Origin of the sequence: Ensifer sp. BR816, from assembly GCF_000378985.1 — a bacterium.
GTDB lineage: Bacteria > Pseudomonadota > Alphaproteobacteria > Rhizobiales > Rhizobiaceae > Sinorhizobium.
Genome location: NZ_KB905370.1, coordinates 3,426,126 through 3,537,855, shown reverse-complemented (window position 1 = coordinate 3,537,855; position 111,730 = coordinate 3,426,126). Strand labels below are relative to the sequence as shown.

General features: G+C 62.0%; 105 protein-coding genes and 1 pseudogene (2 of these 106 only partly in view). 58 read left to right on the top strand and 48 right to left on the bottom strand.

The window, feature by feature from the left end:
- The 4 genes from traA to RHIBR816_RS34275 all read left to right on the top strand — a co-directional run.
- Positions 1–3,392, top strand: the 3' portion of a protein-coding gene (traA, locus tag RHIBR816_RS0116950; protein ID WP_018237767.1) for a Ti-type conjugative transfer relaxase TraA. 1,228 nt of this gene lie to the left of the window's left edge; the window shows 3,392 of its 4,620 coding nt (coding positions 1,229–4,620); the start codon falls outside the window, past its left edge; it ends in the stop codon at positions 3,390–3,392.
- A gap of 770 nt (positions 3,393–4,162) precedes the next feature.
- A complete protein-coding gene (locus RHIBR816_RS0116940; RefSeq protein WP_026187100.1) occupies positions 4,163–5,560 on the top strand; it encodes a family 16 glycosylhydrolase in 1,398 nt (465 codons plus the stop codon).
- Positions 5,561–5,840: 280 nt separating this feature from the next.
- Positions 5,841–6,263, top strand: a complete 423-nt coding sequence (locus RHIBR816_RS0116935; RefSeq protein WP_018237764.1) for a helix-turn-helix domain-containing protein — start codon at positions 5,841–5,843, stop codon at positions 6,261–6,263.
- Between the two features lie 90 nt (positions 6,264–6,353).
- Complete coding sequence (locus RHIBR816_RS34275; RefSeq protein ID WP_018237763.1) at positions 6,354–6,527, top strand: DUF3606 domain-containing protein; 174 nt, start codon at positions 6,354–6,356, stop codon at positions 6,525–6,527.
- Between the two features lie 448 nt (positions 6,528–6,975).
- Here the strand turns inward: RHIBR816_RS34275 and RHIBR816_RS37520 are convergent, their stop codons facing one another.
- Positions 6,976–7,164 (bottom strand): SDR family oxidoreductase, encoded by a 189-nt coding sequence (locus tag RHIBR816_RS37520; protein ID WP_245262727.1) that lies wholly within the window; start codon positions 7,162–7,164, stop codon positions 6,976–6,978.
- Between the two features lie 609 nt (positions 7,165–7,773).
- On the opposite strand from RHIBR816_RS37520, the gene RHIBR816_RS0116920 reads away from it, so the two are divergent.
- Positions 7,774–8,415, top strand: coding sequence for a peroxiredoxin-like family protein (locus RHIBR816_RS0116920; RefSeq protein ID WP_018237761.1), 642 nt, complete (start codon positions 7,774–7,776; stop codon positions 8,413–8,415).
- Positions 8,416–8,507: 92 nt separating this feature from the next.
- Here the strand turns inward: RHIBR816_RS0116920 and RHIBR816_RS34270 are convergent, their stop codons facing one another.
- The gene (locus RHIBR816_RS34270; RefSeq protein ID WP_018237760.1) at positions 8,508–8,714 is read right to left on the bottom strand and encodes a hypothetical protein; all 207 of its coding nucleotides are present in this window, start codon (positions 8,712–8,714) and stop codon (positions 8,508–8,510) included.
- 1,032 nt (positions 8,715–9,746) lie between these two features.
- Positions 9,747–9,953 (bottom strand): hypothetical protein, encoded by a 207-nt coding sequence (locus RHIBR816_RS0116895; RefSeq protein WP_018237756.1) that lies wholly within the window; start codon positions 9,951–9,953, stop codon positions 9,747–9,749.
- 427 nt (positions 9,954–10,380) lie between these two features.
- On the opposite strand from RHIBR816_RS0116895, the gene RHIBR816_RS39015 reads away from it, so the two are divergent.
- The 6 genes from RHIBR816_RS39015 (at position 10,381) to RHIBR816_RS0116860 (ending at position 16,462) form a co-directional block, all read left to right on the top strand.
- Positions 10,381–10,590, top strand: coding sequence for a hypothetical protein (locus RHIBR816_RS39015; RefSeq protein ID WP_018237755.1), 210 nt, complete (start codon positions 10,381–10,383; stop codon positions 10,588–10,590).
- Positions 10,591–11,093: 503 nt separating this feature from the next.
- Complete coding sequence (locus tag RHIBR816_RS0116880; protein ID WP_018237753.1) at positions 11,094–11,780, top strand: response regulator transcription factor; 687 nt, start codon at positions 11,094–11,096, stop codon at positions 11,778–11,780.
- Between the two features lie 151 nt (positions 11,781–11,931).
- On the top strand, positions 11,932–13,098 hold the full coding sequence (locus RHIBR816_RS0116875) for an FIST signal transduction protein (protein ID WP_018237752.1): 1,167 nt from the start codon (positions 11,932–11,934) through the stop codon (positions 13,096–13,098).
- Positions 13,095–15,338 (top strand): hybrid sensor histidine kinase/response regulator, encoded by a 2,244-nt coding sequence (locus tag RHIBR816_RS0116870; protein WP_018237751.1) that lies wholly within the window; start codon positions 13,095–13,097, stop codon positions 15,336–15,338. Before RHIBR816_RS0116875 ends, RHIBR816_RS0116870 begins: the two co-directional genes overlap by 4 nt.
- A gap of 93 nt (positions 15,339–15,431) precedes the next feature.
- A complete protein-coding gene (locus RHIBR816_RS0116865; RefSeq protein WP_018237750.1) occupies positions 15,432–16,112 on the top strand; it encodes a hypothetical protein in 681 nt (226 codons plus the stop codon).
- The gene (locus RHIBR816_RS0116860; RefSeq protein ID WP_018237749.1) at positions 16,109–16,462 is read left to right on the top strand and encodes a hypothetical protein; all 354 of its coding nucleotides are present in this window, start codon (positions 16,109–16,111) and stop codon (positions 16,460–16,462) included. The genes RHIBR816_RS0116865 and RHIBR816_RS0116860 overlap by 4 nt, the downstream gene beginning before the upstream one ends.
- Before the next feature lie 147 nt (positions 16,463–16,609).
- Here RHIBR816_RS0116860 and RHIBR816_RS0116855 read toward each other — a convergent pair whose 3' ends face one another.
- Positions 16,610–17,239, bottom strand: coding sequence for a hypothetical protein (locus RHIBR816_RS0116855; RefSeq protein ID WP_018237748.1), 630 nt, complete (start codon positions 17,237–17,239; stop codon positions 16,610–16,612).
- Positions 17,240–17,409: 170 nt separating this feature from the next.
- Here RHIBR816_RS0116855 and RHIBR816_RS0116850 point away from each other — a divergent pair, with 170 nt between their 5' ends.
- The 6 genes from RHIBR816_RS0116850 (at position 17,410) to RHIBR816_RS0116825 (ending at position 23,306) form a co-directional block, all read left to right on the top strand.
- A complete protein-coding gene (locus RHIBR816_RS0116850) occupies positions 17,410–18,537 on the top strand; it encodes an S-(hydroxymethyl)glutathione dehydrogenase/class III alcohol dehydrogenase (protein WP_018237747.1) in 1,128 nt (375 codons plus the stop codon).
- Positions 18,538–18,545: 8 nt separating this feature from the next.
- Positions 18,546–19,376 (top strand): S-formylglutathione hydrolase, encoded by an 831-nt coding sequence (fghA, locus tag RHIBR816_RS0116845; RefSeq protein ID WP_018237746.1) that lies wholly within the window; start codon positions 18,546–18,548, stop codon positions 19,374–19,376.
- Between the two features lie 13 nt (positions 19,377–19,389).
- Positions 19,390–19,788 (top strand): cytochrome c family protein, encoded by a 399-nt coding sequence (locus RHIBR816_RS0116840; protein WP_018237745.1) that lies wholly within the window; start codon positions 19,390–19,392, stop codon positions 19,786–19,788.
- A 278-nt stretch (positions 19,789–20,066) separates the two neighbouring features.
- Entirely contained in the window at positions 20,067–21,869 is a 1,803-nt protein-coding gene (gene xoxF5, locus RHIBR816_RS0116835; protein ID WP_026187098.1) for a lanthanide-dependent methanol dehydrogenase XoxF5, read from the top strand.
- 77 nt (positions 21,870–21,946) lie between these two features.
- Positions 21,947–22,483: a c-type cytochrome, methanol metabolism-related gene (locus RHIBR816_RS0116830; protein WP_018237743.1), complete on the top strand. Its 537-nt coding sequence runs from the start codon at positions 21,947–21,949 to the stop codon at positions 22,481–22,483.
- Complete coding sequence (locus tag RHIBR816_RS0116825; protein ID WP_026187097.1) at positions 22,440–23,306, top strand: substrate-binding domain-containing protein; 867 nt, start codon at positions 22,440–22,442, stop codon at positions 23,304–23,306. Before RHIBR816_RS0116830 ends, RHIBR816_RS0116825 begins: the two co-directional genes overlap by 44 nt.
- Positions 23,307–23,348: 42 nt before the next feature.
- On the opposite strand, the gene RHIBR816_RS0116820 is transcribed toward RHIBR816_RS0116825, so the two are convergent.
- From RHIBR816_RS0116820 to RHIBR816_RS0116810, 3 genes are read right to left on the bottom strand one after another with little or no spacing between them, the layout of a single operon-like run.
- Positions 23,349–24,353 carry a beta-propeller fold lactonase family protein gene (locus tag RHIBR816_RS0116820; RefSeq protein ID WP_026187096.1) on the bottom strand — a complete coding sequence of 335 codons (1,005 nt, stop codon included), beginning with the start codon at positions 24,351–24,353 and terminating at the stop codon, positions 23,349–23,351.
- Positions 24,325–24,858, bottom strand: coding sequence for an SRPBCC family protein (locus RHIBR816_RS0116815; protein WP_018237740.1), 534 nt, complete (start codon positions 24,856–24,858; stop codon positions 24,325–24,327). Before RHIBR816_RS0116815 ends, RHIBR816_RS0116820 begins: the two co-directional genes overlap by 29 nt.
- Before the next feature lie 7 nt (positions 24,859–24,865).
- Complete coding sequence (locus RHIBR816_RS0116810; RefSeq protein ID WP_026187095.1) at positions 24,866–25,369, bottom strand: DUF3280 domain-containing protein; 504 nt, start codon at positions 25,367–25,369, stop codon at positions 24,866–24,868.
- A gap of 124 nt (positions 25,370–25,493) precedes the next feature.
- On the opposite strand from RHIBR816_RS0116810, the gene RHIBR816_RS0116805 reads away from it, so the two are divergent.
- The 8 genes from RHIBR816_RS0116805 (at position 25,494) to gfa (ending at position 32,356) form a co-directional block, all read left to right on the top strand.
- On the top strand, positions 25,494–26,681 hold the full coding sequence (locus RHIBR816_RS0116805) for an ABC transporter substrate-binding protein (protein ID WP_018237738.1): 1,188 nt from the start codon (positions 25,494–25,496) through the stop codon (positions 26,679–26,681).
- 1 nt (position 26,682) lies between these two features.
- Positions 26,683–27,657, top strand: coding sequence for a YVTN family beta-propeller repeat protein (locus RHIBR816_RS0116800; protein WP_018237737.1), 975 nt, complete (start codon positions 26,683–26,685; stop codon positions 27,655–27,657).
- Positions 27,658–27,737: 80 nt separating this feature from the next.
- The gene (locus RHIBR816_RS0116795) at positions 27,738–28,709 is read left to right on the top strand and encodes an ABC transporter substrate-binding protein (protein ID WP_018237736.1); all 972 of its coding nucleotides are present in this window, start codon (positions 27,738–27,740) and stop codon (positions 28,707–28,709) included.
- On the top strand, positions 28,702–29,463 hold the full coding sequence (locus RHIBR816_RS0116790) for an ABC transporter permease (RefSeq protein ID WP_018237735.1): 762 nt from the start codon (positions 28,702–28,704) through the stop codon (positions 29,461–29,463). The genes RHIBR816_RS0116795 and RHIBR816_RS0116790 overlap by 8 nt, the downstream gene beginning before the upstream one ends.
- Positions 29,460–30,098 (top strand): ATP-binding cassette domain-containing protein, encoded by a 639-nt coding sequence (locus tag RHIBR816_RS0116785; RefSeq protein WP_018237734.1) that lies wholly within the window; start codon positions 29,460–29,462, stop codon positions 30,096–30,098. Before RHIBR816_RS0116790 ends, RHIBR816_RS0116785 begins: the two co-directional genes overlap by 4 nt.
- Positions 30,095–30,823 (top strand): ABC transporter ATP-binding protein, encoded by a 729-nt coding sequence (locus RHIBR816_RS0116780; protein WP_018237733.1) that lies wholly within the window; start codon positions 30,095–30,097, stop codon positions 30,821–30,823. Before RHIBR816_RS0116785 ends, RHIBR816_RS0116780 begins: the two co-directional genes overlap by 4 nt.
- Positions 30,820–31,611 (top strand): ABC transporter permease, encoded by a 792-nt coding sequence (locus RHIBR816_RS0116775; RefSeq protein WP_026187094.1) that lies wholly within the window; start codon positions 30,820–30,822, stop codon positions 31,609–31,611. Before RHIBR816_RS0116780 ends, RHIBR816_RS0116775 begins: the two co-directional genes overlap by 4 nt.
- Positions 31,612–31,786: 175 nt before the next feature.
- Positions 31,787–32,356 carry an S-(hydroxymethyl)glutathione synthase gene (gene gfa, locus RHIBR816_RS0116770; protein ID WP_026187093.1) on the top strand — a complete coding sequence of 190 codons (570 nt, stop codon included), beginning with the start codon at positions 31,787–31,789 and terminating at the stop codon, positions 32,354–32,356.
- A gap of 256 nt (positions 32,357–32,612) precedes the next feature.
- On the opposite strand, the gene RHIBR816_RS0116765 is transcribed toward gfa, so the two are convergent.
- Genes RHIBR816_RS0116765 through RHIBR816_RS0116725 form a run of 9 tightly spaced genes read right to left on the bottom strand, consistent with a single transcriptional unit; the run spans position 32,613 to position 41,856 of the window.
- The gene (locus tag RHIBR816_RS0116765) at positions 32,613–33,179 is read right to left on the bottom strand and encodes a thioredoxin family protein (protein ID WP_018237730.1); all 567 of its coding nucleotides are present in this window, start codon (positions 33,177–33,179) and stop codon (positions 32,613–32,615) included.
- Between the two features lie 21 nt (positions 33,180–33,200).
- Entirely contained in the window at positions 33,201–33,893 is a 693-nt protein-coding gene (gene rpe, locus RHIBR816_RS0116760) for a ribulose-phosphate 3-epimerase (protein ID WP_018237729.1), read from the bottom strand.
- Positions 33,890–34,825 carry a CbbX protein gene (gene cbbX / locus RHIBR816_RS0116755; protein ID WP_018237728.1) on the bottom strand — a complete coding sequence of 312 codons (936 nt, stop codon included), beginning with the start codon at positions 34,823–34,825 and terminating at the stop codon, positions 33,890–33,892. The genes rpe and cbbX overlap by 4 nt, the downstream gene beginning before the upstream one ends.
- Positions 34,826–34,838: 13 nt before the next feature.
- Complete coding sequence (locus RHIBR816_RS0116750; protein WP_018237727.1) at positions 34,839–35,228, bottom strand: ribulose bisphosphate carboxylase small subunit; 390 nt, start codon at positions 35,226–35,228, stop codon at positions 34,839–34,841.
- 25 nt (positions 35,229–35,253) lie between these two features.
- Positions 35,254–36,714 (bottom strand): form I ribulose bisphosphate carboxylase large subunit, encoded by a 1,461-nt coding sequence (locus tag RHIBR816_RS0116745; RefSeq protein ID WP_018237726.1) that lies wholly within the window; start codon positions 36,712–36,714, stop codon positions 35,254–35,256.
- 31 nt (positions 36,715–36,745) lie between these two features.
- Positions 36,746–37,825 (bottom strand): class II fructose-bisphosphate aldolase, encoded by a 1,080-nt coding sequence (gene fba, locus RHIBR816_RS0116740; RefSeq protein WP_018237725.1) that lies wholly within the window; start codon positions 37,823–37,825, stop codon positions 36,746–36,748.
- Between the two features lie 2 nt (positions 37,826–37,827).
- Positions 37,828–39,915 (bottom strand): transketolase, encoded by a 2,088-nt coding sequence (gene tkt, locus RHIBR816_RS0116735; RefSeq protein ID WP_018237724.1) that lies wholly within the window; start codon positions 39,913–39,915, stop codon positions 37,828–37,830.
- 10 nt (positions 39,916–39,925) lie between these two features.
- Entirely contained in the window at positions 39,926–40,795 is an 870-nt protein-coding gene (locus RHIBR816_RS0116730; RefSeq protein WP_018237723.1) for a phosphoribulokinase, read from the bottom strand.
- 11 nt (positions 40,796–40,806) lie between these two features.
- Complete coding sequence (locus RHIBR816_RS0116725; protein ID WP_018237722.1) at positions 40,807–41,856, bottom strand: class 1 fructose-bisphosphatase; 1,050 nt, start codon at positions 41,854–41,856, stop codon at positions 40,807–40,809.
- A 103-nt stretch (positions 41,857–41,959) separates the two neighbouring features.
- Here RHIBR816_RS0116725 and RHIBR816_RS0116720 point away from each other — a divergent pair, with 103 nt between their 5' ends.
- The 8 genes from RHIBR816_RS0116720 (at position 41,960) to RHIBR816_RS34265 (ending at position 47,318) form a co-directional block, all read left to right on the top strand.
- The gene (locus RHIBR816_RS0116720; protein WP_018237721.1) at positions 41,960–42,901 is read left to right on the top strand and encodes a LysR family transcriptional regulator; all 942 of its coding nucleotides are present in this window, start codon (positions 41,960–41,962) and stop codon (positions 42,899–42,901) included.
- A gap of 348 nt (positions 42,902–43,249) precedes the next feature.
- Positions 43,250–43,345 (top strand): pyrroloquinoline quinone precursor peptide PqqA, encoded by a 96-nt coding sequence (pqqA, locus tag RHIBR816_RS0116710; RefSeq protein ID WP_026187092.1) that lies wholly within the window; start codon positions 43,250–43,252, stop codon positions 43,343–43,345.
- Between the two features lie 44 nt (positions 43,346–43,389).
- The gene (pqqB, locus tag RHIBR816_RS0116705) at positions 43,390–44,301 is read left to right on the top strand and encodes a pyrroloquinoline quinone biosynthesis protein PqqB (RefSeq protein ID WP_018237719.1); all 912 of its coding nucleotides are present in this window, start codon (positions 43,390–43,392) and stop codon (positions 44,299–44,301) included.
- Positions 44,298–45,056, top strand: a complete 759-nt coding sequence (pqqC, locus tag RHIBR816_RS0116700) for a pyrroloquinoline-quinone synthase PqqC (protein WP_018237718.1) — start codon at positions 44,298–44,300, stop codon at positions 45,054–45,056. Before pqqB ends, pqqC (RHIBR816_RS0116700) begins: the two co-directional genes overlap by 4 nt.
- Entirely contained in the window at positions 45,053–45,349 is a 297-nt protein-coding gene (gene pqqD / locus RHIBR816_RS0116695; protein ID WP_026187091.1) for a pyrroloquinoline quinone biosynthesis peptide chaperone PqqD, read from the top strand. Before pqqC (RHIBR816_RS0116700) ends, pqqD (RHIBR816_RS0116695) begins: the two co-directional genes overlap by 4 nt.
- Entirely contained in the window at positions 45,346–46,470 is a 1,125-nt protein-coding gene (gene pqqE / locus RHIBR816_RS0116690; protein WP_018237716.1) for a pyrroloquinoline quinone biosynthesis protein PqqE, read from the top strand. The genes pqqD (RHIBR816_RS0116695) and pqqE (RHIBR816_RS0116690) overlap by 4 nt, the downstream gene beginning before the upstream one ends.
- Positions 46,471–46,549: 79 nt before the next feature.
- A complete protein-coding gene (locus RHIBR816_RS35300) occupies positions 46,550–46,744 on the top strand; it encodes a hypothetical protein (RefSeq protein WP_018237715.1) in 195 nt (64 codons plus the stop codon).
- Positions 46,745–46,796: 52 nt separating this feature from the next.
- The gene (locus RHIBR816_RS34265; protein WP_018237714.1) at positions 46,797–47,318 is read left to right on the top strand and encodes a hypothetical protein; all 522 of its coding nucleotides are present in this window, start codon (positions 46,797–46,799) and stop codon (positions 47,316–47,318) included.
- Positions 47,319–47,469: 151 nt separating this feature from the next.
- On the opposite strand, the gene RHIBR816_RS0116675 is transcribed toward RHIBR816_RS34265, so the two are convergent.
- The gene (locus RHIBR816_RS0116675) at positions 47,470–48,369 is read right to left on the bottom strand and encodes a transporter substrate-binding domain-containing protein (protein ID WP_026187090.1); all 900 of its coding nucleotides are present in this window, start codon (positions 48,367–48,369) and stop codon (positions 47,470–47,472) included.
- A 3-nt stretch (positions 48,370–48,372) separates the two neighbouring features.
- Entirely contained in the window at positions 48,373–49,059 is a 687-nt protein-coding gene (pedF, locus tag RHIBR816_RS0116670) for a cytochrome c-550 PedF (protein ID WP_018237712.1), read from the bottom strand.
- A 150-nt stretch (positions 49,060–49,209) separates the two neighbouring features.
- Between pedF and RHIBR816_RS0116665 the strand changes: the two genes are divergently transcribed.
- Genes RHIBR816_RS0116665 through RHIBR816_RS0116645 form a run of 5 tightly spaced genes read left to right on the top strand, consistent with a single transcriptional unit; the run spans position 49,210 to position 53,474 of the window.
- Positions 49,210–50,397, top strand: coding sequence for an ABC transporter substrate-binding protein (locus RHIBR816_RS0116665; protein WP_018237711.1), 1,188 nt, complete (start codon positions 49,210–49,212; stop codon positions 50,395–50,397).
- Positions 50,394–51,362 (top strand): YVTN family beta-propeller repeat protein, encoded by a 969-nt coding sequence (locus RHIBR816_RS0116660; protein WP_018237710.1) that lies wholly within the window; start codon positions 50,394–50,396, stop codon positions 51,360–51,362. Before RHIBR816_RS0116665 ends, RHIBR816_RS0116660 begins: the two co-directional genes overlap by 4 nt.
- Positions 51,363–51,388: 26 nt before the next feature.
- A complete protein-coding gene (locus tag RHIBR816_RS0116655; RefSeq protein ID WP_018237709.1) occupies positions 51,389–51,844 on the top strand; it encodes a hypothetical protein in 456 nt (151 codons plus the stop codon).
- Entirely contained in the window at positions 51,841–52,569 is a 729-nt protein-coding gene (locus RHIBR816_RS0116650; protein ID WP_026187089.1) for an ABC transporter ATP-binding protein, read from the top strand. The genes RHIBR816_RS0116655 and RHIBR816_RS0116650 overlap by 4 nt, the downstream gene beginning before the upstream one ends.
- Positions 52,566–53,474 (top strand): ABC transporter permease, encoded by a 909-nt coding sequence (locus RHIBR816_RS0116645; protein ID WP_018237707.1) that lies wholly within the window; start codon positions 52,566–52,568, stop codon positions 53,472–53,474. Before RHIBR816_RS0116650 ends, RHIBR816_RS0116645 begins: the two co-directional genes overlap by 4 nt.
- A gap of 87 nt (positions 53,475–53,561) precedes the next feature.
- Here the strand turns inward: RHIBR816_RS0116645 and RHIBR816_RS0116640 are convergent, their stop codons facing one another.
- From RHIBR816_RS0116640 to RHIBR816_RS0116620, 5 genes are all read right to left on the bottom strand, one after another.
- Positions 53,562–53,996, bottom strand: coding sequence for a pseudoazurin (locus tag RHIBR816_RS0116640; protein ID WP_026187088.1), 435 nt, complete (start codon positions 53,994–53,996; stop codon positions 53,562–53,564).
- A 159-nt stretch (positions 53,997–54,155) separates the two neighbouring features.
- Positions 54,156–56,360 carry a PAS-domain containing protein gene (locus RHIBR816_RS0116635; protein WP_018237705.1) on the bottom strand — a complete coding sequence of 735 codons (2,205 nt, stop codon included), beginning with the start codon at positions 56,358–56,360 and terminating at the stop codon, positions 54,156–54,158.
- Positions 56,360–57,532 carry an FIST N-terminal domain-containing protein gene (locus RHIBR816_RS0116630; RefSeq protein ID WP_018237704.1) on the bottom strand — a complete coding sequence of 391 codons (1,173 nt, stop codon included), beginning with the start codon at positions 57,530–57,532 and terminating at the stop codon, positions 56,360–56,362. The genes RHIBR816_RS0116635 and RHIBR816_RS0116630 overlap by 1 nt, the downstream gene beginning before the upstream one ends.
- Positions 57,533–57,632: 100 nt before the next feature.
- Positions 57,633–58,352: a response regulator transcription factor gene (locus tag RHIBR816_RS0116625; protein WP_018237703.1), complete on the bottom strand. Its 720-nt coding sequence runs from the start codon at positions 58,350–58,352 to the stop codon at positions 57,633–57,635.
- Between the two features lie 73 nt (positions 58,353–58,425).
- Positions 58,426–60,192: a PQQ-dependent methanol/ethanol family dehydrogenase gene (locus tag RHIBR816_RS0116620; protein ID WP_018237702.1), complete on the bottom strand. Its 1,767-nt coding sequence runs from the start codon at positions 60,190–60,192 to the stop codon at positions 58,426–58,428.
- Positions 60,193–60,786: 594 nt separating this feature from the next.
- Here RHIBR816_RS0116620 and pqqA (RHIBR816_RS0116615) point away from each other — a divergent pair.
- From pqqA (RHIBR816_RS0116615) to RHIBR816_RS38405, 8 genes are all read left to right on the top strand, one after another.
- Positions 60,787–60,882 (top strand): pyrroloquinoline quinone precursor peptide PqqA, encoded by a 96-nt coding sequence (pqqA, locus tag RHIBR816_RS0116615; RefSeq protein WP_026187086.1) that lies wholly within the window; start codon positions 60,787–60,789, stop codon positions 60,880–60,882.
- A 45-nt stretch (positions 60,883–60,927) separates the two neighbouring features.
- Entirely contained in the window at positions 60,928–61,788 is an 861-nt protein-coding gene (locus RHIBR816_RS0116610; RefSeq protein WP_026187085.1) for a pyrroloquinoline quinone biosynthesis protein PqqB, read from the top strand.
- On the top strand, positions 61,788–62,555 hold the full coding sequence (pqqC, locus tag RHIBR816_RS0116605) for a pyrroloquinoline-quinone synthase PqqC (RefSeq protein WP_018237699.1): 768 nt from the start codon (positions 61,788–61,790) through the stop codon (positions 62,553–62,555). The genes RHIBR816_RS0116610 and pqqC (RHIBR816_RS0116605) overlap by 1 nt, the downstream gene beginning before the upstream one ends.
- A complete protein-coding gene (gene pqqD / locus RHIBR816_RS0116600; protein WP_018237698.1) occupies positions 62,552–62,848 on the top strand; it encodes a pyrroloquinoline quinone biosynthesis peptide chaperone PqqD in 297 nt (98 codons plus the stop codon). Before pqqC (RHIBR816_RS0116605) ends, pqqD (RHIBR816_RS0116600) begins: the two co-directional genes overlap by 4 nt.
- Positions 62,845–63,963, top strand: coding sequence for a pyrroloquinoline quinone biosynthesis protein PqqE (pqqE, locus tag RHIBR816_RS0116595; RefSeq protein ID WP_018237697.1), 1,119 nt, complete (start codon positions 62,845–62,847; stop codon positions 63,961–63,963). The genes pqqD (RHIBR816_RS0116600) and pqqE (RHIBR816_RS0116595) overlap by 4 nt, the downstream gene beginning before the upstream one ends.
- 443 nt (positions 63,964–64,406) lie before the next feature.
- Positions 64,407–65,081 (top strand): iron-sulfur cluster repair di-iron protein, encoded by a 675-nt coding sequence (gene ric / locus RHIBR816_RS0116585; RefSeq protein WP_018237695.1) that lies wholly within the window; start codon positions 64,407–64,409, stop codon positions 65,079–65,081.
- The gene (locus RHIBR816_RS0116580; protein WP_018237694.1) at positions 65,078–66,316 is read left to right on the top strand and encodes an NnrS family protein; all 1,239 of its coding nucleotides are present in this window, start codon (positions 65,078–65,080) and stop codon (positions 66,314–66,316) included. Before ric ends, RHIBR816_RS0116580 begins: the two co-directional genes overlap by 4 nt.
- The gene (locus tag RHIBR816_RS38405; RefSeq protein WP_018237693.1) at positions 66,303–66,602 is read left to right on the top strand and encodes a DUF6522 family protein; all 300 of its coding nucleotides are present in this window, start codon (positions 66,303–66,305) and stop codon (positions 66,600–66,602) included. The genes RHIBR816_RS0116580 and RHIBR816_RS38405 overlap by 14 nt, the downstream gene beginning before the upstream one ends.
- Before the next feature lie 43 nt (positions 66,603–66,645).
- Here RHIBR816_RS38405 and RHIBR816_RS0116570 read toward each other — a convergent pair whose 3' ends face one another.
- From RHIBR816_RS0116570 to RHIBR816_RS0116540, 7 genes are read right to left on the bottom strand one after another with little or no spacing between them, the layout of a single operon-like run.
- Positions 66,646–67,650 carry an FAD:protein FMN transferase gene (locus RHIBR816_RS0116570; protein ID WP_026187084.1) on the bottom strand — a complete coding sequence of 335 codons (1,005 nt, stop codon included), beginning with the start codon at positions 67,648–67,650 and terminating at the stop codon, positions 66,646–66,648.
- Positions 67,643–68,200, bottom strand: coding sequence for a nitrous oxide reductase accessory protein NosL (locus tag RHIBR816_RS0116565; protein ID WP_018237691.1), 558 nt, complete (start codon positions 68,198–68,200; stop codon positions 67,643–67,645). The genes RHIBR816_RS0116570 and RHIBR816_RS0116565 overlap by 8 nt, the downstream gene beginning before the upstream one ends.
- Complete coding sequence (locus RHIBR816_RS0116560) at positions 68,197–69,024, bottom strand: ABC transporter permease (RefSeq protein ID WP_026187083.1); 828 nt, start codon at positions 69,022–69,024, stop codon at positions 68,197–68,199. The genes RHIBR816_RS0116565 and RHIBR816_RS0116560 overlap by 4 nt, the downstream gene beginning before the upstream one ends.
- Positions 69,021–69,935: an ABC transporter ATP-binding protein gene (locus RHIBR816_RS0116555; protein ID WP_018237689.1), complete on the bottom strand. Its 915-nt coding sequence runs from the start codon at positions 69,933–69,935 to the stop codon at positions 69,021–69,023. The genes RHIBR816_RS0116560 and RHIBR816_RS0116555 overlap by 4 nt, the downstream gene beginning before the upstream one ends.
- Positions 69,932–71,299: a nitrous oxide reductase family maturation protein NosD gene (locus tag RHIBR816_RS0116550; RefSeq protein WP_018237688.1), complete on the bottom strand. Its 1,368-nt coding sequence runs from the start codon at positions 71,297–71,299 to the stop codon at positions 69,932–69,934. The genes RHIBR816_RS0116555 and RHIBR816_RS0116550 overlap by 4 nt, the downstream gene beginning before the upstream one ends.
- A complete protein-coding gene (gene nosZ / locus RHIBR816_RS0116545; RefSeq protein ID WP_018237687.1) occupies positions 71,299–73,218 on the bottom strand; it encodes a TAT-dependent nitrous-oxide reductase in 1,920 nt (639 codons plus the stop codon). Before nosZ ends, RHIBR816_RS0116550 begins: the two co-directional genes overlap by 1 nt.
- 25 nt (positions 73,219–73,243) lie before the next feature.
- Positions 73,244–75,514 (bottom strand): 4Fe-4S binding protein, encoded by a 2,271-nt coding sequence (locus RHIBR816_RS0116540; RefSeq protein ID WP_018237686.1) that lies wholly within the window; start codon positions 75,512–75,514, stop codon positions 73,244–73,246.
- Positions 75,515–75,687: 173 nt separating this feature from the next.
- Here RHIBR816_RS0116540 and RHIBR816_RS0116535 point away from each other — a divergent pair, with 173 nt between their 5' ends.
- Positions 75,688–76,494, top strand: a complete 807-nt coding sequence (locus RHIBR816_RS0116535; RefSeq protein WP_026187082.1) for a ferritin family protein — start codon at positions 75,688–75,690, stop codon at positions 76,492–76,494.
- A 602-nt stretch (positions 76,495–77,096) separates the two neighbouring features.
- On the opposite strand, the gene RHIBR816_RS0116530 is transcribed toward RHIBR816_RS0116535, so the two are convergent.
- Positions 77,097–78,581, bottom strand: a complete 1,485-nt coding sequence (locus RHIBR816_RS0116530; protein ID WP_018237684.1) for a DUF1254 domain-containing protein — start codon at positions 78,579–78,581, stop codon at positions 77,097–77,099.
- A gap of 340 nt (positions 78,582–78,921) precedes the next feature.
- On the opposite strand from RHIBR816_RS0116530, the pseudogene RHIBR816_RS0116525 reads away from it, so the two are divergent.
- From RHIBR816_RS0116525 to RHIBR816_RS0116515, 3 genes and pseudogenes are all read left to right on the top strand, one after another.
- Positions 78,922–79,712, top strand: a pseudogene (locus RHIBR816_RS0116525) (hypothetical protein).
- 380 nt (positions 79,713–80,092) lie between these two features.
- Positions 80,093–81,598 carry an arylsulfatase gene (locus RHIBR816_RS0116520; protein ID WP_245262604.1) on the top strand — a complete coding sequence of 502 codons (1,506 nt, stop codon included), beginning with the start codon at positions 80,093–80,095 and terminating at the stop codon, positions 81,596–81,598.
- 109 nt (positions 81,599–81,707) lie between these two features.
- Positions 81,708–82,676 (top strand): formylglycine-generating enzyme family protein, encoded by a 969-nt coding sequence (locus RHIBR816_RS0116515; protein WP_245262603.1) that lies wholly within the window; start codon positions 81,708–81,710, stop codon positions 82,674–82,676.
- Between the two features lie 395 nt (positions 82,677–83,071).
- Here RHIBR816_RS0116515 and RHIBR816_RS0116510 read toward each other — a convergent pair whose 3' ends face one another.
- The 7 genes from RHIBR816_RS0116510 to RHIBR816_RS0116480 form a co-directional block, all read right to left on the bottom strand.
- Entirely contained in the window at positions 83,072–83,512 is a 441-nt protein-coding gene (locus tag RHIBR816_RS0116510; RefSeq protein WP_026187081.1) for a YeeE/YedE family protein, read from the bottom strand.
- Positions 83,509–83,940: a YeeE/YedE family protein gene (locus RHIBR816_RS0116505; protein WP_018237678.1), complete on the bottom strand. Its 432-nt coding sequence runs from the start codon at positions 83,938–83,940 to the stop codon at positions 83,509–83,511. Before RHIBR816_RS0116505 ends, RHIBR816_RS0116510 begins: the two co-directional genes overlap by 4 nt.
- Before the next feature lie 75 nt (positions 83,941–84,015).
- Positions 84,016–84,420 carry a cytochrome c family protein gene (locus tag RHIBR816_RS0116500; protein ID WP_018237677.1) on the bottom strand — a complete coding sequence of 135 codons (405 nt, stop codon included), beginning with the start codon at positions 84,418–84,420 and terminating at the stop codon, positions 84,016–84,018.
- Positions 84,410–84,613, bottom strand: coding sequence for a hypothetical protein (locus RHIBR816_RS0116495; RefSeq protein ID WP_018237676.1), 204 nt, complete (start codon positions 84,611–84,613; stop codon positions 84,410–84,412). The genes RHIBR816_RS0116500 and RHIBR816_RS0116495 overlap by 11 nt, the downstream gene beginning before the upstream one ends.
- Before the next feature lie 254 nt (positions 84,614–84,867).
- The gene (locus RHIBR816_RS0116490; protein ID WP_018237675.1) at positions 84,868–85,449 is read right to left on the bottom strand and encodes an NAD(P)H-dependent oxidoreductase; all 582 of its coding nucleotides are present in this window, start codon (positions 85,447–85,449) and stop codon (positions 84,868–84,870) included.
- Entirely contained in the window at positions 85,446–86,495 is a 1,050-nt protein-coding gene (locus RHIBR816_RS0116485; protein ID WP_018237674.1) for an alpha/beta fold hydrolase, read from the bottom strand. Before RHIBR816_RS0116485 ends, RHIBR816_RS0116490 begins: the two co-directional genes overlap by 4 nt.
- A gap of 459 nt (positions 86,496–86,954) precedes the next feature.
- Positions 86,955–87,734: a pentapeptide repeat-containing protein gene (locus RHIBR816_RS0116480; RefSeq protein WP_157628198.1), complete on the bottom strand. Its 780-nt coding sequence runs from the start codon at positions 87,732–87,734 to the stop codon at positions 86,955–86,957.
- A gap of 495 nt (positions 87,735–88,229) precedes the next feature.
- Between RHIBR816_RS0116480 and RHIBR816_RS37515 the strand changes: the two genes are divergently transcribed.
- Together RHIBR816_RS37515 and RHIBR816_RS0116465 are read left to right on the top strand one after the other, a co-directional pair.
- The gene (locus RHIBR816_RS37515; protein WP_018237671.1) at positions 88,230–88,379 is read left to right on the top strand and encodes a hypothetical protein; all 150 of its coding nucleotides are present in this window, start codon (positions 88,230–88,232) and stop codon (positions 88,377–88,379) included.
- A 258-nt stretch (positions 88,380–88,637) separates the two neighbouring features.
- Entirely contained in the window at positions 88,638–89,999 is a 1,362-nt protein-coding gene (locus tag RHIBR816_RS0116465) for an adenylate/guanylate cyclase domain-containing protein (protein ID WP_026187077.1), read from the top strand.
- A 120-nt stretch (positions 90,000–90,119) separates the two neighbouring features.
- Here RHIBR816_RS0116465 and RHIBR816_RS0116460 read toward each other — a convergent pair whose 3' ends face one another.
- On the bottom strand, positions 90,120–92,447 hold the full coding sequence (locus RHIBR816_RS0116460; protein WP_026187076.1) for a heavy metal translocating P-type ATPase: 2,328 nt from the start codon (positions 92,445–92,447) through the stop codon (positions 90,120–90,122).
- Between the two features lie 198 nt (positions 92,448–92,645).
- Between RHIBR816_RS0116460 and RHIBR816_RS0116455 the strand changes: the two genes are divergently transcribed.
- Positions 92,646–93,323: a YoaK family protein gene (locus tag RHIBR816_RS0116455; protein ID WP_026187075.1), complete on the top strand. Its 678-nt coding sequence runs from the start codon at positions 92,646–92,648 to the stop codon at positions 93,321–93,323.
- Positions 93,324–93,420: 97 nt separating this feature from the next.
- On the opposite strand, the gene RHIBR816_RS0116450 is transcribed toward RHIBR816_RS0116455, so the two are convergent.
- Positions 93,421–93,942 carry a universal stress protein gene (locus tag RHIBR816_RS0116450; RefSeq protein ID WP_026187074.1) on the bottom strand — a complete coding sequence of 174 codons (522 nt, stop codon included), beginning with the start codon at positions 93,940–93,942 and terminating at the stop codon, positions 93,421–93,423.
- Between the two features lie 241 nt (positions 93,943–94,183).
- Here RHIBR816_RS0116450 and RHIBR816_RS0116445 point away from each other — a divergent pair, with 241 nt between their 5' ends.
- Positions 94,184–95,716: a bifunctional aminoglycoside phosphotransferase/ATP-binding protein gene (locus tag RHIBR816_RS0116445; RefSeq protein WP_018237666.1), complete on the top strand. Its 1,533-nt coding sequence runs from the start codon at positions 94,184–94,186 to the stop codon at positions 95,714–95,716.
- On the opposite strand, the gene RHIBR816_RS0116440 is transcribed toward RHIBR816_RS0116445, so the two are convergent.
- Together RHIBR816_RS0116440 and RHIBR816_RS0116435 are read right to left on the bottom strand one after the other, a co-directional pair.
- Complete coding sequence (locus tag RHIBR816_RS0116440) at positions 95,702–98,413, bottom strand: HAD-IC family P-type ATPase (protein ID WP_018237665.1); 2,712 nt, start codon at positions 98,411–98,413, stop codon at positions 95,702–95,704. The two genes, RHIBR816_RS0116445 and RHIBR816_RS0116440, sit on opposite strands and share 15 nt — an antisense overlap.
- Before the next feature lie 14 nt (positions 98,414–98,427).
- The gene (locus tag RHIBR816_RS0116435; protein ID WP_018237664.1) at positions 98,428–99,102 is read right to left on the bottom strand and encodes a BON domain-containing protein; all 675 of its coding nucleotides are present in this window, start codon (positions 99,100–99,102) and stop codon (positions 98,428–98,430) included.
- Between the two features lie 144 nt (positions 99,103–99,246).
- Here RHIBR816_RS0116435 and RHIBR816_RS0116430 point away from each other — a divergent pair, with 144 nt between their 5' ends.
- The gene (locus RHIBR816_RS0116430) at positions 99,247–99,702 is read left to right on the top strand and encodes a pyridoxamine 5'-phosphate oxidase family protein (protein WP_018237663.1); all 456 of its coding nucleotides are present in this window, start codon (positions 99,247–99,249) and stop codon (positions 99,700–99,702) included.
- A gap of 58 nt (positions 99,703–99,760) precedes the next feature.
- On the opposite strand, the gene RHIBR816_RS0116425 is transcribed toward RHIBR816_RS0116430, so the two are convergent.
- The 3 genes from RHIBR816_RS0116425 to RHIBR816_RS0116415 form a co-directional block, all read right to left on the bottom strand.
- Entirely contained in the window at positions 99,761–100,594 is an 834-nt protein-coding gene (locus RHIBR816_RS0116425; RefSeq protein ID WP_018237662.1) for a universal stress protein, read from the bottom strand.
- Between the two features lie 147 nt (positions 100,595–100,741).
- Positions 100,742–101,566 carry a universal stress protein gene (locus RHIBR816_RS0116420; RefSeq protein WP_018237661.1) on the bottom strand — a complete coding sequence of 275 codons (825 nt, stop codon included), beginning with the start codon at positions 101,564–101,566 and terminating at the stop codon, positions 100,742–100,744.
- Between the two features lie 75 nt (positions 101,567–101,641).
- Complete coding sequence (locus RHIBR816_RS0116415; protein WP_018237660.1) at positions 101,642–104,341, bottom strand: bifunctional acetate--CoA ligase family protein/GNAT family N-acetyltransferase; 2,700 nt, start codon at positions 104,339–104,341, stop codon at positions 101,642–101,644.
- A 176-nt stretch (positions 104,342–104,517) separates the two neighbouring features.
- On the opposite strand from RHIBR816_RS0116415, the gene mgtA reads away from it, so the two are divergent.
- Positions 104,518–107,139 (top strand): magnesium-translocating P-type ATPase, encoded by a 2,622-nt coding sequence (gene mgtA / locus RHIBR816_RS0116410; protein WP_026187073.1) that lies wholly within the window; start codon positions 104,518–104,520, stop codon positions 107,137–107,139.
- 31 nt (positions 107,140–107,170) lie between these two features.
- Here mgtA and RHIBR816_RS0116405 read toward each other — a convergent pair whose 3' ends face one another.
- Both RHIBR816_RS0116405 and RHIBR816_RS0116400 read right to left on the bottom strand, forming a co-directional pair.
- On the bottom strand, positions 107,171–109,057 hold the full coding sequence (locus RHIBR816_RS0116405; RefSeq protein WP_018237658.1) for a PAS domain-containing sensor histidine kinase: 1,887 nt from the start codon (positions 109,055–109,057) through the stop codon (positions 107,171–107,173).
- A 15-nt stretch (positions 109,058–109,072) separates the two neighbouring features.
- On the bottom strand, positions 109,073–109,819 hold the full coding sequence (locus RHIBR816_RS0116400) for a Crp/Fnr family transcriptional regulator (protein ID WP_026187072.1): 747 nt from the start codon (positions 109,817–109,819) through the stop codon (positions 109,073–109,075).
- Positions 109,820–109,961: 142 nt separating this feature from the next.
- On the opposite strand from RHIBR816_RS0116400, the gene RHIBR816_RS0116395 reads away from it, so the two are divergent.
- Positions 109,962–110,702 carry a response regulator gene (locus RHIBR816_RS0116395; RefSeq protein WP_018237656.1) on the top strand — a complete coding sequence of 247 codons (741 nt, stop codon included), beginning with the start codon at positions 109,962–109,964 and terminating at the stop codon, positions 110,700–110,702.
- Positions 110,703–110,750: 48 nt separating this feature from the next.
- Here the strand turns inward: RHIBR816_RS0116395 and RHIBR816_RS0116390 are convergent, their stop codons facing one another.
- The gene (locus RHIBR816_RS0116390; RefSeq protein ID WP_157628197.1) at positions 110,751–111,191 is read right to left on the bottom strand and encodes a hypothetical protein; all 441 of its coding nucleotides are present in this window, start codon (positions 111,189–111,191) and stop codon (positions 110,751–110,753) included.
- 358 nt (positions 111,192–111,549) lie between these two features.
- Between RHIBR816_RS0116390 and argF the strand changes: the two genes are divergently transcribed.
- Positions 111,550–111,730 carry the 5' portion of an ornithine carbamoyltransferase gene (argF, locus tag RHIBR816_RS0116385; protein WP_026187071.1) on the top strand. It continues 836 nt past the right edge of the window, so 181 of the gene's 1,017 nt are visible here — the first part of the coding sequence; its start codon is at positions 111,550–111,552; its stop codon lies off the right edge, out of view.

Below are 111,730 nucleotides of genomic sequence, written 5' to 3'. Positions count from 1 at the left end.
CCGTTGTCGGTCTTGCCGGCGCCGGCAAGTCGACGCTGCTTGCCGCAGCGCGCGTCGCCTGGGAAAGCGAAGGCCGGCGGGTGATTGGCGCAGCCCTTGCCGGCAAGGCGGCCGAGGGGCTGGAGGACAGTTCCGGCATCCGGTCGCGCACGCTCGCATCCTGGGAAATCGCCTGGGCGGGCGGGCGTGAGACACTCCATCACGGCGATGTGCTTGTCGTCGACGAGGCCGGAATGGTGTCCTCACAGCAGATGGCCCGCGTCCTGAAGGCCGTGGAAGACGCGGGCGCAAAAGCGGTGCTCGTCGGCGACGCCATGCAGCTTCAGCCGATCCAGGCCGGTGCTGCCTTCCGGGCGATTTCGGAGCGTGTCGGCTTTGCGGAACTTGCCGGGGTCCGGCGTCAGCGCGATGCGTGGGCGCGCGATGTCTCGCGGCTCTTCGCCCGCGGCAAGGTGGAGGAGGGGCTCGACGCCTATGCCTCGCATGGTCGTCTGGTCGAAGCGGAAACACGTGCGGACATCATCAATCGCATCGTTTCCGACTGGACCGATGCCCGCAAACAGGCGATCGAGAAATCTGTCTCCCACGGAAACGATGGCCGGCTTCGCGGCGACGAGCTGCTCGTTCTTGCCCACACCAATGACGACGTCCGCAAGCTGAACGAGGCGCTGCGCAGGGTCATGACGGATGACGGCGCACTCAGCGACGGACGGTCATTCCAAACAGCGCGGGGCGCGCGGGAGTTTGCCGCCGGCGATCGGATCATCTTCCTCGAAAACGCCCGCTTCGTCGAACCGCGCGCGCGGCGTCTCGGGCCGCAGTATGTCAAGAACGGCATGCTCGGTACGGTCGTTTCCACCGGTGACAAGCGGGGCGATGCGCTGGTGTCGGTGCGTCTCGACAATGGCCGTGACGTCGTCATCGGCGAGGCGAGTTACAGCAATGTCGATCACGGCTATGCCGCGACGATACACAAGTCGCAAGGGTCGACCGTCGACCGGACTTTCGTGCTCGCCACCGGCATGATGGACCAGCACCTGACCTATGTGGCGATGACCCGGCATCGCGACCGTGCCGATCTCTATGCGGCGAAGGAGGATTTCGAGGCAAAGCCGGAATGGGGTCGAAAGCCGCGCGTCAATCATGCGGCCGGCGTTACCGGCGAACTGGTGGAAGAAGGAATGGCGAAGTTCCGGCCCGATGACGACGATGCCAAGGAAAGCCCCTATGCCGATGTCAGGACGGACGACGGAGCGGTTCATCGTGTCTGGGGTGTGAGCCTGCCGAAGGCGCTCGAGGATGCCGGCGTCTCGCAAGGAGATACGGTCATGCTCCGAAAGGACGGTGTCGAGAAGGTCAAGGTCGAGGTTTCCGTTGTCGACGCGGAAACCGGTCAAAAGCGTTTCGAGGCACGGGAAGTCGACCGGAACGTCTGGACAGCGAAGCAGCTCGAAACCGCCGAGACCCGCCAGGAGAGGATCGAGCGGGAAAGCCATCGGCCGGAACTGTTCAGTGAGCTTGTCGAGCGCCTTGGGCGATCCGGCGCCAAGACGACGACGCTCGATTTCGAAAGCGAGGCCGGTTACCGGGCGCATGCACAGGACTTCGCGCGACGGCGCGGCATCGACGCGCTCGCCGAGGTCGCGGCCGGGATGGAAGAGAGCGTTTCCCGGCGGCTGGCGTGGGTTGCGGAGAAGAAGGCGCAGGTGGCGAAGCTCTGGGAGAGGGCGAGCGTGGCGCTCGGTTTTGCGATCGAACGGGAGCGGCGCGTTTCCTATCATGAGGATCGCGCGGAAACGCTCTCTGAGGGAACCGCAGCCGATGGGCGCTATCTGATCCCGCCCACCACCGCATTCGCCCGAAGCGTCGATGAGGACGCACGCCGCGCGCAGCTTTCGTTGCCGTGGTGGAAGGAGCGGGAATACATCCTTCGTCCGCTGCTCGCAAAGATCTATCGCGATCCGGAGGCCGCCTTGCCAGTGGTGAACGCGCTCGCTTCAGATGCCAGCATCGAGCCCCGCACGCTTGCGGGCGATCTTGCCAAAGCGCCGGATCGGCTCGGCCGCCTGCGCGGGTCCGATAACATCGTCGAGGGACGGGCAGCGCGCGACGAGCGCGACGTTGCCATGACGGCGTTCAGGGACTTGCTGCCCTTGGTCCGCGCGCATGCGACCGAGTTTCGCCGGAACTCTGACCGGTTCCGCGAGCGCGAGCAGACGCGCCGTGCCTATATGTCCTTGTCGATCCCGGCGATCTCGAGACAGGCGATGGCACGTCTCATGGACATCGAGGCGGTGCGAAGCCGAGGTGGCGGCGACGCCTGGAAGACCGCCTTCGCTCTTGCCGCCGAGGATCGCTCGCTTGTGCAGGAGGTGAAGGCGGTGAGCGATGCCTTGACCGCCCGCTTCGGCTGGAGGGCCTTCACCGCGAAAGCCGATGCGATTGCCGAGCGCAACGTATCTGAGCGCATGCCGGAGGATCTGACGGATGAACGGCGTGGGAAGCTGACGCGGCTGTTCGAGGCCGTGCGACGCTTTGCCGAGGAGCAGCATCTTGCCGAGCGCAAGGACCGGTCCAAGATCGTTGCCGGCGCAAGCGTCGAGGTCGGCAAGGAGACGATCGCCGCGCTGCCGATGCTTGCTGCGGTGACGGAGTTCAGGACGCCGGTGGACGATGAAGCGCGTCCACGGGCGCTTGCGGCCCAGCACTATGGCCACAATCGCGCCGCTCTCGCCGAGACGGCCACGCGCATCTGGCGCGATCCGGCTGGCGCCGTCGACAGAATAGAGGATCTGATCGTCAAGGGCTTCGCCGCCGAGCGGATCGCGGCCGCCGTCGTCAACGACCCCGCCGCCTATGGCGCGCTCCGCGGCTCCGATCGCCTGATGGACCGGATGCTCGCCGCCGGCCGGGAGCGCAAGGATGCGCTGCAAGCCGTGCCGGAGGCATCCGTCCGGCTGCGCTCGCTCGGCGCGGCCTATATCAGCGCCTTCGATGCCGAGCGCCAGTCCGTCACCGAAGAACGACGGCGCATGGCGATCGCCATTCCCGGATTGTCGCAGGCCGCAGAAGACGCGCTGCGGCAGTTGACAGCGCAGATGAAGAAGAAAGGTAGCAAGCTCGACGTGGCCGCCGGTTCGCTCGACCCGCGGATCGGCCAGGAGTTCGCGGCGGTCAGCCGGGCGCTCGACGAGCGTTTCGGCCGCAAAGCCATCCTGCGCGGCGAAAAGGACGTCACCAATCGCGTACCGCCGGCGCAGCGGCGCGCCTTCGAGGCGATGCACGAGCGGCTGAAGGTCCTGCAGCAGGCCGTCCGCTTGCAGGCAAGCCAGCAAATCATCTCGGAGCGTCAACAGCGCATCATCAACCGTGCGCGCGGTATCACCCGATGAGCATATAAGGAAAGCAGAAGGCGAAGCACATTACGGCGTGATTGTTCGCGCCGACATCGCCATCGAGACCCTCGACCAGGCGCGCGCCAATTTATGGCGCGCGCCTATGACTTCAAAGAGCAGGATGCGCCGCGGTGAAACGCTGCGCGACAAGTGCGATCGCAAGTAGCGAATGACGTAGTTCGCAGATTTCCGCCATTCGGCTGGTCAGATGCTCAGGGCCGTAGTGGGTGGACAACAGTCGTTTGGCATGGTTCTGCCAAACGGATAATTTCGCACAAGGAGCAGACCTTGATCACCCAAGGTAATCTGGCGTCCCCATTTGGCGGAAAGGCACTACATCTCGAGAGTTAATCACTTCGCGTCGTTAGGGACGCCGTCGGACTGCCTAAGCAACCGCAAGACCTCAGGTTGAAGGTCCGCGCTCTCCGGTACTCTGCCAAAAGTTCGGGCTGCTTCGGCTCCTGTCTAGTCAGTTTTTCCAGCGTTTGCACCGCAAGGGCATAGCCTTCGAAGAGGTCGTCCGGCATCGAAAGCGTTGATTGGCCGCGTTGCACGAGGAGACTGATGATGAAGATCTTGACCTTACTAGCTGCTGCTGGCGCGTTTACTGCCTTTGCTGGCAGCGCCACCGCCGATCCCTAGAAACCTCTATTCCGCAAGCTCAAGGTGTCCGGATAAGGCGCCGGTGTGTGCGACAAGTCACAGTACGGGATGCTAGGGGTGCTCCCCGCGGGCGGGGGTCGTACCACTAAACAGGAGACTTCTCGATGAGCAGAACTGTCACTAATGCCTTGGGCGAGCCGCTGTCCTATAGCGGCGGTTCCACGGCATGGTTTTCCGCCAGCGGGTCCGGATCGGTCCTCTACGGAACTGCCGGCAACGATTCGATGTGGGGCGACAGTTCCGTCAATGTCACCATGATCGGGGGCACAGGCGACGATATTTATTATCTCTATTCAGGGGGCAACCAGGCCACTGAGGCGCCCGGTGAAGGTGTTGATACTGTCAGCACCTGGATGAGCTATGCACTGCCGGAAAATTTCGAGAACCTGACTGTCACGGGCGACGACCGTTTTGCCTTCGGAAACAGTGCTGACAACATCATCATCGGCGGTGCGGGCAGCCAGACGTTCGAGGGCGGCGCCGGCAATGATGTCCTCATTGGGGCAGGCGGTCAGGATACGTTCGCTTTCAAGAACGGCAACGGCAGCGACCTGATCAACTGCTTCGGCGCCGACGATATTGTCAGGCTCGAGGGTTACGGCTTCACGTCTTTCGAGCAGATCCTGTCAAACTTGGCCCAGGAAGGTGCCAATCTCAAACTGAGCCTCGCCGATGGAGAGAGCCTCGTCTTTGCGAATACCACCGCCGATCAGTTGCAGGCGAGCCAGTTCAGCCTGGGGCTGGACCGATCCGTTCTGACGCAGACCTTCTCGGACGACTTCAACACGCTGCAGCTCAACGACGGCACAAGTGGTATGTGGGATCCGAAGTTCTGGTGGGCGCCGGAGAAGGGATCGACTCTCACCGGAAACGGCGAATTGCAATGGTACATCAATCCGAACTATCAGCCGACCGCCGCGGCCAATCCATTCTCGGTCACGGACGGCGTTCTGACGATCACCGCCAAACCGGCGTCCGATGCGATCCAGGCCGAAACCGAGGGCCATGATTATACTTCCGGCATGCTGACGACCTACTCGTCCTTTGCCCAGACCTACGGCTATTTCGAGATGCGCGCCGACATGCCGGACGACCAGGGGGCGTGGCCAGCCTTCTGGCTGCTGCCGGCCGACGGTTCCTGGCCGCCGGAACTCGACGTCGTGGAAATGCGCGGCCAGGATCCGAATACCGTCATCACCACCGTGCATTCCAACGAGACCGGTTCGCAGACCAGCATCGCGAGCGCGGCCAAGGTCACTGATACAAGCGGCTTCCACACGTATGGTGTGCTTTGGACGGAGGAGGAGATCGTCTGGTACTTCGATGATGCGGCGATCGCCCGCGCCGACACGCCCTCGGACATGCACGATCCCATGTACATGCTTGTCAATCTCGCCGTTGGAGGCATGGCGGGCACCCCGACCGACGGCCTCGTCGACGGCGCCGAAATGACGGTTGACTATATCAAGGCCTATTCGCTCGACGCCGACTGGCAGATCTGAGCGGCGAACAAGACCGGCAGCGCCAAGGCTGCCGGTCAGGCTGAATCGACCGGGCGGGGCCCGGTTACAAAGGCGAGTACGTGCTCGGCGACCGGGACTCCTGATCCTTGATATTGTCCCATATCTCCTCGATCCAGTTTCCCCGACGAAGCACGGGACCGGACTGAAAGCGGGAAAATCCAGCCGCGCCACACAACCGCCGATATAAAGACAGTGCTGACGGAACCACGATAGACAGGAGGAGGGGCTATGATTCGTTGAAAGTACATGGAGAATTTGCATGCAGAACCCTAACCCCGAACGAATGAAGGGAAAGCCCGAGCCCGTCGACATTCATGTCGGCCAACGAATTCGGATGCGAAGGGCCTTGATGCAGATCACACAGATGGCGCTGGCCGAGGTTATCGGGGTGACGTTTCAGCAGGTGCAAAAATACGAGAAGGGCACCAACCGTGTCGGTGCAAGCCGCCTCCAGCAGATCGCAGATGCATTGGATGTGCCGGTCTCGTATTTCTTCGAGGGCGCAGCAGGCGAGAACGGCGACAGAAGCGCCGAAATGAGTCCCCAACCAGAAATAACGCAATTCGTGTCAAGCGCTGAAGGCCTTGCGCTCATTCGCGCCTTCTCCCGGATCACCGATGAAAAGGTGCGGAGCCGGACTCTAGGCCTTGTGAAGGCGCTCGCCGACCAGGATCAGTCGTGAGGATTTGCATAGCACAGCATGCGCATTGTCTTGCCGAGACTGGTATCGGTTCTAGCTGATTAACCGCAAGAGTTCCGGAGGAGGATGACGATGCCCGACGGCAAAGACAGGAGCGGGAGCAACAGCGAGTTCGTTTCTGTGCAGGAACATGAAGTCGCCTTCCTGATGAGAACTTTTGGCATTTCGCGACAAGAGGTGCTCGAGGCCATCCGCGAGGTTGGGCCGGATCGTGATAAGGTGATGATCTATCTCTCGAGAAAATGAATGGGAAGCAGCGCCCCCATCGGTAGGGGCGCTGCTAACTGATCGACTCTGCAAATGGGGAGGGGTGTGGAGCCGACCCTAGCGATGGCGCCTGGCACGCCTCCTCCGATGGCCCCGATAAATCTGGCAGACCCCTTCGAAGGTTCGGTGCGCCGTCTCCGCCTCCGCCGTCAGCATTCCGACGATCACGCCTGCGAGAGCGATGGTTTAAATGCGCGAGTGCCCGCGCGGGGGACCAGCGCGGGCACTGCATAACAGGCTGAGGACCTGACGCCGCTGAGGGACGGCGCGATGTGATAATGCGCAATTTAAGCGTTTGTTCCTGGCGCCGCTGCAAGCTTCTTCCTGAACCAGCGCGACCTCGTTCGTCGCCAGCGCGACATGGTGCAAGGATGGGCAATCCAAAAGCGATGATGTGGAATGATGAAAGAAACACCTGAACCAAGACCTAGCATGCGCGGGTGCCGTCACAGAGGATATTGACGCCGGTCAGATGATCGGAAAACTCCGATAAGAGCGTCTCGACAATGACGGCTACTTCTTCGGGTGTTCCACGTTTTCCAAGCGGTATGTTCGAGGTTTCCGCAGCGAGACGTTCATCGAATGTCTGACCGGCAGCCTGGGCGCGGCCTGCAATCAGGCTGACATACTCGGTCCGTCCACACCCCGCCTAGTGACACCGTGTCACGTGTTGATGTGTATTCCTCTGGAACCCAGCGCAAACGCCATAGTCTTCGCCTGGCCGAGCCAGGCCGGACGTAGAACATTGCTGGCAGCGTAATGGCCGACTTTCAGCGTGCTAATGCCGTGGGCCACCACTCGAGATGACGCCCTTGCTCACGAGCCACGCCTCGAACGTGCCCGGACACCCCCTCGTGAGCCCACATCCCGCGATATGAAAACCAGGGCTGTGGGGGCCGCGCCCAATGGCGCTGAACCCCTCCTCGGTGAGGCACGCGCTTCCACCTGCCTTTTGGACCTTTGCGGGATTTTTTTCGTCGTCCTTCTGATTTTCATTGTCCGGCTCCCACGCACTACAACCGAGGGGACTCAGGGTCTCACAGCACAGTTTGCAGGCAAGGATTAGGGGCACCGCCCAATTGGGGTAATGGCTGCTGAATGGGACCGTTGGCGGCGGTGCGCATAGTACAGTCGCAGGGCTGGAGGTTAGGTGAATTTCCCCATGATCCGCGTGTCGTGATATGATGGACTGCCTTTCTCGACTGATACGGGGGAGGAGGTTGTTATGTCCAGGAACAGTGGCGGCCGCCCGCTGCAGCCGGGCGACCCGGCTCCAAATGTTGTGCTCGATGCGATCTCGCGCGAAGGTAGGATCGCGCTCGATGACTTTCGTGGCCGAAGTCCCTTATTGGTCGGCTTGTTTCGCGGCCTGCATTGTCCGTTCTGCCGTCGCCATGTTGCGGTGATGGCGCAACTTAAGCCGGTGCTACGTGAGAAAGGCGTCGAATGCCTGGCGGTCGTCAACACGCCCGTCGAACGCGCACGACTGTATTTTCGTTACCACCCTCTAACCGATCTTCTTGCTGCATCCGACCCGGTGAGGGCCTCGCACCGAGCTTTCGGCTTGCAGGAAGTCGGGATGGACGAGCTCATGGCAATAAGGATCTATTTGCCCGGCGAGATGCCGGAGCCGATGGACGTCATGACCCAGAATGAGTTTCTGAACAAGAAGGAAGGCTATGAGATCACCGAGGCTGATCAGCAGATGATGGCGGGTCAAGCCCAGCTTGTGGGTCACTTCCTGATCGATCGGGAGGGCATCGTACGCTGGACCTTCATTGAAGTTCTGGAGCCCGGGCTCCACACGTTTGAGGCACCAAATCGCGAGGAATTGGTGTTGGCAGCCTCCGAAGTCGCACATCGATAAGCCCTGCCGATGCTATCCGCTGGTGCGGTCGGCACTGATCGTCTTTTCTTGCAAACTCCGGTCATTCTTCGCGGTCGACTATCCCGTGAGCTTTAACCACACCGGATGGCAAGCGTCTTCAGTAGTTCAAGGTCTCGCACACTTGACTGGTAGAGCGTAAACACTCTGGCTGCCAGATCTTCCGCTTCCGGCCCTTCGCTTGGAATACAATACTCTGCCAGCAACTCATCGAACACTGTGCCGAGCATATCCACTTCGGCAGTAGTGATCGGTCGGGAAGCTTCGTCGCGGCGCTCCATGGCGCCTCCTCGGCTCGGTTGGGGTAACGGGAGTTCCCAGCCGCGCGGCCATGCCTTGCATTAGATCTTTATAATATACAGCATACGCGTGCTCCGCGCACGATGTAAGATCGTCAACCGGTTAATGTCACGCCTCGCGTTTTCTTCGGCATTAGGTGGCAATCAAGGCTAAGGCGGATGTTATGGATGGCGCGCCGCTTCGCCGCATCGTGTTCTGCATTATCGCGTTCCTCCATTTGGTATACAGGCCGAGGATGATCCTCGACCTTGGACGTGTCATTTTCGGCAGTGTGCGTATCTCCGATGATCTGAATGGCTTAACAGGCGTATGACGCTCGCCTTTATGGATAAGCAAGCAGTGTCCGCGGAAATGGCGGACACTGCTTGAAGCACCATTACAGAGGAGAACTTCCGGGCGCTCGGATAGGAAGCACGATTTCGTAACGGCTGATGGGGGATTTGTTCCCCTGCAGGCGGACCAGGGGGAGCGGCATCGTGCGGGGGAACCTCTGAATACCGCTTCCCCTAACTCCGTCCCTTCATGCTCGTCGCTGTGCGACGATCTTAAACGCCCCGTCTCGGAAGTTAGTTCCGGCATACCAAAAAGCCGGGCAAACCAACCTTTCGTCACCCCCTCGTGCGCTTGCCAGTACAACCACGCGCTGCTTACGTCTTGTTTGCGATCCTCTTTATTTGTCTGATAAGACGATCTCTCTCCGCTGTATGCAGCGCCAGACTCCGGCCAAAATATACCAATAACTTGCGTGCCGTTGTGGCATCTCGGCCGTCGTCCTCGAGTTTCGTAACGATGTCGCGTTGAAGCGAAACGAGTTTCGCCGCATCCGCCACGTGCTTCTCCGTCGCGGTCAGGCGGCTTTCGATCAAGGACAATTCGTCCATACGAAAACATAGCATGGATCTGCTGCTTTGGCTCTCGGCGCCACGGCAGGAGTTATCAAAGATGCTAGCGCTCCTGAAAGGAGCCGGAGGGAGAATGTTCCTGCGGGGTGCGCGGCGGCGACCTCAGACTGCCTAACGCTGCCTACCCACGGGAATGGTAAGCTCTTTCAGAAGCTTTGCGTCCCGGACACCCGACTGATAAACAGTGAACAATCGGTTGGCAAACCTCTCCGCTTCGTCGCTGTCCCGGGTGGTCCGGTATTCAACCAATAACTGCTCAAAGATCCTGCCGAGCTTTCTTGCATCTTTCACGGGAATGTATTCGGGAGGTGACAGCATTGTGCCATCCTTCCAAAGCCAAGGATACCTGTGATGGCCACCTTTACGCTGAGCGAACGAGCCTACAGTATACGCGTGCTTCACGGCCCAGACGGGCGATGTCTGGGGTGGTGATGATCATCATTTAGTGGATGGTAGACTTAGCGGCAGAGGATCTTTGCTGCACCCTCACCACGGGCGCCAGTGCCGCGCGAGCGGCTTCGTCCTTGGGTCGCACTTTGCCGTCTACAGGGAGACTATCCAACGGCTGTTGTGTCGCGAAACCCGCCAAAAATCCCTATCGTATGAAAGTTGTCATGGTCGCTAGTGTAAACCGCCTGATCGCTTAAGGTAGTATTTCGCCCCCTCCCGCAAACGACCCCCCGTTCATTGAAGTTTCCATTAGCATATGCGTAAATAAGCGCGGGGGGGGGAAACGGGGACTCTCATGGGGCCGATAACGCTCGTACTGACGGTATGCCTCGTGTCGGCACCCGACCGGTGCCGAGAGGAAACTCTGCAACTTCAAGACATAGCCTCTCTGACCCAGTGCATGTTCCAGTCCGTCATGTACATCGCCGCATGGTCGCAGGAGCACCCGGCTCTCCGTGTCAAGAAGTGGCGCTGCAAGCTTCCCGACTTTGGCCGGGGCATCTGAGTCTCGCTGGCGTGTCTCGTCTTCCCATTCGCTGCTTCGTGCGTCCTTAAATCGTAGCCGGTTTCGACGCGGTGGGCCTATCCATCGCCACAGATATTGAGGCATTGTTTAGCTTGTCGTCGAATTTCCGGTCGGGAAGCAAGGACATCCGCATCGGCGTTGGCGTCGCCTTCAAGACCGGCCAACAAGTCGCGGAACGACAGCAAATGTCGCATCTGGCGGCCTGTTCAGATCAGCCTCTTTACGGAAGGGTGATCACCGGTGCGCAACCCGGCGTTGTCGCTTATCGCCAAGCGTTTGAACCTTTTCGGGGGGAATAGGCGACCGTCGGCGTTGCGAGCGCGAGAACTCTGCAATTGCCCCGTCCGGAAAACTGTGCGACAAAATGTCCCGCGTCGTGCTGGGGAGAGCATGGCGGCGTTGGGAGCAGAGATAGTATCCAGTGAAGCTTGGAGTCGTTTGCGGCTGCTCCCTCAACCTGAAGATTGTCTTGGGAGAGAGCCATGTCGCAGGCCCAGTCCGTCCACTCGCTTTCGATTAAATCGGCACTGGTGATCGATGATCACCCGCTCTATTGCGATGCCCTCGCCGCGACGATGGAGAACACCTTCAACACACGTCGAATTCGAACGGCGACTTCGCTGGGTGAAGCGCTCCAGCAATTGCGCATGCGGTTCTCACCCGATCTGATCATGCTTGATTTGAACCTGCCTGATGCGTCGGGTCTGAGCGGTTTTCTCAAGATCAAGGAAAAGTCGCCCGACATCCCGGTGATCGTGATCTCGGCGATCATGTCGAAAGACATCGTCCAGTCGGTCATTGCTGCCGGTGCCGCGGGGTTTATTCCCAAGGATATCGGCCGGCAGAATTTTCAGGAAGCGATGCAGGATATCTGGACCGGCAAGACCTATGTGCCGCCCGGCTACACGATGCCGGCCCGCACGCCGGCCACGGACATGTCGGTGGAGGCGATTTCGCGCAAGATCGCCCATTTGTCGCAACAGCAGACCCGCATATTGGGGCTGATCTGCGAAGGGATGCCGAACAAGCTGATCGCCTATGAGATGCAACTGGCCGAGGCGACGGTCAAAGCCCATATCACGGCGCTTCTGCGCCGGCTGGGGGTCCACAATCGCACACAAGCGGCGATGTTGGTGCGCGAAGTCTCGATCCGCCATAGCCTGCAATAAAGTGCGTCGGCACAACACACCGGGCCCACTGCATGGCTCCCCAGATCACAGCCGATTTAAAGACAAAAGCATGCAGCTATTCAAAGTGCTGCAGCGGCCCTTGTGCATCTGAAAGGACGCAGGGTGCCGTAGAGGTGGAGGATGACGGCGCATGACGGCTGTCAACGATCTTGACCGCAAACCGGCGGAGGCGGTGCGGATTGCCGTGTCGCGTGCCGATGATGCGGCCGTTGCCCTTGCCGAGCTCAAACGGCAGCTCGCCACGGCACGGCCGAGCTTCATACTTCTGTTCGTGCCGAGCAGGCTTCAGCCGGATGATCTCGCAAGGGCCCTGCGCACGTCGCTGGCGGATACGGTTGTCTTCGGCTGCACCACGGCCGGCCAGATTACGCCGCGGGGCTATGAAGACGACGCATTGCTGGCGATCGCCCTCGAGCGGCGCCACTTTCGGGTGGCCTCGACCCTGTTCAAACCGATCTCCCCGGTTTCGATTGCCGACGTCGTGTCGCAGACGGAGCGGCTCGTCTCGCAGTTTCGCGCAACGCCGGGCCGAAAGCGGCTTGCCCTGATTTTCGCCGACGGACTGTCCAAGCAGGAGGATATCCTGATGGCAGCTCTGGAGGCCGGGCTGAAGGACATTCCCGTGTTTGGCGGCTCGGCCGGCGACGGGCTGCGGTTCGAGCGCACGCAGGTGCTGCGCAATGGAGAGTTCCACAGCAACGCGGCGCTACTCTTGCTGCTGGAAACCGATTTGGCTTTCAGCGGCCTCGGCTTCGACCATTTCCAGCCGACAGACAAGCGCATGGTCGTCACCCGCGCCGTTCCTGAGGAGCGGCTGGTTCTGGAGATCAACGGTTCACCGGCGGCACGGGAATATGCCCGCCTTGTAGAGGTGCCGGTTGCTGAGCTGTCGCCGAAGATTTTCGCCGAGAACCCGGTGCTGGTGCGCAATCGCAATCTCTATCACGTGCGCGCGATCCAGCAGATCCAGGGCGAACAGGGCCTCACCTTTCTTTCGGCGATCGACGACGGCCTTCTGTTGACGCTCGGTCGCGGCAAGGAAATCATCCGCACGCTCGACACGGGGCTTGCCGTCAGCGACCAGGACGAAGCGCCCGATTTCATTCTGGGTTTCGACTGTTACCTGCGCAAGCTTGAGATCGAGCGCAAGGGCCTGGATGGTGAGGCGTCCGAGCAGTTCCGGCAACATCGGGTGGTGGGCTTCAACACCTATGGAGAACAGCATCTCGGCGTTCATGTGAACCAGACCTTTGTCGGCGTCGCCTTCTTTCGGTCGAAGGGAGGCGCACCGTTGTGATCGATCCGAATGAGCCCTACGAGGTCCAGATTGCCAAGCAGGCCAAGATCATCGAAGCCCTGATCGACCGGGCCGAGCGCGGCCATGAAGTCGGCGGCTCCGCCTATTCGCTCTTCGAATCGGCTATCGCCCTGCAGGCCGAGGTCTGGGAAAAGACGAAGGATCTGGAAAAGGCGCTCGACACGCTCGGCAGGGCGTCGAGCGAGCTTGAGATCGCCTATCAGACACAAGAGCGCATCCAGAGGAACCTTGCCGATGCCATGGTGGCCATGGAAGGCGGTTTCGCCCTTTTCTCCGAGGATCGGTTGCAGGTCTGCAATGCCCAGTTCCGGCACTTGCTTCCGGATATCGAGCCGCTGATCAAGCCCGGGCTCGGTTTCGACGACTATCTCACGGCAGTCGGTGCCAGCAAATATCTGCACCGGAGCGAAGGCGGGATGATCGACTACGCCCAGCCGGCGTCGGAGGAGTCGCGGCCCGGCAAGCGCTTTTCTTCCTTCGTGATGGAGCTCAGGAACGACCGCTGGTTTCAGATCTCCTGTCGCCAGACGAATTCCGGCAATATCACCGTCCTGCAGACCGAAATCACCGATATCGTGCGGGAGAACCGGCGCGAAAAGAATCGCCTGATCGACCAGCAGGCTCATTTCCTGCAGGCCGCATTCGACCACATGGCGCTCGGCATCTGCACCTTTTCGCCGGACGGCGAACTGCTGGTTCGCAACGAACGCTTCGGCGAGCTTCTCGGCGTGCCGCTTTCGCTCCTGAAGAAGGGGAGTCTCTTCCAGCGCATCGTCGAACATGTCGAGCGTCACGAGATTCTCGACCGAAAGGGTCGCCGGGCCGAATTCGCCGCCTCGTTCAAGGGCGTACGCCGCGGCGAGACCGCACAGGAGCGGTTCAGGCGGCGCGATGGGATGAGCCTCGATATCCGCATCCACTCCTTGCCTGACGGCGGGTTCATCGTTGCGGTCATGGACGTGACGATCGAGACCCAGGCCGCGGCCCTGCTGGAGCGACGGGTGCAGGAGCGCACCGTCGAACTGACCGAGGCCAATCGCCTGCTGCAGATCCATGCCGACGAGCAGACGAAGATCGAAGGCGCGCTTCGGCAAGCGAAGGAGGCGGCGGAAGCCGCCCACACGTCGAAGACGCGCTTCCTGGCGGCGGCGAGCCACGACCTGCTTCAGCCGATCAATGCGGCGAAGCTCTATCTGTCGATGTTGACGGATGCGGTGGGGCAGCCGGGGGCGAAGGAGGTGGTCAGCCGGCTCAACCGGTCCTTCGCCTCGATCGAAACGCTTCTGCAGGCGCTTCTTGACATTTCACGCCTCGACAGTTCGGGGGCGGAGTTCAATGTCACGTCGTTCGACCTCGGAAACCTGCTGCAGGGCGTGGCCGAGGATCTGGCGCCCTTGGCGGCGGAAAAAGGAATCGATCTTCGGATCGCCCCATCCACGCGCTGGGTCACCAGCGATCAGCGCTACCTGATGCGCTGCGTCCAGAACCTCGTGGCAAACGCTATCCAGTATACGGAGCGCGGCCGTGTGCTGGCTGGTTGCCGCCTCAGCGGCAGCCGGCTGCGAATCGAGGTGTGGGATACCGGCATCGGAGTTTCGCCGGAGGACCAGACGCGGATCTTCAACGAGTTCACCCGTGCCAGCGGCACGGGAAAGGGCCCCGGCATGGGACTTGGCCTGTCGATCGTCGAGCGGGCCTGCCGGCATCTCGAGCATCCGGTGCGGCTGGTGTCACAGCCTGGCCGCGGCTCGGTCTTTTCGATCGAGGTGCCATTGGCCTTGCCCGGTCGTGCCAGCGCCACCCCGATCGAAAAGGCGGAACCGATTCTCGACGGCAGCCTGGATCTCATCGTCATGGTTGTGGAGAACGATGCCGACGAGCTTCATGCGATGACGCAGGTACTGGAAAGCTGGGGGGCGAGCGTTCTGGCCGCCGCCTCCACCGTCAATGCCGTCGCGCTGATGCAGGAAATCGGCACCGCGCCCGATATTCTGTTGGCCGACTATCAACTCGATGATGGCGATGACGGGATAGAAACGATCCGTGCGCTGCGCACGCTCGCCGGCGCGGAGATTCCCGCCATCGTCATTTCCGCCAACCGGCAGCGGGAATTGCTGCTGCTCGGCAACGAAATGTCGTTCGCCGTCCTCGCCAAGCCGGTGCAACTCGTGCGCCTGCGGGCACTGATCGACTGGAAGACCCGCGCGCGTGTCGCGTGACAACACAGACGAAGGTCTCCGGTGACATTGCCGCAGCGGGGATTAGGCTGGCCGGGAACGGGGCCCGAAACGGGCGCCGACGGGGAGCCAGCGATGCGCGTTCTATTCCTGCTTGCCTTGATCCTGCTCGGCTTTGGCGAGCGGCCATCGATGGCCGCCGAAACTTATGATCTTCTCTTCCGGGAGACGGCGCTGAAGGGGCTCGAGCAAGTGCCTGGCGGCAGCGACGCCGGGCAAAGCACGCTTGTCTACGACAGGGTCATTTCCGGCATCGATGCAGGGCAGGCAGGCGGCAGGTTCAGCATCGGTCTGAGGATCAAGCCCGACGACAATGTCGACATGACGCTCCATCAGGGTACGCGTTCCCGCGCGCTCGGCAACTATCCGGCATCCGTCGGCAATCCCGTCATCATGTATTTCCTCGAAAGCGTGCTTGCCGAAATTGCTGGTCAATCGGGCGGCAGCCCTTTCTATATGCGCAATCGGATCAAGGACGCCCTGCTCCGGGATGCCGAGGTCGTGCCCGTGTCGCGCCGCTACCGGAACCGCGACATTGCCGCGCGCCAGGTTACGATCCGGCCGTTCACGAAGGACAGGGCGCGCGAGCGAATGGGGGCCATTTCCCAGCTGGCGCTCGCCGTCACAGTGTCGGACGAGATACCGGGCTGGTACTATTCGCTGGTTGCGACCGTGCCCGCGGCTACCGGCAAGGCAGGGGCAGGATATTCCAACAGCATCACCCTGAAAGGGGCAGGGGAGGAGGATCGGCCATGATGCGAACCGCCCTGTGGGCGTTCGGGATCGTCGCAGCGGCTGCGCCAGTGAGCGGCCAGACCATGTCGGAGCGCCTCAACGACTATCCGACCGAGACGCGGGCCGACTATGTGTTCGGTTGCATGGCGGCCAACGGCCAGAGCCGCGCGGTGTTGAGCAAATGCGCCTGCTCGATCGACGTGATCGCTTCCATCCTGCCCTTTCGAAAATACGTCGAGGCCGAAACTGTCCTGTCGCTCCAGCAGGCGGGCGGCGAGCAGATGTCCATGTTCAAGTCGGCAGCCATGCCCCGCACCATGGTGGCGGATCTAAGGCGCGCCCAGGCAGAGGCCGAGATGCTGTGCTTCTGACCAACGCTCCCGCATATCACAGTCGCCGAGATGGTGCTGTGCCGCTGCAGGTTTCTCTCCCTCAATCGTAGCTGATTGAAGGAAACATGCAGCAATTCAAAGTTCTACAGCGTCGTTTGCCTGAAAAGACGCACGCCGCCGCAAGGCTCAATCCGGCAAATGCTTGAGCAGGATCTGGGCAATGGCATAGGCGCGTTTCTCCAGAAGCACCGGCGTTTCGCAAACATAGGTGAGCGCCTGCGCGCGTTCGCGGTAGATGCGCTCGTCCCAGTCGATCTGTTCCTCCAGCTTGTCGATGCGGTCGAAGTCCGGGCTCTTTTCGTGCTCGAGCTTCGCCATCTCCGACCGGCTGCCATCGATCCGGGAGGCGAGTGCGATCTGGCTACGGGAATAGCGGGCAATCCCCGCGATCAGCCGCTGCCGGCTATGGGCAATCTTCTCGAACACGCCGAGGAAGATGTTGCCGATCAGTTGGCCGTCGACGGGCCCGGTCTTCTCGAAAAAGGCCTGGACCTGGGACTCCGCCTCCTCCAGCGACACCCGACGGAGCGACAGGACCTCGACGAGATCGTTCGCCGCAGGCTTGAGCGGCACGCGCGTCACCGTGGCCGGCCACATCAGGCTCGCCGACAGGTTTTCGACCTTGCGCTGAATGCACGGCCAGTCGGGATCGGAAAAATCCGCCGCGCTTGCCAGGCCGGGTGCCTCAGCCAGGCAAAGCGCCAAACTCAGCGTCAAAACCCGTATCTGGCCGATCGCATGACAGGCGGCTCTCATACCTGTGCCTCCGTGTTCGAACGAGCGTCAGTATAGGCTGACCAAGGAAGAAGCCAAAGGTCGCGATTTACACACTAAGGTCGCAATTGTCATCGGGCCCCGGCGCGTCTGTAATCTGTGTCCAAGGCGCCATGAGGCGAGCCCTAATACGCAGTACCGGGAGGTATTTCATGCGCACACGCGCTGCTCTGGCTGTCGAGGCCGGAAGGCCCCTTGTTGTGACCGAGGTAGAGCTCGAGGGCCCGCGGGCCGGCGAGGTGCTGATCGAGGTCAAGGCGACCGGCATCTGCCACACCGACGACTTCACGCTTTCGGGTGCGGACCCGGAGGGGCTGTTCCCGGCGATCCTCGGCCATGAGGGCGCCGGCATCGTCGTCGATGTCGGCCCCGGCGTCACCTCGGTCAAGAAGGGCGACCACGTCATTCCGCTCTATACGCCGGAATGCCGGGCCTGCCCGTCCTGCCTGTCGCGCAAGACCAATCTCTGCACCGCCATCCGCGCCACCCAAGGCCAAGGCGTCATGCCGGACGGCACCTCGCGCTTTTCGATCGGCAAGGACAAGATCCACCACTATATGGGCTGCTCGACCTTCGCCAACTTCACCGTGCTGCCGGAGATCGCCGTCGCCAAGGTCAATCCGGACGCGCCGTTCGACAAGATCTGCTATATCGGCTGCGGCGTCACCACCGGCATCGGCGCGGTGATCAACACCGCCAAGGTGGAGATGGGATCGACCGCGGTCGTCTTCGGTTTGGGCGGCATCGGTCTCAACGTCATCCAGGGGCTTCGCCTTGCCGGCGCCGACATGATCATCGGCGTCGATCTGAACAACGACAAGAAGGCCTGGGGCGAGAAGTTCGGCATGACCCATTTCGTCAACCCGACGGAGATCGGCGAGGACATCGTCGCCTATCTCGTCAACCTGACGAAGCGCGGCGCCGACCAAATCGGCGGCGCCGACTACACCTTCGACTGCACCGGCAACACCAAGGTGATGCGCCAGGCGCTCGAGGCCTCGCATCGCGGCTGGGGCAAGTCGGTGGTGATCGGGGTGGCCGGCGCCGGCCAGGAGATTTCCACCCGGCCGTTCCAGCTGGTCACCGGCCGCTCCTGGATGGGCACCGCCTTCGGCGGCGCCCGCGGCCGCACCGACGTGCCGAAGATCGTCGACTGGTACATGGAGGGCAAGATCGAGATCGACCCGATGATCACCCACACGATGCCGCTCGAGGAGATCAACAAGGGCTTCGAGCTGATGCATTCCGGCGAGAGCATCAGAAGCGTCGTGATCTATTGAGCGTGAAGATGGAACTCGTAACGCAAAACCAATGCTTCGGCGGGACGCAGTCGGTCTACCGGCACTCGTCCGCGGTCTGTGGGGTCGAGATGACCTTCGGGCTTTACCTGCCGCCGCAGGCACGGACGCGTCCGGTCCCGCTCTTGTGGTATCTCTCGGGGCTGACCTGTACTCATGAGAACGCCATGATCAAGGCCGGCCTGCAGCGCCATGCGGCAAAGCATGGTCTGGCGCTGGTTTTCCCCGATACGTCGCCGCGCGGCGAAGGGGTCGCCGATGACGAGGCCTATGATCTCGGTCAGGGCGCGGGGTTTTACGTCAATGCGACGCAGAAGCCCTGGGCCCGGCACTACCGGATGTATGATTACATCGTCACGGAATTGCCCGCGCTGCTCCGGGATCGGGTACCGGTCAACGGCGTCAACGGCATTACCGGGCACTCGATGGGCGGCCACGGCGCGCTGACGATCGCCTTTCGCAATCCGCAACTGTTCCGCTCGGTTTCGGCCTTTGCGCCGATCGTCAACCCGACCCGCTCCGACTGGGGCCGGAAACAGTTTTCGGCCTATCTCGGCGACGACGAGGCCCCATGGGGCAACTACGACGCCTGCCTGCTGTTGAGCGAGTTCGGCTGGCAGGGCGATATCCTCATCGACCAGGGCTCGGCCGACCAGTTCCTCGGCCAGCTGCAGCCCGAAGCGATGGCCCGGCTCCTGGCCGAGCGGCGGCAGGCCGGCGTGCTCCGGATGCAGGCGGGATACGACCATAGCTACTATTTCGTGGCGAGCTTCGGCGAAGACCACGTGCGCTGGCATGCGGAACGGCTGAACGCCGCGTAAGGGAGAGCAAGGCATGGCTTCAAGACTTGGTATCGGATTGGCGGCTGGAATTGTATTCGGCGTGGTTGCGCCGGCATTTGCGCTGGACCCGGCGGCAGGAGATCCGGCGTCGGGCGAGAAGGTGTTTCGCAAATGCCAGGCCTGCCACGCGATCGGCCCGGATGCCAAGTCGAAGACCGGCCCGGTGTTGACCGGCATTGTCGGTCGCCCGGCCGGCAAAATCGAAGGCTTTGCCTATTCCCCCGCGATGGGCAAGGCGGCCGAGGGCGGGTTGACCTGGACGCAAGACAAGATCGGCGAGTTCCTGACCAACCCGAAGGCGTTCCTGCCGGGCACGAAGATGACTTTTGCGGGATTGCGCAAGGACCAGGAGCGCGCCGACCTGATCGCGTATCTGGCGACGTTTCCTTAACGCGAAAAGGAGGAACTGAGACGACAGCAGGAGGAAGGGCCTTGGCAACTGGAGGACTTTTGCCCGGCCGATCTGGATGAGGTCCGGTCGAAAGACCAGGATCACGAAACGTTCTCGAATTCAATAGGTTAGAGCGGAATGCAGGCGGAAAGCCGCGCACGTTTCCTTATCCGCTCTAGGAAATAATGGCGCAAGCCGATACCGGGGAAAGAGGAGACCGCAAGGTTTCGCCGGGCGGGCTGATGGCCCTGATCGGCAGCACTCAGGAGGAGGATGAAATGAAACGACTTCTTACACTGCTTGCCTTGACGTCAATAGGCGGTGCGCAGGTCGCTCTTGCCAACTCGGATTTGCAAAAGCAGATCGATGACCCCAACCAATGGGCGATCCAGACCGGCGACTATGCCAATCTGCGCTATTCCAAACTCGACCAGATCAACAAGGAGAACGTCGGTAAACTGCAGGTGGCGTGGACTTTCTCGACTGGCGTCTTGCGCGGTCACGAAGGGGCGCCGCTGGTCATTGGCGACATCATGTATGTCCACACGCCGTTCCCGAATACGGTCTACGCGCTGGATCTCAGCAAGGACGGCCAGATCATCTGGAAATACGAGCCGAAACAGGACCCGAACGTCATACCCGTCATGTGCTGCGATACCGTCAACCGCGGCGTGGCCTATGCCGACAACAAGATCTTCCTGCATCAGGCCGACACCACCGTCGTGGCGCTCGACGCCAAGACCGGCAAGGTGATCTGGAACGTCAAGAACGGCGATCCTTCGAAAGGCGAGACCAACACCGCCACCGTGATGCCGGTGAAGGACAAGGTCATCGTCGGCATCTCCGGCGGCGAGTTCGGCGTGCGCGGTTCCGTGACGGCCTATTCGATGGCCGACGGCAAGCTGCTGTGGCGCGGATACTCCATGGGTCCGGACAGCGATACGCTGATGGATCCGGAAAAGACCACGCATCTCGGCAAGCCGGTCGGCAAAGACTCGGGCCTGACCACCTGGGAAGGCGATCAGTGGAAGATCGGCGGTGGCACGACCTGGGGCTGGTATGCCTACGATCCCGAACAGAACCTGGTGTATTACGGGTCCGGCAACCCCTCGACCTGGAACCCGACGCAGCGGCCCGGCGACAACCGCTGGTCGATGACGATCTGGGCTCGCGACGTCGATACCGGCATGGCCAAATGGGTCTACCAGATGACGCCCCACGACGAGTGGGACTATGACGGCGTCAACGAGATGATCCTGACCGACCAGAAGTTCGACGGCAAGGATCGCAGGCTGCTCACGCACTTCGACCGCAACGGCTTCGGCTACACGCTGGACCGCGTCAGCGGCGAACTGCTGGTGGCGGAGAAATACGATCCCAAGGTCAACTGGGCGACGGAAGTCAACATGGATCCGAAGTCCGACCAGTATGGTCGGCCGCAGGTCGTGGCGCAGTATTCGACCGAGCAGAACGGCGAGGACACCAACTCGACCGGTATCTGCCCGGCAGCACTCGGCAGCAAGGACCAGCAGCCCGCGGCCTACTCGCCGAAGACCGAGCTGTTCTATGTGCCGACCAACCACGTCTGCATGGACTACGAGCCGTTCCGGGTCAGCTACACCGCCGGCCAGCCCTATGTCGGGGCAACGCTGTCGATGTACCCGCCGAAGGACAGCCACGGCGGCATGGGCAACTTCATTGCCTGGGACAACAAGGAAGGCAAGATCAAGTGGTCCCTGCCGGAACCGTTCTCCGTCTGGTCGGGCGCCCTGGCAACCGCCGGTGACGTGGTCTTCTACGGAACGCTCGAGGGCTATCTGAAGGCGGTCGACGCGGCAACGGGCAAGGAGCTCTATCGCTTCAAGACGCCGTCCGGAGTGATCGGCAACGTGATGACCTATGCCCGTGGCGACAAGCAGTATGTGGCCGTGCTCTCGGGCGTCGGCGGCTGGGCCGGTATCGGTCTGGCAGCGGGCCTGACCAACCCGAATGAGGGTCTCGGAGCCGTCGGCGGCTATTCGGCGCTCAGCAACTACACGGCGCTGGGCGGCACGCTCACCGTGTTCGCGCTGCCGGATTGAGCGGCAATCTTTGCCCGGAATTGGCGCGGGCTGGTGAAAGCCCGCGCCGTTTCGTTCTCTGCCGAAAAGGACGCAAGATGACCAGATCAAGATCAGCCATACCGATCACTCTCGCCTTGTCGATGCTAATCGCCGGCGTCGCAGGCGCAGAAGACGCATCGGCGCCACAGGACAATATTGCAGTCGCCCGCGAGGATAACGGCCGCTACTACACCGCCGAGGACGTGCCCACCTTCAAGATCGCCGGGGACGGAACGGTCGACTGGCTGACCTATTCGGGCTTTCGCCGTTACCATTCGGAATGCCATGTCTGCCATGGGCCCGAGGGCGAGGGGTCGAGCTATGCGCCGGCCTTGAAGAACTCCGCAATCAATCTGGACTATTATGCTTTCCTCGACGTCGTTACGAACGGACGCAAGAAGGTAAATGCCGCCGAGAACTCGGTGATGCCTGCCTTTGGCGAGAACGCCAACGTCATGTGTTATCTCGATGACATCTACGTCTATTTGAAAGCGCGCGGCTCCGGCTCCTTGCCGCGGGGACGCCCCGCCAAGAAGGAAGCGAAATCGGATGCGATCCGGGATGCTGAAAACTCTTGTCTCGGCAACAACTAGCCTAGCCGCCGCAGGCGGCGTTCTGCTGCTGACAATCTCAGCAGTGCCAGTGGCGGCCCAGACCTCGGACCTGGTGTCGAAGGCGGCGTTGCGCGTCTGCGCCGATCCGGCCAATCTGCCGATGTCGGATCGATCCGGGTGGGGGTTCGAGAACAAGATCGCCGAGCTGCTCGCGGAAAAGCTCGGACTGCCGTTGGAATACACCTGGTTTCCGATGGCGACCGGCTTCATTCGCAAGACCTTGCAGGCCAATGCCTGCGATGTGGTCATCGGCTATGCCCAGGGCGACGAGCTGGTGCTGAACACCAACCATTACTACACGTCGGCCTATGTGCTGATCGTCGGGTCGGCCGGTCCGCTGAGTGGCGTCACGACGCTCGCCGACCCTCTGCTCAAGGACAAGCGGATCGGTATCATCGCGGGAACGCCGCCGGCGACGCACATGGCAAGGAACGGCCTGTTGCCCAAAGCCAAGGCGTACCACCTGATGGTCGATCGGCGCTACGAGAACCCGGCCGACGAGATGCTTGCCGACCTCAAATCCGGTGCCATCGACGCAGCCGTCCTCTGGGGACCAATCGGCGCGCCTTTGGTCAAGGCCAGCCATCCGGAACTCAAAGTGACGCCGCTTCTGTCGGAGCCGATGCCGCCAAGGCTCTTCTACCGCATCACCATGGGGGTGCGCCAGGGCGAGAAGGTCTGGGAGCGCAAGCTGAATTCGCTGATCCGCCGCAACCAGCCCGCGATCAACGCCATTCTCACGGAAGCCGGTGTGCCGCTGGTGAACGACATGGGAACGGGTCTGCTCGAGTTGCCAAACTGATCCCGTGCCTCCTCTACCTGGTCGCGCCTCGAAGCGGTCGGGTTACCGTCCACCGGTGCGCGTCGGAACCTTGCCGGGGGCCGGCGCGGCTGACACAAAGCGGCCGAATGCGCGTGGGCCGTCGCCGGTTGCGATCTCACCGACGATTTCCAGGCTTTCGGAGTCGATGACCGTAAGGCTGTTCGAAAACCAGTTCGCAACGATGATCCGTCGGCGATCCGCAGACGTGTCGATGCCTTCCGGATATTCGCCGGTATCGATGACGGCAACCGCGGCGAAGCTCTCGGCGTCGAAGACGCTCACGCTGTCGTCGTATTGGTTGGTGACGAAACCCCGTCCTGAGGAAAAGGCCACCGCATAAGGCCGTTCGCGGGTTGCCGCATGGCCCAGCACCCGGCCGCTGGCGGGATCGACCGCGGTTACCGTGTTGCTCCCCACATCCGCGGAAAACAGCCGGCCGTCCGGCGAGAAGGTCACGCCGAATGGACGCAGCCCGACGGTCACCCGGTGGCGAAGTTTCAGCGTCGCTGCGTCGAAGATGGAGACTTGGTTGGCATCCCGGTCGGCCGTCGCCAGCCAATGTCCGTCGGTGGAAAGGGCAAGGCCGGCGGGCGCGCTGCCGGTTGAAAGCACTGCCAGGATCGCGAGGCTCTCGGCGGCGATGACCCAGATCCGCGCATTGTACCAGTCCGATACGAAAACCCTGCTGCGCCGCTCATCGACCGCAACGCCGATGGGCCCGCCATCAAGCCTCAACTCGGCTACCGGCGCGCCGCCGGACATGCCGAAGCGGCGCAGCGTCTTGCTGTCGGGGCTGACGGTGAAGACGGCACCAAGCCTGGGCGCGACCGCGACACCGACCGGCTGGCCCGGCACCGGGATCCGTTCGACCTCGACCATGCGGTCGAGATCGATGACGCTCAGATCGTTGGAAGACTGGTTGGTGACATAGGCGTAGTCGGCGAAAGCACCGACCGGTGTCACCAGGGCGCCGACCACCGCGGCGAAGAGCAAGCGGTTATTTGCCGAACTTCTTTTCGAGCGCATCGAGGCCGGCCTTATACACCGCGCCGACCGCAGCAAGGGCTGCCTCATCGTTCAAGTTGGCGGGGGGATCATTGTTCGGGTAGCCGCGGTAGAAGGCGCCTTTCCATTCGATGTGCGAGCCGCCGCCGGTCTTCGACGTTACCGTCAGGTGGCTGGAATAGTTGGTGACCGGCAGAACGCTGACGTCGACCGCGGTGATGCGATAGGAATAGGACATCTTCCCGGCATCGTACTTGTAGAGGACTTCGGAGATGGTCGGGCCGCCGGCGTCCTTGAGGGTTAGCACTCGGGTCGCGTCGATGGCATTGCCGCCCTTGCCGGTCGTCGAGAACACGGCCGGATGCCAGCTCATGTCCTGGAAATTGCCGATCACCGCCCAGACCGCCTCCGGTTCCGCTGCGACGTCGATCGAGAGCGCCAGCTTCTGCCGCGTCGGGCCATGGGCCTGCGCCAGGCCCGGCAAGATCAGCAGGAACGCCAGCAGGAAATGACCGAAATACCGCATAAGGCCCTCACGATTTGAAGAAGTGGTTTTTAAGGATGTAACGAATGCCGCGCAGCCAGCTGTCGTTAGTGTTCGATCGGATATCCACGGCAAGGCCACGCAGCATCTCGCCGGAGCGTACGTCGCGCAGTACGAGGTTAATTGACAGAACGAGGTTGGATACTTTCCGCACCTCGCCGACGATGACATAGTCGGCGCCAAGGCGGGCGGCCATGCGCACGTCGCAGCCATAGCAGGCGGCGGGGTTGACCGTGCCGGCGAGCTCGGCCGCCACGGGATCGTTCGAGAGGATGACGAAACCTTCCGCCGCGAAGCGGTCGCGCGTGGCGCCCTCCAGCAGCTTGAGCCGTTCCGTTTCGTCGGCGCGCACACCGTTTCCTTCCGTCGACAAATCTATGAAGGTCATGCCGAGGAATGCCACCCTGGCGCCCGGCACCAGCGGCTTGTCCAGCGCTGCCAAAGCAAGTGCCGGTAACAATGCCAGGATAAGCGCTACCAGAGTGCGTCGCATAACCTCAGGCTAGCACACGCGTATTGCTAATCCACGCTCCTTAAGTCTCGGTTTTGCTACACAAATTGCGCTGTTAATCTACGTCCCTGGGGAGTGTCAGGAAGATTGGGAGGTCGTTCCGGCAATGCCAAACCGATGGCTTGCGGCCGCCGTATTTTCGGTGTTGATGCTTGGCGCATTCCCCCTGTGGGCGACGGAGGTGAAGACGGCCGTGCTCAGGATCGATCGTGTGGTCGGACCGCCGATCTCGCGGCTCGATGCGCCGCCTGCCGATCTGGGTTTTGCCGGCGCCATGTTGGGCAACGAGGACAACCGGACGACCGGCGCGTTCACGGGCATGGATTACACCCTGAAAACGCTAGCGGTCGCGCCGGAGCAGGCAGGGGCGGCGCTCGATGCATTGAAAGCCGAAGGGATAGGTCTCATTGCGGTGATCGCCGAGGGCGACGTCCTGAAGGCGCTCTCCGACAGGGCCGGCCCGGAGGTGCTGCTCCTCAACGCAGGCGCTCGCGACGAGACGCTGCGCGATGCCGACTGCCGGGCCAATGTGCTGCATGTTTCGCCGAGCCGATCAATGCTCAGCGACGCGATCGTCCAGTTTCTCATGTGGAAGAAATGGTCGCGGATCCTCTTGATTCACGGCTCGCATCCCGAAGACAAGCTGCTGGCCGACAGCTATCGCAAGTCGGCGGCCAAGTTCGGCGTGGAAATCGCCGAGGAGCGCGAGTTCGTCGATACCGGTGGGAGCCGGCGCACGGATACCGGCTATGTCATGGTGCAGAAGCAGATCCCCGTTTTCACCCAGAATGCCGAGGATCACGACGTGATCGTCGCGGCCGACGAGGCCGGCGTCTTTGCACCGTATTTGCCTTACCATACCTGGGATCCGCGGCCCGTTGCGGGATCTGCGGGGCTTCGACCGGTAGCGTGGCATGCTGCCCACGAGGCCTGGGGGGCTACCCAGTTCCAGGGCCGCTTCGAGAAGCTGAGCGGCCGCAACATGCGCGAGGAGGACTACCAGGCCTGGCTCGCCATGCGCGTGATCGGCGAGGCTGTGACGCGGTCCGGCAAGGCCGATCCAGCGAGCCTGCGGGCCTATGCCCTCTCGAACGATTTCGAGCTCGCCGCATTCAAGGGCCAGAAGCTTACCTTCCGTCCCTGGAACGGGCAATTGCGCCAGCCGATTCTCCTGACCGACGGCCGGGTGACAGTATCCGTCTCGCCGCAGGACGGTTATCTGCATCAGCATTCGCCGCTCGACACGCTCGGCATCGACGCGCCCGAAACCGCCTGCCACGCTTTTGGAGGATAGAATGCTGAGATCCGCACTCGTGCTTCTGACAGCCGTCCTGATGTTTGCCGGTCCTGCCGAGGCCAACAAGATCTTCGTGACCAATGAGCGCGGCAACAGCGTGACCGTGCTCGACAGCCAGAGTTGGGAGGTTATTGCGACATTCCCGGCCGGAAACAGGCCGCGCGGCATCACCATCAGCCCAGATGGCAAGGAGCTCTATGTCTGCTCTTCGGACGACGACACCGTCCGCGTCTTCGATCCCGAGACCTACGGGGAACTGCATACGCTGCCATCAGGCCCGGACCCGGAGCTTTTCGTTCTCAATCCCGCGGGCAATCCGCTTTATATCGCCAACGAGGACGACAATCTGGTGACCGTCGTCGACGTCAAGGCGCATCAGGTTCTGGCCGAGGTGCCTGTCGGCGTCGAACCGGAGGGTGTTGCGATCAGTCCGGACGCCAAGACCCTGATCAACACGTCCGAAACCACAAACATGGCGCATTTCATCGACACTTCGACCTATAAGGTCGTGCACAACGTGCTGGTGGACCAGCGGCCGCGCTATGCCGAATTTACCTCCGACGGCAAGAAGCTTTACGTCAGTGCCGAAATCGGCGGCACCGTGTCCGTCATCGATGTGTCGACGGCCGAGCCCTCGATCGCCAAGAAGATCAGCTTTGCCGTGCCGGGCGTTCTGCCGGAATGGTTGCAGCCGGTTGCCGTCAAGGCAACGAAGGACGGCTCGCGCATCTACGTGGCGCTCGGCCCGGCCAATCGCGTCGCGGTGATCGACGGCGCGAGCGATGAGGTTCTCGAATATCTGCTCGTCGGACAGCGCGTCTGGCAGATGGCGTTCACGCCGGACGAGAAATTCCTGATCACCACGAATGGCAACTCCAACGACGTAAGTATCATAGACGTGCAGGCGGGAAAGGTGCTCCGCTCGGTGCAGGTCGGCGAGCAGCCCTGGGGGGTAGTAGTCGCCCCGGATTGAGCGCGGGCCGCATCGCGCCAGCTCGTTCGGTGGAGGGCGAGTGGAAGAAGTCGCGGGCGGCGGTTTTCGGGAGGAAAGCAATGAACGTCTTGAAACGATTTCTGGCCCTGTGGCTTTTCGCCTTCGGACCGGCGGCCGCCATGGCCGAGGACCTGCCGCAATTGCGGGCAGCGATGCTGGCGTCGGGCACAGTGAACTGGGAAATCTCCACCATCAAGACCCATGAGCTCGACCACGGGAACGGCTTCGAGCTGACGGTCCAGAATTATGCGGACAACGGGGCGACGCGCGTCGCCTTCGAGGGTGGCGAGGCAGACGTCATGGTGGCCGACTGGATATGGGTGGCCAACCAGCGTGCTGCCGGCAAGGACTATGTCTTCCTTCCCTATTCGCGGGCAGTCGGCGGGCTGGTGGTCAAGGATGACAGCGGCATCAAGGCTCTTCCGGACCTTGTCGGCAAGAAGATCGGCATTGCCGGCGGCCCGCTCGACAAGAGCTGGCTGATCCTGCGCGCCTATGCCAGGCAGCAATATGACATGGACCTTGCAACAGAAACCGAACAGGTATTCGGAGCACCGCCGCTGATCTTCAAATCCGCCCTTTCCGGCGAGACGGCGGGTGCGATCAATTTCTGGCACTTCCTCGCGAAGATGAAGACCAAGGGCATGCGGGAGCTGATCTCCGTCGCCGATGCTGCAGAGGCGCTGAAGCTCGATCCCGACACGCCGCTCCTTGGCTATGTCTTGAAGGGCGAATATGTGGCGGCCCATCCGGAGATCGCGAAGGGGCTCTTCACGGCATCGCGCGCGGCCAAGAATCTGCTGCGCGACGATGACGAGGTCTGGGAGGGCCTGCGCGACAAGATGAATGCCGGGGACGACGCTGAATTCATTGCGCTGCGCGACGGCTATCGCGCCGGTATTCCGAGCGGCAAGCCGATCGACGAGGCGGCCGCCGACCGGTTTCTGCGGCTGATGGCGGAACTCGGCGGAGCCGAGCTCGTCGGCAAGGCAACAAGTCTGCCAAAGGGATTGTTCCTGCACCTTGAATAAAACGCTGCAACATCCTGCGCTGGTGCGGGCAACATCGCTCGGCCTTCTTCTGCTGCTCTGGATCGTGGCGGCCGAACTGACGGCGGACGCGTCGGTGCTGCCTGAGCCCTGGGCGCTGTGGGAGCCCTTTGCGAAAGCCACCTTCTCCGGCGCCTTGCCTTACCACCTCGGCATGACGTTGTGGCGTGTCATCTGCGCCTTCGTGCCGGCGATGGCCGTCGGGGTGGCGCTCGGGGTGCTGATGGGGCGCATACCCTCCGTCGATCGATGGCTCGATCCGTGGCTTGTCGTCTTCCTCAACCTGCCCGCCCTCGTGCTCATCGTGCTGTGTTACCTCTGGATCGGGCTCAACGAGGCCGCGGCGATCATTGCGGTGGTGCTCAACAAGATCCCGAATGTCGCCACTATCCTGCGTGAAGGCGCGCGGGCGCTCGATCCGAACCTCGGTGCCATGGCTGAGGTCTATCGCATGCGGCCGCTCACGCGGCTGCGCCACGTGGTGCTGCCGCAGCTTGCGCCTTTCATCGCCGGTGCCGCCCGCTCCGGCATTGCGGTGATATGGAAGATCGTGCTGGTGGTCGAGTTTCTCGGCCGCTCCAGCGGCATCGGCTTCCAGATCCACTTCTATTTCCAGCTCTTCGACGTTGCCATGGTGCTGGTCTATGCGCTTTCCTTCATCGGCGTGATGCTCATGGTCGAGGTATTGATGCTGCAGCCGGCCGAAAGCCGGGTGAGGCGCTGGAGGACGGCATGATCAGGGTCGATGTCAGGCGAAAGGCTTTCGGCGACGAGGAGATCCTGCGCGACATCCGTTTCGACATGGAGGTTGGCGAGACCATCGCCATCCTCGGCGCATCGGGGATCGGCAAATCGACACTGCTTCGGCTGATCGCCGGGATCGATCCGGTCTTCAAGGGCGAGATCGTCCGCCCGGACAAGATCGCCATGGTGTTTCAGGAGCCGGTTCTCCTGCCGTGGCGGAGCGTGCTCGAGAACCTGACACTGGTGCACCCGGACCTCGGGAGGCAAGCGGCGTTTTCGGCGCTGGAGCGGACCGGCATCGCCGACAAGGCCCGGGCCTTTCCCGGCCAGCTCTCACTCGGCCAGCAGCGACGGCTGGCTCTGGCACGCGCCTTTGCCGGACGCCCCGCGCTTCTCGTCATGGACGAGCCCTATGTGTCGCTCGACCCGACGACCGCGGATGAGATGCTGGCCTTGACCGAGGCGCTGATTGCCGAAACCGGCCCTGCCGTCATTCTCGTGACCCATTCGGAGGTGGAAGCGCGCCGGCTCGCCCGGCGCCGCCTCCGGCTTTCCGGAAGACCGGCGACGATAACAGGGGATATGGTGGCAGGACCGCCATCAGTCTCAAGGGAGGGCGCGTCATGACGAGGCTCGAGATCAGCCAAGTCAGCTATAGCTACGGATCGCGCAAGGCGCTCGACGGTGTTAGTTTCTCCGTGGAGGCTGGACGGTTCTGCGCGCTGCTCGGGCCGAACGGTGCCGGCAAATCGACGCTGTTCGCCCTCCTGACCCGGCTGCTCGCGACGGCCGAGGGCCATATCGGCGTCGCCGGCTTCGATATTGCTAAGGCACCGCGTGCAGCACTCGCCCGCCTCGGCGTCGTGTTTCAGCAGCCGACGCTCGATCTCGACATGACCGTGCGCCAAAACCTTCGTTATTTTGCCGGTCTCCATGGGCTTTCGGGACGCTCGGCCGTTTTGGCAATCGATGCGGCGCTGACGCAGCTCGGCATGGCCGAGCGGGCGGATGAGCAGGTACGTGCGCTGAACGGTGGACATCGGCGGCGCATGGAGATCGCACGGGCGCTGATCCACGGCCCGGAAATCCTGCTGCTCGATGAACCGACGGTCGGATTGGACGCCGCCTCCCGGCAGGCGATCACCGATCATGTGCATCTTTTGGCCCAAAGCGGGCTTGCCGTGCTCTGGGCAACCCATCTGGTCGACGAGATCCGGCCGGACGACCAGATCGTCGTGCTGCATCGCGGAAAGGTCCTCAGGAATGGCAGCGCCCCGGACCTCGCCGGCGGGGAGGGGCTTGCCAAGGCATTTCTCACGATGACGGCCGAGGACCGGGAGGTGCTGGCATGAGGGCATGGTTGACTGCGCTTTCCGCCATTGTCACCCGCGAGAACCTGCGCTTCGTTCGCCAGCGGGGGCGGTTTCTGGCAGCACTCGTTCGCCCCCTCGTCTGGCTCATCGTCTTTGCCGCCGGCTTCCGGGCAGCGCTCGGCTTGTCGATCATCCCGCCCTACCAGACCTATATCACCTACGAGGTCTATATCCTTCCGGGGCTCTGCGGGATGATCCAGTTGTTCAACGGTATGCAATCGTCGTTGTCGCTGGTCTACGATCAGGAAATGGGGTCGATGCGGCTCCTCTTGACCTCGCCGCTGCCACGATGGTGGCTGCTGTTCTCAAAGCTTTTGGCCGGCGTGATCGTATCCATTCTGCAGGTGGCCGTGTTCCTGGGGATTGCGGCGCTGACCGGCATTACCGTGCCGGCGGTCGGCTATATCGCGGTGCTGCCGGCATTGCTGCTCAGCGGATTGATGCTCGGCGCCCTCGGGCTGTTGATTTCGTCGACCGTCCGGCAACTCGAGAATTTCGCCGGCGTCATGAACTTCGTCATCTTTCCGATGTTCTTCCTCTCCTCGGCGCTCTATCCGCTATGGAAGATGGCGGAAAGCTCGCCGCTCTTGCGCGACATCTGCGCATTGAATCCGTTCACCCATGCGGTCGAACTGATACGCTTTGCGCTTTACGGCGAGCTTCACCTCACCGCGCTCGCCTGGGTCTGCGCCAGCTTCGTGCTGTTCATGCTGGCCGCCCTCTGGGGCTATGACCCGGCCCGCGCCATGCTGCGTTCAAAGGGCTAGCTCCTGCATGTTAAAAAGTGCTGCAGCGACCTATGCGCGTCTGATAGACGCGCGTCGCTGTAGGCCCGGTGCGGCGGCTCCACGCCGAAAACCGACACTTTCCGCTATATTGCCGGCGGCGGCATTTGCCTTGATCCTGCTTGGGACGAAGACGTCCAAAGCCGAGGAGGAACCAATGCTCAAGCTGCATCCGTCCATCGATAATGGCTTTCCGCCCGCCAGTCCCGGCTTTCAGGGCGGCACGCTGAAATGTAAGTGCGCCACCAGTCCGGTGACCGTTGCAATCGACGCGCAGACCGCGCACAACCATGCCTGCGGCTGCACCAAATGCTGGAAGCCGGAGGGCGCGATCTTCGCGCAGATCGCCGTTGTCAGCCGCGACAAGGTGAATGTCACCTCAGGTTCGGAAAAACTGCAGATCGTCGATCCGAGCGCGACGATCCAGCGTTACGCCTGCAAGGATTGCGGCGCGCACTTGTATGGCCGGATCGAGAACAACAGGCATCCCTTCTATGGGCTGGATTTCGTGCATACCGAGCTCAGCGACGAGACCGGCTGGTCGCCGCCGGAATTTGCGGCCTTCGTTTCCTCCGTGATCGAAAGTGGCGTCAACCCGGACAGGATGCCGGAAATCCGGGCACGGCTAACGGAGCTCGGCCTGCAGCCATACGATTGCTTGTCCCCGGCGCTGATGGACGCGATCGCCACCCATATCGCCAAACAGTCCGGCGCCCTGCCGGCCTAGATCACGATGATTTTGGGTCGAATCGACCCGAAATCATGAAACGTGATCGATTCTAAAAACTTAGAGCGGGATGCGGGCGGAAAACCGCGCACACTTTTCCTCATCTCGCTCCGACATCGGGGCGCAACGCCTCCTCCCTCGGACTCCGCCCGTTTGCCTTCCTTCAGGAAGGCGCTCTCAACGGGCGGGGTCTGAGGCGTTTGAAGTCCTGCCGGTGCCCTTACGGACAAGCGCCCGAGCGGCCGGGCGCAGCCATTCAGGTCTCAGAATCTGACGCCTTCCATTTGATGGAGCAGCCGATCGAGGCCTGCTGTTCCGCCGGGCCCTTGCCCGTCCGCGCAACCATGACCATCGCCTCGTAGAGGTCGCGCCTCAGACCGGCCGGATCGACTTCCTTGCGGGAGGCGTCCAGCCGGCCGCGATATTGCAGTCCCATATCCCTGTTGAAGCCGAAGAAGTCGGGCGTGCAGACCGCGCCATAGGCTTTGGCGACGGACTGGTCCTCGTCGTAGAGATACGGAAAGGGCAGGGCGTTTTGCGATGCGAAAAGCTTCATGTTGTCGAAGGAATCCTGCGGATATTCTTCGGCATCATTGGCGTTGACCGCAACGAAGCCGATGCCGTGATCCTTCAGGTCGATCGCATCCCGCACGATGCGGCCGATGACCGCTTTCACATAGGGGCAGTGATTGCAGATGAAGACAACGACGAGGCCATTTGGCCCGGAAAAGTCCAGGATCGAGTAGGTGAGGCCGTCGGTGCCTGGCAGGCGGGCATCGACGCCCTTCCAGCCGAATTCGCAGAGGGGTGGGATCGCTGCCATGTCGTGGTGACCTTGCCGTTCTTACAGCGCCGTGCGCCCTGGGGCACACTGGTCTTCGGCCGCGGTGCGAAGCGCGTGTATGTTGCCAGCGTAAGCCTCTCGCCGACCCTTGAAAACAGCCGAGCCGGCTACCAGCACATCCGCGCCGGCCGCCGCCACCAGCGGCGCCGTTTCCGGCGTCACGCCGCCGTCGATCTCGAGATGGATCGGGCGGCTGCCGATCATCGATTTCACACGCCTCACCTTTTCGACGACGGACGGGATGAAGGCCTGGCCGCCGAAGCCGGGATTGACCGTCATCAGCAGGATCAGGTCGAGCCGGTCCAGCACATATTCGATGACGCTCTCCGGCGTCGACGGATTGAGCGAGAGGCCGGCCTTGCAGCCGAGGTCGCGGATCGCCTGTAACGATCGGTCGAGGTGGGTGGTTGCTTCGGCATGCACGGTGATGATGTTGCAGCCGACAACGGCGAAGGCCTCGAGATATCGCTCGGCCGGTTCGATCATCAAATGACAGTCGAACACCTTGTCTGTCCGGTTGCGGATCGACTTGATGATCGGTGGCCCGAAGGTAATGTTGGGCACGAAATGGCCATCCATCACGTCCAGGTGGATCCAGTCGGCACCGGCCGCGCAGACGGCCTCGACCTCTTCGCCGAGCCGCGAGAAATCAGCCGACAACACCGAGGGGGCTATGATCGTCTTCTGGCTCATGACGAGATCTCCGGATGATTGGGCTCGACCATCCGGAATACGCGGCTTGCGGAAATGTCCCGAGCCGTGATGGTTGACAGTTGCTCGGCGTCGACGGGGCCAACGCTTTCCTCGAACAGGCGATTTGCCTGCCGCAACCGAGCCCTGTCGAGCGCGTTGCGGATCGAGCGCGCATTGGCGAAATGCGGCTGGCGCCGGCGACGGACAATGTATTCGCTCATCACCGCCGCCGCCTTGCTGTCGAAATGATAGCCCTGACGGCTGAGCATGCGCTCGGCAATCGAGAGGAGTTCCTGGTCGTCGTAGTCGGGAAAATCGATATGGTGGGCAATGCGCGAGCGGAAGCCGGGATTGCTCTCGAAAAATCGCTCCATGCGATCGGCGTAGCCGGCGAGAATGACCACCAGGTCGTCGCGGTTGTTCTCCATCACCTGCAGCAGGATCTCGATCGCTTCCTGGCCGTAGTCGCGCTCGTTGTCCGGACGGTAGAGATAATAGGCCTCGTCGATGAACAGCACGCCGCCCATTGCCTTCTTCAGGATCTCCTTGGTTTTCGGGGCGGTGTGGCCGATATATTGCCCGACCAGATCGTCGCGCGTCACCGACACCAGATGCCCCTTGCGGATATAGCCGAGCCTGTGCAGCAGATCGGCCATGCGCAAGGCGACCGTAGTCTTGCCGGTGCCCGGATTGCCCGTGAAGCTCATGTGCAGCGACGGCGGCTCATGGCTGAGGCCCATTGCACGGCGGGCCCGCTCGACGAGCAGCAGGGCTGCCGTCTCGCGGATCCGCTGTTTCACGGGCTTCAGCCCGACGAGTTCTCGGTCCAGTTCGTCGAGGATTTCGGCGACGCCGGAGGCTTTGTATTCCTCAGCGAGATCGACCGATGTCGGCAGACTTTCGGTGTTTGACAGAGCTTCCGGCATGGCCATCTTGTCAACTCCTCTACCGCTGGGTTTCCCAGGCATAGTGCTGGCTGCGGCCGCGGCTTTCCGTCCGGGTCATCTGCAGGCTCGGCTCGGCGTCCGGACGGTTGACGATGAAGGACATCGTCACGGTCTCAAGTCCGCGGCTCGAGTCGAAGGCGTTGAGGCGGATGTAGTGCTGCGGATGGGCCTTGCGGCAATCCTCCAGCTCCATTATGACGCCCTTGGCGTCCTTGAGATCGAACATCGGATTGCCCCACATTTCCCAGTAGGTGTTGCGAGGGTGCGGGTCGTCCGTATATTCGACGCCGATCGCCCATCCCTTGCCGAGGCAGTATTCGACCTGTGCTGTTATCTGCTCATCCGTCAGGTCGGGCAGGAACGAGAAGCATCCCTGGGTGATACGCATGTCGTCTCTCCTTTTCCTAAATCCGTCAGGCGACGCTTACGCTCGGGATGAAATCCGAACTGTCCGTAGGCGAATAGTTGAAGCTGATATTGCCCCAGGTATCGAGGGCCGCTTCCAGCGGCTTGCACCACTTGGCCGCGGCCCGCAGGATTTCAGGACCTTCGTGAGCGATGTCGCGGCCCTCGTTGCGGGCGAGCACCATGGCCTCCAGAGCGACCCGATTGGCGGTCGCGCCCGCCTGGATGCCCATCGGATGCCCGATCGTGCCGCCGCCGAACTGCAGCACGACGTCGTCGCCGAAAAGATCGAGCAACTGGTGCATCTGCCCGGCATGGATGCCGCCCGAGGCCACCGGCATGACTTTCTTGATATCCGCCCAGTCCTGATCGAAGAAGAGACCGCGCGGGAGGTCGACGTCGTTCTTCATTTCACGGCAGACATTGTAGTAGCCCTGCACGGTCAACGGGTCGCCCTCGAGCTTGCCGACGGCGGTGCCTGCATGAAGGTGGTCGACGCCAGCGAGCCGGAGCCATTTGGCGATGACGCGGAAGGAGATGCCGTGGTTCTTCTGCCGCGTGTAGGTGCCGTGACCAGCCCGGTGCATGTGCAGGATCATGTCGTTCTGCCGGGCCCATTCCGAGATCGACTGGATCGCCGTCCAGCCGATGATGAGATCCACCATGACGATCACCGAGCCGAGCTCCTTGGCGAATTCGGCGCGGCGGTACATCTCTTCCATGGTGCCGGCGGTGACGTTGAGATAGTGCCCCTTGACCTCACCGGTGACGGCGGAGGCGTGGTTGACCGCCTCCATGCAGTAAAGGTAACGGTCGCGCCAGTGCATAAAGGGCTGCGAATTGATGTTCTCGTCGTCCTTCATGAAGTCGAGGCCGCCTTTCAGGCCTTCGTAGACGACGCGGCCATAATTCTTGCCCGAGAGGCCGAGCTTCGGCTTGGTGGTGGCGCCGAGCAGCGGCTTGCCGAACTTGTCGAGCCGTTCGCGCTCGACGACGATGCCGGTCGGCGGGCCCTTGAAGGTCTTCAAATAGGCGACGGGCAGGCGCATGTCCTCGAGCCTCGCCGCCTTCAGCGGCTTGAAGGAGAAGACGTTGCCGATGATCGACGCCGTCAGATTGGCGATCGATCCTTCCTCGAACAGGATGAGGTCGTAGGCGACATAGCAGAAATACTGCCCGGGTGTTCCCGGTACTGGATCGACGCGGTAGGCCTTGGCGCGGTATTGATCACAGGCCGTCAGGCGATCTGTCCAGACGACCGTCCAGGTGGCCGTCGAGCTTTCGCCGGCAACGGCGGCGGCCGCCTCGATCGGGTCGACGCCGTCCTGCGGCGTGATCCGGAACAGCGCGATCAGGTCGGTGCCCTTCGGCTCGTAGTCGCCGTTCCAGTAGCCCATCTGCGCGTATTTGAGCACGCCGGCCCTGTAGCGTTCCTTGCCCTTGATCTCGGTCTTTGCATCGGCGTTCATGACAACAGGTCCTTTCGCTGGATGAATGTGGTCAGGCGGCTTGCGACCGCGCCGTCAGGGGTTTCAGCGTTCCGCTCGCGTAGCGGCGGGCCATCTCCGACATCGACACGATCTTGATGCGGGATGCGTTGCCGGCAGTGCCGAAGGCCTCGAACCGGGCCTTGCAGACCGCCGACATGGCTTCCATGGCGGGTTTCAGGAACTTGCGCGGGTCGAACTCGCTGCGGCTCGTATCGGCCACGCGGCGAAAGGCAGCGGCTGCCGCGAGCCGAAGATCCGTGTCGATATTGACCTTGCGCACGCCGAAACGAATGCCGCGCACGATCTCCTCGACGGGCACGCCATAAGTCTCGCGCATCTCGCCACCATGAGCATTGAAGACATCCTGCCATTCCTGCGGCACCGAGGAGGAGCCGTGCATGACGATATGCGTGCCCGGCAACCGCTCATGGATCTTCTCGATCACATCCATGGCGAGCACGTCGCCCGTCGGTTTGCGGGTGAACTTGTAGGCGCCATGGGAGGTGCCGATGGCGACGGCCAGCGCATCGACCCCGGTGTCGGCGACGAAGCGGGCGGCTTCGTCCGGGTCGGTCAGAAGCTGCGAACGATCGAGTGCGCCTTCGAAGCCGTGGCCATCCTCAGCCTCGCCATGGCCGGTTTCGAGCGATCCGAGACAGCCGAGCTCACCCTCGACCGAAGCGCCGACCATATGGGCGAGGCGGCTTACTTCCGCCGTGATCGCGACGTTATAGGCGTAGTCGGCGGGTGTCTTTGCATCCTCTTTCAGTGAGCCGTCCATCATCACCGAGGTGAAACCGTGCTGGATCGCCGTGAGGCAGGTCGCGACATTGTTGCCATGATCCTGATGGATGCAGAGCGGAATGTCGGGATACATCTCTTCAAGCGCTTCCATCATCTTGGCGAGCATGATGTCGTTGGCGTAGGAGCGTGCGCCGCGCGAAACCTGCAGGATCACAGGAGCGTCGCAGGCGCGCGCCGCCTCCATGATCGCCAGCCCCTGTTCCATGTTGTTGATGTTGAACGCCGGCACCCCGTAGCTGCGCTCGGCGGCGTGATCGAGCAATTGGCGGAGCGTGATGCGGGCCATGGTCAAGCCTCCTGAGATGTTCCGACGATGCGTTTGACCGCCTGCTGGCCAATCCCGCGGGTGATGGACGGCGGCGTTCGGGCATCCCGGCGAACAAGTTTCAACGCTTCGGCGACGACATGGTCGGCGGTGATGCCGAAATGTCGATAGAGGTCCGCGGCGGGTGCCGAGGCACCGAAGCCGGTCATGCCGACAAAGGCACCGTCAGGCCCCATCCAGCGGTCCCAGCCAAGGCGGCCGGCCGCCTCGATCGCGATGCGTGGGGCATCTCCGAGCACCTGCCTCCGATAGGACGGGTCCTGCACTTCGAACTTCTCCCAGCAGGGCATGGAGACCACCGCCGCCTCTATGCCTTCCTCCGCCTGCAAGCGTTCAGCGGCGGCGACAGCGATCTCGACCTCCGACCCGGTGGCAAGCAGGGTGACGTCCCGAGGTCCGCGCGCCTCCTTCAGGACATAGGCTCCGAGCGCCGACAAATTCTCGGCCTTCTCCGTTTGGCGCAGCATCGGCAAGGCCTGCCGCGAAAGGGCAAGGATGCTCGGCGTGCCCGTCTCGCCCAAGGCGATCTCCCAGCATTCGGCGGTCTCGATGATGTCGGCGGGCCGGAAGACGTTGAGGTTCGGGGTGGCGCGCAGCATTGCCAGATGCTCGACCGGCTGGTGGGTCGGACCGTCCTCGCCAAGGCCGATGGAATCATGCGTCAACACATAGACGACCGGCAGGCCCATCAGCGCCGAGAGACGCATCGCGCCGCGCGCGTAATCCGAAAAGACCAGGAAAGTACCGCCATAGGAGATGAAGCCGCCATGCAAGGCGATGCCGTTCATGGCGGCCGCCATGCCGTGCTCGCGGATGCCGTAATGCAGATAACGGCCCTTGAAGTTGCCCGGTGCAACGGCCCCAGTTTGCGACGTCATCGTCAGGTTCGAGCCGGTGAGATCGGCCGAGCCGCCGATCGTCAACGTCGTCGCCTCGTTGATGACCTCCAGCACCATCTGGGAGGCCTGCCGCGTCGCTACCTTCGTAGCCCTTGTGCGATGTGCTGCCCGGAACTTTGCCAGCAACGGCGCGAGCTCGCCGTCGAGCTGCCGTCCGACGGTCTGTTCGTAGCGCTTTTTCGAGCGCGAAGCGTCGAGCCGAATTTCCCACGCCTCGCGGGCCATGCGGCCTCGCAACGCCACTTTTTCCCAGGCGGCCTTGATTTCCGGTGGCACGAAGAAGGGCGGATGCGGCCAGCCGAGTTTTTCGCGCGTGGCAGCAATTTCCTTTTCACCCAGCGCCGCCCCATGCGTCTTGTGCGAGCCTTCCATGCTGGCGGCGCCCTTGCCGATCCGGGTGCGGCAGGCGATCAGCGATGGCTTGCGGGTTCGGCGCGCCCGCTCGATCGCCTTCGCCACGGCTTCAGGGTCGTGGCCGTCGACGGCTTGGGCGTCCCACCCGGCGGCGCGGAATCGGGCAAGTTGGTTTATCGACGTGGAGAGCTCGGTCGAACCGTCGATCGAAATGCGGTTGTCGTCCCAGAGCACGATCAGCTTGCGCAGCTTCAGATGTCCGGCAAGATCGATCGCCTCGTGGCTGATGCCCTCCTGCAGGCAGCCGTCGCCGGCGACCACATAGGTGAAGTGATTGCAGAGCGAACTGGCGAAGCGGGCGGCCATCATCTGTTCGGCAATCGCCATGCCAACGGCGGTGGCGATGCCCTGGCCGAGCGGACCGGTGGTGGTCTCGATGCCGAGGGCATGGCCGTATTCGGGATGGCCAGCGGTTTTCGAGCCGAGCTGGCGGAACGATGAGAGCGCGGCCACCGGCATGTCTGCAAAGCCGATCAGGTGATGGATGGCATAGAGCAGCATCGAGCCATGGCCGGCCGAAAGCACGAAACGATCGCGATCCGGCCAGTTAGGCAGGGAAGGGTCGATCTTGATGAAGCGGTTGAAGAGGACGGTCACCGCGTCGGCCATGCCCATCGGCATGCCGGGGTGGCCGGACTTGGCCTTCTCAACGGCGTCCATGGCGAGAAACCGGATGGCGTCGGCCATGTTGCGTTCCGATGCGGGCGCACGGGTTTCGATCTGCTGCGAAACATTCATGATGTCCTCCTCACGACATGCGGTGTTTGCGCTCGAGCAGTTTGTGGATGAGCGGGGTGAAGATCAGCTGCATGGCGAGATCAAGCTTGTCGCCCGGCACCACGATGGAATTGGCGCGCGACATGAAGCTGTTGTTGAGCATCGACAGCAGGTAGGGAAAATCGATGCTTTGCGGTTTGGCAAAGCGGATGACCAGGATGGATTCGGCGTGCGTCGGTATCCAGCGGGCGATGAAGGGATTGGACGTATCGACGATCGGCACGCGCTGGAAGTTGATGTCCGTCAGCGAGAACTGCGGACAGATGTAATGGACGTAGTCGGGCATACGCCGCAGGATCGTGTCGGTCACCGCCTCGGTGGAATAGCCGCGTGTCGCCTTGTCCCGATGGATCTTCTGGATCCATTCGAGGTTGATCACCGGAACGACGCCGATCTTCAGGTCGCAATGCTGCGCGAGGTTGACCGTGTCGGTGACGGCGCAGCCATGAAGCCCCTCGTAGAACAGGAGATCGCTGTCGCGGAATTCCTCCCAGTCCGTGAATGTGCCGGGTTCGGCGCGGTATTTTGCGGCCTCGGCATCGTCATGCACATAGTGGCGGGTGCGTCCAACGCCGCGCCTGCCGTATTCGGCAAAGACGCTTTCGAGAATTTCCAGTTCGTTCGCCTCGGCGGAGAAATGGGTGAAGTCGACGCCTCTGGCTTTCTCCTCGGCTATCTTGCGGCGCATAGTCTCCCGGTCGAAGCGGTGGAAGGCGTCGCCTTCGATGAACGATGCCGAGATGCTCTCGCGCTTGAAGATCTTCTCGAACGTGTCCTTGACCGTCGTGGTGCCGGCGCCGGAGGAGCCGGTTATGGAGATGATTGGGTGCTTGGCTGACATCCGGTCTCTCCTCAGGCTCGAAACAGGCCGCGCTTGCCGAAGAGCGGTGCGCGTTCGCCGATCATGTTGGGGTCGACATGGTAGCGGGCGACGCGCGCTACCTCGCGGCGCGAACCGAATGCCAGCGGCACGCGCTGGTGCAGGTTTTCCGGAACGAGATCGAGAATGGGACTGAGGCAGGTCGTCGCCAGGCCGCCAGCGTTCTCGATGACGAAAGCGATCGGGTTGGCCTCGTAGACCAGCCGCAGCCGCCCTTGACCGTAGCCTTTCCGGCCGTCTGCTGGATAAAGGAAAATGCCGCCGCGGATTAGGATCCGATAGGCCTCGGCGACGAGCGAGGCGATCCAGCGCATGTTGAATTCCCGCTCGCGCGGCCCCTCCGAGCCTGCCAGGCAATCATCGACGTAGAGCCGGATCGCTTCTTCCCAGTGGCGGTAGTTCGACATGTTGATCGCGAATTCGCTGGTGCGCTCCGGGATGTTCATCGACTTGTATGCCTCGACGAAACAGCCGAGCCGGCTGGAGAAGATGAAAATCTCCGTGCCTTTGCCGAGCGAGAGCACGAGCGCTGTTTGCGGTCCGTAAACGAAGAAGCCCGCCGCCAGTTGCCGGCTTCCGGGTTGCAGAAAGGACTGGGAGGGGTCCACCTCCGGCCCCTTGACGGCGGGAAGCACGGAAAAGATCGTGCCGATGGAGATGTTGTGGTCGATGTTCGAGGAGCCGTCGAGCGGATCGATGGCCACCGCAAGGCGTGCGTTCGGGTCGAGCTGGACGGGATTTTCGCGTTCCTCCGAGGCGTAGCATGCGACCGGTGCGCCCTGAAGGCACGACAGGAACAGGTCGTCGCTGAGGACATCCAGATCCTTCTGGAGATCGCCGTTGGCACTGCTGGTGCCGCGCGTGCCGTTGATCGCCATGCCAAGCGCTCCCTGGCTGACGATCTTGCGGACGTCGAGAGCGGCCCTTGCCAGACTCTGGATGACTGTTGCGACCTCCCGGGAGAGGTCGTCGCCATGGGCCGTGCATGAAGCGAGGTAAGCCTCGAGAGTTGCGCCTGACATGCTGTCTCCTCCCACTCGATGTCGAGGAAAGCATGGCGCAAACGTTGAGTTTGTAAAATTTATTCAATTGACTTTGGAAATTAGATTTTCTTACTTCGCTTCGATGCGCAACGTGACACTTCGCCAACTTCGCACCGTCGAAGCGATCTGCCGCCTGGGAAAGGTCAACCTTGCGGCGGAGGCCTTGGGCTTGACTGGACCTGCGCTCACGCTGCAGATCCAGCAATTGGAACGGGATGCCGGCGTCCCGCTGTTCGACAGGACGCGCAGCGGCATGGTTCCGACGGCCTACGGCCTTGCCTTCCTCGATGCCGCCCGGGCGGTCGAGGACAGCCTGGTTGCCCTCGAGGATTCGATTAGCGGGATAAAGGGGCTGCGGACCGGCCGGGTGCGCCTCGGCGTCGTGTCGACCGGCAAATATTTCGCGCCGCAACTGATCGCCGCCTTTCGCGAGCAGGTACCGGGTATCGAGGTCAATCTCTTCATCGGCAACCGCGCCGAGATCATCGCCAAGCTCAGGGACCACGAGATCGATGTTGCGCTGATGGGCCGACCACCGCGCGACTTCGAGGTGCGCGCCCAGGTGTTCGGCGATCATCCGCTGGTCTTCATCGCCCCCGCTGCTCATCCGCTCGCGGGGGTCCTGGAGATTTCGCGGGAGCGGATCGCGCAGGAACAGTTCCTGGTGCGGGAAAAGGGATCGGGGACGCGGATTTCGCTCGAGATTTTCCTGACCGACACGCCGCACAAGCTGGAGGAGGTCGGCACCGAGATCGCATCGAACGAGACGATCAAGCAGGCCGTCATTGCCGGCCTGGGCATTGCCTTCATCTCGGCCCACACGATCGAGCAGGAGGTGAAGCTCGGCCGTCTCGTCATTCTCGATGTCGTCGATACGCCGATCCGCCGGCAATGGTTCGGCGTGTCCCGCTCGGACCGTGCCACCACCCCTGCGATGCAGGCGTTCGAGCGTTTTCTGCTGGCTTCCGGCGCGCGATACCTGCCGGTCGTCGCCAAGCCCTATCCCCTGAACGCGTTCCGTTAAGCCGGGCATCCAAAGCCGGCGCCATTCACCACGTTTCGGCCTCGGCGCGCGCAAGCGCGGCGTCGACCGCCACCTTGGTCTTAATTGTGAGGCCCTTGAACCGTGATACCATTCAACATGGAGGAGGACTTGCGTGGTCTCCCGTTCGCCCCGCCGCCAGGCGCTGCGTGCGGCGTGATGCGATCGAAAACCCGGCGATGGCGACGCCGGGCTTTGCCGGTGCGGCGGAAGGCTGTTCCGGCTTTTCACCAAGCGGCGCCTGAGGGCAAAGCTTGTTTCGTGTTCGACCTGGTTGCGAAGGCGCCGGCAATGCAGGGCGGCACACTGATCTGGACGAACGGAGGAGACATGTCCTGGCATAAACCGAAATTCATTGAAGTCAGCTGCGCGATGGAAATCACCCGCTACGCTCCGGCGGACGGGGATGAGCCGATCCTGTTCTAGGCGCAGCCTTTCGAGGGTCGGCCTCCAACTCATCAGGGATTGCCGTGAAGAAGACGTCCGATCTTCGCATCATCGTTCTGGGGGCCGCCGCTGGCGGCGGTCTCCCGCAATGGAATTGCGGCTGCCGCAACTGTTCGATGGCGCGCGATCCAGCCTCCGGCCTCAGGCCGCAGAGCCAGTCGTCGCTTGCGGTGAGTCTCGACGGTGAGGCCTGGGCGGTCTTCAACGCCTCTCCGGACATCCGTGAGCAAGTGCGGGCCAATCGGCCGCTGCAGCCGCGCCGGTTGCGTCACAGCCCGATCAGGAGCGTGGTGCTGACCAATGGCGACATCGATCATCTCGCCGGGCTCCTCGTCCTGCGGGAGAAACAGCCGTTCACGCTGTTTTCGACCGGCGCGGTCGACCGGATCATCACGGACAATCCGGTCTTCCAGGTTCTCGATCCGGAACTGGTTTCAAGGAGGATCGTCGTCCTCGAAGAGGCTTTCTTTCCACTTCCGGGTCTTGAGGTGCGGTTCTTCGCCGTTCCCGGCAAGGTGCCGCTCTTCCTCGAAGACGGCGAGCCGGCTCTCGATGTCGAGGGCGAACATACGGTCGGCCTCGAACTCAAGGCTGACGGCAAGCGTGTCTACCATGTTCCGGGCTGCGCCATGATGACGGAGGGGCTTGTCGCGCGCCTCCGCGACGCCGATGCGGTGTTCTTCGACGGCACCCTATTCTCTGATGACGAGATGATCGTGACCGGTACAGGCCACAAGACCGGCCGCCGCATGGGCCATATGCCGATCGACGGCGCGGGCGGCAGCCTCGATGCGCTTGGCGCCCTCGGCATCCGGCGCACGATCTATGTGCATATCAACAACACGAACCCGATCTGGCGGGCCGGAGCCGAGCGCGAACGCGTCGAGGGCTGCGGCTTCGAAGTCGGGTTCGACGGCATGGAGGTCCGCCCGTGACGACAGCATCAGACAAGCAAGATTTTCATGCCCGGCTTCTGCAGATCGGCAAGGAGCGCTACCACGACAAGCATCCCTTTCACGTGATGCTGCATGGCGGCGGCTGCACGATCACGCAGGTCCGCGCCTGGGTGATCAACCGCTACTATTACCAGAGCCGGATTCCGATGAAGGACGCGGCCTTCCTGTCGCGTTGCGACGACCCCCAACTGCGTCGCGCCTGGCGCTCCCGCATCGAGGATCATGATGGCGGCCTGGGGGAGGGGGGTGGCATCCGGCGGTGGCTGCGTCTCGCCGAGGCCGTCGGCCTCGATCCCGGCTACGTCGCTTCGACGAAGGGCGTGCTGCCGGCGACGCGATTTGCGGTGGACGCCTATGTGTCGTTCGTGCGGGAAAAGCCGCTCCTCGAGGCGGTGGCATCCTCGCTGACCGAGCTTTTCGCGCCGAAGATCCATTCGGAACGCATCGCCGGGCTGTTGGAGCACTACGCCTTCGCCGATGACGCCGCGCTGGCCTATTTCCGCCAAAGGCTGGCCGAGGCGCCGCGCGACGTCGAATTCGGTCTAGGCTATGTCCTCGATCACGCCGACACGCGGGAAAAACAGGATGCCGCGGCTGCTGCGCTCACCTTCAAGACGGATGTTCTCTGGGCCCAGCTCGACGCCCTTTACTCGGCCTATGTCGCACCCGCCCGCATTCCGCCGGGAGCCTGGAACGGCCGGGATGGGGTGATTCGCGAGCCGGCGGCGGAATGACCATGGATGGGCCGGTGATTTCAGGGGCGAGCGTCGTGAAGCTCGCGCGAGGGGTTCGGCTCCGCGAGGACGCCGTTCGCGGTCAGACGGTCCTTTTGGCACCGGAACGTGCGATGGCTGTGGACGATATCGCCGTCGCCATCGTCGAAGCCCTCGATGGCGAGCGGACTCTCGATCAGATCGCCGCTGATTTCGCGGAGAAATTCGACGCTCCCGCACCCCAGATTGCCGAGGACGTCATGGCCTTCGTCCGGGAGCTTTCCATCCGCCGCATGCTGGAGATCGTCGAATGAGCGATACGATCACGCTGACAGCCGATGCCATGGGCAAAACCCCGCGGGCGCCTCCGCCGATGGCGATGCTGGCGGAGCTGACGCATCGCTGTCCGCTCGCTTGTCCCTACTGTTCCAATCCGATCGCGTTGACGCGGGCAAATGAGGAGCTTTCGACCGAGGCATGGATCGGCGTCTTCGAGCAGGCCGCCGATCTCGGCGTCCTGCATCTGCACTTGTCCGGCGGCGAGCCAGCGGCGCGCAGGGATCTGGTCGACTTGACCCGGGCAGCGGTCTCCTTCGGGCTCTATACCAATCTGATCACCTCCGGCGTGGGCTTGACTGAGGCCCGAATTGCCAGCCTGGCCGATGCCGGGCTCGACCACATCCAGCTTTCCATCCAGGGCATTTCGCCGGAAAGCGCCGATCGGATCAGTGGATATGCCGGCGGGTATGAGCGGAAGATGGCTGTCGCGGGCTGGGCGGCGGATGCCGGCATCCCGTTGACGATCAATGCCGTCTGCCACAAGCAGAACATGGGCGAGATCGACGCCATGATCGACTTGGCGGTCCGGTTGAAGGCACGCAGGATCGAGATCGCGACGGTGCAGTTCCACGGCTGGGCAGAGCGCAACAAGGCGGCGCTGATGCCGACGCGCGAGCAGGTCGAGCGCGCCACGCGAACCGTGGCGAAGGCGCGCGAAAACTATCAGGGCATACTGGTGATCGACTATGTGCCGGCCGATTATTATTCGAAATACCCGAAGGCCTGCATGGGCGGCTGGGGCAGGGTGGGCCTGAACGTCACGCCTTCGGGGCGGGTGCTCCCGTGCCATGCGGCGGAAACCATTCCGGGCCTGTCCTTCGAGACCATACGCGAAAGCTCGCTCGCCAGGATCTGGTACGACAGTGATGCGTTCAACGCCTATCGCGGCGACGATTGGATGCCGGATCTCTGCCGAAGCTGCGAGCGCAAGGCGGTCGATTTCGGCGGTTGCCGCTGCCAGGCGCTGGCGCTTGCCGGCGATGCCAACGCTACCGATCCGGTCTGCATCCGATCGCCGCTGCGCGAGCATCTGACGCGCGAAGCGGACGCGCTTGCGGCGACACCATCAGTCGATTTCGTCTATCGCGGCCGATAAGCCAGTTCATAGGTATCGTCGCCCTGACAAGGTATGGAGTGGACTGTCGGCCAGCGAAGACAAGCTCCGGCGAACTCTCATGATCCAGGTCGGCACGATCAGGATCGGCTCGGCCAGGACGTCCTCCGTCTCGGGCGCACACTGGGTGCTCGCCAGCCGCAGCGTGCCGACGCTGGTGGCGCTGTCGATCCTCGCGATCGGCCTCTATCTGTTTCTCGGCCTCCCTGGAAGTCATCCGCTCACGAATCCTCACCCAGATCGGCCAGCGGCTTGAGGAGGAGCTGGGCGGTGCGACCTTCGATACCGTCCTGAAGCTGCCGCTTCGGATGTCGAAGGAGGAGGCGATCTCGCAGCCGCTGCGCGATCTCGACCAGGTCCGCCAGTTCAAGAGCGGGCAGGGCCCGGTCGCGATCTGCGACATGCCGTGGCTGCCGGTTTATCTCGCGATCCTCTTCCTGTTCCATGCCTATCTCGGCTGGCTCGCCGTCGCCGGCGCGGTGATCCTGATCGCCCTGACACTGGTCAGCGAGGTGACGCTGCGGCAGCCGATGCAGCGGCTGGCTCAGCTCGGAGGAAGCCGCGCCGAGTTCATTGAGGCCGGCCGCCGCAACGCCGAGGCCCTGCAGGCCATGGGGATGAGCGGCGCCTATTTCGCTTTTGAGCGTCGGCCTTGTCGTGGCGACAGCCGATTCCGGTTGGTTCTTGCTATTCCGGTAGAGATCCTCGATCGGGGCGCCAATCGCAAGGGCGAGTTCTCGCGTGTTTTCCGAAGCCACCCGCAAGGTCGAATGGTTTGCCTGGGCACACCGACCAGGTCCCGCTCCCCGCTGCTCGCCATCGAGATTTGAGACCGCTTCCGGATCATGAGGGGCTTGCGCCACAGGGCGGGATAGCAGCTTGCATCTGGAATCCAGTTGCTGCCGCTCCGCGATGCCTTGCTTTCCAACGACAACAATCAAGTTGAAGCAAGTCAATGGTGCGGGCGATAACGTGAGAACATTATCGCTCCGGCTTTTCAAAGGTTACGCTCGAGCGCTTGAAGATCGCTGCGATTCTTCCGTCGGCGAGGGCCGCCGCGATAGCATCGTCGACCGCATAGGCGAGATCCTTGTGCTGGAAATTGACGCCGACCCCGAGGGTCCATCTGCCGCGCGCGAATCCGACAAGTCCCGGCCGATGCACCGCGAGGCCCGCTTCGGGCTGCGCGGCGACACCCGCCTCGAGCTCGGCGCGCGGGGCCATAGCGGCCATCGTCTCGCCGGTTGCAAGCCCCTTCACGGCGAGTGTAGTGCTGCGGTAGCGGCGGATCTTGTGCACTGGACCGAGGAGCGAGGTCAGATAGAAATCGGAGATGGAATCGTTCTCCACGGCCACGCTGTCGAAACGGAAGAAGGCCGGGGTCGGACCATTTTCGGGATAGTCCTTCCGGTCGTAGGCGATCGCTATGACCTCGGCCGCATATTGGCCGGTGAAAGTCACCTGTTCGATCCGGCAGGCATAGACGCTGTCATAGGGCACGTGCAGCATCACGTCGCTGACGTGGCCGCCGATCGTCGCGCCTTTCCAGACGTAATTGAGCAGGTCGGCGTCGAGCGTTTCGCCCGCCTGCACGAGCCGGAAGCGGGCCTCGACGCCAAGGGCTGCCGCGATCAGACGGCCGATGTCCACATCGATCCCGCGGACCTGGCCGTTCTCTTCATAGGACCACGGCGGAAAATCCTCGTAGGCAGCGAACTCTATCCAGCCCTCCTCGATCACCCGGTCGAATGAGCGCCCGACATCCTGCGCAAACGTATTCTGCGGTCTTGGCTGGGGCACGTAGCCCTCGCATCGCGCGAAGGCTACGGCAGGCAGAACGCAAGCCAGTAGGGCGACCGCCATGGCTCGACGCGCGTTCATCGCTCACTCCGTCGCCGAAAGCCCGACGGTGAGGATTTCGCTCGCCTTTTTCCAGCTTTCCGGCGTTTCGGCGAGGATTCGGGCCGCCTCGTAGGCGACGCTGTCGGCAACCGGCGCACCGGAGGCTGTCTTGACCTCGGCCGCGATTTTCTCAAGCTCGGCTTTCAGCGCCTTGGGGTCCTCGACCTTGGCGGAAGCAAGCTCGTCTCTGACTTCGTGCAACCGGTCCGCATGATCGTCGAGCGCCCCGTCTTCCGGCCGCGTCTCTATATAGGTGCGGATCGCCCAGGCGGCCTTCTGGCCGAGAACGTCGCCAAAGGCCGGCATCTTGGTCGTGCCGTCCTGGGTGTAGCCGTCGCGGAAACGCTCGATGAACCATTCGTCGCCGTATTCCTCCGCTTCCAATAGCCGGAGATCCGGGGCGAGCCCACCGGATACGGCGCCAAGCCCATGACAGCGGGCGCAATTCTGGGTGAATCCGGACGCGCCGATCTCGACGGCTTTCAGCCAGACGTCACGTCCGACCGCGGCCTCGCGATAGGGGTTTTCGGTGAGCCATTCCTCACCGACATCCGGTAGTGCGTCGGTGTTGACCGGCTGGGGCGCGACGTCACCATGCGCGACGACGATCGTCGCAGTCGCCAGAAGTGTGAGCGCCACAAGCCCGGCGCGGAAACGATTCCTGGACATCTTTTCCTCCTCCACGATCTCGCTGATGCTTTTTAACGCCAGCCGCCGGCGCCGCGGAATACGACCTAGGTCGCGGCCTGGCATGGTACCTAGGTCGTATTCCGCGCTCCGCGCTGTCCGCCTTAAGCTCGTGTGCGGGAGGAGTATCCAATGCCAAAAAACCGCGGCATTCGAAGCGTGCCAGCCTGCCTGCTCATCGCGCTTCTTGGCGCTCCCGCGCAGGCGGAGATCACGATTGCCTTGACGTACCTGCGTCACGAGGAGAAGGCGCCGCCGGTGCTTTCCAATCTCGATCCGATCCCCGCGGACCTGGGGATCGCCGGGGCCCAGGTTGCTCTCGCCGACACCGAGACGACCGGCAGCTTTCTCGGCCATTACTACAAGCTGCAGGTGGTTTCCGTTGCGCCCGGAGGTGATCTTGCCGGGGCGGCGAAGAAGGCGCTCGCCGCCTCGTCCGTCCTGCTGCTCGATGCCTCTGCCGAGAGCGTTCTGGCCGTCGCCGACTTGCCGGACGCCAAGGGCGCGCTGATTTTCAACGTCGCATCCGGCGAGCGCCGCCTGCGCGACGCCGACTGCCGGCCCAATCTTCTGCACACGATCGCCGAGGACGCGATGCGAGCCGATGCGCTGATGCAGGTGCTGAAGGCGCGCCGCTGGACGCGCACCGCCCTGATCGTCGGCCCCCGACCGCGGGACGAGGCCTTCGCTGCCACCTTACGTGCCGCGGCGGCAAAGTTCGGTGTCGAAATCCTCGCCGAAAAGGCTTGGACCTTCGACACGGATCTCAGGCGCGCCGCCGGCAAGGAGGTCCCGCTTTTCACCCAGGACTTGCCGGACCACGACGTCGTTCTCATTGCCGACGAGACCGACGACTTCGCCCGGTATGTCGGCGACAACACCTGGCTGCCCCGCCCGATCGCCGGCTCCGACGGCTTGCGCGGTGAGGCATGGGCGCCCGTTCTGGAGCAATGGGGTGCCGTCCAGTTGCAGAACCGCTTCGAAAGCGTTGCCAAGCGGGAGATGCGGTCGCGCGACTACGCCGCCTGGGCGGCGCTCCGCACCGTCGGGGAGGCGGTGACGCGGACGAACTCCACCGATCCGGGGAAGCTCAAGGCCTACATCCTGTCGGATGCCTTTGCCCTCGACGGTTTCAAGGGCCGTTCCCTCAGCTATCGTGATTGGAACGGCCAGTTGCGCCAGCCGATGCCGGTGGTCAACGCGCGCGCCCTGGTCGAGCTCGCGCCGCTCGACGGCTTTCTGCACCAGGAAAACGAGATGGACACGCTCGGCCTCGATCGGGCGGAGAGCGCGTGCGCGGCCTTTGGGGGGATGAGATGAGATCGCTGTTTCCTTGCTCGGTTGTCGTCGCTGTTGCCGCGGTTCCCCTTACCGCGGCTGCCGGCGAAATCTGGGTCACCAACGAGAAGGACGACAATATCTCGGTCATAGACACCACGACGCTTGAAGTCGTCCGCACGATCGAGACGGGCGAGCGCCCGCGTGGCATCACGTTCAACTCCGACCACTCGCGCGTCTACATCTGCGCATCGGACAGCGACGCGGTGCAGGTGATGGATCCCAAGACGGGTGAGGTCCTTCACGAGCTGCCCTCCGGGGAGGATCCGGAACAGTTCGTTCTCGCCCCCGACGACAAGCACCTTTGGATCGCCAACGAGGACGATGCGGTAACGACCGTCGTCGATGTCGAGACGAGGGAGGTCGTGGCGCAGATCAATGTCGGCATCGAGCCGGAAGGCATGGCCGTATCGCCCGATGGCAAGCTTGTGGTGGCGACGTCGGAGACGACCAACATGGCCCACTGGATCGACACGACGACGATGAAGATCGTTGCGAACACGCTCGTCGACAGCCGGCCGCGCCATGCGGAGTTCACCAAGGACGGCAAGGAACTCTGGGTCTCCTCCGAGATCGGAGGCACGGTGACGGTGTTCGACGTCGCCACGCGGTCGGAGAAGAGCAAGATCGGCTTTGGTATCACGGGCATCAATGCCGATCTCATCCAGCCCGTCGGTTTCGATTTCACGCCCGATGGCAAGGCGGCGTTCGTCGCGCTTGGCCCGGCAAACCACCTCGCTGTGGTCGACATGACGACATTCGAGGTTGAAGGATACGTTCTGGTCGGTCGACGCGTCTGGCACGTAGCCTTTTCGCCGGACCACCAACAGCTTTTCACAACAAACGGCGTCTCGGGCGACGTGACGGCGGTCGATGTGGCCGCGCGCGAGCCGATAAAGTCGGTCAAGGTTGGGCGTTTCCCCTGGGGCGCGGCGATGCGGCCGTAGCGGCTTTCAGAACCAAGGAGAAGAGGATGAGGCATACGATCTTGCTTGCAATGATGCTGGCCATGGTCTTGCCAACGGTTGTCGCCACCGCCGAGGAGGCTGACGAGGCGGCGCATGCGGGTCTTGCCGGGCTGCTTTCCGCGCCCAACCGGAAGGACCTGCCGAAGCTGACCCTTGCTGCCGGTGCGGCGCTCACCTCCGAGCCGATGAGGCTGAAGTCCGGAACATACTACAAGCTGAAGATAGAGGCGGACGGAAGCCAGGAACTGGCGCTCGAAGGCGCTGGGTTCTTCCGCGCGATCTGGGTGAACGAGATCGTCATTGAAGGCATCGAGGTGCGCCCGCTCGGCGTCGATTCGCTGGAGTTCGACGAAGCGGGCGAGGCAGAGATCAGCTTCATCGCCGTCCGGCCGGGCAGCTACGAGATGAAGGTGCCGGGCACCAGCGGCGCACTGCAGAGGGTGGCCATTACCATCGAATAGGGGGCGACTGTGGGGGGCTGAAGGTCGAGGCGATCACGCATGATTGGGGCACGCGGCGCGCCCTTGAAGAGGTCAGTTTTTCCGTTGTACCGGGTCAGTTTTGCGCATTGCTCGGGCCGAATGGCGCCGGCAAGTCGACGCTTTTCGGTCTGCTGACCCGGCTCTTCACGCCGCGAGCCGGAGGCATTTTTGTTGCCGGCCACGACCTTGCGCGTAATCCGTATGCCGCTCTTCAGCTCATCGGTGTCGTCTTCCAGCAGCCGACCATCGACCTCGATCTGACGGTCCGGCGCAATCTACTTTACTTCGCTGCGTTGCATGGCCTTGCCGGACGCCGAGCCGAGATGCGGGTAACGGCGGTTCTCGAACGGCTCGGAATGGCGGAACGTGCCGGCGAACGGGCCGGAGCGCTCAACGGCGGCCACCGGCGACGGATGGAGATTGCGCGCGCGCTCATACATCGCCCGTCGGTCCTGCTCCTCGACGAGCCTACTGTCGGCCTCGATGCCGCCGCTCGCGTCGCCATCGTCGACCATGTACATCGCCTTGCCGCCGAGGACCGCCTGACCGTGCTCTGGGCGACCCACCTCGTGGACGAGATCCGGCCGCCGGACCGGCTCGTCATTCTGCATCGCGGCCGCGTGCTTGACACCGGCGAGGCCGGAGAGATCGGCGGAGGCGATCTCTCCGGCCGGTTCATCGCCTTAACGGGAGCTCACTCATGAACGTCGCGCCAGATCGGGACGCTTTCGCGCCGCACCGACCAGAGGTCTTGAACGTCGTCGATGCCGACGATCTGGACGGGGATGTCAGGCGGAAAGCTGCGCACGCCCTTTCTCATCGGGCCGCAGTCGCCCTCGGCGCAATCCTCAAGCGGGAAGCGCTGCGTTTTCTCGGCCAGCGGGGCCGCCTTCTTGCGGCGCTCGTGCGTCCGCTCGTATGGTTGATTGTCTTCGCCGCTGGGTTCCGCGCTGCGCTCGGCCTTTCGATCACGCCGCCCTACCAGACCTACATTACCTACGAGATATATATCACCCCCGGCCTCGTCGGCATGATCCTTCTGTTCAATGGCATGCAGTCCTCGCTGAGCCTCGTCTACGACCGCGAAATGGGTTCGATGCGTCTGTTGCTGACCGCCCCGCCGCCACGTTGGTGGCTGCTGGCATGCAAGCTCGTCGCCGGCAGTCTGATCTCGGTACTGCAGGCCTACGTCTTTCTCGCCGTGGCAGCAGCCTGGGGAATCCGCTTCACGTTGGGCGGATACCTTGCCGCTTTTCCTGCGATCATGCTTGCCGCGCTGATGGTAGGGGCGCTGGGGCTTGTACTTTCCTCGTTCATCCGCCAGTTGGAAAACTTCGCCGGCGTGATGAACTTCGTCATTTTCCCGGTCTTCTTTCTCTCATCCGCCCTTTATCCGCTGTGGAAGATGGCAGAAGCCTCGCCGCGTCTGCGTGACATCTGCGCCGTCAATCCGTTCACACATGCGGTGGAACTCATCCGTTTCGCCCTCCATGCGAAATCCGAGCCGCTCGCCCTTGCTGTTACGATCGTGGCGCTCGCGGTCTTCGGCGCTGGTGCGATCTGGGGCTATGATCCGGCGCGCGAACTTGCCGGCCGGAAAATCCAATAGCGAAGGTCATCTTGAATCGATCAAAACGTTACGACGCCGCGGCTCTTGTGAGACGCGCGGCGCCGAGAATTTGTGGGTTCCGACTGCTCAAAGCGCCGCGCCGGAAAGCGCGGCTTTCAGCCGTTCGTCGGCCTTCTTCGGCAGTTTCACCGCCTTCACGGCTTCGGCGTTGACCGGCACATCGCCCACCTGGATCAGTGCCACCATCCCCATGGAGAAGTGCGGCGAGCATTTGACGCCGTAGAGGCCGGGCACTGTGACCGTCATCACGTATTCCTCGTTGACCTTGCTTTTGAACTTGTCCACGCCGTCGGGCAGCATGCCTTTGATCGACTCGACATTGTGGCCCTTGTCGGCCGGCAGGAAGCGGATCGTGTCGCCGGGCTCGGCTTTCACGAAGGCCGGCTCGAAAACCATGGCTCCGCTCTCTCCCTTGTTCAGCATCTTCACTTCGTGCTCCCCAGCGAAGGCCCCGCCGGCAACGAGCACGATCGCCGCCATGATACCCATTCTTCTCAGCATTCATCTCTCCCTGCGGTTTGAAACTGACAAAAGCAAACATCGAAAGGGCAGGGCGATGCAATGCGACCTTGGTGCCGGTCGAAACGGTGGAGGGTCAAAAGATGATTGCTTCAGATAGATTGAGACGCGGATGCGGGCGCAATGCCGCATACGCACTCCTCATCCTGCTCGGGCGACGAAGGCTTCGAGCACCTCGGGGTCGATGGGCTTGTAGATGATCTCGACGTCGGCCTCGGCACAGGCCTCACGAACGCCCGGCGTCCTGTCGGCGGTGATGATCCTCGCCGGCCGGTCGCCGTGGCGTATCTTGAGGGCCTTCAATGTTTCGACGCCCGTCAGTCCGTCGCCGAGCTGCTGGTCGACCAGATAGAGGTCGGGCACGATGCCCATCTCATCGACCAGCTCCAGCGCTTCCTCACCGCTTGCGACCTCGAGGACGGTGATGCCGCGACGCTCCAGAAGCAGGCTTATCGCGTGGCGCAGCTCCTCGTCGTTTTCGATGAGAAGTGCGATCCGATCGCCGCCGTCGCCCGGCGATCCGTCTTCCACAGCGTCACCTCGATGGTAGCTTGCAGGGGCGTGTACCGGCGCCTGTCGCAACTCGATGGCAAAGCATGTGCCGCGCCCCGGCGTCGAGCGCAGCGTCAGTCGGTGATTGAGCAGAGCGCAGGCGCGCTCGACGATGGCGAGGCCGAGCCCCAGGCCTTCGGAGGCGGAAGCCGAGGCGTTCAATCGGTGGAACTCGCGAAAGATCGCCCGCTGTTCTTCTGCGGGGATGCCGGGACCGGTATCGTGCACCTCGATGCGGACACCCGCCGGCATCCGCCGCGGTCCCACGAGCACGCGGCCCGTGCGCGTGTAGCGGATCGCATTGCCGATAAGGTTTTGCAGAATGCGCCTCAAATAGGACGGGTCGCTGTAAACCGTCAGTGCACAGGGCAGGATCGCAAGCTTCAAACCCTTGCGGTCGGCCATCGGCGCAAACTCGTCGGTGAGCTGGGCGATCAGCGGCGCAAGGCGCACGGGCGAAATCTCGACGATCGCCTCGTCCAGCCGCGAGATGTCGAGCAGGGCGCCGAGGATCGCCTCCACGCTTGCCAGCGCCTTGTGAGCCTTGTCCAGGGTGCTGCCGGCGTGATCGTCGTCCATCTCGTCACGGGCCGAGGCGACGAAGAGCTTGGCGGCGGACAGCGGTTGCAGGAGGTCATGGCTGGCGGCCGCGACAAAACGTGCGCGGGTGGAATTGGCACGCTCTGCATCGGCAAGGGCGGCGCGCAGATCTTCGGTACGGGCTGCCACCCGCGCTTCGAGCGAGGCATTGGCGCGCTGCATCGCCTGGATTGCCAAGCGTTCGCGCGTGACGTCGGCAAAGGACATTACGAAGCCTCGATCCGGCGTCGCCTCGGCGAAAACCACGAGGATCATTCCCGAGGCGCGCCGGATCTCCAGGGAGAGGGGCGCCCGCGGTGTCTTCTGCACCGCCCAGGCGGCAAGGCCCGACGGAGTGATACCGCTGACGAGTTCGCTGTCGCGATGAATCCACCGCTGCAGCGTGTCGAACCCCGTGCCGGTGCGCAACACGGTCACCGGAATGTCGAGCAGCAGGCGGAGCCGCTCGTTCCAGCCGACCAGTCGACCGTCGGAGTCGAAGATGCAGATGCCCTGGTTGATATGTTCCAGCGTCGCGCGGATCAGCCGGGCCTGGTCATCCAACATCCTGCCGCGCTCGCTTCGCTCCATGCGTATGATCTCGGTGACGTCTGTCTGGAGAACGACGGTACCGCCGTCGGACGTCGGCTGTTCGCTGATCTGAAGCCAACGGTCCCCGACAAGCGCGACTTTGAAGACGCTACGTGTGCGATGGCGCTGCATCCGTGTCGCCATCCAGTCGGCCGGCGTTTCGTCCTCCGGCAAGGCGAGAAAGCGCGAACGGCTGGCGGCTCCGACGTAGTCCGCAAACGGCAGGCCGGGGCGAAGAATGGCGCGCACATCCTGGAGATCGCGGCAGAAACGGGAGTTGTACATCACCAGGAATTCGCCGGCATCGAAGAGGGCGAAGCCTTCTTCCACGGCCTCTATGGCGTCGGCCAGGTTGCGGCGAGCAAGCTCGGTCGCGCTGTTGGCGTCGGCGAGCCGCGCGTTCGTGTCGTTCAGCACCTTCAGCGTCGATTCAAGATCGGACGTGCGCTGTCGGACCCGCTCCTCCAGCAGCGCGGCGCGCTGGAACTGCTCGTAGGCGATCCCCCGGTCGCCGGAAGCCTGCTCGACCTGGCGCATCAGCACTTCGGCGATGGTCAGAAGCTTCTCCTTGTTGCGCTCGGCGTTGTCGGCAGGATCGATTAGCCAGTCGGAGATGCGGGCCATCACGGAACCTTCTCGGATAGTGCGGTGCCTGGCGGATAGATCGCGACACCGGTCATCGTCTGGTTCACGTGCATCGGACCGAACTGCTCGCCATAGGTCGAAAAGCCGATGACGCCGTGGCGACGCAGAAGCTCGGAGACGCGACCCACGATCTGCTTTTCCTCAGCCTCCAGCCGGCGCAGGATGCAGTCGAAGGCAAGGATCGCGGTCGGGCGCTCCGGCAAGGACAGGCGGGTGAGTTCGCGGCCGAGCTGGCCGATCAGGTCTCCGGGCTCGGTAATCGTCAGCACGACGCCCTCGTCGATGGCCGAAAAGAAGACAAGATCGCCGCTCTCCATTACTTGACGGATGGCGCGCACGTGGTGCCGCGTTCCCATGCGCACGGCAACGGGATGGGCCGCGAATGTGAAGGTGCTGAGCTGTTCGGGATCCATGCCGACGAGGCGTGCATACTCTCCTGCGGCGGGTTCGGCGTTGATCTGGCGGACGATGCGGCGGCGGGGATCGGCTTCTGTCACCACCATGCGCTTTTCCGTCGGTATGAGATGATCGAAATTGAAGACGCGGACCGGGCATTCCGTTCGCACCAGCGCCAGCACGGCCGCGTTCTGCAAGAACCGGTGGCCGTCGAGCACGAAGGCCCGGGCGAAGCGCGTTCCGTCGCCGGCCGAGCCGCCGAGCATCGGCGTGGCTCCCATGCCTGCCGCGAGCGCCGAGGTCAGCTCGTCCTCTTTCTGCGACAGCCCGTCCACCAGTAGAATTGCGAACTCGTGGGCAAGCTCGGGGTAGCGGTCGGCCATTGCCGCGCGCGTTCGAACGAGGGCGGCGGCGAGATCGGGCGGGTCAAGCTGCACCAGATTGGGGACGGTGAGCGTTTCGATGCGGAAGTATTCCGAGGGCAGGGCGAGCGCGACAATGGTGTCGTCGTTATAGCCTGTGTGGGAAATCTCGCCCGCGGTGGTGCAGCCGATGATCGGGATGTCGCCGAAGACCCGCGCTGCCTCGGCGGGCAGGCGCTCGAGGTCGGCCGTCGGCGAAACGAAGAGCATGATCAGCGAAAAAGGTCCCGGTCCGAGTTGCCGCGCCAGTGTTTCCACGGCGTTAGGGTCGCTCGATGGAACGCTGGCGCGCGGGACGATCGTCTCCCGCGCGATGCCGCCCAATGTCCTCATTCCCTCTTCCTCCCACGACCAGAGTAAAGCCGTTACTGCTCCGGAATCCAGCGCTTACGCTGCGAACTCTCGAGGGCGGCAGCTTCGGATCCTGAAGACATCATTCCTCCGGCGTCAGCGCCGTAAACCGAGCCTCCTGTGCAAATAACACGGCCTGCATCCGCGTCTGAACGCCCAGCTTACGCATGATTGCGGTGACATGCGCCTTCACTGTGGTCTCGGCGATGGAAAGCTCATAGGCAATTTGCTTGTTCATCAGGCCGGAGCAGACGAGTTGCAGGATCTTCGCCTGCTGGCGCGTCAAGAGGCCCAGACGGGCGATCGCGTCGTCGGATAGCGAGGTGCCGCCCGGCTCCAGAGCCATCTGCGGGGCGTAGATTTCGCCTCGTGCGATCGCCGCGAAGGCGGCGCGAAATTCGTCCCGAACTGCGTGCTTGGGCACGAAGCCGTTGATGCCCGCCTTGAGCAAGGCGCGAATGACCCTCAGCTCGTCCAACGACGAGACAACGACGATCGGGATGTTGGGTGCCGCCTGCCTCAATCGCACGACGCCGTCCAGCCCGTTCACGTCGGGCAGATTGAGATCGAGCACCACGACGTCGGGCGGCGCATCCCCCTCCAACCGGCCGAGCGCGGCGTCCAGGGTTCCGACGGAGTCGATCGCCTCGATGCCGACGAGCCCAGTCAGGGTCATCGCCAGCGCCTCGCAGAACAGGGGATGGTCATCTACGATCAGCGCCGATCGCAGCTCGACGGGCTTGAGGAGGGCCTGCGGTGGGGTCGGCCGCGGTGCCTGGAAGGAATTGCGGATGATGATCATTGAGCGCTCCGCATTGTTCTGCCGTTGTCGCGAGAAACCGGGGCCAGCTGCCAAAGCCCGGCCCCGGTATCCTCTATTGTGCCGAAGCCAGTTGTTTTGGCAAACGGAAGGTCCACACCATACCACCTTGGTTGAGATAGTTGACCTTCTTCGCGACTTCGCCGCCCCAGAGCGGCACAGCGCCCCCCCAGCCGGAGATCACCGACACATATTGCTCGCCGTCCTGCTCCCAGGTGACGGGCTGGCCGACGACCCCCGACCCGGTCTGGAAGGACCAGAGAACCTCGCCGGTCTCGTCGTCGAGCGCCTTGAAGTCACCCTCGGGCGTCCCGACGAAGACCAGTCCGCCCGCCGTCGCCATCACCCCGCCCCAAAGGGGCGCACCGTTCTTGTATTCCCATTTGATCTCGCCGCTGTTCGGGTCGATAGCCTTCAGCGAGCCGATATAGTCCTCGAAGAGCGGCTTGATCGTGAAGCCGGCACCGAGATAGGCCGCGCCCTTCTTGTAGGAGATGGGTTCGTTCCAGATGTCCATGCCCCACTCGTTCGATGGCACGTAGAAGAGCTCGGTCTTTTGGCTGTAGGCCATCGGCATCCAGTTCTTGCCGCCGAGGAACGACGGTACCGCGAAGACCTGCTGTCCCTTGCCGCCATCGGCGGCCACGGTGGGGTCGCCGGGGCGGTTTTCCTCCACGTAGATGGGGCGGCCATTCTCATCGATGCCCTTCGCCCAGCTAATGTTCTTGACGAAAGGATAGGCGGCTACGAACTTCCCGTCCTCGCGGTTGAGGATGTAGAAGAAGCCGTTCCGGTCGGCGGTCGCGAACCGCTTCTTGCCGTCCTTGGAGATGAACGGAACGACCTCGTTGACGCCGTCGAAATCCCAGCCTTCTCTTGGCGTCGTCTGGAAGTGCCACTTGATCTCGCCGTTTTCGGGGTTGATGCCGAGACGGCTCGCGGCATAGAGGTTGTCGCCCTTGTTGCCTTCGACCGGCTTGCCGGCGTTGCGCAGGTGGCTGTTCCATGGGGCGGGGTTGCCTGCGCCGAAGATCAGCGTATCGGTGTCGGCGTCGTAGGAGCCGCCGAGCCAGGTGGCGCCGCCGCCAGTCTTCCACAGGTCTCCCGGCCAGGTCGCGTTCAGCGTCCCGGTCATCGAGCTTTCCTTGCCCTTGTAGGTGCCCATGTGTCCTTCGATGACCGGGCGTGTCCACACCAGCTCGCCGGTCTTGGCGTCGCGCGCCTGCACCTCGCCGACAACGCCGAACTCGCCGCCGGAATTACCGGTGATGACGAGGCCGTCCACGATCAGCGGCGCGGCCGTGTAGCTATAGCCTTCCTTGTAGTTGGCGATCTTCTTGTTCCAAACCACATCGCCCGTCTTGCGGTTCAGGGCGACGAGACGGGCGTCGAGCGTCCCGAAATAGATGTTGTCGCCGTAGATCGCCGCGCCGCGATTGACCACATCGCAACAGGGCAGGATGCCTTCGGGCAGCCGCGCGTCGAACTGCCAAAGCTCCTTGCCGGTCTTGATGTCGATGGCAAAGAGCCGGCTGTAGGAGGCCGTGACATACATTACGCCGTCATGGACGATCGGCTGGCTTTCCTGTCCCCGCTGCTTTTCGCCGCCGAGGCTGAAGGCCCAGGCAGGCAGGAGGTTCTTGACGTTGTTCTTGTTCAACGTCTCGAGCGGAGAAAAGCGCTGCAGGCCTCTCCCCATGCCGTTCGTCAGCACATCGCTGACCGTAGTCGCGTCCTTGGCGAGATCCTCTTCCGTCACCTCCGCCTGGGCCATTCCCGCCAGTGACAGGACCGTCACGGCAGTCAGCATCAATCTGTTCATATCGATGTCTCCTTCCCTCGCATCAGTTGCGGCTGCCGCAACCGTCTGGCGGCTTCGATCATCGTCCCGAGCCAAAGGCACGGATATTGCACCTTGGTCGTAATGCCTGCGGCTGCCTGGCCGCGGCCCGATGCGGACGGAAACGCCTCTGTCGATTGTGCATAGGTCGTATTGTGAGCCTTCGCGCCGTCGTTACCATTTCGCCAGGGAAAGGGGAGGTTCCGTGATGCGTACCAGCAGAATTCCGAGTGGGGGCTTCCGCCACGGCCCTCGGGTGTGCTTGCGCGACATCGCCGGTGGCGCGCGATTGGTAGCCTCAAGAGCGATAGTGAGCGTGGGAGCGAAGGCCGCAGGCCTGGCCCCGGCATTCCGGTGTACGCGGCTGCAGATGCGCGTGCCCGGCGAGAACATCGATTTGCGAAAAACCTGGCGACGGCGCTCGCCGGGTCCTGCCGGTGCGGCGGAATGCTGTCCCGGTTCTTCACCCAAGCGGCGCTCTTCGGGAGCAAAGCTTGTCTCGTGTCCGACCCGCCGGCAAGGGTGCCCGCGAACGCCGGAACGGGCACAACCACCTCGACAGGTAAAGGAGAAGACATGTCCTGGCACGCACCAAAATTCACCGAAGTCAGTTGCGCTATGGAAGTCACCCGCTACGTCCCCGCGGACGGCGACGAGCCGATCCTCTTCTGAGGCTTCGTCCCACGACGGTCGGTCCACAATTCGTCAGGTATTCCCGTGAAGAAAATGTCCGATCTTCGTATCATCGTCTTGGGGGCCGCCGCCGGCGGCGGCCTCCCGCAATGGAATTGCGGCTGCCTGAACTGCTCGATGGCGCGCGATCCCGCCTCCGCGCTCAGACCGCAGACCCAGTCGTCGCTTGCGGTGAGCCTAGATGGCGAGGCCTGGGCGGTCTTCAATGCGTCTCCGGACATGCGTGAACAAGTTGGCGCCAATCTGGCGCTGCAGCCGCGTCGGCTGCGCCACAGTCCGATCAAGAGCGTTGTGCTGACCAATGGCGACATCGATCATCTGGCGGGACTCCTCGTGCTGCGGGAAAAGCAGGCATTCACTGTATTTTCGACCGGTGCAGTCGACCAAATCATTGCCGAGAATCCGGTCTTCCGCGTCCTAGATCCGGAACTGGTCTCGAGAACGATCGTCTCGATCGAAGAGCCATTCTTTCCGCTCCCTAGCCTTGAGGCGCGCCTCTTTGCTGTCCCCGGCAAGGTCCCGCTTTTTCTCGAAGAGGGCGAACCGGACCTCGCCGTGGAGAGCGAACATACGGTCGGTCTCGAGCTCGAAGCCGACAACAAGCGTATTTACTACATTCCGGGCTGCGCCATGATGAACGACGCTCTCGGCAGGCGTCTGAACGTCGCCAGCGGCACGGGGTGCAAGACAGGCCGTCGCATGGGCCACATGCCGATTGGCGGCGAAGGCGGCAGCCTCGATGCACTCGGCACCCTGAACATTCGCAGAAAGATCTATGTCCACATCAACAACACGAACCCGATTTGGCGGGCCGGCAGCGAGCGCGACAGTGTCGAGAGCCGCGGTTTCGAGGTCGGCTTCGACGGCATGGAGGTCCGACTTTGATGGCATTGGCTGACAAGCAAGCTTTCCATACCCGCCTTTTGGATATTGGGAAGGAGCGCTATCACGACAAGCATCCCTTTCACGTGATGCTCCACGGCGGCCGCTGCACGATGACGCAGGTTCGTGCCTGGGTCATCAATCGATATTACTATCAGTGCCGAATTCCGATGAAGGATGCGGCCTTCCTGTCGCGATGCGACGACCCTGATCTGCGCAGGGCTTGGCGCTCCCGTATCGAAGACCATGATGGGGGCATCGATGCCGGCGGCGGCATCCGACGTTGGCTGCGTCTCGCCGAGGCCGTCGGCCTCGATCCCGGCTACGTCGCTTCGACGAAGGGCGTGCTGCCGGCGACGCGATTTGCGGTGGACGCCTATGTGTCGTTCGTGCGCGAGAAGCCGCTCCTCGAGGCGGTGGCATCCTCGCTGACCGAGCTTTTCGCGCCCAAGATCCATTCGGAACGCATCGCCGGGTTGCTCGAGCACTATGCGTTCGCCGATGACGCGGCGCTCGCCTACTTCCGCCAGAGGCTGACCGAGGCGCCCCGCGATGTCGAATTCGGTCTCTCCTACGTCCTCGACCGTGCCGACACGATGGAAAAGCAGGATGCCGCTGCCGCGGCACTCACATTCAAGACGGATGTTCTTTGGGCCCAGCTCGATGCGCTCCATTCGGCGTATGTGGCACCCGGCCGCATTCCGCCGGGAGGTTGGGACGGTCGGGAGGGTGTGCTCAGCGAAATGACATCGAGGGAGGCTGCGGAATGACCGTCGATGCGTCCGTGATTTCTGGGTCCAGTGTGGTCAAGCTTGCGCGTGGCGTGCGGTTGCGCGAGGATTCAGTTCGCGGTCGGACGGTCCTGCTGGCGCCTGAACGCGCGATCGCCCTCGACGACATCGCCATCCGCATCGTGCAAGCCCTCGATGGCAAGCGCTCCCTTGATTGCATCGCCACCGATTTTGCCGCCACGTTCGAGGCCCCGGCCGCCCAGATCGGCAATGACGTCGTGGCTTTCGTAAAGGAACTCTCCCTCCGCCGCATGCTGGAGCTCGTCCAATGAGCATCGCGATTGCAAACGATGCCGCCCCCGACGTTTCGCGCGCGCCGCCGCCGATGGCGATGCTGGCGGAGCTGACGCATCGCTGTCCGTTGGCTTGTCCATATTGCTCCAATCCGATCGCGTTGACGCCGATGGACGAGGAACTTGCGACCGAGGAATGGATCGGCGTATTCCGGCAAGCGGCCGATCTTGGGGTGCTGCACCTGCATTTGTCGGGCGGGGAGCCCGCGGCACGACGGGATATCGTCGATTTGACGGAGGCAGCCGCGTCGCTGGGGCTTTACACCAATCTCATCACCTCCGGCGTTGGCTTGACGCAAGCCCGGATCAACAGTCTGACGGATGCCGGGCTCGACCACGTTCAGCTCTCGATCCAGGGCGTTTCTCCAGAAGAGGCAGATCGGATCAGCGGCTATCAGGGCGGCTATGAACGCAAAATGGCCGTCGCGAACTGGGTGGCGGATTCAGGTGTCCCGTTGACGATCAACGCCGTCTGCCACAGGTGGAACATGCACGAGATCGACGCCATGATCGCACTGGCGATCCGCCTCAAAGCCCGGCGCATCGAGATTGCGACGGTGCAGTTTCATGGCTGGGCCGAGCGCAACAAGGCCGCGCTTATGCCGACGCGCGAACAGGTCGAGCGGGCGACCGGCACCGTCGCCGCGGCGCGCGACAAATACCAGGGCGTGTTGGTGATCGACTATGTGCCCGCCGACTATCATTCCATGTACCCGAAGGCATGCATGGGCGGCTGGGGCCGGGTGGGCCTGAACGTCACCCCGTCGGGTCGCGTGCTTCCATGCCATGCGGCGGAAACGATCCCGAGCCTGTCATTCTTGAATGTCCGCGAAAGCTCGCTATCGGAGATCTGGTACGAGAGCGATGCCTTTAACGCCTATCGCGGCGAGAGCTGGATGCCGGCGCTCTGCCAAAGCTGCGAGCGCAAGAGGGTGGATTTCGGCGGCTGCCGTTGCCAGGCGATGGCGCTCGCCGACGATGCCGGCGCCACGGATCCGGTGTGCATCCGATCACCCTTGCGCGAGCGCTTGACGCAGGAAACCGAACGGCTTTCGGCAGCCCCACAAGGCGATTTCATCCTTCGCGGCCGGTGAGGCAGCGAGCTCCTTCCAGCTTGGGGGCTTACGCGGCACATCTTGCAAACTGGACTTGGAGCTAGCCCGATTAGGTAGATGCTCTCGGCCCCGGCACCATATAGGGTTAGCCGCAGCCGTCCTGAACGAGGCAGGGCGGCTAGAGCCCCGTGCGATCCGAAGATGGCACGGGGCTCGCTGCCACGAAGGAAAGGCGCAAATCCGCGGGCCGGTTGGTGGCGCCGCCGCATAGGTGCATCTTCCAGTCGACCCCGTTCGGCAGGCTGTCTGCGATCGCCCCGAGGCTGTCGCGGAACACCATCCGGTTCGCTGTTTGCGCAGGGACAAAGACCCGTGGGCTTTACTTCTGCACAAACACCGAATGCGGATGGAGCGATCGGCGCGAAACTGGCCGTCTTGGACAGGCTGACGTTCCGGCATGCGAAACGAGTCAGGAACAGCACATGACCGAAATCAATCTAGACAACACAGTGGCGGCGATCGCAGCAGAGCTGCCCGGTGCCGCGGAACTCTTCCGCCGCCATGACATCAGCTTCTGTTGCGGCGGCAACGTTCCGCTTTCGGAAGCCGCCGAGAAGGCGGGTCTGGCGCCGACGGCGCTGCTGTCGGAGCTGCAGGCGCTCGTGGAAGCGGCGAGACGTGATGCGCCCGACCAGACATCGGACCTCATCGCCCATATTCTCGACCGATACCACCAGGTGCACCGCGCAGAACTCGCCTGGCTCATACCGCTCGCCCAGAAGGTGGAGCGGGTGCACGGCGACCATCCTTCGGCACCGATCGGGCTTTCCCAGGTGCTTGAGCACCTGCGGTACGAGCTTGAGAGTCACATGATGAAGGAAGAGCAGGTTCTTTTCCCGATGATGGGGCGCGGCGGCAGCCCGGTGATCGCGCATCCGATCGCGCAGATGCGGCACGAGCACGAGGAGGAGGTGGAGCATCTTCGGACCATCGAGCACGTCACCCACGGCCTCTCGTTGCCGCCGGGGGCCTGCGGCTCGTGGACCGCGCTCTATACGGGGCTGCGCAAGTTCACCGACGATCTCGTGGCGCACATGCATCTCGAGAACGCGGTGTTGTTTCCTCGGTTCGAGGCTCAATCGCAGGCGGCCGGTTGACCCAAGCGGTTTCGTTCCGCCGGGCTTCTATTTGCGGCAAGCCTTACCGCCTCCTGTTTCTTCTCGCGGGACTATGGGCGCTTGTCGTCCCGACGGTCTGGCTTCTGCCGGAGGAACTCGTGCCGGAGAGGGTTGGATGGCACAGCCGCGAGCTGCTGTTCGGCATGGGCGGCGCTGCGGCCGGAGGCTATCTCCTGACAGCTCTCCCAGCCTGGACGAGGAGAGGACCCGTGCCGCCGGCCGTTACCGTGATCGCCGCCTGCCTCTGGGGTGCCGCGCGGCTGACGGCGGCCTTCCCGGACCATCTGGCGCTTGAAGCCGCGACCGTCGTGACCTCCGGCTATTTCGTGTTCCTGACTGCGATATTGATGCGCGGAGTCGTCTCTTGCGGAGCGTGGCATCGCCTTTGGGCGCCGCTTGGCACGGCTGCTCTTGCTGTAAACTCCGTGCTCTCGCTCCATGATGGGCCGAGCCCTGCGAACTCCGTACCGATGCTCTATATCTTCTTGATCGTAGTGATTGGGGGACGCGCCGTACCCGCTTTTACCCGGAGCTGGATGGACCGGATGGGAGGAGGGAGGTCCGTCTGCGATCGGCCCGAGCTTTCGCTGATGGCGATCCTGGGTATCCTCGCGGCCACCCTCGCGGGCGGCAGCCAGCATAATCTGTCGGGAGTCCTGCTGTTGTTTTCGGCCCCGCTGCTGCTTCTGCAGATGAAGGGATGGCAAAGCCTCAAGACCGGCCGCTATCCGGCCTTGTTCATCCTGCACGTCGCCTTCGCTTGGACTCCGGCGGCGCTCGTCCTCGGCGGTCTTGCATCTATCTTTCCCGACCGGATACCGCCGGCTGCCTCCCTGCATGCGCTGACCATGGGGGCGATGGGCACGATGATGGCCGCCCTCATGATGCGGCCGGCGATGGTCCGCGACGGAGAGACCCTGATCCTCAGCCGGACCATGGCTTGGGCCTTCTCGCTAGTGTCTCTCTCGGCGCTTCTGCGTATCGGCGCCAGTTGGATAGAGGATGGCTATTTCAATCTCGTTGCCGCCGCTGCCACCTGCTGGATGGCGGGGTGGGGGCTCTTCCTCGTGACCTTTCTCCCGTCGATGAGCGGACCCCCTCCCAGGCCGGCGTTCAGCGCCGCCACTGGCAACGGCCAGCGCAGCGGAAAGCGAGCTCAGACTTGGACGATGCTGCACCCCACTCATAGGGAAAAACGGCATGGAACGAGATAACAGTGGCGACTTCATACTGGACCCCGCCATGCTCGCCGATCGCTTCAGACTCTCAATGAATGACCTACGCAGGAACTTCAAAATGGGACTGTTGACGAGCATGGTCGAACGCGGCGAGGGGCAAGACGCCGGCACCTGCCGCCTAAGCGTGAAGCTCGGAAACCGGATATGGCGCGCCGTCCTGAACAGCGAAGATCGGATTGTAAGCGAGGAGGTGACCTTCCTTCGCACAACGGCGCGGACTGCAAACGCGCCGGCAAACGAACCGGTATCGAACAGGTCATAAGGAAGTTCGGACCGGCGCACACGAAGCGCGACTGCCGCCGAGCTCAGCCGGTCCAGCCGAAACGCGCGTGCGCGCCTGACGGCGAGATCAAGTCGACTGCCAGGTCCGCACGCCCGTCGCAGGCGACGCGGATGGCCGGCGTGTCCATCAAGCTGAAGGCTGTCGAATAGGCATCCGCCGTTGTTGCGTTCGGGGCGACGACGCTTACCCGCCGATGGAGCCTTGGCGTTCCCCCGCTCAGCGGGTCGAGGATGTGACCGAACCGGTCGGACTCTCCGAAATGGAAGCCGTCCTGGCTCGACGTTGCGACCGCCCTGTTGACGAGCCTCAGAATGCTGTCCGGCGTGCCGGCATCCTCGTTCGTCGCGAGACCGACCCCCCAGGGCCGACCGTCGGGTTGAGTCCCGATCGCGCGCGTTTCGCCCATGCTGACGAGACTGTTTGCAACGCCGGCATCCTTGAGCAGATCAACGATACGATCGGTGATATAGCCCTGCGCTATGCCGTTGAGGGTCAATGCCATTCCCGGCCGGGTGAACACTACCCGGTCGCGGTTGAACTTGAGCTTGTCGAGGCCGACGAGGGACAATGCGCGCATCATCTCGACCTTGGGCGGGGCCGCTGGATCGGCGTCGGCTGCCGAAAAATGACGGGCGTAGAGCGTCCAAAGGGGCTGAACGGTGGGGTCGAAGGCGCCGTTGGTCGCCTCCCATGCGTCGCGGCTCGCCTCCAGCAGGCGCACGAGGTCTGCTGGCGGCGCGGCTATCGCTCCCGTCCGGTTCAGCTCGGAGAGGGCGGAATCCGGCCGGTACAGACTGAATACCCGCTCGAGCCGAGACACCTCCGCAACGACGCGGTCTATCAGCCGCGCGGCTTCGGTCCGGTCCTCGAGGCTCAGGATCAGTTTCCCAGGCGCGCCCAGGGCCTGGCCCGTCCAGGTGATCGGCGAGGCAGCGGCTTCGGCTCCTCCCCCAAAACCGAACAGCGGCAGACCGGCCGCCGCCGCGATGATGCAGATGACTCTGCGACGCTTCACCCCTCTATCCATGAGTCCAACCTTTGCCATGGCTTTCGACTTCCAGGTTCGAGTCCTGCTCGCCGTCGGCCCCCAGCACATAGTCCTTGGGCACTTCCGCAAATCCCATCACCCGGCCCCCGTTCTTCGCAGCGAAGTCACGCGCGGTGCCCTGGCTGGCGAATGGCACCGCTTCCTCCGCTCCCATGCCGCCTTTGACCGTGCTGCCCACGACGTAGAACGCCTTCCGCGCATCGATCCAGTTCTCGGCTCCCGGCTCCTCCCAGCTCGGCGCGGCGCCCATGTCCGACACGTAGATGGCGGCGATATCCTTCGGCTCCTCCGGCAGCATGGTGAAGGCTATGGCGTCTCGCGCCGACGAGAACCAGATGGGTTCCGGGATATTCTCCAGAATTACCTGGCCCTTCGGTCCCGGATGTTCGAGGACATTCATGCCGCAATAGCGCCCCATCGCATCGGCCGTCAGTGAATAGGGGGGCGGCATCTTCGCCTGCTCTTCGTTCGTGCAGCCGGCGAGGAGAAGCGTTGCGGCCAGGACTCCCGTGACGATTGCCAGTCTCATAGTTCCCTCCTCGAGAAGATCAGTGTGGCGAAGCCCAGCGGCGCCAGCGTCCAGAGCGCAAGGGCGGCGACCAGAACCGGCGGCGAAAGGCCCGCGTGATCGGCGACTCCGCCCATTGCGGAAAGCGCACTGGCACCTCCCGAGCCGAGATTGAGCAGCCGGTAGACATCGGTGGGATTGGCGAGCAGGAGCAGATCAAGCAGCCCGGTCGGGATTGCCTGCCCCTGGGCGGCAACAAGCGCGCCAAGCAGGGCCATGTCGTAGATCAGGACGAAGAACAGCCAAATCCCGATGGCGATGCCTCCGGCGGTGGTCCGCTCGCTGGCAACGGCGCTCGTCAGGTAGCCGATCGCGGCGAACACGGCGCCGAGCAGGACGGACGAGGCAATCATCGACGCGAACGCCTGCCAGCTTCCAGGTCCGATCTCGTTTCCCGTCGCGATGATGGCCGCTGCCGCCGCGCCATAGCCGAAGAGCGTTGCGAAGGCGAGTATCGCCAGGTGTCCGAGAAACTTTCCAAACACCACCTCGCTGCGACCGATCGGATAGCTGAGGAGAAGCAGCATGGTTCCCCGCTCCATTTCGCCGACAATGGCGTCATGGGAAAGGAGCAGCGCGATCAGGGGCACGAGGAAGATTGTGAGGCTGGAGAGACTGACGATGACGACATCGAGCTTGTTGACGCCGACATTGCCCGTCGGGGCGCTGCCGAGGAACGACAGCGTCAGGGCAAGCCCGGCCAGCAGCAACGTCGTTGCCAGCACCCATCTGTTGCGCGTGCCTTCCTGGATCTCCTTGCCGGCTATGGTCAGCACATTCCTCATTTCGTCACCTGGGTCCTAAGAAAATGGGCGTAGAGGTCGTCGAGCGTCGGTTCCGTGATCGTCAAACCGGAGATCAGCGCCGCGTCTGCAGTGATGTCATGCAGCAATGGGAGTTTGCGGTCCGGCAGGACTTCCGCAGCAAGGACTCCGTCCTCGTCTCGGGACCATTTCATCCCACCGTTGGCCCATCGCGGAGCTACGTCCATTTGCGAGAGCTTGACGCTGATGCGGGTCGGCAGTCGCGCGATGCGCCGCAAATCGTCGAGCGTGCCGTCGGCAATCGCCACGCCGTTGTTGACGATGATCACGCGATCCGTGCGTCCCTCGAGCTCCGTCAACGCATGCGACGAGAGCAACACCGTGGTGCCCTTGCCCCGCAACTCCGTGATCAGATCATAAAAGCTTCTCCGCAATGCAGGGTCGAGGCCGCTCGTCGGTTCGTCCAGCAGCAAGACCCGCGGCGTGCCGAGCAGGGCCTGCGCCAGGCCGAGACGCTGCCGCATGCCCTTCGAATAGGTCCGAACGGGTCGATCGACAGCTTCCGCGGCGAGGCCCACGCGCTCGAAAAGTTCCTCGGCGGCGGCGATATCGACACGCTTCAGTCGCGCGTAGAAACGCAGGGTCTCGCGTCCCGACAGCGCCATGTTGAAAGAGACGCTTTCCGGCAGGTAGCCGAGCCTTTGTCGCACGACGAAGTCGCCGGTCGCGGGGTTCTCTCCCAGAACCCGGACCAGGCCGTCGGTCGGGCGGATCAGGCCAAGCATGAGCTTGATGAGGGTGGTCTTCCCGGCGCCGTTGTGACCCACGAGCGCGATCGTTTCCCCGGCATGGAGTCCGAGCGAGACGTCCCGCACCACGGTGGCATTTCCGTAGCGCTTGCTGACGCCCGCCATCTTTACGGTCTCGTTCATTGCATGGCCTTCCTGTCTGCGGCGGGCACCATCAGCGGATGGCTGTCGACCACGCCGCCCGGCAGAATCGCCGGGAATTGCGCCTGGGCCCAGCGGATGACCTGCACCGCGGGGCTGCTCGTCAGGAGCTTCGCCTGCGGCGAGGTCCACAGGACCCGGTCGATAAGGTCGTTCGGCCGGTATGGGCTGTCGCCGATCCCGTCGCCATCGAGGTCGAAGGCCGGGTTGTCGCTCCAGTAGTTGCCCCGGCCGTTCGCCGACCAGTCGAGATGGCGCGTCCCGACATACTTCACCTGGTTGCGATTGTTTATGAAGGAGTTGTCGCTCATGCGGTTGCCTTCGGAACCGGCCGTGAAATGGATGCCGACCGCGCAGCCCCGGAAGAGATTGTCTGCGAAGCGGTTCCTGTTGGCATTGTAGATGAAGACGCACTTTTCCGGCCCCAGGCGGCGATCTTCGCCTGCCGTCTGGCTCTCATTCTCGGCCTTCGGAACGCCATGCTCTAAGGATCGCACCCCTCGCCAGCGGTCCGCCGGCTGAAGGCGGCCGAGGACCATGTTGCCGGTGACCTCGGAACTGTTCGCATAATTCAGCAGCAGACCGTGATCGCGATCCCCGTCTGAGCGGTTGCCCCTTATTTTGAGGCGATTGGAATACATGATCGCATAGCCGACAGCGTTGCCCGTCGAGACGTTGTTGCTAATCTCGCTGTCGTTTGTGTACATGTAATGGACTGCAAAACGTAAGTCACTAAAGCGATTGCCGCTGAAGACGTTGCGCTTGCTCGCCTTGCTGAAGATACCGTCCCGCCCGTAGCTGATGTCATTGTCAATGACCTGCGCACCTGGCGCGTTCCAGACCGATACGCCGTCTCCCGCCTCGCTGATCCTGCCCTCTCGTAAGCCGATGATCGTGTTGCCTTGCGCCGAAGAACCTTCTGCCCCGTGCAGATAGATGCCAACGAGATTGCCAATGATCGCGTTTTTCTCGACGCGCGCTTCGGTTGCCGTTTGTGCCACGAAGATGCCGGAGTCCATTCCATAAAGGTCCTTGCCTGACCCTCTGACCTCCAGCCCGCGGACGATCGACCGCGGCGCCGTCACGGTTATCACGCTGCCTTTGCCGTTGCCCAGGACGACGGCTCCGGGTTCGCCTTCGAGCGTCAGCGTCTTGTCGATCGTGACTGGCCCCTGGTGTTCGCGTCCTTCCAGGACGACGACGTCGCCGGGCTGGGCGCGGTCGAGCACAGGCTGGAGCGGCGATCCGTCGGCAGCCTTGCGGATCGTCGCCGCCCATGCGGGACAGGCGAGGATGGCGACGGCCAGCGCCGCCATTCCCAGGGTCGGTAAGTTCGGACGGGCCATCAGGCTCCCTGCGCCTCCACCAGCATGCGGCCCTTCATTTCCATGTGCATCGCATGGCAGAACCACGTGCAGTAATACCAGTAGACGCCCGGCTTGCTGGCCTTGAAGGTGACGGAAGCGGTCGCCTGCGGTCCAATTTCCATGTTGACGCCGTAGTTGACGATGCAGAACCCGTGCGTAAGGTCCTCGACCTCGTCGATATTCGTCACATAGACGGTGACCTCGTCGCCCTGCTTGACGGTGAAGTCGTCGAGCCCGAAGGCCGGGGCGGCGGATGTCATGTAGACGCGGACCTTATTGCCGTCACGGATGACCTCCGAATCGACCATCAGGTCGATGTTGTCGGCCTTCGCCTGGGCGACCGCGTCGGCGAAGAACGGATCGTTCCTGTCCCAGACATGGACGGGATTGATCTTGGAGGCATGGACGATCGTCGCGTCATGGGGTTCGGCAAAGGTCGGATTGTCGTGCACGAGCACCATCTCGTCGCCCGAAATATCAATCAACTGGTCGTTTTCCGGCTTCAGAGGACCGACGTTCAGATAGCGGTCCTTGGAGAACTTGTTCAGCGAGATCAGCCATTTGCCGTCCGCTTCCTTGGTTTGTCCCATGGACGTGTGGTTGTGGCCGGGCTGGTAGTGGACATCGAGCTTGTGGCGAATGGGATCGACCTTCTCGCCCGCATAGGCCCGCTTGGCGTCCTCGATGTTCCATTTGCAGACCTGGCTGTCGATGAACAGGGTCGTGTAGGCGTTGCCCTTGCCGTCGTAGGCGGTGTGCAGCGGCCCGAGGCCGAGTTCCGGTTCGGCAACGACCGTGTCGCGCGGCTTGATCTTGTCCTCGAACAAATCGTCGAACTTGCGCACGTCGAAGACTGTCACCGTCGGCGAAAGTTTGCCGTTCGCGACGACGTGGATGCCGTCGGGCGCCGTGTTGATGCCGTGTGGGCTGTTCGGGACGGGCACGTAGCGCGTGTAGGGAGAACCCTTGCGGCCGTCGAGCACCGGCACGCCGCCGATTTCCTTGTAGTCGCCCTTGGCGACCGCCTCCTCGATCCGCTTCAGGTTGAAGATGACGATCCAGTCCTGCTCGCTCGCCATCATATCCGCCAGGGTAAAGCCCTCTTCGGAATTGTAGCAGGTGGCGAAGCAGTATTTGCCCTGGTAGTCGGCGTCGACGTTGTCGAGGTTGCCGTCGACCATGACCTGCCAGGCGACCTTCATCGTTTCGCCATCCACGGCGGTGAATATCGCCTGGTAGGAGTTCTTGTCGCCCATGGTCTTGCCGTCATTCGGGACCGGCACGGCGTCCTCGCCATTGCAGAAGACGTATCCGGTCTTCGGATATTTCTGAACCCGAAGGCCGTGGACGGTGTGCTGGTTGGGAAGCTGAATGATCTTGTCGCACTTCATGACGTCGAGCCGAATGCGGCAGACGCGGGAATTGGACTTGTCGTTGGCGAAGAGATAGCGGCCGTCATAGGTGCCGTCGGTAAACGACGGATGCGGATGGTGGAGGTCTCCGTTCGTGTAAACGCCGCCCCGGTCCTTCAGGAACTCGACTGTTTCCGGCAGCAGGCCTTCGGTCAGGATCTTGCGGCTCTCATTCGTCTGACCCCAGCCGGTGGCGCTGCAGCGGTTGAAGACGGGAATCCGCATCATCTCGCGCATGGAGGGCGCGCCGACGACGCGGACCTCGCCAGACTGCCCCGACGAGAAGAAGACGTAGTATTCGTCGAGTTCGCCGGGCTTGACCTCGTAGCTTCCGCCGGACGCCTCCTGCGCCTTGGCCGGCGTCGCCGTGCCGCCCGAGAGCGTCAAGGTTCCACCGGCGCCCACTGCGCCGGCAGCCGCGACGAAGGCGGTGGTTCCGAGCATTTGTCGTCTGTTCAGACGCATCTTGGTTTCTTCGTTTGACATTGTGCCTCTCCTTTAAGTGTTGGCGTCAGACGGGATTTTCAGGCGCCGGCTCAGGTTTCCTGATCGGGACGCCCTTGTGGGTCACGGCGGTCTTCGCCGGCACTTCCCCCCGCGAGACCGGGGTGGAAAGCGCCATGAACTTCTCGCGTTTCAGCCGCACCTGGATCATGTGCGGACAGCGCTGATCGTCGTGATAAAGCTCCTGGCAGTGCATGCAGTAGATGCATTCGTTGACATTGATGCCGCCCTCCGGGTGGATCGACTGGACCGGGCATTCCTTCGCGCAGCGCTGGCAGGGCGAGCCGCATTCCGGCCACCGCTTCAGCCACTCGAACATGCGGATCCGTCCGGGTATGGCGAGCGCGGCACCCAACGGGCACAGGTAACGGCAGTAGAACCGCTCGATGAACAGGCCGGCGGAGAGCACGGTGAGCGCAAAGAGAACGAAAGGCCATTCGCGCGCGAACTTCAGGATGATCGCCGTCTTGAACGGCTCCACTTCCGAAAACACTTCGGCCAGCGCCAGCGAGTAGAGCGACAGCCCGAACAGGCCAAGGAAGATGATGTATTTAATCGGCCAGAGCCGTTCATGCAGCCCCCAGGGCACTCGGACCTGCGGCACCTTCAGCCATCGCGCCACATTGTTGGTCAGTTCCTGCAGCGCACCAAACGGACATAGCCAGCCGCAGAAGGGGCCGCGTCCCCAGAACAGCAGCGCGGCGGCAACGCTCCCCCACAGAAGGAACACCAGCGGCGCCGACAGGAAGAACTCCCAATGGAAGCCCGTGACCAGAGAGTTGAAGAAGGTCAGTACGTTGACGACCGAGAGCTGGGCGTTGGCGTACCAGCCAAGCCACACGAGCGTGAAGAGCAGGTAGCTGCGCCTCACCCAGGCAAACAGTGCCGGCCGCTTCACGAGCCAGTCCTGGAAGAAGAAGATCAGCGTGAGGACAAGCACGGCCGCGATCGTGACGGCCACCGTCACGCGGTTCATGTCCCACATCTTCATCCAGAGGGGCTGCCCTTCCGGGAGCGGCTCGGCGGGAGTCGCCTGTTCGGCGACGCTTGGTTCGACCGGCGACGGCGCGGGTGCAGCCTCGACAGTCACATAGGCGTCGGGGAGGGTGTAGCCCAGATTGTATGGCAGCACGGCCTTGTCGCGCCCGCCGGCGCTGCGCTGGACCAGCAACTGCAGTTCCCAGGGCGCGGTCACGTCGAAACCAAATTCGGCCGGAACCACGAACAGGGCAATTTCGCGGAGGCGAGGCGCGCCAGGTGCTGCGAGCGCCGGCAGCCTTGTATGATAACGGTCGCGGAAGCGCAGTCCCTGGCCGTCCTGAAGCAGTTCGATGCGGTCGAAGATGCCGCCACGGACGTAGCCCGACCCCTTGAACGAGTAGGCCCCGTCTCCTGCCACGACGATCGCCTCTTCTCCAGGTTTCAGCTTGGCGCGCATCTGCTCGTAGCGGGCGTCGCCGAGCAGCGACCTTCCGATCGCCGGCACGCTCACCGGAGCGATGTAGAGATCGATGAACCGGTCGCCGGGTCCGTGCGTCTCGGGCCGGCCGGCAGCGCCCGTTTGCCCAGCCTGCCGGAATGCCTCCGACACCTCGCCGACCGTCAGCCGCAGGCTTCTCACCGAGCCGTTGCCGATCAGCGTCTGCCAGTCGCTCGTGTCCGTCTTGTTGAGATCGACCTTCCGCAACTGGGCGGAGGATCCGGCCTGCGCCGCGGCGTCCGCGCCGAGCCTGTTGCTGCGGATCAGCTTGACGGCGGAGCGGACGACGCTGTCGCCCATGACGAGGACGGTCACCGTGGCTCCGCTGACGATGTCGACTTGCGGCGGCCGCTCAGTCCCCGCCGAGACGCGTCCGAGGTCCTTTCCGATCAGCGCGTTGACCGAGGCGACGACCTTGGCTTCCGGAATGCCGATGAGAACGATAGGCTCCTTGTGATCGACCAGCTTCAGCCCATGCACGACGCCCTTGGAACCGATTCCAACGACGATATGGATGGGCTTGCCGGAATAGCCGACGGAACTCGTGACATCCGAATTGAGATAGGCGTAGCCCAGCAGGCTGTCGCCGCGGAAGACTGGCGCGATCGGCGGATCGCCGGTCACATCGCCGAAACGGGTCGCGCCCGGAAATATCTCCTCCGGCTGCACCTTTTGCAGATAGGTGGACAGTTGACCCGCGGCCATGCTGGGAAAGGCGAGCAACATCGCTACAAAGAAAACGATGACCGCGCGGAGAAGGCGTTGCACTTGCATCTTATCGGTCGCTGCCTGGTACATCGGTTTTCCTGGGCCGCGGTTGGCCACTGCATTGCAGCCATTTCACACGGCTGGAAATGATTTTCTTTGCGCCAAATCAACTTGATTAAACTCAACTAGGGCCAATCTGTCTGAGGTCCAGAGAACCAGAACCACAAAGCACAACTTGCGCGTGCCAAACCGGAGGAGAGGTCATGCCGGAAAGAGGAAGCGAGCCATGGGTAATGGCTTCGATGAGCGAACTGCTGTCGTTTGCCCGAGCGATGGAGCAGGAGGCCGTGGATGGCTATGTCGCCCTGGCGGCCCGGATGCGGGCCGAAAGCCGCCCCGACCTCGCAGCCGTGTTCGAGCGTCTTGTCGCGGAAGAAAGGGGACATCTCGGAAAGGTGGACGAATGGCTTGGTGACCGGGCGGCGGAGCCCGTCAATCTTGCTGAACCGCTCTTCGACGACGAGGGGGCAGGGGTTGTCGCTCCGGAGCTGCTGACGTCGTACCGCGCCTTTTCCATGGCGGTCCGCAACGAGGAGCGGGCCTTTGTCTTCTGGACATATGCGGCGGCGCACGCGCCTTCCGACGAAATCAGGCAGGCTGCCGAGCGGCTGGCAAGGGAGGAGCTGGGCCACGTCGCCACGCTGCGTCGCGAGCGGCGTCGGGCATTTCACGAACTGCGCCGCGGCGAATCCGGTTCCGTCAGAGGCGACCTTCCGGCGCTCGAGAGGCGGCTCTCGGATCTGCTAGGCGAACACTCGGGGCGGCTGGCCGGCTTGGCCAACGAGGCGCTCGAGCGGGCTGCTGCTCTGTCGGAAGATCCTCCTGGCGTAACGCCTCTCCTGGATCACGTTTCGGAGAACGTGCCGGGACGGCTGGTGCCTCTCTGCGAGTTCCTGCTCGACTGTTATCTCGACCTCGCGGAACGCGAAAGCGCGGAATCGGCAAGGGCGCGGATGCAGACGTTTGCCAGCGACATGATCCGATGCCTCTACGCAGCACGGGAACTATAGTGCTCGCCGGTTCCAGGCCGACGTGCGCAGCACGGATTTCGTGTGCTCAAGCGGGAACATAAACCCCCGCGGGCAGCAGCCGGTTCTTCTATGGGCGGTCCCGGCACAATCTTGCCGAACTTCACTGGATATTCTCCAAGGACTGCCTATGACATAGGCGGCTTCTTGATCGTCGGCCTGCTGGTATCCCAGAGGGGGGGGTAGGCCTCTACCATCGATTCCTTCGCCGCGATGGGCTTCTCCGCCGGATGTGGTATCCGGCTGGCTGGCTCGGGTGGAACGACCCGAAACGCCAGCCACTACGGACCTTTGCGCCATCGACCAGCAGTGGCCGCTTCGGGTCGAGAATTCGCCTTCATCAGCGTCGCGGGGGGGATGATCTTTCCGGTTCCCATCCGTCGCGAGAGGGTGGGGAGCGGAAGTTCGGGAGCCGCTCCGCAGAAGGCTTCATTGCGTTCCAGAAGCTGACGCCGCGAGAATCGAAGTCCCAGTTCTAACCCGCTAAGGGACCCTGTACGTCCGCCAAGGACGTCGACGAAAGCCGGCCTCCTTGGCGTAACACTATGCACGCAACACAATGCGTTTCACGTTCTCAATTTCGGTCATTGCGCCGCGAGCGGAGATGCCGCGCTGGACTTCGTGACCGGCGGCGGGTTCCACTTGCCCGTGAGAGCATCGGGCTTGGGGGCGTAGAGCCGCATGGTCAGGTTGTACGGTCCTTCGGGCGCGGGCAGCCAGTTCCATTCCTTGTCCTTGCCGGGGCTCTCGTGCTGGAAATAGAGATCGAGCGAGCCGTCGGCGTTGTACTTGAACGGCATCCAGCTACTGACCGCGAAGCGGTTGATGGAATTGGCGACCTGAAACCCCTTGTCATCATACAGCGTCACAGACCAGAAGGCTTGGGCCGGCGGAATTTGATCCTTGTCGAAGTGGATCGTGTAGTTGTTTCCGCCGTCGAGCGGGTGGCCGTTTTCGTCCGCAAGATTGAGCGGATAGATGGCGTCCTCAGGCAGGTTGGCGCCGAGACCCTGCTGCGCAACGATTGCACGCTTCAAGTAGTAATTGCCATAGGCACCCATTGTGTCGGTATTCATCGACCAGCCATTGGCGACACGTGCCATGGTCTTCACCTTCCAGGTCATGAGCGCCTGAGCGTCCTGCGGGACCGTCTCGAGCGCCTTCTGGACGATCGCGTCTGCCTTGGAAAGATCGAAGCTCTTGCCCGGCTCGATGCCGATCCGCTTCATTCGGGCAATGATGGGCTGGTCGGTGATGTGCGGCGGATGGAGTTTCAGGAGCTCGGCGGCGTAGGCGAAATAGGCTCCGGCCGAGGCGGTGTCGACCTGGGTCTTGGGTGGCGTCTTCATGTCCACGGACGGGTCGATTTTCACCTCAGCCGGTTTTAGCTCCTTGCCCCACTCGGAGAGCGATGTGACCGTATAACCATCCTGGATCTTGCGAACGGCGTCATAGTCGGGCGGTCCGTCGGTCTTCGTCCGTCCGATGATCCAGACATAGGGCGTGGGTGCATCGATCCTTTGCGTTCCTTCCGGCAGCTTGAATTCATCGAAGCCCTCACGGAGTTCGGGCTGCCAGCCGGGCGGGGCAATCAGGAAATGGCCGGCCGCGGTTCCGGTGGTCCGCCAGCCCGGTGCCGCAAACACATCCGTCCACATGTCGAGCATGGGCAGCAGGTAGAAGCGTCCACCGGTGTCGGGCGCCGAAACCACGACCGGTTCTTTCGTTAGATCAAGCCAGGCGCTCGAATACAGCGTGTCGAAATTCGGCCGGACCACCACCTTCATGTCTGCCGGAGGGAACTCTCGGATGTTGTTGAACTGATTGGGCGGGCCGCCGATCGCACCTTTCTTGGCTTCGACGTTGGTCAATTGCTTCCGGGTGATGTCCATCGATAGCAGTGGATAGAAATAAACGTACGCGTCCACACCGATTACGTGCGCTTCCTCTTCGGTGATGGCGTTCGCATCTGCCGCGCCGATCGAAAAGGCCGCGAGGCCAAGAGCGAGAGAAGCGGCCGGCCTCAGTTTGCAGAACTGGTTTCTGTCATCATTCGCCAGTGCACGCATAGCGTCCTCCTGTTGTTGAGATCAGGTGAAATGCGAACGGACCTGTTGATGTACCCCCTGTGCACATAGCTGCTGGCGGCTACGTGACAGGCGAATTGTAGTTAAAAAAGGAAACTCAGGATAGTTGTACTAATACCGGAGGCAGTTAGCTCATATGAGAACAACCGAGGATGGAGCTCACTGAAGGCATCTGCGGGCAAGGTCAGGGCCATCACCGAAAATTGTGCCCTGTAGAGGCATCTAACGAAGGGTGTAAAAAGTTCTTGGTCAAACCACGGCGCTCGATCATGATCACATGGAGAGCGGAATCGAAGCAGCGCCGGCGAACGTAGGGGGAAAAATGAGATCTTGCCTGATTAGAGGCCTGGCAACCGCCGGAGGGCTCCTCATTGCCGGCAGCACCACGGCCGCCGACATCTATTCACCGATGACGCCACAGGTTCAACAAACCACGACCGAAAGCGGCTGGACGTTCTCCTTCGCGCCCTATTTCTGGGCGGCGGGCTTTCGGGCGACGTCGCGCAGTTCGGATTGCCTGCGGCCCATGTCGATGCGAGCTTCAGCGACATCTTCGATCAACTCGATTTCGGCGCGATGGCGATCGGGGAAGCCCGATACGGACCATACAGCATCTTCGCCGATGTGATGTATACGAAGATTTCGGGCCAGGGCGGCACGTCGAGAGGCATCCTTGCCGACGATGTCGAGCTCTCGTCCGAGATCTTCGCCGGCTTCCTCGGGGCCGGATACGCGATCTACGAAGATAGCGCCGCGCGCGTATATATTGCGGCCGGCCTGCGCGTCTGGTCCGTCGAAAGCGAGCTCTCCTTCAGCGGCGGTCTTCTCGACGGGGTTTCCAGAACGGATGACGCAACCTGGGTGGACGGGCTGGCCGGCTTGCGCGGCACCTATTCGCTCACGCCTGAAATCTACCTGACCGGATGGGGCCTTGTCGGCGCCGGCGGCGCCGACCTCGACTGGGATGTCGCCGCGGCGATCGGTTACCGCGTCGGCGACACGGTTTCAGCCGTGGCTGGATACCGCGCCCTGGGCGTGGACTACAGCAAGGATGGATTTGTGTTCGACGTCGTGCAGCAGGGTCCGATGCTCGGTCTGGTAGTCCGTTTTTAGCCGGTCATCCTATACGGTCATCCTATAAGGTTAGTTGAAACTGCGCGTGATTGGCGCGAGCGTGACTCCGTGGAGGAAGCTGGCAGCGGCGTCCTTCTATGGCGCCGCGCGTCTTTTCAAGCGCGCAATAATCGCTGTAGCGAGTTGCGGTGCGTTCTGGGTCAGCTTCGGGAAGCCTGAGGTCTGAAGGCTGGGGCGCATATGCCGGGTAGCAAGGGGCATCGATACAGAGAGGGGTGAGGGGCATTTTGGATGCTCGCCAGCCCGGAATTTCTACTTTGGGTATTGGCACAGCCATACGTTGGCGGGTGATGATCATCAACCAACTGTTCTTGCGCGAAATGCCGGACACACCGGTGAGCAAGGGGGAGACAGAACTGATGGAGAACGCTGATAACGAGGTCGGTCATATCGGCCCAAAAGGGTTTACGCGCCGGGCAATGCTCACGACTGGCGGTTCGCTGGCGGCGGCGCAATTCGCTGGCAGGATTGGCGTGTGCGGATTGGCCGCCGCGCTTGCTTCCGGAGCTGCCGCGCTGGCACAGTCGGCGAAGCCGAACATTGTTATTATCCTGGCCGATGATCTGGGCTGGAAGGATGTCGGATTTCACGGCTCTGACATAAAGACGCCAAACATCGACGAACTGGCAGAAAAAGGCGCCCGGCTTGAGCAATACTACGCCCAGCCCATGTGCACGCCTACCCGGGCGGCGTTCATGACGGGCCGTTACCCGTTCCGCTACGGCATGCAGACCGCCGTCATTCCCCAGGGCGGCACCTACGGCCTGGCGCTCGACGACTATCTCTTGCCGGAAATGCTGAAGGAGGCAGGCTATGCCACTGCCGCAAGCGGCAAGTGGCACCTCGGTCACGCCAAGGCGGCATTCTGGCCGCGTCAGCGCGGATTCGATTCATTCTATGGCGCTCTGCTTGGCGAGATCGATCACTTCACGCATAAGTCGGCAAACGGCAACGCGGACTGGTACCGGGACAACAACGCCATTGAGGAGGAAGGATTTGACAACGTCCTGTTCGCTACCGAAGCCGTGCGAGTGATCAACGAGCACGATCAGTCGAAACCTCTGTTCCTGTATCTGGCCTTCACGGCGCCGCATACGCCCTTCCAGGCGCCGAAGGAATATCTTGAACGCAACAGCCACATCGCCGACGAGAGCCGGCGAAACTATGCCGCGATGATCTCGGTGATGGACGATGGCATCGGCAGAGTCGTCGAAGCTCTCGAAAAGCGCGGCATGCGCGAGAATACGCTCATTGTCTTTCACAGCGACAATGGCGGCGTGGTCAACGCGTTCTTTGCGGGGGAAAGCGATGTCAAGGGCAAGCTTCCGGCCGACAACGGTCCTTACCGGGAGGGCAAGGGGACAACCTATGAGGGAGGCACGCGCGTCGTTGGCCTGGTCAACTGGCCGGGAAAGATCGAGCCTGGCACTGCCGACGGAATGATGCATGTCGTCGACATGTACCCGACCTTGGCGGCTCTGGCCGGCGCTGAGCTCGGCAAGAACAAACCGCTGGACGGGGTGGACATGTGGCCGATGCTTGGCGAGGGAAAGCCATCGCCACGCACCGAGATCGTCTACAACATCGAACCAATGACGGCCGCCGTGCGCCAGGGCGATTGGAAGCTTCTGTGGAAGGCGACGTTGCCGCCGAAAGTCGAACTCTTCGATCTTTCGAAGGATACGTCCGAAACCACAAACCTTGCCGATCAGAACCCCGAAATGGTCCAGAAACTGCAGGCGCGGGTTATCGAACTCGCCTCGCAGATGTCTCCTCCTTTCATCCTGCAGGACGCCGTGCGATTGCTTTTGCGCTCGGACACCGCGCTGCCCGACCCGGCCGAAATGTTCAATGTCGGAGATTGAGCGATTTGGCGGTTCATTCTGAGGCGTGGCGGGGCTGTTCGTTTCTTTGGACCATGTGTGCATGGGCGCCGGTTTTCGGCATCGTATCCGACCACAGGGGGCAATCGGCATGAGCACGGCATCTGACACGCAACGCCGGGAACACGGTCCCGGCGCTCCTCCGTCGCCCGACATGGTGTGGATCCACGGCGGAGAATTCATTATGGGCTCGGACGCGCATTATCCCGAGGAAGCCCCGGCCCGTAGGGTTGCCGTCGACGGCTTCTGGATGGATCGCTGCGTGGTGACCAATCGGGATTATGAATGCTTTGTCCGCGAGACCGGGCACGTGACGCTGGCCGAACTGCCGGCGAATCCTGCGGACTATCCGGGGGCCGCGCCGGACATGCTTGCGCCCGCCTCGTCCGTTTTCAAGAAACCGCTGCACCCGGTCGATTTGAACAATCCGTACAACTGGTGGGAATACGTACCGGGAGCGGATTGGCGTCATCCGCGTGGACCGGCGAGCCGCTGCCTGCCCGATCATCCGGTGGTTCATATCGCCTATCAGGATGCAGCCGCCTTTGCCGAATGGGCTGGAAAGGAATTGCCCACGGAAGCCGAGTGGGAGTTCGCCGCCCGCGGCGGGCTGGATCGCGCCGAGTTCGTCTGGGGTGACGAACTCACTCCGGGGGGGAAGCAGATGGCTAATACGTGGTGCGGGGAATTCCCGTATCACAAACGCGACAACGCCGGCTACGAGTGGACCTCCCCGGTGGGCGCGTTTCCATCCAACGGCTATGGGCTTTACGACATGGCCGGCAATGTCTGGGAATGGACAGCGGACTGGTATCGGGAGTTCGGTCATGCCGAAAATGGCTGCTGCACGATCAGAAACCCGCGTGGTGGTACCCGCGAGGCGAGCTTCGATCCTCATAACCCCGACTTCAGCTTTCCACGCAGGGTCACCAAGGGGGGCTCGTTTCTATGCGCTCCCAACTACTGCCAGCGATATCGCCCCGCCGCGCGAATGGCTCAACCGATCGATACCTCGACCTGCCATCTAGGCTTCCGCTGCATCAGGAGGGAGGCCGCGTAATATGAGCCGGCACCCGGCCAAGGCGCACAAATGGAACTGATCGAAAGGCACTTTTCGGCGTGATGAGCTTCCGGGCCGAGGCTCTGGACTGGTTCAGCTAGGGCGGCAGGGCGATCGAAGGGTAATGTTTACCACAAGGAAACGGGCGCTCTTAAATGGGTCAATCCCTGACATTGGTTTAGGTCGCCCGATCCGCGTGATCTGGACGCTCTACAGCCTCCCGGCGCATAGGTCGCCTTAATCCTTTACAGCTTGGATCTGACCGGGAAAGCGCGATATCCCCTCCCACTATTCGCCAGCCGCCGTGCTTAAGCTGATTCCGGCGATTCGACCTTCGCCCGAAGGTCGGCTCTAAGCTCATCAAGTACGTTCATCGTGCTCGCAGGAGGTATACTTCAATCTGCCGAGTCGTTCGGAAGGCGCTGGCCCCACGATACGCGGTACGCCGACATGCCGACCAGCATGGCCGCAACGAACAGAACGGCCTCCCAGCGCCCCGTCGACAATGCAGCGATGGCGGGGCCGGGGCAAAACCCCACCAGCCCCCATCCAATTCCGAACAAGGCCGCGCCAGCGACCAATCTCCGATCGATCGCTGTGTTCGCTGGTACATGGAAGCGGCTATCGAGCAAGGGCGCGGAGCGGCGCCGGCGGATGACATAGGCCACGGCAGAGGGGACGAGCGCGCCACCCATGACAAAGGCCAGCGAGGGATCCCAGCTACCCGCGACATCGAGGAATGCCAGCACACGTCCAGGATTGACCATGTCGGAGATTACCAGACCTGCTCCGAAGATAAGTCCGCAGACGATCGACGCTATCATGCTGGTCCTCATGGCTGCGCTCCCAGGATGTGTCGCGAGACGAAGACCGTTGCTCCCGCAACGGTCATAAAGACTGCCGTGGCAGCAAGCGAACGCGGTGAAAGACGGGCAAGTCCGCAAACACCGTGGCCGCTCGTGCAGCCCGATCCAAGTCGGGTGCCGTAGCCAACGAAGAGTCCGGCGGCGATCAACAGTGCTGGCGAAGCAGTGACAACGATATCGGGTCGACGCACAAGGGAGGCCGCCAGCCACGCGCCTGCGACGACGCCCGCGAGGAAACCCACTCCCAACTTGCTGGAGCCGTCATGTGTCAAGCCGACTGAAGCGGCTGCGAGCCCGGAAATTCCGGCTACCCTGCCGTTCAACAGGAGATATAGGCCAGCCGATATGCCGATCAGGAGACCGCCGGTCAGCGGCCAGAGAAAGCTGATTTCAGTCATTGCGCTCACAATATTTCATGCACGTCGGAAACCTTTTTTGCCTCTAATGCTGACCTGCGCGGATGGCAGGAACAACTAAGGTTGTTTCGCCTTGATGTACGCCACGAGATCGGCGATCTCGGAGCGCGTTAACGAGAGATTGGGCATCCGGGAGTGGTGAGGTGCAGCTAAGAAGGCCGAGAGTCTGCCTTCGTCAAATTGCTCCGATGCCCCAATCTGAGCGAATGTCGGCACGGTGTCAGAGCCGTGACGTTGTCCGGGCGCAACGACGTGACACTCGCTACACCAGCGTTGTGCGATGCTGCGTCCATGGGCCCGGTCGGCGGCGGCGCTCTCGTCAATGGCCACGAGTACGAAAGCAAGGATCACAGCACATTGCAGACCGCGTATGGCATCCATTGCAGCGCGTCCTCCTGTTTTCGCCAGCAACTGTTCCTTCTTGCTGCCGGCGATAGTTGCGTCGAATATCTCAAGCCGCATCGGGGAGGTGAGCTTTCCAAGCCGACACGTCAGTTGCTGTTATTCTGACGAGCCCGTCGAAGGTGAGCTCCCTGCCGTTAAACTTCTTGGAAGCAATGTCGCTGAAAACCGGTGCATATTCCTGCAGCCGGCACTCGTTGCCTCCGATGTCTCTTTCCATGATCAGAAGCGCCTCGTCACCCGACGTCTTCATCACTGATCTATCTCAAGGGCATTTCGTCCTTCCGGCACAGAAACGAGTCTCCAGCTCGAGTCCGTGTTTCGATGCATCTATTATCGCCCGAGAGCACCGAAACCGTTTGATCAGCGTCAAACTTGGATCCAGATAAGCGTGCGCCGCGCACGTTGCCGCTATGGTCGTCGCACGATCTGCCGACAAGACATCCGGAGTCGGGGCAGAGCCGGAGACGCGCTGACAGTGTTCATATTCGTCTGGGACTGTAGTTCTCAGACGGCACGCCTGCCGTGATCGCGGATGTGGCTGATCCAGCGAGAGCGCTTCTTCGCATCGGCGAACGAGAGGCCGTAGAAACTCTCGCGAATAGGCTTAATTCCGGCGAAGCCCAACATGCTGCGCTCGAAGCTGCGCACGCCATATGCGCCGAAGTACCACCGGTACAGGAGCACTGGCATTCCCATGGTGACGATAATGCGCGCCGAGCGCCCGGCGAGCAGCTTCTTCGGAAAGCCGCCTTTCTTGTATTCCATTGCAAAACCAGGCCTGAAAATGTGCTCGAGGAAACCCTTGAGCAGGGCCGGCATCGTTCCGTGCCAAAGGGGAAACAGAAAGACCCAGTGTTCTGCCCAGCGCATATCCTCCCGGGATTGCTCCAGGTTCGGAGGCAATGCGCCGCTCTCGAAATCCTCCTGTGTATGCAGTAGAGGAAATTCGAGCTTGGCCACCTCTATGCGCCGCACTTCGTGTCCCGCTGCCGCGGCACCTTCGGCATAGGCGTCAGCCATGGCGTGCAAGAGGTGCTGACCGGCCGGGTCTGGGTGGCCTTGGATAATTGCGATGCGCGTGGTCATCGGAAGCCCTCCGCAAAACCCTGCCATTGCCTGCCATATGCATGCTGGCTTGCCCGAAGAGACGCCCAAACGGGCGACGTTGAGGAGGGCCCTATGCCCGCCCCGACAAGGAAGTCGCTGATGACCTTTCTGACATCCTCTTCATGTCCCACGAGCAGGTGCCCACCGGAGTCGTAGACGACCAGCTTGGCTTTTGGGATCTTGTCCGCCGCGAACTTGGCGGCGGGAAGCGTATTGAAGAGGTCGTCACGGGCCGAGACGACCAGGGTGGGAGCGGTGATCTTGTCGAGAGGCAAGCGGTGGAGATCGGGAGCACTGTCTATGTTGATGCCGGGAAAGCGGCGCGAGAGCGGCTCGATGCTGCGAACAATAGCCATCACCCGATCACGTTGTTCCGCCGGAGCCACTTCGACGAGTTCAGGCGGTACCCCGATGAAGCGAATGAGCACCGAGGGCGCAATCTTCTCGGTTGCCCACCAGGCGAAGTCGGCGCCCGCATTGACCAGCCAAAAGACAAAGGCGCTGCCACGACTCCCCTCGACCATCACCGGGCTGTCGGGCGCGTAAGTTCCAGGGACGATCAGAATAAGCGCGGACACCTTATCCGGATGGCGAAGCGCCAGTTCGATCGCCGAGCGTGCGCCAGCCGAGACCCCGACGACGACGGCTCTGTCGACTTTCAGCCAGGAGATCAGCGCCACATGCGCATCGGCCTGGGCGGCGGGCGAAACATCGGACGGAATCGACGTCCCGAGATACCCGAAGCGTGACGGCGCGATCACACGAAAGCCATCTCCGACGAGCTCCGCAACATTGGTCAGCCCCTGATCCCATCCTCCACCCGCGCCGTGGATGGACAGGAGCGGAATGCCGTCCCCTTGTTCAGCATATTCGATTGGACCTGCGACCGTATTCGCAATCTGCGCGCCGCTGGCGACTGCAGACCGCGCACCGTTGATGTCATTGCTGTATGAGAGACAGATCAGCCCGCCTGCAACTACTGCAGCAATAGAGACAACCGATAAGATCCGTCCAATCCGGCCCATGGTGCCCAGCCTGGAATTCAAAATTTCGGGCATCCTATCGGGGTTGGGCCCAAAGGACTTTGATGTCCCTCAAACGGGTCCGATGGAAGGCACAAATCGGCTACTACTCGTCCTTAAGTCATGGATCTACGATGGGTAACAAGACAAGGAGCGCGGAGAGAGCGTTCGCCGAACCTCTGTCCAGACCTTCCCGCAACGTAGCGGGCGACGCGTGTTCGTTTCCTTGAAATTGCGCACCCGATCTTCCTCAGCGGCAGCGGAACATCCTTGATACGCTGGCGGATACCGGACTCCTACACCACCTCTCTCGGACTCGGGATTTCGGTGAAGGTGTGCGACGGGGCCTCGCCGATGTCGGCGTTGCGCTGAAGGACGTGTCGTCGTATCGCCCTGTTGCAGATTCTGCAGCGGAACGTAACGAGTCTGTCGCGCAAGCCGACATGCTGAATGGCGGGGGCTTCAATCGAACTCGCATGGCCACCGTGCTGGTACGGAAAGTCCAGGCGGAAGTTTCGTCGCATCATCGCCGCAGGTCAGATCGATCTGCGCCTGCTGCAGTCCCGTTGCCGCCGAGAGATCGAGCCCCTCGATCCTGGTGAGAAAGAGAACAGAGCGGTCGAACGCGACCGGCCCCTTGATGATTACGCCGCTAAGATCAGCCCTTGAAAGGTTAGCAAGCGAAAACCGGGTGCCGTTCAATTTGGCTCCGTCGAAGTTGCTGCGCCCGAGTTCGGCCCTTTCGAAGTTCGCTCCAATCAGACGTGCCCGGCTGAAGTCGGTGCGCTGCAATTCGGCATTCGCGAAGGAAGCGCCTTTGGCAGAGATGCCTGCGAAGCTGGCCCGGTGAGCTTCGACCCTAGCGAAGTTTGCCTTCTCAGCATTTGCACCGGCGAGCGACGCGCGCACTAGTTTCGCCTTTTCGAAATTCGCCGATTTTAGATCGGCATCACGGAGATCGGTCATAGTGAAGTCGGCGCTAAAAAGATTGGCGCCTTCAAGGTCTGCTTCTCTGAGCATAAGGCGGGTTTTCTTGCAGTCGCTCCAGTCTAGTCCCGGCGCAGGCGCGTTCTTGCAATGCGTGGCTGCCGCGGAACCCGCCCAGATCAGGGCAAGAGCTGCGGTAAGGAGTGCGTGGATGACCGCTCTGCGTGCACTGGCATATGCCGCGCTGGCAGAGCGTCTGACCCCCGCGGGATGGATATAGGCAATATGGTTCGGGGTCTCATCAGTGGTCTTCATTGCGTTTTACCGAAATGATCTCAAGGCTGCGGCTGGGGAGTCCATGACGAAGCGAAGCCTGGACCGGCAGCAGGAAGGCGAAAAGTACAGCTTGTTGCAAATTATCGGATTTTACTTCGGAATATTTTGACCCGGATCAATACTACTGGGATTGGCCATGCACCCATCGCGGGCAGAGCCGGCCGCATCGCCCCTGGCCGGTCCAAACAAAACCGTGCCCGTTCCGATCAGAGGTATCGCCCCGCCTGAATGCGCCGTCGAGCAAAAAGGCGCCGAGCGTCGACTGCCGTCGAAGGGGCGAGAAGTTCAGTTGCCCATCCTGGTCGTAATCTAAACATGGCATTTGTTGCCGCCGCGAGCAGAAACCAGTCTTGTGCTCAGGTGTCGCGGGGCCCGACTCGGGCCAAGCTTTGATGCGCATCAAGGCATCATCCATCGACACTGGCAAACTGCATCGAGCGATGAAGAACCTGGCTGTTTGACGAGTTGGCGTGAGTGCAGAAGGTCGTTGGATCACTGGGCGATTTTCGCCGAAAGGATCCCGACAGTGCTGTCGGCAAGAATGACATTCTCCAGGGAATGTTGATTCTGATATCTTCGATGGTCACTGTCGGCGAACTGGCTTTAGGCTGGCTGGAAAGCTAAATCGGCGCTTGCTCGCTCCAAAAAAGCAATCGAATGCCCATCACGCTCTGGATGGAATTCTCGTGCTGGCGCTCTGCGCGTTTTTTGTCTCGCGAACCGCGCCTCAACGGGTCAGTTTGTTCAGGCGATCGAAGCCCATCGTTGGACTGACACTGTCCAGATGATTGAAGGGCTTGCGCCCCACCTGGGCCTGTTAGGCGCAGAACGCGATGCTCTCGTCGGCGGGTCCGCCGATCGTCCGTGACAGAGGGTTTGCTCATGAGGATTTTTCAACTGGATACCTATCGATCCAACGTGGGCCGCTCGGCTCTGACCATCGCCTCGGTCGAAGACCTGTTCCGTGAATCGGAAAATGAGGCCGAATATACGACCGGATGGGTTCGGATCGCTTTGGGCCTCACCCTGTTCACGAGTGGTTTCCTCGTTTCCTCGGGGACGCCCGTCGGCACAGAAGGGCACGACCTGATCCAGGTTCGCTTTGCGGCGCTGTTCACGATTGGCGCCTTTTTAGTCCTCGGCATCACGTCGTTTCTCCTTGTTGTCACTCGCTGGTTCAGACCTTGGATGGCATTCGTCCTTGTCACCGGCGACGCAGCAATTCTCGGAATCAGTCTTTTTCTTGGCCTGGATGGCGTTGGACTGGAGGGTAATTGGGTCGCAGCGATGCCGACTATCTGGGCCGTACCCCTGCTCCTGGCGGTCGGCGCGCTTCGTTATCGGCCACTGGTCCAATTATGGGCCATCATTGCTATAATGATCGCTGTGGTTGGGGTCGTCTCCACGCTTGGTTTTCGCGTGTTCCTGACTGAACTTGAGGTTCACGCATCGCTGGGCGAGGTGGAAGCAAGCGTCGACCGCCTTTTTTCGCTGTCGCCTTATCTCATGCGCGCGGTCATGCTGACGCTGACCGGTCTGACGACGGCACTAGCAATGGCGCGCTCTCGGCGTCTGCTCATGCGCGCCGTCAGCGAGACGGCCCGCCGCGCAAACCTTGCTCGGTTCCTGCCGGCCGAGATCGCGCCACTGGCGGGTGAAAATGACCTTGCCACCTGGCGGCAAGGTCGCCGCCAGCAGGCAACAATATTGTTCGTCGATATACGGGGGTTCACGGCTTTCGCCGAAAAAATGGATCCAGCGAGGCTATCGATCTTCGTCTCCTCTTTTCGACGACGGGTGATGCGTGCGGCGGAGGCAAGCGGCGGTGTGGTCGATAAGTTCATTGGGGATGGCGCTCTCCTCGTATTTGGCATTCCACAACCCCAGAGCGACGATAGCGCCCGCGCTATTGCGTGTGCCCACAGGCTTCTTGCGCTGCTGGATCAGTGGAACGTCAAACGCGGATTTGATCCGCCTGTCCGGGTAGGGATTGGCATACACACGGGTGAGATATATTGGGGGCTCGTCGGGGACGACCTACGATTAGAGTTCACCGTGCTTGGCGACGCTGTCAATGTGGCTGCCAAGATTGAGCAGGCTACCAAGCAGTATAATACAGAGCTTCTGGCTTCCGAGACTGTGGTGGTGCAGGCTGGGCAACAACGCGCATGGAAGGAGGTCGGTCGTGAGCCGCTGGGTGGGCGCGGCGAGCATCTGGCGATTCTTTGTCGGCCCAGCGGCTGAAGCGCCGGTGCAGATTTTGAACTCTACCCAGCAAACGGGAGGAAGGCTTCCCTGACTTTGATGTTCGTCAAACGGATCGATGATGGAGGGAACAGCATTCGTAACGACCTCCAACCCGTCCTAGTTCTCGTCCTCCAGCGACCGATAGATTTCCAGTTCCTGGGCAAAGTGCAGCCGGGTGATCGCTTCGAGCCCGTGAAGCAGGCGCTGAATCTCGTAGCGCTGCGCCGGGCTCGGCCCATGCTCACCTAAGGCCTTTCGAAGAGAACTCAGGCTGTGGACCTGGCGCTGGATCTCCATGTGAGTTCTGCTCATGCCCGCAAAGGCATCCGGCGTACCCGCCTGTCTACGTAGTCTTGGATAGAGTTCCTCGTCGTCCTGCCGCTCGTGCGGCAGAAGACGTCGTCGCAGCAGAGCGTCCAAGGCCGCAAGCTCGTTGCGGACTTCCGATTCGGAAAGGTGCTGGATGCGTTCGGTCGTATGTCGTATCTCGTCCACCACATCCATCAGGGCGCGATGCTCGGCTTCGAGTTCCAGGAGCTCCGCATACGGCAAAAGTGCTGTTTTCCGCCAGCCGCGGAAGGGATGACTAAGCGCCCGCAGCGCATTCAGGATTGCGACGACGTCGATCGCTTCCTGCAAGAGGGCGCCCTGAACCGGTGTCAGGTAGCCCAGAGCGGCGGTGATCATTCCGGCGACGGACAAGCCCATCCCCATATAGACGCTTTGGAGGGCGATGGCGCGTGAGCGGTGTGCGATCCGGATGGCGCTGACGAGGCGGTCGAGCCTGTCCACGAGGATGACGACGTCGGCCGCTTCGGAGGAGGCAGCCGCCCCGCGCGCGCCCATGGCCACCCCGACGTCAGCGGCGGCGAGTGCCGGCGCATCGTTGACGCCGTCGCCGACCATCATGACCGGGCCTGCCGATTTTTCCGCTTCCACAATGCGGATTTTGTCTTCCGGCTTCAATTCGGCGACGACGCAGTCCAGACCCAGGAAGGACTGCAGGCTTTCCGCGAGTTCGGTGCGATCCCCGGTCGCCAGTACGATCCGGTCAACGCCGGCTTCGCGCAATTGCCTTAGCACAGTGCCCGCCTCCGGCCGGACCTCGTCCGCCAGCAGAAACGCGCCCACCAGAATCCCTTCCTTGGCGGCGAGAACCGAGACGGTGCCCTCCCTCCTAATCCATTTTCGGACCTCTTGGGAGAAGGCGGTCTCCTCGATCCTGGCGTTGACGAAATCCCAGCCGCCCACCGCAATTTCGCGACCATCTATGTGGCCGGTCACGCCGGAACCCGCCGCTTCACTGGATCCAGATGGTGCGACAAGTTTTAATCCCCGCTCTCTTGCGGCTGCGACCAGCGCACGCGCGATGACATGGTGTGAGCCCTGATCGAGCGATGCCGCGAGACGCAGCGCTTCCAGAGGGTCGACATCGGACCGGGATTTGATCTCGATAAGACGAGCGCGACCATCGGTAATCGTTCCGGTCTTGTCGAGGACCACCGTTTTCATGCGGGCGAGCATCTCGAGGGCGCCGCCGCTTTTCACAAGCACGCCTTTACCAGCACAGCGGGAGACGCCCGAGATTATCGCCACCGGGACCGCGAGAATCAGCGGGCACGGTGTTGCAATGACCAGGACGGCGAGCGCACGAATAGCATCACCACTCGCGGCCCAGGCGCCTCCGGCCAGGAGTAGCGTCACCGCGAGAAACACAAGCGCATAGCGGTCGGCGAGCCGTACGATGGGCGCCTTCGCGGACCTTGCCTCCTCCACCAGTCTGACGATTGCCGCATAGGTACTGTCGCGCGCCGCATTTGAGGCAAGCATCTCGAAGGCGCCGCCGGCGTTCGTCGTGCCGCTCATCACTGGCTCGCCCAAGCAGCGGCGAACCGGCATCGCCTCGCCCGTCAGGGCTGACTCGTCCAGAACGGCGGTGCCATCCGTAACGCTTCCGTCAACGGGCACCACCTCGCCGCCGCGTACCAGGATACGGTCTCCAGGGCTCAGCTCTTCGACGGAAACTTCCTGCAACTGCCCGTCCGCGTAGCGAGCGGCGGTACGTGGTACCCGATTGAGCAGCGCCGTTAGTTCTCGGCGTGCCCGTCTTTGAGCGAGATCCTCGAGCGCCTGTCCACCCGTATACATCAGTGCAACAATGCTGCCGGTGAGGTATTCGCTGAGAAGCAGGGCGCCGCCCATTGCGAGGGCTGCGATGAGATCCAGCCCGAATTCCTTCCTTCCGAGGCTGATCGCGATCTCGGTAATGAGGCTCGCAAGGATAACCGCCGTCCCGGCGGCCCAAGACGAGGCGCTAATGTCGGGACGTCCCGCGAGCCAAGCGACAGCGCCTGCGATCAACGCTAAAGTGATGACGACAAGGAGAAGACGTTTGCCCAGCTCTCCACCTTGCCAAAATGGCTCGAAGCCTCGGCTCTTGCTCAAGGTGCTCTCCCTCAGATCTCGTGAAGGATATTCGATGACGGGATCGTTACCTTGATCCCGCGCAAAAGCGCTGCACGGCCGCCAAGGTAAAAAGCTGCATGACGAAGTGGATGGCGGCGCCCTTCTTGCGCGCATGCGATCTTGCAACTCCGGGCCGCGTTTGCTTTCCTTGGCTGGGCTACAATTGGATTATCACAAATGACGGTACAGCGGCGGCGGCGCATCATTAAGCGTCAGAGGAGTTCTGTTGGTTTGGCGCTCGTCGCTGGAATCTCGTTCCTTGCAGGCATGACCGATGCCATCGGCCTCATGTCCCTCGGAGACTTCGTGTCCTTCATGAGCGGCAACACGACTCGCGCATCCGTCTCCCTCGTGCAAGGCGACGTCGCACGGGGAGTGCTTCTCATCGTGGGACTAATCGCCTTCGTGATCGGGAACGCCGCGGGAGTGATGGTCTCGATCAGGTTCAGGCCGCAAGCTGTTTTGTTGCTTGTATCCGTGCTGCTCGCATGCGCGGCGCTGCTAGGTGATCAAAGAGAGCTGCGTTTCCTTCTACTTATCTTTGCCATGGGGGCCATCAATGCCTCCGTCGAGCAGATCGAAGGGCTGCCGGTTGGGCTAACATATGTCACCGGCGCACTGTCCCGCTTCGGACGAGGATTGGGACGCTGGGCGATGGGCATCCGCAACACGCATTGGGTCATTCAAATCGTGCCGTGGCTCGGCATGATGGCAGGAGCAATTTCCGGGGCGGTTTTCGTGCAACAAATGGGCAGCCTCGCTCTATGGCTGCCGTCGGTCGCTGCCCTGGTTTTGACGGGAGTCGCGGTCCAAATACCCCGGCGCTGGCAAAGCAGGTTCATTCAGCAGCGTTAACGGCTTCCGCATGTGAGCTAGCCGGCTGGTTCCGCGGAGCAGGCATTGCTGAGAACGGGGAGGGAAGTGCGCCTTATAACCTCCTCGTGGCATTAGCTCAGCGCACTACCATGACAGAGCAATGTGCATGTTGGGCGATCTTCCGCGAAACGCTCCCAAGCAGCATGCCGCGAAATCGGCCCAGCCCACGACTGCCGACGACGATCATGTCCGCTCCGATTTCCTGGGCGACCGAAAGAATAGTCTCGGCATAATCGCCGAGCTCCACGCGCGTATCCACGTTGCTTGCACCAATGCTGCGCGCTTCGTCGGCCGCCTCCTCGGCAATGCCGTCACCGAGAACCGCAACGATCTCGCCGATGCCGCCCGGCGATGTCTCGAAGAGGTCGCCCATCGAGGCGGGCCGGTTCTCCATTCGCGGTACAGCGGTGGCCGTGACGCGACGTAGGACACGCTCCGCTTCGGCGAGGCGGCCGGCCTCTGCCGCTCTCAGCCCATGCAAGACGACATGAAGGATGGTAAGCCTTGCACCGAGCCCTTTGGCCAAGTTCGCCGCCATCGCTACTGCTTCTCGAGCTTTGTCGGATCCATCGGTTGCGGCAAGAATGTGCTTGGTCATGCCGCCCTCCTTTGTGGTCTCGCGCGATCTCATCGGAAGAAGCGCCTCCCTTTCGCAAACGATCCACGGTCTGAATGAATTTAGCTTCAATCATACAGAAATCGCTTGGTCGAGCGTTGATCCGTATCAATGAGAAGCAATCTGGCGCGGCTCATCATTTTCATGGCGTCCCAGCCTCGAAGCCGCGGCGGGGCATCCTGAATGTGAGCGCGGAAAGACGCGCTGAGCGAGGCGTATAAACATGCTTGCACAAGATCAGTCGGCGGCAATCGCGTTCTTGAATGAACCTCGTTCTCACGGCGTCAATGAGATCAAAACCATCGAGACGCATATCTCCCGCATCTTCCTTGTGGGGAATCGCGCCTTGAAATTGAAGCGTGCAGTGAAGCTTCCCTATGTCGATTTCTCGACGCCCGAACTGAGGCTCGCGGCCTGCGAGAAGGAGGTCGAGCTGAACGGCGCCACTGCGCCTGGCTTGTATCTCGGCGTGCGCCGCATCATGCGTAGTCGCGACGGTCGCCTTGCCTATGATGAGGGCGAAGAGCTCCTCGATGCGGTCATCGAAATGGTCCGTTTCGACCAGGAGGCGCTGTTCGATCGCAGGGCGGTGGACGGTAGGCTGAATGCCGGGCTGATGACCCGGACGGCTCGCATGATCGCCCGCTTTCATCGCGAGGCCCCGATTGTCCACCAGGGATCCGGCTCCGCCAACATCGCCGCCGTGCTCCGTGTCAACGCGGCCGGCTTTGCCACAAGCCGGCTCTTCGACCCAGCCACGCTTGCCGAATTCGAACATGCGTTCGAGCGCAACCTCGCGGCTTATGCACCGCTGCTCGATGCGCGTGAGGCAGCCGGCAAGCTCAGGCGATGCCACGGTGATCTGCATCTGCGCAACATATGCCTGCTCGACGGAGAGCCACGGCTGTTCGACTGCATCGAGTTCAGCGATCAGATCGCTACCGTCGATACGCTGTACGACCTTGCTTTTCTGCTCATGGATCTTTGGCACCGCGGTTTTCCGCAACTCGCCAATCTCACCATGAACCGGTATCTCGACGAATCGGGCGACGAGGATGGCTTCGTGCTGCTGCCTTACTTTATGGCGATCCGCGCTGCGGTGAGGGCGCATGTGACAGCCACCCAGATCGAAGAGAGTGGCGGGCGATCGGACGCGCTCGTCGCCGAGGCCCGATCCTATTTCGACCTGGCGCTTCTCCTGCTTGAACCGAAGCCGCCTCGGTTGATCGTCATCGGCGGGTTGAGTGGTTCCGGCAAAACGACCGTAGCAGAGATGTTGGCTGCGCAGTGCGGTTCGCCTCCGGGCGCGCGGATCATTGAGAGCGATCGCGTCCGCAAGGCGATGTTCGACGTGGTCGCCGAAACGCGACTCCCCGCGGACGCCTATCGTTCGGAGATTTCGGAGAAGGTTTACGGCGAGATGACGTCCCGGACATCCGCGATCCTGCGTGCGGGAGGATCCGTGGTCGCGGAAGCCGTCTTTGACAAGCTCCCCAATCGTCGGCGCATCGAGGCGGCTGCGCGTGACGCTCACGTTCCATGCACGGCCATCTGGCTGGACGCGAGCCCATCCGTCCTTCGAAGCCGCGTGGCGGAAAGGACCGTAGGGCCCTCCGATGCCGACCTGAATGTCCTTTCCCGGCAACTGGCTTACGACCTCGGCGGCATCGATTGGCACAGAATGGATGCCAATCAGCCAGCAAACAAAATCGTCGCAGAAATCCTGAAGCTTGCCGGTGACTCACGACCGTGTTGAACGGACAAGGCGCGCATGTCGACGGGCGCTCGCACGAACCCGCCATTTGTCGAATTCCATCATGAACAGGACGGAGGACGCCGCAATCAGCAGGATTGCCCATTCGTACAATGATATCGGTGCGACTTGCAGGATGTCACTGAGGATGGGCGTGTACATGGCGGCGATATGGAGCGCCTGGGCGGCTAGAATGCTGAAGAGCAGCAGCGGGTTGCCGAAGACGCCGAGCGCGAAGGCGGACTTGCGTTCGGAACGGCTTGCAAAGGTCTGGAAGTTCTCGAACAGGACGAAGAGCAGCAGCAGCAGATTGCGTGCCTCGCTTTCGCCGTAGCCCTGTTGCAGCGCGAGGTAAAACATTGCGAACCCTCCGCCGCCCATGACAACGGCAGATTGCAAGATCCGCCGGATCATCACTCCATCGAAGATCGGCTCGCTCGGCTTGCGAGGTGCCTGCGCAAGTTCATCGCCCTCCGGCCGCTCGCCCGCGAGCGCCACATCCTGGATGCCGTTGGTCACGAGGTTGAGCCAGAGCAACTGCACCGGCAGCAGCGGCATCGGCATACCGAGGGGAATCGCCAACAAAAACAGCAGCAGCTCTGCGGCACCCGTCGACATCAGCATGAAGATGACCTTGCGAATGTTGGCGTAGGCGACGCGGCCCTCTCGGATGCCGCTCACGATCGATGCGAAATTGTCGTCGGTAATGACGATGTCGGCACTCTCCTTGGCGACCTCGGTGCCCTTGTGACCCATGGCCACGCCGATATGTGCATGCTTCAAGGCAGGCGCATCGTTGACGCCGTCGCCCGTCACGGCGACGAAGTGGCCGTTGCGAGACAGCGAGAGGGCGATCGCCAGCTTTTGCGCGGGGGCGACGCGCGCATAGATGCGGCCGCGACGGGTCAGGTCGTCGAGGCTCTCCGGTCCATTTTCCTCAGCCCTGCGCACGTCTTCGCCGGTGACGACCTGATCTTGAGTGAAGATCAGCCCGGCATCGGTGGCGATTGCCGCTGCGGTCTTAGGATCGTCGCCAGTGACCATCGCCACGTCCACGCCTGCTGAGTGGCAATCGCGAATTGCCTGCGGCACCTCCGGCCGCACCGGATCCTGCATTCCGGCAAGGCCTAGGAAAACCAGATCGACGAGGAGGTGCCGACCGTAGCCTCCATCCGACTCGATCGCCGTTTCGCCCTCCGCAAAGGCAAGGACTCGCAGCCCACGCGAGGCCATCTCTTCCTTTTGCCGCAGCAGGGCTTCCCGATCGATCGGCTCGGCACGACCGGCCATGTCCATCCGGTCGGCCATGTCGATCAGGGTCTCCGCGGCTCCTTTGACAAAGATGCGAACGCTGTCGCCGTGCCGGTGGAATGAGGCAGCGTATTTGAGGTCCGGCTCATAGGAAATCCGGGCGACAAGAGGATAGTCATTCTCGATATCCTTCCGCGGGAGGCCCGCCTTGTAGGCGGCTGCGAGTAATGCAACGTCGACCGTATCGCCCACGGAGGTCCAGCCGTTCGCTTCCCTGACCAGCGATCCTTCGTTGGGCAGCGACGCGGCCTTGAACAAGGCAAGGGCACGTTCCCGTGCCTCCGGGGGAGGGGTTCCATCGCCGTGGATCGTCCAGGCGTCCAGATCGGCGGCCGTATCGCAGACCATATCGGTGCCGTCCGGCAAGCGGATATCCGTCACGGTTAGTTCATTGAGCGTCAATGTGCCGGTCTTATCGGTGGCAACTATCGTGCAGGAGCCGAGAGCTTCCACGGCGGCCATTCGGCGCACAATAACGTGTGTTTTGGCCATACGGCGCATGCTGATTGCCAGCGCGACCGAGATCGCTATCGGCAGGCCTTCAGGGATTGCGCTTACCGCCAGTCCTACGGACATCATGAACAGCTCGTTGAGCGTCATCGCGCGGGCAATTCCAACAAGGACGAGAAGAGCGACGGCAGCCGCGACAATCCACGCGATGAGCCGAGAGAAGCGCTCCAACCTGATCATCAATGGGGGCTTGGTGACGGACGCCTTGCCAATCTCTGCGGCAATCTTTCCCATCTCTGTGGCCGCAGCCGTGGCGACGACAACGCCACGTCCGCGACCGCGCGTAACCAGAGTGCCCGCAAAGGCCATGGGGCGCCCGCCCTCTCCAGGAGCAGCCTCGGCGACCGGGCCGGGTTTGTGCACCGGTGCTGATTCACCGGTGAGCAGGGACTCGTCACAAACAAGATCGGTCGCCGACAGGAGCCGGATGTCGGCCGGTACGCGTCCGCCCGCCTCAATAGCCACCATGTCGCCCGGCACCAGGAGCCGAGCGTCGATTTCCCGCAACCGTCCATTGCGGATGACGTTCGCATTCGGCTGCTCCAGCCGGCGCAATGCCAATGCGGCTTTGCTAGCGGTGTGCTCCTGCAGAGACCCGATGATGCCGTTTGCGATGAGCACAATGCCGATGAAAAGCGCATCTTTTAAATCGCTAACAATGACAGACACAAGTGCCGCGGCCAGCAGGATATAGATCAGCGGGCTGCGGAACTGGCGCAGGAAAGTAATCGCCAGCGAAGAGGCTTGTGGTTCGGGAAGGCTGTTCTCGCCAAATTGCGCAAGGCGCAGGCGAGCCTCTTCTTCGGTAAGTCCGACACCCTCGTTACCGACCAGAGCTCCCGTACGCGAAGCGAGATCGGGTAGGGTCGCGCAGGTCATCCGAAGCACTCCATTCAGGAATTGTGCCGACCTTGCGGTTCGCCGATGGTCAAACGGTCCTCAACGGCCGTGACGCCTCGAGCCGACCAAGCCGCTCGCTCGGCCACGGCTCTTTCGCGGCGGCTTTGAACCCTCCCACGCAAGGTGACATGACTGCCGGACACTTCTACGTCGATGTTTTCGGCCTCTATCTCGGCATTGCGCTTGAGCGCCTCTCTGATGCCATGTCTGATGTCGAGCACGTCCATCACGGGACGAATCCTGAGGCGGTTGTCGATGCCCGTTATACCCGTCAAGCGACGGACCAAGCTCTCGGCTGCATTGCGCTGGAAATAGAACTCGACCGTCCCCTCGAGGGTCACATAACCGTTTTCGACCTTGACTTGGATGTCCTTGAGATCGGCGTTTGCGGCTCCCCACGCAAGAATTTTTACCACGCGGCTGGCGATCTCGTCATCGGCAGCCTTCTTGTTCTCTGGCAAACGCACGACGATTTCCTCGGCAATCGCGCGCACTCCCTTCACCCTTTGGGCAACGCGTTCCGCAGTGTGTTTTTCCGCAAAGCTGTGAACATGGCCCGTCAAAGTGACAACGCCGTCTTCGACCGTCACTCCAATGTTCGCGGCGTCTATGCTGGGTTCATATTCGAGCTCATCCAGGATGTCCTGGCGCAGGCGAATGTCGCTCATTGTCGTCTCCTTCCTCTAAACCGATTACCAAGCGGTGGCCGAGTATTGGCCATTCCCGACCAGCGGTCTTTGAGGGACGTCAAGGCACGAGCGTCCAATGGAGATTTTAATCTCACCATAGGTCACGTCTTTGGGAGGGAGATCATGTTCATCAAGGAATTGTCCCGCCACGAATGCAACAGCGTGGTCCAGGCCGCTCACGTGGCTCGACTTGCCTGCTGTAATGAAGGCAGGCCTTATATCGTGCCCATCACTTATGCTTTCGCTGGCAAATGCCTTTACTGCTTCTCCATGCCTGGCCAGAAGATCGACTGGATGCGCACCAACCCGCATGTTTGCCTCCAGGTCGATGAGTTTTCAGGCGAGCGGAAGTGGAAAAGCGTCCTTGTGTTCGGCCGCTACCAGGAACTTCCTCCGGAGGGGCGATGGCAAAGAGAATGCATGCATGCCTGGTCGCTTCTCGAGTCGCGGCCAAATTGGTGGGAGCCGGGCGGGCTGAAGCCGGGCAAGCCGGAGATAGCAGCCGCTTCGCCGCATGTCTTCTTCTGCGTCGATATCGAAGAGATGACCGGCCGCGCCGCATTCGAAGGCGAAGCATGACGGAATATAGCAAGGCGCCGTGTTCTGCGGCGCCTTGTTCGGTGGGGCAGAGATTTATTCAATGCACCATCAGCACCGGTATAATGGGTTCCTCGATCATCCCCCTGGTAACTCCGCCGAATATTCTTTCGCGAAGACGTGTATGCCCGTACGCGCCCATGACGATCAGATCGGCAGAGGTATCGATGGCATGCTGGCTGAGAACTTCTTCCACCAGGCGTCCGGCACTCGGAAGCCGATCGACCGTCACCTTGATGCCGTGGCGAGTGAGGTAGGCGGCGATGTCTGCGCCCGGTTCTTCGCCATTTCTCGCCGAAGCGGCGGTCGGATCGACCAGCACGACATTCACTTCCTCGGCGCTTTCCATCATGTCCAAGGCTTCCCGTGCCGCTCGGGCGGATTCCACGGTCGAGTTCCATGCGAGAAGAATCTTTTTCGGACGCAAGGTGACGGATTGGCGATTGGCTGCGAGCAGAACTGGTCGCGCTGAATAGAAGAGCGCCCCGTCAATCGCCCGCGCTCGCAATGGCGCATCCGGCTTCAGGCTCGTGCCGATTAATGTGACGTCGGCATAGCGTGCGCGCTTGCCGACATCGTCGTCGGCCCATGCTGTCTCGCAGTAGATGCCATTTGCATCGAATGAGATCCCGAGGCCCTTCAGAGTGGCGCGAGCTCTCTCCACTGCCTCATCCAAGTGCTTTATATCGCTTGCCCGTTCCTCGAGCCACGCGGCCGACAAGACTGCAAAGTCTCCGATCGGAGGTGGAGCGGCGAGTTTGACCAGGAGAACCGAAAGGTGCGCATCGGCGGCGGCGCAAAGATCTGCTGCCGCTGTTATGTCATTTGCGTGCTCGTCGGCACTGATCACCAAAAGAATGTTCTTGTAGGTCATTGCTTTTTCCTCCGAACCCGTTTGGCAGCTACATGAGCAATGTACTCCAGGCGACCGTTGCTACATTGATCGTAGTCAAGAAGCGCGGCCTCCGGCGCGGTACCGTCCTTGCGGTTGCGTCCACGCTTCCATGTGGCTTGGCTGATGTCAGCGAACCATCAAAACTGGCACAATGGGCGCCTCAATCATCGCCTTGGTAACGCCCCCGAAAATTCTCTCCCGAAGACGTGTATGTCCGTATGCGCCGATGACGATCAGGTCGGCGGAGGAATCAATCGCATGCTGGTTGAGAACTTCGTCGACCCGACGTCCGGCGCTGGGAAGCCTATCGACTGTGACTCTAACGCCGTGACGCGCAAGATAAGTCGCGACATCTGCGCCGGGTTCGTGGGCGTTCCAGCGAGAGGCCGCAGGGTCTATCAATACCACGTTCACGCCGTCGGCGTCTTTCATCATGTCTAGCGCTTCACGAGCAGCCCTCGTGGATTCGAAGCTGGAGTTCCACGCCAGCAAAATCCTCTTGGGGAACAAGGTCACCGATTGGCGATGAGCTGCAAGCAGGACCGGGCGCGCCGAATAGAAAAGTGCACCCTCGATGGCGCGCGCCCGCAACGAAGGATCAATGCTGGTCCCGATCAACGTGACGTCAGCATAGCGTGCCCGCTCTCCGACGAGGTCGTCCGCCCGCGCAGGCTCGGTGTATTCGCCGGCGACGTCGAACGATAAACCAAAGTCCTTGAGCGTCGTTCGTGCCGCCTCGACGGCCTTGTCGAGCTGTTCGAGCTCTGCCGCCTGTATGTCGAGCCATGCGACCGAAAGAGCCGCATAATCCCCAAATTGAGGTGGGGCCGCGACCTTCACCAGGAGGACCGACAGATGGGCGTTGGCGGCAACGCAAAGATCTGCCGCCGCTGTGAGGTCCGCTTCATACTGGCTTGCGTCGAGCACGAGAAGAACTGTCTTGTAGGTCATTGCTGCGGTCTCCCCAATCGGGTTGCTTTCTGAAAGCTAATCTACGCCATATGCGGGTAACTACTTTGATCCCGGTCAAGGAGCTTCCGCCTGGGATTGCAGTGGCAGTGTTGCGACCCTCAGGGTGGCATCGGACGGGTGCGGCGCGATCGAAAATCCAAACTCGCGGCACATTCTGAGCATCTTCGCATTGTCACTCAGAACGAGACCTTCGAGGCGATGAAGACCGTCGGCCGCAGCATAGTCCTTGAGGAGAGCGAGGAGAGCACAGCCAAGACCATGCCCCTGCAGGTCGGTTCTGACGAGCAAGCCATATTCCGCGGACTCGTGATCGGGATCTGCGTAAAGCCTGGCAATTCCTGCAAGCTCGCCGCTTTCCTTATCGAGCGCGACGAAAGCCATCTCGCGCTCGAAATCGACCTGCGTGAGCCTCACGAGCATCTGGTCGTTAAAGTGACTGCGGGATGCCAGAAAACGAAATCGGATGTCTGCCGCGGACGTCCTCGCCAGAAAATCCGGATAGAGGCTCGCGTCGGCTGGTTTGATTGGCCGCAGCTCGTAAGCGCGCCCCGCGATCGCGACCTGTCTTTCCCAGTCGCTCGGATATGGTCGGATTGCGAGGTCACGGCTGGGGCCGGGACGTGTGATTGCCTGCGGGTCTATTTCGATGCGGGTATCCAGCGCAATGATGCCCTCGGCGCTGGCAACGAGCGGATTGATATCCATAGAAAGAATGCAGGGGAAATCGACAATCATCTGCGAGAGCGCCGCAAGCGCTTTGCAGATCGCTGCTCTGTCTGCCGGCGGCTCGTTGCGGAACCCGGCGAGAAGCCTCCCGATCCGCGTCTCGGCGATCAGGTCGCCGGCGAGCACGGTGTCGAGCGGAGGCAAGGCGACGGCGGTGTCCGCGACCACTTCAACGGAGACGCCTCCCGATCCGAATAGGATGACCGGACCGAAGATCTTGTCCCGGCTCATGCCTATGATCAATTCCCACGCGTTCCTGCGCTCGATCATCGGCTGGACGGCGAAGCCGTCGACTATTGCCGCAGGGTCGTGGTCCTTGAGCCGCGCAGCGATGGTCTCGGCGGCTTCGCAAGCGGCGGCCGGGCTCATGATATCGAGGACGACGCCATCTACGTCGGATTTATGAGTGATCGACTTCGAGATCAGCTTGACGACGACTCTCGTCGCTTCCGCAAATAGCGATGCGGCAGCCGCTTCCACCTCCTGTGGCGACTTTGCAACGACCGTTCGAGGGACGGGAATACCATAGGCAGCGATGGCCGCCTTGGCCTCCGGTTCGTTCAGCATCCGGCGATCTTCGGCTGCAACCCGCCGGAAGATGGATTGCACCGAGCCGCGATCAAAAGGCGTTTCGTCGCCCTTCCTCGAGGGCACCCGCAGCAGGCCCTCCTGCGCCTTCGACCATCGAGCAAGGTAGGAAGTGGCCAAGGCGACATCGGAAGGGGTGTCGTAGCTCGCCAATCCGGCCTCCTGTAGCACTTGACGGCCCTTACGGGCGGTTTGGCCGCCCAACCAGCACGTCAAGACGGGTTTGCCTGAGATGGTGCCCGACTGCGCCAGCGAAGCGACAGCGCGCGCTGCATCGACGGGCGAGGCAAGGCCGGTCGGGCAATTCATCGCGATCAGGAGATCCACTCCTGAATCCCCAGCGACAATCTCGACCGCCGCCCTGTATCGCTCGGGCGATGCATCGCCAATGATGTCGACGGGATTTGCCCGCGACCAGTTGGGAGGCAGGACCTGGTCAAGGGCATGTACGGTCTCGAAAGAAAGATCAGCCAGCACGCAGTGAAGATCCACCAGGCGATCAACGGCGAGAACGCCGGCTCCGCCCCCGTTGGTGATGACTGATACGCGGCTTCGCTCGAGAGGAGGGAAGCGCGCGATTGTTTCGGTAGCATCGAACAGCTCGCCAAGCCCCTCGATCCTCAAGACACCCGCGCGGCGCAAAGCTGCGTCAACGACCTGATCGGCCCCTGAAAGTGCGCCGGTATGTGTGGCGGCCGCTTTGGCTGCAGCGGCATGACGCCCGGATTTGATGGCGACGACCGGCTTCACTCGCGCGGCGGCGCGCGCCGCAGACAGAAACTTCCGGGGGCTTGGGATGGTTTCGAGATACATGACGATGGCCCGCGTCTCGGGGTCACCCGCGAGCAGGTCGAGGAAATCGCCGGCGTCGGCGTCCGCCATGTCGCCAAGGGAGATGATCTTGGAAAACCCCACATTGTTGTCGGCCGCCCAGTCGATCAGCGACGTCGCGATCGCGCCCGATTGCGAAAGCAGGGCGATTCCACCTGGTCGTGCCTGCAGGTGAGCGAAGCTTGCATTTAGTTTCTTTTTCGGGACGATGAGACCCACCGTGTTTGGGCCGATGATGCGAAGGAGAAATGGTTTCGCGGCATCGAGCATCGCCTGTTTGAGCTCTTGGTCAGCATTGAGGCCTGCCGTGATGACGACCGCTGCGCGGGTTTCCTTAACGCCCAGGTCATGGATGAGCGCCGGAACGGTTTTTGGTGGTGTGACAATGATCGCGAGCTCGGGAATGCCGGGAATGTCCGCCACTTGCCGATAACAGTGGAGGCTCGCCACCTCCTCATATTTCGGATTTACCGGCCAGATTTCGCCCTCGAAGCCCGCCGCCAGTACGTTTTCGAGGACGACGCGCCCAAGCGATCCGGCGCGACTTGATGCGCCGATGATTGCGAGGGAGTTCGGATCGATGGCGTGATGAAGGTTGCGAATGGTCATGACCTCGATCTCCACCTTTCTGGCGTGAAGATATCGCAGCGCTTTGACGGTGTGTTGATCGCGCTCAAATCACCGTGTTCGTTCTTGGAAAATTGACCTTCCTCAATGCACTGGCCGCCGCCGAGGTGCCACTGTCGTCGCGGTTGCCACCGTCCGCACCCCGAGAGGAGGCTCGCATGAGCTCATCACCGTCCGACCTTGGTGGAGAAGCTCCATTTTGGGCATTCCCGGCCACTGACCTGATGAGCAAGTACGGCACGCGCGCGACAGGGTTGAGCAGCGTGGAGGCACGCCAGCGTTTGGCGCGCTGCGGCCGCAACTCGGTGGCGCGAGGAGAAAGGTTTCTTGCCCTTTCCGTTCTGATCCGGCAGTTCCGCAGCCCTCTCGTGCTCATCCTCGTGGTCGCAGCCGCAGTGTCCACGTTGGTGGGCGAGCAAAACGACGCTGCCATCATCATCCTGATAGTGTTGGTGAGCTCGATATTGAGCTTCATGCAGGAATACCGCGCTTCGCGAGCCGTCGAGGCGCTGCGCAAGCGCATTGCTAAAAGGGCAGTGGTACTTAGGGACGGAACAACAAAGACGATTTCGGCGGTGGATGTCGTACCCGGCGATATCGTTCAGCTTTCCGCAGGCAACTTGATCCCGGCGGACGGCCTCATACTGGAAGCGCGCGATTTCAACGTGGGCGAAGCCGCGCTCACAGGCGAGGCTTTCCCCGTCCCGAAATTTCCGGGAATGACAGAGCCCAATGCGCCCTTGTCGCGAAGATCGAATTCGGTCTTCGCGGGAACCTCGGTTCGTAGCGGTACCGCAAGCGTTATTGCGATCCGGACCGGCGAGACCACAGAATTTGCGGCCATTGCCGCCGCGATTGAACGCCGGAGCCCCGAGACCGAATTCGCGCGCGGGATTCGTCGGTTCGGCTATCTGATGACCCAGATCATGCTGGTGATCGTCATCGTCGTGTTTTCTGCCAACCTGCTTCTCGATCGCCCACTGGTCGACTCCCTGTTGTTCTCCATCGCGTTGGCCGTAGGCCTGAGCCCCGAGCTTCTCCCGGCGATCATCAGCATCACGCTTTCGCGTGGTGCCCGCACGATGGCAAGAAACGGCGTCCTCGTCCGTCGTCTCGAAGCAATCGAAAACCTTGGTAGCATGGACCTGCTGTGCACCGACAAGACCGGCACACTTACCGAAGGCGTCGTTCGCCTCGACGCCTGTCTTGACGTGAATGGCAAGCCTTCGCCGAGGATTTATTTGTGGGCGCGGCTCAACGCGTCGATGCAAACGGGCCTGCAAAACCCGCTTGATGAGGCAATTGTTGCGGCCGATCGTGCACCGGACTACTCCCTCTATTCGAAGATCGACGAGATTCCGTACGATTTTGTTAGAAAGCGGCTATCCGTGGTCGTGCGAATGGAAAGCCATACAGACAGCGACCTGCTGATCTGCAAGGGAGCAGTTGAGAATGTTCTGTCGGTCTGTTCCTCGGTGTTGCACGGGGATGCGGTCACGCCGTTGACGGACATGCAGAGGCAGGCGATCGACACGAAATTTCGCGCGTGGAGCACTCAAGGCTTCAGGGTGCTTGCTCTCGCCACTCGAATGTCGACCCCTCTGCCGACCTACGGTAGGGAGCAGGAAGAGGACCTTTGTTTCGTCGGCTTCCTGCTTTTCCTCGATCCACCAAAAGCGGGCATCGCCGAGACCGTTGCCGCTCTTGCAAGGCGTGGCATCAGCTTGAAGATGATCACGGGCGACAACCGCCATGTCGCCGTGCATCTCGCGAAGACTATTGGCTTGCATTCCTCGCGCGTCATGACAGGCGAGGAGTTGTCGAAAATGACGAGGGACTCGCTTTTTGCGCGCGCGCCCGATGTCGATCTTTTCGTCGAGATTGATCCAAACCAGAAGGAGCGGGTAATCGAGGCGCTGCGCCGTGCCGGTCATGTGGTCGGCTATCTCGGTGACGGCATCAACGATGCGCCCGCCCTTCACGAGGCTGACGTCGGCATCTCAGTGGACGGGGCTGTCGATGTTGCGCGGGAAGCCGCCGATATCGTGCTGCTGAAGCGCGACCTGAATGTCGTTCTTCGCGGCATCGACGACGGGCGCAAGTCGTTCGCCAACACGATGAAATACATCTCGATCACGACAAGCGCGAACTTCGGCAACATGATCAGCATGGCGCTTGCCTCGATGTTTCTGCCCTTCCTGCCCCTGCTTGCCAAGCAGATCCTTCTCAATAACCTCTTGTCCGATCTTCCGGCGCTCGCCATTGCGGGTGACAACGTGGATAGTGGCGAAACTCAATTTCCGCGACGTTGGAACATCAATTATGTGCGTCGATTCATGGTGAGCTTCGGACTTGTGAGCTCATTCTTTGACTTCGTGACCTTTGCTGGTCTTCTTTTGTTGGCGAAAGCCGGGGCGTCGACGTTCCAGACCGCATGGTTCGTGGAATCGCTGCTGACGGAACTGGGTATCCTGCTGATCGTCCGCACGCGTTCCTTCGCCTGGCGAAGCAAGCCCGGAGGACTTTTGTCGCTCCTGACCCTGGCGACCGCGGCGGCCGCCGTTGCGCTTCCCTATGCGCCCTTCGCCGGCAGGCTTGGTTTCGTGCCATTGCCCTGGCCGATCACGGTGGGATTGCTGCTGATCACTGCGGCCTATCTGGGTGTCTCCGAAATCACGAAGCATCGCCTCGTTCAGTGGGAGAGCAGGATGGATGAGAAGTCCCGTCATCCCGCTGTTCACAAGCGAAGAAGAGTTCTGAAAACGCGACGCGCGCGTTGACCGCACGCCTGACGGCCGCCGCGTCCTCGCGTCAGTCCAACAACGTCCGAAGCCGGACCGCTAACTCCTTGGCCGTATAGGGTTTTTGTAGCCAGCTTCCCGCCGCTGCAAGTTCCTTGGCGGCGGCGGTCGGTTCGGAATAGCCAGACGTGAACAGCACCTTCACATCGGGTCTCGATGCGCGAACATGTTGGGCCAATTCGCCGCCACTCATCCCGCCCGGCATTATCATGTCCGTGAAGACGAGCGAGATTTGCGGGTGTTCCGCAAGCAGTTGGAGGGCTTGCGCGCCGGCTTCCGCCTCGATGACCGAGTAGCCGGCGTCCCTGAGCCGCGAGACAACGACACGGCGCACTCTTGCATCATCTTCCACGACGAGGATAGTCTCGTGACCTCTCGGAAGAGCACCGAGACTTGTGTCGTCTTCCGCACCAAAATCCGGACGATGGTTCTGTCCCTGCGCGGCAGGCAGGAAGAGGCGAACGCTCGTCCCCTGATCCGGCTCGCTGTAGATCTGAATATGCCCGCCGGACTGTTTCACGAAGCCATAGACCATGCTGAGCCCGAGACCGGTTCCCGCACCAGTTCCCTTCGTTGTGAAGAAAGGCTCGAAGGCGTGGCGTTTGACGTCTTCGGACATTCCAACGCCCGTATCCGTGACGGCCACCAGAACATAATGTCCCATCCGGACTTCGGGGTACATCAGGGCATAGTCGCGGTCGAGAACCGTGGTCGAGATCTCAATGGTCAGATGTCCACCATTCGGCATCGCATCGCGTGCGTTCAACGCCAGATTTAGAAGTGTGTTCTGAAGCTGGGAGACATCAATCAACGCGGGGTTTGCGCTGCCATTCACCGTCGTCGACAGCTCTATGGTCTCTCCGAGCGTTCTGCCGAGAAGTTTCGAAAAATTGGAGACAAGCTCGCCAACATCGACGAGCTTCGGGTTGAGAGGCTGCCGGCGGCCGAATGCCAGCAACTGGGCAGTGAGCTTTGCACCGTCGTCGGCCGCGCCCTGGGCTTCTCGCACGAGCGACCTGAGCTTCTCATCTTTCAGGCGAGCCTCGATCATCTCCAGATTGCCGGTAATGACGGTAAGCAGGTTGTTGAAATCGTGCGCCAAGCCGCCGGTCAATTGCCCGACGGCTTCCATCTTCTGCGCCTGCCTCAGCTCTTCTTCGACACGTTGGCGGCTGGTCAGATCTCGAATAAAACCGGTGAATATCCGGCGTCCTTCGGACGTCGCTTCTCCAACCGAAAGTTCCATTGGAAAGGTGGTGCCGTCCTTGCGATGCCCCGTCACGACCCGCCCGATCCCGATGATGCGGCGCTCGCCGGTTCGCAGATAATTCTCAAGGTACTGGTCATGCGCCTCGCGATGGGGAGAAGGCATCAGGATCTTGACGTTTAGCCCAAGAACCTCGCTTTCGGCATATCCAAACAGGCGTTCCGCGGCTGCGCTGAATGAGGAAATTGCTCCTCCTTCATCAATCACCACCATTGCTTCGGGAACTGTGTCCAGGATAGAGCGAAGATGGGCCTCTCGGGCTGCGAGATCGGCCTGTGCGCGTCTCAGATTGGAAATGTCGCTGTCAGTCTGCACGATAACGTTGCGCCCGTCGGCGGCGGTCTGCACCCAGCGACTTGCGACGAAGATGCGGCTTCCGTCACTGTGTCTCTGGATCAGTTCGCCCGACCATCTACCGTGGGAGCTCAAGCGATTGCGGATTTCCCCAAGCGGTTCGGGAAAGCTGGTGGAAAGAAGGTCGTGAACGATCTTGCCCTGCGCGTCGGCGCGGGACCATCCGTAAAGCTCCTCACAGCCTTTGCTCCAATGGCTGATCGTCCCGTCGAGCCCGTGCACGATCACGTTGCTGTCCTCGAGGGCGTTGACGAACTTGGCGTCCCTTTTTTCCATCTCACCGGACCGTCTTCATGCGTTGGCGGATGCATACCGCGAAGAGGGTGCGCGAGACGGCATCCAGTGCTGGTCTTCCTCGGAGTCCGCCAACGATCGTAACGCTTCCATCTTCAAGACCGTGATCGAGCGCCGTCCGGGTGCTGCGATAATACCGCTGTTTGCAAATTTTGTTATCGTTCGGGAGACTGTCTCGATGGTCATGCCCAGATAGTCAGCGATGTCGAGCCGCGTCATGGGAAGATCGACAACGGAGGTGCGATTGTAACTCTGGCCGTTCCGCATCATCAGGAGGAAATTCGCTAGCTTCTCATCGGCACACCGACGGGAAAGCAGGACGGCCTGATCCTGCGCGGCCGTCATCTCATCGCGAAGCCTTGAGAATACCTGCTGCTGCAACTGCGAATTCCTTGCCACTTCGTCTTCGAAACGGCGGCGAGGCAAGCGATGAAGTTCTACGGGCGAGACCGCCTCGACACTGTAAAGATAACGCTCCCTGAGCGATACCCCGAGAATATCTCCTGGGCGCAAAAATCCGACGATGATCCGCCGGCCGTCGCCGAGCAGCCGCAACGCTCGCAGCATTCCATCGGTGACCTCGAATATATGCGTGGCTTCGTCGCCCTCCCAGAAAATCGCCCGGCCTGGCTCGAACTTCTCAATTGGCTGTCTTCTGAACAGGGACGACAGATCCGCCAAAGACGAGGCGGGCGTCTGCGCTGCTGCGCGACCATCCCGCATGCTTATTAGCTGAGCGCTCATGACGTCTCCCTCCATCTCCGCGATGGTAAGAGCTTGAGCGTTACCCGTGATGTGACGACGACTGGTGTGCAAAAAATGGTACGATTTTGTAACAAGGTGTAACATGTGCCAGGGGAGAAAAGAGCTGATTTGGGGATACTTCATGGTGGTTGCACGGTCCTTGCCCGAGCACATTCTGGTCGTCGATGACGATTCAAGGATCCGGCAGATGCTGTCCCGGTACTTCGAAGAGGAGGGTTATCGCGTCAGCCTGGCCGCCGACGGTCGGGAGATGCGAGATTGCCTCGACAAGCAATCGATCGACATCATCCTGCTCGACCTCATGCTGCCTGGCGAGGACGGACTGGCACTTGCGCGCGACATACGGGCGTACTCCGACATTCCGATCATCATGCTGACGGGCCGAAATGACGTGGTCGACCGCATTGTTGGCCTGGAGATGGGCGCCGACGACTACGTTGCAAAACCCTTCCATCTTCGGGAGGTATTGGCGCGCGTCAGGGGCGCTCTTCGTCGCCGTCACTCTCAGCTATCGCCGAATAGCAACGACTTGCAGTCGGAAGTCTACTGTTTCGAGGGACTGCGCCTTGATGTTGCCCGCCGCCAACTGCTCTCGGGTGATGGAACGGAGATCCTGCTGACGACCGGCGAGTTCGACATGTTATGTGTGCTCGTAAAGCATGCAGGTCGCGTGCTTCAACGTGAATTGCTCATGGATTTAACGCGGGGCCGAAACCTGGAAGCCTTTGACCGCACGATCGACGCGCAGATTTCGCGGCTAAGGAAGAAGATCGAGCGTGATGCCAGCCAGCCTGCTTTCATCAAGTCGGTCAGAGGCATCGGATATGTCTTCGCCGCAAGGACGACACGGGCGAATGCCTAGGGGGCGCAAGGGCGAAGCTTCTCCGATCGAGTCTGGTGACTCAACTTACTAAACGGGGATGAGGAGACCGCGGCCGTTTTGGTGTGGCATGCGCCTTAGCCCAGGCCAGCTCGCCGGTTCGAGTGGGGCGACGCGAATGAACCGACAGCGTCTGTTGCGAGCTGACTCCATCAGGTAGTCCAGCAGGGAATTGGATGCGCCGCGCGTATCCGCTGCAGTTGCGACCACAAAGACCGGCACCTCTAGCACTCTGCCGTGCATACTGTCGTGCGCAGGGCGCATGATGCAGACGCCTGCGATATAGCCCAGCGGATTCTCCGCGGTTATTACTTCTTCGGAATAGATCGCCGGCCATTTTCGGGCGAAGGCCAACGCGCAGACTTCGCGCCACGCCTGCAAGTCGACAGGGTAGCCCACGGCCTCAATCAACCGATGGGTTTTGTCGACCTGCCGGCGCGTGATCGGACCGACGGAGTAGGCGACAGCCATGTTGCTCCCCATTGGAAATAACCCTCGCGCAGTCCCACGAGTCCTCTATTCCCGAGCAAGACGTCGGCCTCAGTACCCGATGCACTCCCCGGCGGACCTTTTCCGCCACGTCGGCACCCGGCGCATCGCCCGCGATCTTGCGCATTGAGGGACAATTTCGAGGAAGCGAGACGCTTCGTCATTGATGTTCATCAAAGCGCCGGAAGGCATGAATTTGATGAGCGTCAAAGCCCGAGGCTCGCATCTGTTGTTCACTTCTTGGGAATGCGCGCCTCGGCATTTGCAACTGGTTCCGTGGGTGAGTTTCCGCAGATGTCGCATTTTGGCGGCGCCGATAATCGAAACAACGGGCAATGTCATGTCGATCAGTCTTCAAGGCCGTAGCGTCCTGACGCTCGATGAATTCACTTCAGAGGAGATCGGGTTTCTTCTGCATCTCGCTGCGGAGCTGAAGGTCGCCAAGCGGGATGGCAAGGAAGTCCGCCGGCTCAGCGGCAAAAATATCGCGCTTGTGAGCGACGAGGATTCGCGCAACGCTT

Excerpts from the sequence above, each read along its gene's own strand:
- RHIBR816_RS0116570 (WP_026187084.1), bottom strand. The coding sequence starts at position 67,650 with ATGGATAGAGGGGTGAAGCGTCGCAGAGTCATCTGCATCATCGCGGCG.
- RHIBR816_RS38405 (WP_018237693.1), top strand. The coding sequence starts at position 66,303 with ATGGAACGAGATAACAGTGGCGACTTCATACTGGACCCCGCCATGCTC.
- RHIBR816_RS0116775 (WP_026187094.1), top strand. The coding sequence starts at position 30,820 with ATGAGGGCATGGTTGACTGCGCTTTCCGCCATTGTCACCCGCGAGAAC.
- RHIBR816_RS0116435 (WP_018237664.1), bottom strand. The coding sequence starts at position 99,102 with ATGAGCGACATTCGCCTGCGCCAGGACATCCTGGATGAGCTCGAATAT.
- RHIBR816_RS0116630 (WP_018237704.1), bottom strand. The coding sequence starts at position 57,532 with ATGAGGACATTGGGCGGCATCGCGCGGGAGACGATCGTCCCGCGCGCC.
- RHIBR816_RS0116825 (WP_026187097.1), top strand. The coding sequence starts at position 22,440 with ATGCGATCCGGGATGCTGAAAACTCTTGTCTCGGCAACAACTAGCCTA.
- RHIBR816_RS0116855 (WP_018237748.1), bottom strand. The coding sequence starts at position 17,239 with ATGAGAGCCGCCTGTCATGCGATCGGCCAGATACGGGTTTTGACGCTG.
- RHIBR816_RS0116440 (WP_018237665.1), bottom strand. The coding sequence starts at position 98,413 with ATGACCTGCGCGACCCTACCCGATCTCGCTTCGCGTACGGGAGCTCTG.
- RHIBR816_RS0116850 (WP_018237747.1), top strand. The coding sequence starts at position 17,410 with ATGCGCACACGCGCTGCTCTGGCTGTCGAGGCCGGAAGGCCCCTTGTT.
- RHIBR816_RS0116635 (WP_018237705.1), bottom strand. The coding sequence starts at position 56,360 with ATGGCCCGCATCTCCGACTGGCTAATCGATCCTGCCGACAACGCCGAG.
- pqqD (WP_026187091.1), top strand. The coding sequence starts at position 45,053 with ATGACCATGGATGGGCCGGTGATTTCAGGGGCGAGCGTCGTGAAGCTC.
- RHIBR816_RS0116745 (WP_018237726.1), bottom strand. The coding sequence starts at position 36,714 with ATGAACGCCGATGCAAAGACCGAGATCAAGGGCAAGGAACGCTACAGG.
- RHIBR816_RS0116675 (WP_026187090.1), bottom strand. The coding sequence starts at position 48,369 with ATGAACGCGCGTCGAGCCATGGCGGTCGCCCTACTGGCTTGCGTTCTG.
- RHIBR816_RS0116495 (WP_018237676.1), bottom strand. The coding sequence starts at position 84,613 with ATGAAGACGTCGGGTGACGAGGCGCTTCTGATCATGGAAAGAGACATC.
- RHIBR816_RS0116940 (WP_026187100.1), top strand. The coding sequence starts at position 4,163 with ATGAGCAGAACTGTCACTAATGCCTTGGGCGAGCCGCTGTCCTATAGC.
- RHIBR816_RS0116480 (WP_157628198.1), bottom strand. The coding sequence starts at position 87,734 with ATGAAGACCACTGATGAGACCCCGAACCATATTGCCTATATCCATCCC.
- RHIBR816_RS0116655 (WP_018237709.1), top strand. The coding sequence starts at position 51,389 with ATGAGGCATACGATCTTGCTTGCAATGATGCTGGCCATGGTCTTGCCA.
- RHIBR816_RS0116455 (WP_026187075.1), top strand. The coding sequence starts at position 92,646 with ATGACGGTACAGCGGCGGCGGCGCATCATTAAGCGTCAGAGGAGTTCT.
- RHIBR816_RS0116935 (WP_018237764.1), top strand. The coding sequence starts at position 5,841 with ATGCAGAACCCTAACCCCGAACGAATGAAGGGAAAGCCCGAGCCCGTC.
- pqqA (WP_026187086.1), top strand. The coding sequence starts at position 60,787 with ATGTCCTGGCACGCACCAAAATTCACCGAAGTCAGTTGCGCTATGGAA.
- RHIBR816_RS0116430 (WP_018237663.1), top strand. The coding sequence starts at position 99,247 with ATGTTCATCAAGGAATTGTCCCGCCACGAATGCAACAGCGTGGTCCAG.
- RHIBR816_RS0116510 (WP_026187081.1), bottom strand. The coding sequence starts at position 83,512 with ATGAGGACCAGCATGATAGCGTCGATCGTCTGCGGACTTATCTTCGGA.
- RHIBR816_RS0116540 (WP_018237686.1), bottom strand. The coding sequence starts at position 75,514 with ATGTACCAGGCAGCGACCGATAAGATGCAAGTGCAACGCCTTCTCCGC.
- RHIBR816_RS0116865 (WP_018237750.1), top strand. The coding sequence starts at position 15,432 with ATGCGCGTTCTATTCCTGCTTGCCTTGATCCTGCTCGGCTTTGGCGAG.
- nosZ (WP_018237687.1), bottom strand. The coding sequence starts at position 73,218 with ATGTCAAACGAAGAAACCAAGATGCGTCTGAACAGACGACAAATGCTC.
- RHIBR816_RS0116875 (WP_018237752.1), top strand. The coding sequence starts at position 11,932 with ATGACGGCTGTCAACGATCTTGACCGCAAACCGGCGGAGGCGGTGCGG.
- RHIBR816_RS0116560 (WP_026187083.1), bottom strand. The coding sequence starts at position 69,024 with ATGAGGAATGTGCTGACCATAGCCGGCAAGGAGATCCAGGAAGGCACG.
- RHIBR816_RS0116565 (WP_018237691.1), bottom strand. The coding sequence starts at position 68,200 with ATGAGACTGGCAATCGTCACGGGAGTCCTGGCCGCAACGCTTCTCCTC.
- RHIBR816_RS0116515 (WP_245262603.1), top strand. The coding sequence starts at position 81,708 with ATGAGCACGGCATCTGACACGCAACGCCGGGAACACGGTCCCGGCGCT.
- RHIBR816_RS34265 (WP_018237714.1), top strand. The coding sequence starts at position 46,797 with ATGTCGAAGGAGGAGGCGATCTCGCAGCCGCTGCGCGATCTCGACCAG.
- RHIBR816_RS0116810 (WP_026187095.1), bottom strand. The coding sequence starts at position 25,369 with ATGCGACGCACTCTGGTAGCGCTTATCCTGGCATTGTTACCGGCACTT.
- RHIBR816_RS0116490 (WP_018237675.1), bottom strand. The coding sequence starts at position 85,449 with ATGACCACGCGCATCGCAATTATCCAAGGCCACCCAGACCCGGCCGGT.
- RHIBR816_RS0116815 (WP_018237740.1), bottom strand. The coding sequence starts at position 24,858 with ATGCGGTATTTCGGTCATTTCCTGCTGGCGTTCCTGCTGATCTTGCCG.
- RHIBR816_RS0116520 (WP_245262604.1), top strand. The coding sequence starts at position 80,093 with ATGGAGAACGCTGATAACGAGGTCGGTCATATCGGCCCAAAAGGGTTT.
- pqqE (WP_018237716.1), top strand. The coding sequence starts at position 45,346 with ATGAGCGATACGATCACGCTGACAGCCGATGCCATGGGCAAAACCCCG.
- RHIBR816_RS0116720 (WP_018237721.1), top strand. The coding sequence starts at position 41,960 with ATGCGCAACGTGACACTTCGCCAACTTCGCACCGTCGAAGCGATCTGC.
- RHIBR816_RS0116920 (WP_018237761.1), top strand. The coding sequence starts at position 7,774 with ATGTCCAGGAACAGTGGCGGCCGCCCGCTGCAGCCGGGCGACCCGGCT.
- RHIBR816_RS0116800 (WP_018237737.1), top strand. The coding sequence starts at position 26,683 with ATGCTGAGATCCGCACTCGTGCTTCTGACAGCCGTCCTGATGTTTGCC.
- RHIBR816_RS0116400 (WP_026187072.1), bottom strand. The coding sequence starts at position 109,819 with ATGAGCGCTCAGCTAATAAGCATGCGGGATGGTCGCGCAGCAGCGCAG.
- RHIBR816_RS0116820 (WP_026187096.1), bottom strand. The coding sequence starts at position 24,353 with ATGCGCTCGAAAAGAAGTTCGGCAAATAACCGCTTGCTCTTCGCCGCG.
- RHIBR816_RS0116625 (WP_018237703.1), bottom strand. The coding sequence starts at position 58,352 with ATGATCATCATCCGCAATTCCTTCCAGGCACCGCGGCCGACCCCACCG.
- RHIBR816_RS0116465 (WP_026187077.1), top strand. The coding sequence starts at position 88,638 with ATGAGGATTTTTCAACTGGATACCTATCGATCCAACGTGGGCCGCTCG.
- RHIBR816_RS35300 (WP_018237715.1), top strand. The coding sequence starts at position 46,550 with ATGATCCAGGTCGGCACGATCAGGATCGGCTCGGCCAGGACGTCCTCC.
- RHIBR816_RS39015 (WP_018237755.1), top strand. The coding sequence starts at position 10,381 with ATGGGGCCGATAACGCTCGTACTGACGGTATGCCTCGTGTCGGCACCC.
- RHIBR816_RS0116620 (WP_018237702.1), bottom strand. The coding sequence starts at position 60,192 with ATGAACAGATTGATGCTGACTGCCGTGACGGTCCTGTCACTGGCGGGA.
- gfa (WP_026187093.1), top strand. The coding sequence starts at position 31,787 with ATGCTCAAGCTGCATCCGTCCATCGATAATGGCTTTCCGCCCGCCAGT.
- RHIBR816_RS0116795 (WP_018237736.1), top strand. The coding sequence starts at position 27,738 with ATGAACGTCTTGAAACGATTTCTGGCCCTGTGGCTTTTCGCCTTCGGA.
- ric (WP_018237695.1), top strand. The coding sequence starts at position 64,407 with ATGACCGAAATCAATCTAGACAACACAGTGGCGGCGATCGCAGCAGAG.
- RHIBR816_RS0116535 (WP_026187082.1), top strand. The coding sequence starts at position 75,688 with ATGCCGGAAAGAGGAAGCGAGCCATGGGTAATGGCTTCGATGAGCGAA.
- RHIBR816_RS0116450 (WP_026187074.1), bottom strand. The coding sequence starts at position 93,942 with ATGACCAAGCACATTCTTGCCGCAACCGATGGATCCGACAAAGCTCGA.
- RHIBR816_RS0116805 (WP_018237738.1), top strand. The coding sequence starts at position 25,494 with ATGCCAAACCGATGGCTTGCGGCCGCCGTATTTTCGGTGTTGATGCTT.
- RHIBR816_RS0116485 (WP_018237674.1), bottom strand. The coding sequence starts at position 86,495 with ATGGGCCGGATTGGACGGATCTTATCGGTTGTCTCTATTGCTGCAGTA.
- RHIBR816_RS0116420 (WP_018237661.1), bottom strand. The coding sequence starts at position 101,566 with ATGACCTACAAGACAGTTCTTCTCGTGCTCGACGCAAGCCAGTATGAA.
- fghA (WP_018237746.1), top strand. The coding sequence starts at position 18,546 with ATGGAACTCGTAACGCAAAACCAATGCTTCGGCGGGACGCAGTCGGTC.
- pqqC (WP_018237699.1), top strand. The coding sequence starts at position 61,788 with ATGGCATTGGCTGACAAGCAAGCTTTCCATACCCGCCTTTTGGATATT.
- RHIBR816_RS34275 (WP_018237763.1), top strand. The coding sequence starts at position 6,354 with ATGCCCGACGGCAAAGACAGGAGCGGGAGCAACAGCGAGTTCGTTTCT.
- RHIBR816_RS0116895 (WP_018237756.1), bottom strand. The coding sequence starts at position 9,953 with ATGCTGTCACCTCCCGAATACATTCCCGTGAAAGATGCAAGAAAGCTC.
- RHIBR816_RS0116830 (WP_018237743.1), top strand. The coding sequence starts at position 21,947 with ATGACCAGATCAAGATCAGCCATACCGATCACTCTCGCCTTGTCGATG.
- pqqD (WP_018237698.1), top strand. The coding sequence starts at position 62,552 with ATGACCGTCGATGCGTCCGTGATTTCTGGGTCCAGTGTGGTCAAGCTT.
- RHIBR816_RS0116555 (WP_018237689.1), bottom strand. The coding sequence starts at position 69,935 with ATGAACGAGACCGTAAAGATGGCGGGCGTCAGCAAGCGCTACGGAAAT.
- RHIBR816_RS0116415 (WP_018237660.1), bottom strand. The coding sequence starts at position 104,341 with ATGACCATTCGCAACCTTCATCACGCCATCGATCCGAACTCCCTCGCA.
- pedF (WP_018237712.1), bottom strand. The coding sequence starts at position 49,059 with ATGTCCAGGAATCGTTTCCGCGCCGGGCTTGTGGCGCTCACACTTCTG.
- RHIBR816_RS0116780 (WP_018237733.1), top strand. The coding sequence starts at position 30,095 with ATGACGAGGCTCGAGATCAGCCAAGTCAGCTATAGCTACGGATCGCGC.
- RHIBR816_RS0116725 (WP_018237722.1), bottom strand. The coding sequence starts at position 41,856 with ATGTCAGGCGCAACTCTCGAGGCTTACCTCGCTTCATGCACGGCCCAT.
- RHIBR816_RS34270 (WP_018237760.1), bottom strand. The coding sequence starts at position 8,714 with ATGGAGCGCCGCGACGAAGCTTCCCGACCGATCACTACTGCCGAAGTG.
- RHIBR816_RS0116660 (WP_018237710.1), top strand. The coding sequence starts at position 50,394 with ATGAGATCGCTGTTTCCTTGCTCGGTTGTCGTCGCTGTTGCCGCGGTT.
- RHIBR816_RS0116445 (WP_018237666.1), top strand. The coding sequence starts at position 94,184 with ATGCTTGCACAAGATCAGTCGGCGGCAATCGCGTTCTTGAATGAACCT.
- xoxF5 (WP_026187098.1), top strand. The coding sequence starts at position 20,067 with ATGAAACGACTTCTTACACTGCTTGCCTTGACGTCAATAGGCGGTGCG.
- RHIBR816_RS0116750 (WP_018237727.1), bottom strand. The coding sequence starts at position 35,228 with ATGCGTATCACCCAGGGATGCTTCTCGTTCCTGCCCGACCTGACGGAT.
- RHIBR816_RS0116390 (WP_157628197.1), bottom strand. The coding sequence starts at position 111,191 with ATGGCTGTCGCCTACTCCGTCGGTCCGATCACGCGCCGGCAGGTCGAC.
- RHIBR816_RS0116505 (WP_018237678.1), bottom strand. The coding sequence starts at position 83,940 with ATGACTGAAATCAGCTTTCTCTGGCCGCTGACCGGCGGTCTCCTGATC.
- RHIBR816_RS0116880 (WP_018237753.1), top strand. The coding sequence starts at position 11,094 with ATGTCGCAGGCCCAGTCCGTCCACTCGCTTTCGATTAAATCGGCACTG.
- rpe (WP_018237729.1), bottom strand. The coding sequence starts at position 33,893 with ATGAGCCAGAAGACGATCATAGCCCCCTCGGTGTTGTCGGCTGATTTC.
- pqqE (WP_018237697.1), top strand. The coding sequence starts at position 62,845 with ATGAGCATCGCGATTGCAAACGATGCCGCCCCCGACGTTTCGCGCGCG.
- RHIBR816_RS0116765 (WP_018237730.1), bottom strand. The coding sequence starts at position 33,179 with ATGGCAGCGATCCCACCCCTCTGCGAATTCGGCTGGAAGGGCGTCGAT.
- RHIBR816_RS0116530 (WP_018237684.1), bottom strand. The coding sequence starts at position 78,581 with ATGCGTGCACTGGCGAATGATGACAGAAACCAGTTCTGCAAACTGAGG.
- RHIBR816_RS0116730 (WP_018237723.1), bottom strand. The coding sequence starts at position 40,795 with ATGTCAGCCAAGCACCCAATCATCTCCATAACCGGCTCCTCCGGCGCC.
- mgtA (WP_026187073.1), top strand. The coding sequence starts at position 104,518 with ATGAGCTCATCACCGTCCGACCTTGGTGGAGAAGCTCCATTTTGGGCA.
- RHIBR816_RS0116860 (WP_018237749.1), top strand. The coding sequence starts at position 16,109 with ATGATGCGAACCGCCCTGTGGGCGTTCGGGATCGTCGCAGCGGCTGCG.
- RHIBR816_RS0116840 (WP_018237745.1), top strand. The coding sequence starts at position 19,390 with ATGGCTTCAAGACTTGGTATCGGATTGGCGGCTGGAATTGTATTCGGC.
- pqqA (WP_026187092.1), top strand. The coding sequence starts at position 43,250 with ATGTCCTGGCATAAACCGAAATTCATTGAAGTCAGCTGCGCGATGGAA.
- RHIBR816_RS0116645 (WP_018237707.1), top strand. The coding sequence starts at position 52,566 with ATGAACGTCGCGCCAGATCGGGACGCTTTCGCGCCGCACCGACCAGAG.
- RHIBR816_RS0116500 (WP_018237677.1), bottom strand. The coding sequence starts at position 84,420 with ATGCGGCTTGAGATATTCGACGCAACTATCGCCGGCAGCAAGAAGGAA.
- RHIBR816_RS0116425 (WP_018237662.1), bottom strand. The coding sequence starts at position 100,594 with ATGACCTACAAGAACATTCTTTTGGTGATCAGTGCCGACGAGCACGCA.
- RHIBR816_RS0116395 (WP_018237656.1), top strand. The coding sequence starts at position 109,962 with ATGGTGGTTGCACGGTCCTTGCCCGAGCACATTCTGGTCGTCGATGAC.
- fba (WP_018237725.1), bottom strand. The coding sequence starts at position 37,825 with ATGGCCCGCATCACGCTCCGCCAATTGCTCGATCACGCCGCCGAGCGC.
- RHIBR816_RS0116665 (WP_018237711.1), top strand. The coding sequence starts at position 49,210 with ATGCCAAAAAACCGCGGCATTCGAAGCGTGCCAGCCTGCCTGCTCATC.
- RHIBR816_RS0116640 (WP_026187088.1), bottom strand. The coding sequence starts at position 53,996 with ATGCTGAGAAGAATGGGTATCATGGCGGCGATCGTGCTCGTTGCCGGC.
- RHIBR816_RS0116405 (WP_018237658.1), bottom strand. The coding sequence starts at position 109,057 with ATGGAAAAAAGGGACGCCAAGTTCGTCAACGCCCTCGAGGACAGCAAC.
- cbbX (WP_018237728.1), bottom strand. The coding sequence starts at position 34,825 with ATGGCCATGCCGGAAGCTCTGTCAAACACCGAAAGTCTGCCGACATCG.
- tkt (WP_018237724.1), bottom strand. The coding sequence starts at position 39,915 with ATGAATGTTTCGCAGCAGATCGAAACCCGTGCGCCCGCATCGGAACGC.
- RHIBR816_RS0116785 (WP_018237734.1), top strand. The coding sequence starts at position 29,460 with ATGATCAGGGTCGATGTCAGGCGAAAGGCTTTCGGCGACGAGGAGATC.
- RHIBR816_RS0116550 (WP_018237688.1), bottom strand. The coding sequence starts at position 71,299 with ATGGCCCGTCCGAACTTACCGACCCTGGGAATGGCGGCGCTGGCCGTC.